114 protein-coding genes and 1 pseudogene (1 of these 115 only partly in view) are annotated in these 113979 nt (G+C 66.9%); 48 read left to right on the plus strand and 67 right to left on the minus strand.

Features of this window, described 5'->3' with window-relative positions:
• Window positions 1-27: 27 nt before the first annotated feature.
• Window positions 28-501, plus strand: a pseudogene (locus tag CG716_RS00005) (SDR family NAD(P)-dependent oxidoreductase); the annotation flags it as partial.
• Between the two features lie 9 nt (window positions 502-510).
• Here the strand turns inward: CG716_RS00005 and CG716_RS00010 are convergent.
• Window positions 511-1722: an acyl-CoA dehydrogenase family protein gene (locus CG716_RS00010; protein WP_094475337.1), complete on the minus strand. Its 1212-nt coding sequence runs from the start codon at window positions 1720-1722 to the stop codon at window positions 511-513.
• A 154-nt stretch (window positions 1723-1876) separates the two neighbouring features.
• The gene (locus CG716_RS00015) at window positions 1877-2716 is read right to left on the minus strand and encodes a DUF3097 domain-containing protein (protein ID WP_094475338.1); all 840 of its coding nucleotides are present in this window, start codon (window positions 2714-2716) and stop codon (window positions 1877-1879) included.
• Between the two features lie 86 nt (window positions 2717-2802).
• On the opposite strand from CG716_RS00015, the gene CG716_RS00020 reads away from it, so the two are divergent.
• Window positions 2803-4035 carry a serine hydrolase domain-containing protein gene (locus CG716_RS00020; RefSeq protein WP_094475886.1) on the plus strand — a complete coding sequence of 411 codons (1233 nt, stop codon included), beginning with the start codon at window positions 2803-2805 and terminating at the stop codon, window positions 4033-4035.
• A 10-nt stretch (window positions 4036-4045) separates the two neighbouring features.
• Here CG716_RS00020 and CG716_RS00025 read toward each other — a convergent pair whose 3' ends face one another.
• Complete coding sequence (locus CG716_RS00025; RefSeq protein ID WP_094475339.1) at window positions 4046-4843, minus strand: helix-turn-helix transcriptional regulator; 798 nt, start codon at window positions 4841-4843, stop codon at window positions 4046-4048.
• A 76-nt stretch (window positions 4844-4919) separates the two neighbouring features.
• Between CG716_RS00025 and ilvD the strand changes: the two genes are divergently transcribed.
• Entirely contained in the window at window positions 4920-6773 is a 1854-nt protein-coding gene (ilvD, locus tag CG716_RS00030) for a dihydroxy-acid dehydratase (protein WP_094475888.1), read from the plus strand.
• Between the two features lie 57 nt (window positions 6774-6830).
• Here the strand turns inward: ilvD and CG716_RS00035 are convergent, their stop codons facing one another.
• The 4 genes from CG716_RS00035 to CG716_RS00050 form a co-directional block, all read right to left on the minus strand.
• Window positions 6831-7883, minus strand: coding sequence for a zinc-binding metallopeptidase family protein (locus CG716_RS00035; RefSeq protein ID WP_094475340.1), 1053 nt, complete (start codon window positions 7881-7883; stop codon window positions 6831-6833).
• Window positions 7876-8772, minus strand: a complete 897-nt coding sequence (locus CG716_RS00040; RefSeq protein WP_207760540.1) for a transglutaminase family protein — start codon at window positions 8770-8772, stop codon at window positions 7876-7878. Before CG716_RS00040 ends, CG716_RS00035 begins: the two co-directional genes overlap by 8 nt.
• Window positions 8769-11450, minus strand: a complete 2682-nt coding sequence (locus tag CG716_RS00045) for a circularly permuted type 2 ATP-grasp protein (RefSeq protein WP_094475342.1) — start codon at window positions 11448-11450, stop codon at window positions 8769-8771. Before CG716_RS00045 ends, CG716_RS00040 begins: the two co-directional genes overlap by 4 nt.
• A gap of 81 nt (window positions 11451-11531) precedes the next feature.
• Window positions 11532-14909 (minus strand): transglutaminase family protein, encoded by a 3378-nt coding sequence (locus CG716_RS00050; protein WP_094475343.1) that lies wholly within the window; start codon window positions 14907-14909, stop codon window positions 11532-11534.
• A 292-nt stretch (window positions 14910-15201) separates the two neighbouring features.
• On the opposite strand from CG716_RS00050, the gene CG716_RS00055 reads away from it, so the two are divergent.
• Window positions 15202-15489, plus strand: a complete 288-nt coding sequence (locus CG716_RS00055; RefSeq protein WP_094475344.1) for a hypothetical protein — start codon at window positions 15202-15204, stop codon at window positions 15487-15489.
• Between the two features lie 127 nt (window positions 15490-15616).
• Here CG716_RS00055 and mgtA read toward each other — a convergent pair whose 3' ends face one another.
• A complete protein-coding gene (gene mgtA, locus CG716_RS00060; RefSeq protein ID WP_094475345.1) occupies window positions 15617-18283 on the minus strand; it encodes a magnesium-translocating P-type ATPase in 2667 nt (888 codons plus the stop codon).
• A gap of 152 nt (window positions 18284-18435) precedes the next feature.
• On the opposite strand from mgtA, the gene CG716_RS00065 reads away from it, so the two are divergent.
• The gene (locus tag CG716_RS00065) at window positions 18436-18786 is read left to right on the plus strand and encodes an ArsR/SmtB family transcription factor (RefSeq protein WP_234817643.1); all 351 of its coding nucleotides are present in this window, start codon (window positions 18436-18438) and stop codon (window positions 18784-18786) included.
• A gap of 27 nt (window positions 18787-18813) precedes the next feature.
• Here the strand turns inward: CG716_RS00065 and CG716_RS29805 are convergent, their stop codons facing one another.
• Entirely contained in the window at window positions 18814-19125 is a 312-nt protein-coding gene (locus CG716_RS29805) for a hypothetical protein (protein ID WP_133066835.1), read from the minus strand.
• A 566-nt stretch (window positions 19126-19691) separates the two neighbouring features.
• Here CG716_RS29805 and CG716_RS00070 point away from each other — a divergent pair.
• Window positions 19692-20072 (plus strand): hypothetical protein, encoded by a 381-nt coding sequence (locus CG716_RS00070; RefSeq protein ID WP_234817644.1) that lies wholly within the window; start codon window positions 19692-19694, stop codon window positions 20070-20072.
• Window positions 20073-20119: 47 nt separating this feature from the next.
• On the plus strand, window positions 20120-20422 hold the full coding sequence (locus CG716_RS00075; protein ID WP_094475346.1) for a hypothetical protein: 303 nt from the start codon (window positions 20120-20122) through the stop codon (window positions 20420-20422).
• Window positions 20423-20432: 10 nt separating this feature from the next.
• Here the strand turns inward: CG716_RS00075 and CG716_RS00080 are convergent, their stop codons facing one another.
• The 4 genes from CG716_RS00080 to CG716_RS00095 all read right to left on the minus strand — a co-directional run bounded on the left by CG716_RS00080 (window position 20433) and on the right by CG716_RS00095 (window position 25886).
• Window positions 20433-23330: an MMPL/RND family transporter gene (locus CG716_RS00080; protein ID WP_094475347.1), complete on the minus strand. Its 2898-nt coding sequence runs from the start codon at window positions 23328-23330 to the stop codon at window positions 20433-20435.
• Window positions 23327-23755: an MmpS family transport accessory protein gene (locus CG716_RS00085; protein WP_094475894.1), complete on the minus strand. Its 429-nt coding sequence runs from the start codon at window positions 23753-23755 to the stop codon at window positions 23327-23329. Before CG716_RS00085 ends, CG716_RS00080 begins: the two co-directional genes overlap by 4 nt.
• 279 nt (window positions 23756-24034) lie before the next feature.
• Entirely contained in the window at window positions 24035-25366 is a 1332-nt protein-coding gene (locus tag CG716_RS00090; protein WP_094475348.1) for a condensation domain-containing protein, read from the minus strand.
• A 25-nt stretch (window positions 25367-25391) separates the two neighbouring features.
• Window positions 25392-25886 (minus strand): winged helix-turn-helix transcriptional regulator, encoded by a 495-nt coding sequence (locus CG716_RS00095; RefSeq protein ID WP_094475896.1) that lies wholly within the window; start codon window positions 25884-25886, stop codon window positions 25392-25394.
• A 94-nt stretch (window positions 25887-25980) separates the two neighbouring features.
• Between CG716_RS00095 and CG716_RS00100 the strand changes: the two genes are divergently transcribed.
• Window positions 25981-27183, plus strand: a complete 1203-nt coding sequence (locus tag CG716_RS00100) for a thiolase family protein (RefSeq protein WP_094475349.1) — start codon at window positions 25981-25983, stop codon at window positions 27181-27183.
• Between the two features lie 5 nt (window positions 27184-27188).
• Window positions 27189-27674 carry a DUF302 domain-containing protein gene (locus CG716_RS00105; protein WP_094475350.1) on the plus strand — a complete coding sequence of 162 codons (486 nt, stop codon included), beginning with the start codon at window positions 27189-27191 and terminating at the stop codon, window positions 27672-27674.
• Window positions 27675-27708: 34 nt separating this feature from the next.
• Here CG716_RS00105 and CG716_RS00110 read toward each other — a convergent pair whose 3' ends face one another.
• Entirely contained in the window at window positions 27709-27969 is a 261-nt protein-coding gene (locus tag CG716_RS00110; RefSeq protein ID WP_133066836.1) for a hypothetical protein, read from the minus strand.
• A 22-nt stretch (window positions 27970-27991) separates the two neighbouring features.
• On the opposite strand from CG716_RS00110, the gene CG716_RS00115 reads away from it, so the two are divergent.
• On the plus strand, window positions 27992-28186 hold the full coding sequence (locus tag CG716_RS00115; RefSeq protein WP_094475352.1) for a hypothetical protein: 195 nt from the start codon (window positions 27992-27994) through the stop codon (window positions 28184-28186).
• Here CG716_RS00115 and CG716_RS00120 read toward each other — a convergent pair whose 3' ends face one another.
• Together CG716_RS00120 and aspS are read right to left on the minus strand one after the other, a co-directional pair.
• Window positions 28187-28615, minus strand: coding sequence for a nitroreductase/quinone reductase family protein (locus CG716_RS00120; RefSeq protein WP_094475353.1), 429 nt, complete (start codon window positions 28613-28615; stop codon window positions 28187-28189).
• Entirely contained in the window at window positions 28612-30390 is a 1779-nt protein-coding gene (gene aspS, locus CG716_RS00125; protein ID WP_094475354.1) for an aspartate--tRNA ligase, read from the minus strand. The genes CG716_RS00120 and aspS overlap by 4 nt, the downstream gene beginning before the upstream one ends.
• Window positions 30391-30510: 120 nt before the next feature.
• Between aspS and CG716_RS00130 the strand changes: the two genes are divergently transcribed.
• The gene (locus tag CG716_RS00130) at window positions 30511-30999 is read left to right on the plus strand and encodes an SRPBCC family protein (RefSeq protein ID WP_094475898.1); all 489 of its coding nucleotides are present in this window, start codon (window positions 30511-30513) and stop codon (window positions 30997-30999) included.
• 5 nt (window positions 31000-31004) lie between these two features.
• On the opposite strand, the gene CG716_RS00135 is transcribed toward CG716_RS00130, so the two are convergent.
• Complete coding sequence (locus CG716_RS00135; RefSeq protein WP_094475355.1) at window positions 31005-32483, minus strand: carboxylesterase/lipase family protein; 1479 nt, start codon at window positions 32481-32483, stop codon at window positions 31005-31007.
• Between the two features lie 23 nt (window positions 32484-32506).
• Between CG716_RS00135 and ypfJ the strand changes: the two genes are divergently transcribed.
• A complete protein-coding gene (gene ypfJ / locus CG716_RS00140) occupies window positions 32507-33388 on the plus strand; it encodes a KPN_02809 family neutral zinc metallopeptidase (RefSeq protein ID WP_094475900.1) in 882 nt (293 codons plus the stop codon).
• Here ypfJ and CG716_RS00145 read toward each other — a convergent pair.
• On the minus strand, window positions 33385-34047 hold the full coding sequence (locus tag CG716_RS00145; protein ID WP_094475356.1) for a DUF427 domain-containing protein: 663 nt from the start codon (window positions 34045-34047) through the stop codon (window positions 33385-33387). The two genes, ypfJ and CG716_RS00145, sit on opposite strands and share 4 nt — an antisense overlap.
• 4 nt (window positions 34048-34051) lie before the next feature.
• Window positions 34052-34933 (minus strand): acyl-CoA thioesterase, encoded by an 882-nt coding sequence (locus CG716_RS00150; RefSeq protein WP_094475902.1) that lies wholly within the window; start codon window positions 34931-34933, stop codon window positions 34052-34054.
• Window positions 34934-35009: 76 nt separating this feature from the next.
• On the opposite strand from CG716_RS00150, the gene CG716_RS00155 reads away from it, so the two are divergent.
• From CG716_RS00155 to CG716_RS00170, 4 genes are all read left to right on the plus strand, one after another.
• On the plus strand, window positions 35010-35630 hold the full coding sequence (locus tag CG716_RS00155) for a TetR/AcrR family transcriptional regulator (protein ID WP_094475357.1): 621 nt from the start codon (window positions 35010-35012) through the stop codon (window positions 35628-35630).
• A 109-nt stretch (window positions 35631-35739) separates the two neighbouring features.
• Window positions 35740-36969, plus strand: a complete 1230-nt coding sequence (locus CG716_RS00160; RefSeq protein WP_094475358.1) for an amidohydrolase family protein — start codon at window positions 35740-35742, stop codon at window positions 36967-36969.
• A gap of 83 nt (window positions 36970-37052) precedes the next feature.
• Window positions 37053-38192 carry an acyl-CoA dehydrogenase family protein gene (locus CG716_RS00165; RefSeq protein ID WP_094475359.1) on the plus strand — a complete coding sequence of 380 codons (1140 nt, stop codon included), beginning with the start codon at window positions 37053-37055 and terminating at the stop codon, window positions 38190-38192.
• Complete coding sequence (locus tag CG716_RS00170; protein WP_094475360.1) at window positions 38189-39448, plus strand: acyl-CoA dehydrogenase family protein; 1260 nt, start codon at window positions 38189-38191, stop codon at window positions 39446-39448. The genes CG716_RS00165 and CG716_RS00170 overlap by 4 nt, the downstream gene beginning before the upstream one ends.
• Here CG716_RS00170 and CG716_RS00175 read toward each other — a convergent pair.
• The 4 genes from CG716_RS00175 to CG716_RS00190 all read right to left on the minus strand — a co-directional run bounded on the left by CG716_RS00175 (window position 39445) and on the right by CG716_RS00190 (window position 42664).
• Entirely contained in the window at window positions 39445-40458 is a 1014-nt protein-coding gene (locus tag CG716_RS00175) for an Rv2578c family radical SAM protein (protein WP_094475361.1), read from the minus strand. The two genes, CG716_RS00170 and CG716_RS00175, sit on opposite strands and share 4 nt — an antisense overlap.
• A gap of 57 nt (window positions 40459-40515) precedes the next feature.
• Window positions 40516-41151, minus strand: a complete 636-nt coding sequence (locus CG716_RS00180; protein WP_420093165.1) for a hypothetical protein — start codon at window positions 41149-41151, stop codon at window positions 40516-40518.
• Between the two features lie 37 nt (window positions 41152-41188).
• Window positions 41189-42076 carry an oxidoreductase gene (locus CG716_RS00185; protein WP_094475363.1) on the minus strand — a complete coding sequence of 296 codons (888 nt, stop codon included), beginning with the start codon at window positions 42074-42076 and terminating at the stop codon, window positions 41189-41191.
• A gap of 153 nt (window positions 42077-42229) precedes the next feature.
• Window positions 42230-42664, minus strand: a complete 435-nt coding sequence (locus CG716_RS00190; RefSeq protein WP_308210453.1) for an Rv2576c family protein — start codon at window positions 42662-42664, stop codon at window positions 42230-42232.
• A 205-nt stretch (window positions 42665-42869) separates the two neighbouring features.
• Between CG716_RS00190 and urtA the strand changes: the two genes are divergently transcribed.
• The 7 genes from urtA to CG716_RS00225 all read left to right on the plus strand — a co-directional run bounded on the left by urtA (window position 42870) and on the right by CG716_RS00225 (window position 49350).
• Window positions 42870-44132 carry an urea ABC transporter substrate-binding protein gene (gene urtA, locus CG716_RS00195; RefSeq protein WP_094475365.1) on the plus strand — a complete coding sequence of 421 codons (1263 nt, stop codon included), beginning with the start codon at window positions 42870-42872 and terminating at the stop codon, window positions 44130-44132.
• A gap of 4 nt (window positions 44133-44136) precedes the next feature.
• Window positions 44137-45021 carry an urea ABC transporter permease subunit UrtB gene (urtB, locus tag CG716_RS00200; protein ID WP_094475366.1) on the plus strand — a complete coding sequence of 295 codons (885 nt, stop codon included), beginning with the start codon at window positions 44137-44139 and terminating at the stop codon, window positions 45019-45021.
• Window positions 45018-46127: an urea ABC transporter permease subunit UrtC gene (gene urtC, locus CG716_RS00205; protein WP_094475367.1), complete on the plus strand. Its 1110-nt coding sequence runs from the start codon at window positions 45018-45020 to the stop codon at window positions 46125-46127. The genes urtB and urtC overlap by 4 nt, the downstream gene beginning before the upstream one ends.
• Entirely contained in the window at window positions 46124-46930 is an 807-nt protein-coding gene (gene urtD / locus CG716_RS00210; RefSeq protein WP_094475368.1) for an urea ABC transporter ATP-binding protein UrtD, read from the plus strand. The genes urtC and urtD overlap by 4 nt, the downstream gene beginning before the upstream one ends.
• Window positions 46930-47622 (plus strand): urea ABC transporter ATP-binding subunit UrtE, encoded by a 693-nt coding sequence (urtE, locus tag CG716_RS00215; RefSeq protein ID WP_094475369.1) that lies wholly within the window; start codon window positions 46930-46932, stop codon window positions 47620-47622. The genes urtD and urtE overlap by 1 nt, the downstream gene beginning before the upstream one ends.
• Before the next feature lie 70 nt (window positions 47623-47692).
• Window positions 47693-48772, plus strand: coding sequence for a catalase family peroxidase (locus CG716_RS00220; protein ID WP_234817645.1), 1080 nt, complete (start codon window positions 47693-47695; stop codon window positions 48770-48772).
• Entirely contained in the window at window positions 48769-49350 is a 582-nt protein-coding gene (locus CG716_RS00225; RefSeq protein ID WP_094475370.1) for a cytochrome b, read from the plus strand. Before CG716_RS00220 ends, CG716_RS00225 begins: the two co-directional genes overlap by 4 nt.
• Window positions 49351-49352: 2 nt before the next feature.
• Here CG716_RS00225 and CG716_RS00230 read toward each other — a convergent pair whose 3' ends face one another.
• Window positions 49353-49802: a YbjN domain-containing protein gene (locus tag CG716_RS00230; RefSeq protein WP_094475371.1), complete on the minus strand. Its 450-nt coding sequence runs from the start codon at window positions 49800-49802 to the stop codon at window positions 49353-49355.
• Window positions 49803-50055: 253 nt separating this feature from the next.
• Between CG716_RS00230 and CG716_RS00235 the strand changes: the two genes are divergently transcribed.
• Window positions 50056-50343, plus strand: a complete 288-nt coding sequence (locus CG716_RS00235; protein WP_165773983.1) for a DUF732 domain-containing protein — start codon at window positions 50056-50058, stop codon at window positions 50341-50343.
• 37 nt (window positions 50344-50380) lie between these two features.
• Here CG716_RS00235 and hisS read toward each other — a convergent pair whose 3' ends face one another.
• From hisS to CG716_RS00250, 3 genes are read right to left on the minus strand one after another with little or no spacing between them, the layout of a single operon-like run.
• On the minus strand, window positions 50381-51640 hold the full coding sequence (gene hisS / locus CG716_RS00240; protein WP_094475373.1) for a histidine--tRNA ligase: 1260 nt from the start codon (window positions 51638-51640) through the stop codon (window positions 50381-50383).
• On the minus strand, window positions 51637-52338 hold the full coding sequence (locus CG716_RS00245; protein ID WP_094475374.1) for an MBL fold metallo-hydrolase: 702 nt from the start codon (window positions 52336-52338) through the stop codon (window positions 51637-51639). Before CG716_RS00245 ends, hisS begins: the two co-directional genes overlap by 4 nt.
• Window positions 52339-52362: 24 nt before the next feature.
• The gene (locus tag CG716_RS00250; RefSeq protein WP_133066837.1) at window positions 52363-52647 is read right to left on the minus strand and encodes a hypothetical protein; all 285 of its coding nucleotides are present in this window, start codon (window positions 52645-52647) and stop codon (window positions 52363-52365) included.
• 184 nt (window positions 52648-52831) lie between these two features.
• On the opposite strand from CG716_RS00250, the gene CG716_RS00255 reads away from it, so the two are divergent.
• Both CG716_RS00255 and CG716_RS31020 read left to right on the plus strand, forming a co-directional pair.
• Window positions 52832-53719 (plus strand): peptidylprolyl isomerase, encoded by an 888-nt coding sequence (locus CG716_RS00255; protein ID WP_094475376.1) that lies wholly within the window; start codon window positions 52832-52834, stop codon window positions 53717-53719.
• A gap of 7 nt (window positions 53720-53726) precedes the next feature.
• On the plus strand, window positions 53727-54725 hold the full coding sequence (locus CG716_RS31020; protein ID WP_094475377.1) for a peptidylprolyl isomerase: 999 nt from the start codon (window positions 53727-53729) through the stop codon (window positions 54723-54725).
• Between the two features lie 6 nt (window positions 54726-54731).
• On the opposite strand, the gene CG716_RS00265 is transcribed toward CG716_RS31020, so the two are convergent.
• Window positions 54732-54977, minus strand: coding sequence for a hypothetical protein (locus tag CG716_RS00265; protein WP_094475378.1), 246 nt, complete (start codon window positions 54975-54977; stop codon window positions 54732-54734).
• 115 nt (window positions 54978-55092) lie between these two features.
• Here CG716_RS00265 and CG716_RS00270 point away from each other — a divergent pair, with 115 nt between their 5' ends.
• Window positions 55093-55371, plus strand: a complete 279-nt coding sequence (locus tag CG716_RS00270) for a hypothetical protein (protein WP_165773985.1) — start codon at window positions 55093-55095, stop codon at window positions 55369-55371.
• A 5-nt stretch (window positions 55372-55376) separates the two neighbouring features.
• Here the strand turns inward: CG716_RS00270 and CG716_RS00275 are convergent, their stop codons facing one another.
• The 8 genes from CG716_RS00275 to yajC all read right to left on the minus strand — a co-directional run bounded on the left by CG716_RS00275 (window position 55377) and on the right by yajC (window position 66214).
• Window positions 55377-56138, minus strand: a complete 762-nt coding sequence (locus tag CG716_RS00275; RefSeq protein WP_094475380.1) for an SDR family NAD(P)-dependent oxidoreductase — start codon at window positions 56136-56138, stop codon at window positions 55377-55379.
• A 1-nt stretch (window position 56139) separates the two neighbouring features.
• On the minus strand, window positions 56140-58455 hold the full coding sequence (locus tag CG716_RS00280) for a RelA/SpoT family protein (protein WP_234817668.1): 2316 nt from the start codon (window positions 58453-58455) through the stop codon (window positions 56140-56142).
• Window positions 58456-58594: 139 nt separating this feature from the next.
• On the minus strand, window positions 58595-60310 hold the full coding sequence (locus CG716_RS00285; protein WP_094475382.1) for a cadherin-like domain-containing protein: 1716 nt from the start codon (window positions 60308-60310) through the stop codon (window positions 58595-58597).
• 135 nt (window positions 60311-60445) lie between these two features.
• On the minus strand, window positions 60446-60994 hold the full coding sequence (locus tag CG716_RS00290; protein WP_094475383.1) for an adenine phosphoribosyltransferase: 549 nt from the start codon (window positions 60992-60994) through the stop codon (window positions 60446-60448).
• Window positions 60976-62628, minus strand: coding sequence for an ABC transporter substrate-binding protein (locus tag CG716_RS00295; RefSeq protein ID WP_094475384.1), 1653 nt, complete (start codon window positions 62626-62628; stop codon window positions 60976-60978). The genes CG716_RS00290 and CG716_RS00295 overlap by 19 nt, the downstream gene beginning before the upstream one ends.
• 6 nt (window positions 62629-62634) lie before the next feature.
• Entirely contained in the window at window positions 62635-63918 is a 1284-nt protein-coding gene (secF, locus tag CG716_RS00300) for a protein translocase subunit SecF (RefSeq protein WP_094475906.1), read from the minus strand.
• 4 nt (window positions 63919-63922) lie between these two features.
• The gene (secD, locus tag CG716_RS00305; protein WP_094475385.1) at window positions 63923-65767 is read right to left on the minus strand and encodes a protein translocase subunit SecD; all 1845 of its coding nucleotides are present in this window, start codon (window positions 65765-65767) and stop codon (window positions 63923-63925) included.
• Between the two features lie 108 nt (window positions 65768-65875).
• Window positions 65876-66214 carry a preprotein translocase subunit YajC gene (gene yajC / locus CG716_RS00310; protein ID WP_094475386.1) on the minus strand — a complete coding sequence of 113 codons (339 nt, stop codon included), beginning with the start codon at window positions 66212-66214 and terminating at the stop codon, window positions 65876-65878.
• Between the two features lie 131 nt (window positions 66215-66345).
• Between yajC and CG716_RS00315 the strand changes: the two genes are divergently transcribed.
• From CG716_RS00315 to CG716_RS00325, 3 genes are all read left to right on the plus strand, one after another.
• Window positions 66346-67041: a nitroreductase family protein gene (locus CG716_RS00315; RefSeq protein WP_094475387.1), complete on the plus strand. Its 696-nt coding sequence runs from the start codon at window positions 66346-66348 to the stop codon at window positions 67039-67041.
• Between the two features lie 154 nt (window positions 67042-67195).
• A complete protein-coding gene (gabT, locus tag CG716_RS00320) occupies window positions 67196-68536 on the plus strand; it encodes a 4-aminobutyrate--2-oxoglutarate transaminase (protein ID WP_094475388.1) in 1341 nt (446 codons plus the stop codon).
• Window positions 68536-69969 carry a gamma-aminobutyraldehyde dehydrogenase gene (locus tag CG716_RS00325; RefSeq protein WP_094475389.1) on the plus strand — a complete coding sequence of 478 codons (1434 nt, stop codon included), beginning with the start codon at window positions 68536-68538 and terminating at the stop codon, window positions 69967-69969. Before gabT ends, CG716_RS00325 begins: the two co-directional genes overlap by 1 nt.
• On the opposite strand, the gene CG716_RS00330 is transcribed toward CG716_RS00325, so the two are convergent.
• Window positions 69941-70252 (minus strand): hypothetical protein, encoded by a 312-nt coding sequence (locus CG716_RS00330; RefSeq protein WP_133066838.1) that lies wholly within the window; start codon window positions 70250-70252, stop codon window positions 69941-69943. The two genes, CG716_RS00325 and CG716_RS00330, sit on opposite strands and share 29 nt — an antisense overlap.
• Before the next feature lie 131 nt (window positions 70253-70383).
• On the minus strand, window positions 70384-71058 hold the full coding sequence (locus CG716_RS00335) for a hypothetical protein (protein ID WP_094475391.1): 675 nt from the start codon (window positions 71056-71058) through the stop codon (window positions 70384-70386).
• Window positions 71059-71283: 225 nt separating this feature from the next.
• On the opposite strand from CG716_RS00335, the gene car reads away from it, so the two are divergent.
• The gene (gene car / locus CG716_RS00340; protein ID WP_094475392.1) at window positions 71284-74775 is read left to right on the plus strand and encodes a carboxylic acid reductase; all 3492 of its coding nucleotides are present in this window, start codon (window positions 71284-71286) and stop codon (window positions 74773-74775) included.
• Between the two features lie 64 nt (window positions 74776-74839).
• Here the strand turns inward: car and CG716_RS00345 are convergent, their stop codons facing one another.
• The 4 genes from CG716_RS00345 to ruvC are packed head-to-tail and all read right to left on the minus strand — an operon-like array spanning window position 74840 to window position 77442.
• Window positions 74840-75223: a DUF1304 domain-containing protein gene (locus CG716_RS00345; RefSeq protein ID WP_094475393.1), complete on the minus strand. Its 384-nt coding sequence runs from the start codon at window positions 75221-75223 to the stop codon at window positions 74840-74842.
• Between the two features lie 10 nt (window positions 75224-75233).
• Window positions 75234-76301: a Holliday junction branch migration DNA helicase RuvB gene (gene ruvB / locus CG716_RS00350; protein ID WP_094475394.1), complete on the minus strand. Its 1068-nt coding sequence runs from the start codon at window positions 76299-76301 to the stop codon at window positions 75234-75236.
• Window positions 76298-76891, minus strand: a complete 594-nt coding sequence (gene ruvA, locus CG716_RS00355; RefSeq protein WP_094475395.1) for a Holliday junction branch migration protein RuvA — start codon at window positions 76889-76891, stop codon at window positions 76298-76300. Before ruvA ends, ruvB begins: the two co-directional genes overlap by 4 nt.
• Window positions 76888-77442, minus strand: a complete 555-nt coding sequence (gene ruvC / locus CG716_RS00360) for a crossover junction endodeoxyribonuclease RuvC (protein ID WP_094475396.1) — start codon at window positions 77440-77442, stop codon at window positions 76888-76890. The genes ruvA and ruvC overlap by 4 nt, the downstream gene beginning before the upstream one ends.
• Before the next feature lie 94 nt (window positions 77443-77536).
• On the opposite strand from ruvC, the gene CG716_RS00365 reads away from it, so the two are divergent.
• The 3 genes from CG716_RS00365 (at window position 77537) to CG716_RS00375 (ending at window position 78928) form a co-directional block, all read left to right on the plus strand.
• Complete coding sequence (locus CG716_RS00365) at window positions 77537-77986, plus strand: cupin domain-containing protein (RefSeq protein ID WP_094475397.1); 450 nt, start codon at window positions 77537-77539, stop codon at window positions 77984-77986.
• Window positions 77983-78579, plus strand: coding sequence for a TetR/AcrR family transcriptional regulator (locus CG716_RS00370; protein WP_094475398.1), 597 nt, complete (start codon window positions 77983-77985; stop codon window positions 78577-78579). The genes CG716_RS00365 and CG716_RS00370 overlap by 4 nt, the downstream gene beginning before the upstream one ends.
• Before the next feature lie 85 nt (window positions 78580-78664).
• Complete coding sequence (locus tag CG716_RS00375) at window positions 78665-78928, plus strand: hypothetical protein (RefSeq protein ID WP_094475399.1); 264 nt, start codon at window positions 78665-78667, stop codon at window positions 78926-78928.
• Between the two features lie 53 nt (window positions 78929-78981).
• Here CG716_RS00375 and CG716_RS00380 read toward each other — a convergent pair whose 3' ends face one another.
• The 6 genes from CG716_RS00380 to CG716_RS00405 form a co-directional block, all read right to left on the minus strand.
• The gene (locus CG716_RS00380) at window positions 78982-79734 is read right to left on the minus strand and encodes a YebC/PmpR family DNA-binding transcriptional regulator (RefSeq protein ID WP_094475400.1); all 753 of its coding nucleotides are present in this window, start codon (window positions 79732-79734) and stop codon (window positions 78982-78984) included.
• A 69-nt stretch (window positions 79735-79803) separates the two neighbouring features.
• A complete protein-coding gene (locus CG716_RS00385) occupies window positions 79804-80640 on the minus strand; it encodes an ABC transporter permease (RefSeq protein ID WP_094475401.1) in 837 nt (278 codons plus the stop codon).
• Window positions 80637-81800, minus strand: coding sequence for an ABC transporter substrate-binding protein (locus CG716_RS00390; protein ID WP_094475402.1), 1164 nt, complete (start codon window positions 81798-81800; stop codon window positions 80637-80639). Before CG716_RS00390 ends, CG716_RS00385 begins: the two co-directional genes overlap by 4 nt.
• Window positions 81797-82528 carry an ABC transporter ATP-binding protein gene (locus tag CG716_RS00395; RefSeq protein WP_094475403.1) on the minus strand — a complete coding sequence of 244 codons (732 nt, stop codon included), beginning with the start codon at window positions 82526-82528 and terminating at the stop codon, window positions 81797-81799. Before CG716_RS00395 ends, CG716_RS00390 begins: the two co-directional genes overlap by 4 nt.
• Window positions 82504-83550 carry an acyl-CoA dehydrogenase family protein gene (locus CG716_RS00400; RefSeq protein WP_094475404.1) on the minus strand — a complete coding sequence of 349 codons (1047 nt, stop codon included), beginning with the start codon at window positions 83548-83550 and terminating at the stop codon, window positions 82504-82506. The genes CG716_RS00395 and CG716_RS00400 overlap by 25 nt, the downstream gene beginning before the upstream one ends.
• Window positions 83547-84065: a DUF4242 domain-containing protein gene (locus tag CG716_RS00405; RefSeq protein WP_094475405.1), complete on the minus strand. Its 519-nt coding sequence runs from the start codon at window positions 84063-84065 to the stop codon at window positions 83547-83549. Before CG716_RS00405 ends, CG716_RS00400 begins: the two co-directional genes overlap by 4 nt.
• 89 nt (window positions 84066-84154) lie before the next feature.
• Between CG716_RS00405 and CG716_RS00410 the strand changes: the two genes are divergently transcribed.
• Complete coding sequence (locus CG716_RS00410; protein WP_094475406.1) at window positions 84155-84754, plus strand: TetR/AcrR family transcriptional regulator; 600 nt, start codon at window positions 84155-84157, stop codon at window positions 84752-84754.
• Between the two features lie 108 nt (window positions 84755-84862).
• Here CG716_RS00410 and CG716_RS00415 read toward each other — a convergent pair whose 3' ends face one another.
• On the minus strand, window positions 84863-85462 hold the full coding sequence (locus tag CG716_RS00415) for a TetR/AcrR family transcriptional regulator (RefSeq protein ID WP_207760541.1): 600 nt from the start codon (window positions 85460-85462) through the stop codon (window positions 84863-84865).
• A gap of 96 nt (window positions 85463-85558) precedes the next feature.
• Between CG716_RS00415 and CG716_RS00420 the strand changes: the two genes are divergently transcribed.
• Entirely contained in the window at window positions 85559-87313 is a 1755-nt protein-coding gene (locus tag CG716_RS00420) for a CocE/NonD family hydrolase (protein ID WP_094475408.1), read from the plus strand.
• On the opposite strand, the gene CG716_RS00425 is transcribed toward CG716_RS00420, so the two are convergent.
• On the minus strand, window positions 87290-88480 hold the full coding sequence (locus CG716_RS00425) for a cytochrome P450 (protein ID WP_094475409.1): 1191 nt from the start codon (window positions 88478-88480) through the stop codon (window positions 87290-87292). The two genes, CG716_RS00420 and CG716_RS00425, sit on opposite strands and share 24 nt — an antisense overlap.
• Window positions 88481-88630: 150 nt before the next feature.
• On the opposite strand from CG716_RS00425, the gene CG716_RS00430 reads away from it, so the two are divergent.
• The 5 genes from CG716_RS00430 to CG716_RS00450 all read left to right on the plus strand — a co-directional run bounded on the left by CG716_RS00430 (window position 88631) and on the right by CG716_RS00450 (window position 92539).
• Entirely contained in the window at window positions 88631-89011 is a 381-nt protein-coding gene (locus CG716_RS00430; protein WP_094475410.1) for a carboxymuconolactone decarboxylase family protein, read from the plus strand.
• Window positions 89008-89928, plus strand: a complete 921-nt coding sequence (locus CG716_RS00435) for an NAD(P)-dependent oxidoreductase (RefSeq protein WP_094475411.1) — start codon at window positions 89008-89010, stop codon at window positions 89926-89928. The genes CG716_RS00430 and CG716_RS00435 overlap by 4 nt, the downstream gene beginning before the upstream one ends.
• A 60-nt stretch (window positions 89929-89988) precedes the next feature.
• On the plus strand, window positions 89989-90798 hold the full coding sequence (locus tag CG716_RS00440) for an ABC transporter ATP-binding protein (protein ID WP_094475412.1): 810 nt from the start codon (window positions 89989-89991) through the stop codon (window positions 90796-90798).
• Complete coding sequence (locus tag CG716_RS00445; protein ID WP_094475413.1) at window positions 90795-91763, plus strand: aliphatic sulfonate ABC transporter substrate-binding protein; 969 nt, start codon at window positions 90795-90797, stop codon at window positions 91761-91763. Before CG716_RS00440 ends, CG716_RS00445 begins: the two co-directional genes overlap by 4 nt.
• A gap of 65 nt (window positions 91764-91828) precedes the next feature.
• Entirely contained in the window at window positions 91829-92539 is a 711-nt protein-coding gene (locus CG716_RS00450; RefSeq protein ID WP_207760550.1) for an ABC transporter permease subunit, read from the plus strand.
• A 223-nt stretch (window positions 92540-92762) separates the two neighbouring features.
• Here the strand turns inward: CG716_RS00450 and pdxT are convergent, their stop codons facing one another.
• From pdxT to CG716_RS00505, 11 genes are all read right to left on the minus strand, one after another.
• The gene (gene pdxT / locus CG716_RS00455) at window positions 92763-93386 is read right to left on the minus strand and encodes a pyridoxal 5'-phosphate synthase glutaminase subunit PdxT (protein WP_094475414.1); all 624 of its coding nucleotides are present in this window, start codon (window positions 93384-93386) and stop codon (window positions 92763-92765) included.
• Window positions 93383-94225: an acyl-CoA thioesterase II gene (tesB, locus tag CG716_RS00460; RefSeq protein ID WP_094475415.1), complete on the minus strand. Its 843-nt coding sequence runs from the start codon at window positions 94223-94225 to the stop codon at window positions 93383-93385. Before tesB ends, pdxT begins: the two co-directional genes overlap by 4 nt.
• 2 nt (window positions 94226-94227) lie before the next feature.
• Entirely contained in the window at window positions 94228-95136 is a 909-nt protein-coding gene (gene pdxS / locus CG716_RS00465) for a pyridoxal 5'-phosphate synthase lyase subunit PdxS (RefSeq protein WP_094475416.1), read from the minus strand.
• Between the two features lie 100 nt (window positions 95137-95236).
• On the minus strand, window positions 95237-96232 hold the full coding sequence (locus tag CG716_RS00470; RefSeq protein ID WP_094475910.1) for an NUDIX hydrolase: 996 nt from the start codon (window positions 96230-96232) through the stop codon (window positions 95237-95239).
• A gap of 62 nt (window positions 96233-96294) precedes the next feature.
• Window positions 96295-97455 (minus strand): glycosyltransferase family 4 protein, encoded by a 1161-nt coding sequence (locus tag CG716_RS00475; protein ID WP_094475417.1) that lies wholly within the window; start codon window positions 97453-97455, stop codon window positions 96295-96297.
• Window positions 97455-98369 (minus strand): phosphatidylinositol mannoside acyltransferase, encoded by a 915-nt coding sequence (locus CG716_RS00480; protein ID WP_410430847.1) that lies wholly within the window; start codon window positions 98367-98369, stop codon window positions 97455-97457. Before CG716_RS00480 ends, CG716_RS00475 begins: the two co-directional genes overlap by 1 nt.
• 41 nt (window positions 98370-98410) lie before the next feature.
• Window positions 98411-99091 (minus strand): phosphatidylinositol phosphate synthase, encoded by a 681-nt coding sequence (pgsA, locus tag CG716_RS00485; protein WP_094475914.1) that lies wholly within the window; start codon window positions 99089-99091, stop codon window positions 98411-98413.
• Window positions 99088-99648: an ATP adenylyltransferase gene (locus tag CG716_RS00490; RefSeq protein WP_094475418.1), complete on the minus strand. Its 561-nt coding sequence runs from the start codon at window positions 99646-99648 to the stop codon at window positions 99088-99090. Before CG716_RS00490 ends, pgsA begins: the two co-directional genes overlap by 4 nt.
• A complete protein-coding gene (gene thrS / locus CG716_RS00495) occupies window positions 99641-101692 on the minus strand; it encodes a threonine--tRNA ligase (RefSeq protein WP_094475419.1) in 2052 nt (683 codons plus the stop codon). Before thrS ends, CG716_RS00490 begins: the two co-directional genes overlap by 8 nt.
• A gap of 84 nt (window positions 101693-101776) precedes the next feature.
• On the minus strand, window positions 101777-102190 hold the full coding sequence (locus tag CG716_RS00500; RefSeq protein ID WP_094475420.1) for a TIGR02611 family protein: 414 nt from the start codon (window positions 102188-102190) through the stop codon (window positions 101777-101779).
• Window positions 102187-102822 (minus strand): PaaI family thioesterase, encoded by a 636-nt coding sequence (locus tag CG716_RS00505; protein WP_094475421.1) that lies wholly within the window; start codon window positions 102820-102822, stop codon window positions 102187-102189. Before CG716_RS00505 ends, CG716_RS00500 begins: the two co-directional genes overlap by 4 nt.
• A 29-nt stretch (window positions 102823-102851) precedes the next feature.
• On the opposite strand from CG716_RS00505, the gene CG716_RS00510 reads away from it, so the two are divergent.
• Window positions 102852-103349, plus strand: coding sequence for a DUF1990 domain-containing protein (locus CG716_RS00510; protein WP_094475422.1), 498 nt, complete (start codon window positions 102852-102854; stop codon window positions 103347-103349).
• On the opposite strand, the gene CG716_RS00515 is transcribed toward CG716_RS00510, so the two are convergent.
• Window positions 103321-104397 carry a hypothetical protein gene (locus CG716_RS00515; protein WP_094475423.1) on the minus strand — a complete coding sequence of 359 codons (1077 nt, stop codon included), beginning with the start codon at window positions 104395-104397 and terminating at the stop codon, window positions 103321-103323. The genes CG716_RS00510 and CG716_RS00515 overlap by 29 nt on opposite strands.
• Before the next feature lie 57 nt (window positions 104398-104454).
• On the opposite strand from CG716_RS00515, the gene CG716_RS00520 reads away from it, so the two are divergent.
• Genes CG716_RS00520 through CG716_RS00540 form a run of 5 tightly spaced genes read left to right on the plus strand, consistent with a single transcriptional unit; the run spans window position 104455 to window position 108232 of the window.
• Window positions 104455-105165 (plus strand): GAF and ANTAR domain-containing protein, encoded by a 711-nt coding sequence (locus CG716_RS00520; protein ID WP_207760543.1) that lies wholly within the window; start codon window positions 104455-104457, stop codon window positions 105163-105165.
• A 40-nt stretch (window positions 105166-105205) separates the two neighbouring features.
• Complete coding sequence (locus CG716_RS00525; RefSeq protein WP_234817647.1) at window positions 105206-105919, plus strand: glycosyltransferase family 2 protein; 714 nt, start codon at window positions 105206-105208, stop codon at window positions 105917-105919.
• Window positions 105916-106842: an acyl-CoA dehydrogenase family protein gene (locus CG716_RS00530; RefSeq protein ID WP_094475425.1), complete on the plus strand. Its 927-nt coding sequence runs from the start codon at window positions 105916-105918 to the stop codon at window positions 106840-106842. The genes CG716_RS00525 and CG716_RS00530 overlap by 4 nt, the downstream gene beginning before the upstream one ends.
• On the plus strand, window positions 106839-107606 hold the full coding sequence (locus CG716_RS00535; protein ID WP_094475426.1) for a PIG-L deacetylase family protein: 768 nt from the start codon (window positions 106839-106841) through the stop codon (window positions 107604-107606). The genes CG716_RS00530 and CG716_RS00535 overlap by 4 nt, the downstream gene beginning before the upstream one ends.
• Window positions 107603-108232 carry a class I SAM-dependent DNA methyltransferase gene (locus CG716_RS00540; RefSeq protein ID WP_094475427.1) on the plus strand — a complete coding sequence of 210 codons (630 nt, stop codon included), beginning with the start codon at window positions 107603-107605 and terminating at the stop codon, window positions 108230-108232. Before CG716_RS00535 ends, CG716_RS00540 begins: the two co-directional genes overlap by 4 nt.
• A 257-nt stretch (window positions 108233-108489) precedes the next feature.
• Here CG716_RS00540 and mbp1 read toward each other — a convergent pair whose 3' ends face one another.
• The 5 genes from mbp1 to CG716_RS00565 form a co-directional block, all read right to left on the minus strand.
• Window positions 108490-108729 (minus strand): microaggregate-binding protein 1, encoded by a 240-nt coding sequence (gene mbp1, locus CG716_RS00545; protein ID WP_094475428.1) that lies wholly within the window; start codon window positions 108727-108729, stop codon window positions 108490-108492.
• A 182-nt stretch (window positions 108730-108911) separates the two neighbouring features.
• Complete coding sequence (locus tag CG716_RS29810; RefSeq protein WP_094475429.1) at window positions 108912-110363, minus strand: hypothetical protein; 1452 nt, start codon at window positions 110361-110363, stop codon at window positions 108912-108914.
• A 110-nt stretch (window positions 110364-110473) separates the two neighbouring features.
• Window positions 110474-111106: a TetR/AcrR family transcriptional regulator gene (locus CG716_RS00555; protein WP_207760544.1), complete on the minus strand. Its 633-nt coding sequence runs from the start codon at window positions 111104-111106 to the stop codon at window positions 110474-110476.
• The gene (locus CG716_RS00560) at window positions 111100-112167 is read right to left on the minus strand and encodes an NAD(P)H-dependent amine dehydrogenase family protein (protein WP_094475430.1); all 1068 of its coding nucleotides are present in this window, start codon (window positions 112165-112167) and stop codon (window positions 111100-111102) included. Before CG716_RS00560 ends, CG716_RS00555 begins: the two co-directional genes overlap by 7 nt.
• A complete protein-coding gene (locus CG716_RS00565; protein WP_094475431.1) occupies window positions 112164-113030 on the minus strand; it encodes an SDR family NAD(P)-dependent oxidoreductase in 867 nt (288 codons plus the stop codon). Before CG716_RS00565 ends, CG716_RS00560 begins: the two co-directional genes overlap by 4 nt.
• 88 nt (window positions 113031-113118) lie before the next feature.
• On the opposite strand from CG716_RS00565, the gene CG716_RS00570 reads away from it, so the two are divergent.
• Window positions 113119-113979, plus strand: the 5' portion of a protein-coding gene (locus tag CG716_RS00570; protein WP_094475920.1) for a thiolase family protein. The gene runs 345 nt beyond the window's last position; the window shows 861 of its 1206 coding nt (coding positions 1-861); the start codon lies at window positions 113119-113121; its stop codon lies beyond the right edge, outside the window.

The following is a 113979-nucleotide window of genomic DNA, read 5'->3' on the forward strand; positions in this document are numbered from 1 at the left end:
TTGTGTATAAGTGAGAGGTACTAGAGGGACGAGGAGCTGGGGCATGCTTTCGCGGTGGGCTACTACGGCCCGTTCTGGGCGATGCGCGCCGCCTTCGGCCATATGAAAGAACGCGGCTGGGGCCGAGTCATCAACATGTGCAGCCTCAACGGCGTCAACGCACACATCGGATCCCTGGAGTACAACTCGGCCAAGGAGGCGTTGCGCACGCTGACCCGTACGGCCGCACGGGAATGGGCACCCACCGGGGTGACCGTCAACGCCATCTGCCCGGCGGCGAAAAGCCAAGCGTTCCTGGCAGTTGCGGCCCAGCATCCCGACATCGTGGCGGTCGCCGACGCCGCCAATCCGATGGGCCGAATGGGCGATCCGTACGACGACATCGCCCCGGTCGCGGTATTCCTGGCCAGCGAGGGCTCGCGATACCTCACCGGCAACACGCTTTTCGTCGACGGCGGCAGCCACATCAACGGGGTCGCGTGGGCGCCCGACCTGGGCTAGGGCCGACCGTCAACGCAGCGGCAGGCCCGTCAGCGCGCGGGCGATCACCAGTCGCTGAATCTCGCTGGTGCCCTCGAAGATCGTGAAGATCTTGGCGTCGCGGTGCATCCGCTCCACCGGGTAGTCACGGGTATAGCCGTTGCCGCCGAGGATCTGGATGGCCTCGTCGGTGACGTAGACCGCCGTCTCGCTGGCGTGCAGCTTGGCCATCGAGCCCTCCGCCGAGGCGAACGGCTTGTTGTTGCGCTGCATCCAGCCGGCCCGCCAGATCAGCAGCCGGGAGGCGTCGACACGGCTCTTCATATCGGCCAGCTTGAATCCGATAGCCTGGAAGTCGCCGATCTTGCGGCCGAATTGCTCACGCTCGCAGGCATATTCGAGGGCGTACTCGTAGGCGGCCCGGGCCACGCCCAGCGCCATCGCCCCGACGGCGGGGCGGGTGCGCTCGAACGTCGCCATCGCGGCCTGACCGGATGTGCGCTTTCCTTCCCGAGCCTTGGCGATTCGCTGTTCGAAACGCTCCCTGCCGCCCAGGATCAGATTGCCCGGCAGACGCACGTTGTCCAGCACCACCTCAGCGGTATGCGAGGCGCGAATACCGTGCTTCTTGAACTTCTGCCCCTGAGAGAACCCGGGGGTGTTCGGCGGAATGATGAAGGTGGCCTGGCCGCGGGTGCCGAGTTCGGGATGCACTGAGGCGACGACGATGTGGACGTTGGCGATGCCGCCGTTGGTGGCCCAGGTCTTGGTGCCGTCGAGCACCCATTCGTCGGTGGCCTGTTCGTAGCGGGCGCGGGTACGCACCGAGCCGACGTCGGAGCCGGCGCCCGGCTCAGAGGAGCAGAACGCAGCCAGCAGCGGATCCCCCGGCGTGCCGAACATCTCGGGCAGCCACTGCCCGATCTGCTCCGGTGTGCCATTGGCGGCCAATGCCGCCGCCGCCAATCCGGTGCCCAGAATCGACAGCCCGATGCCCGCGTCACCCCAGAACATCTCCTCGAACACGGTGAGCATGCCGATTCCGGAGGGCTCGGCCGACATCTCGGCGAACAGCTCGGGTGTGTAGAGGCCGACCTTGGCCGCCTCCTGGATCAGCGGCCAAGGGGTTTCCTCGCGCTCGTCCCATTCCGCGGCCGCGGGCCGGACCACGTCGGCGGCGAACTGGTGCACCCAGTCCCGGACATGGGCGACGTCTTCAGGCACATCAAGGGCGAAAGTCATGGCGGTCCAGCTCCGGATCAAGTCGTACCGCGTCGGCCGGCATCAGGTGACGACGACCCGACTGCGGTCGGCGGTAAATTTCGTATAGTGAACGACTGTACACCGAACTGAACCGAATTCCGCCTGCGACGTGCGTCACACGTGTGAGCCCAGGTCAGGCTGGCTGCGTGACGAAATCGATGAGTTCTTCGACCCGGCCGATCAGCGCCGGCTCCAGATCGGTCCAGTCCCGCACCGAGGCGCGGATGCGCTGCCAAGCCCTGGCGATATCGGCCTGATCCCGGTGGGGCCAGCCCAGCGCGTCGCAGATCCCGTGCTTCCATTCGACACCGCGCGGCACTGACGGCCACGCCTTCAGGCCCACACGCTCGGGTTTGACGCCCTGCCAGATGTCCACATACGGATGGCCGACCACCAGAGTGTGCTCACCGCCCGGTCCGCGCCGGACGGTCTCGGCGATTCGGGCCTCCTTCGACCCGGCCACCAGGTGATCGACCAGGACCCCGAGGCGCCGCCCCGGGGCGGGCCGGAACGACTCGACGATGCCGGCCAGGTCGTCGACGCCGCCGAGGTACTCCACGACCACCCCCTCGACCCGGAGGTCGTCGCCCCACACCTGCTCGACAAGTTCGGCGTCGTGGCGGCCCTCGACGTAGATCCGGCTGGCCAGCGCGACCTTGGCGCGTGCGTCGGCCACCTTCACCGAACCCGACTTCGTCCGTTGCGCCCCAGCCGGGGCCGAGCGGCGCAGGGGGGTCAGGATCACCGGCTTGCCCTCGAACAGAAAGCCGGGGCCGAGCGGGAACACCCGCCGCCGTCCCCTGCGGTCCTCCAATTCGACGCGGGAGCCTTCGACACCCACGACCGCGCCGACGAACCCCGACTGCGGGTCCTCGACGACCATTCCCAACTCCACGGCCCGTTCCGTCGAGCGGGGCTTGCGGGAGTTGTGCGGATTGTTGGCCAGTACATCGGCGCCATAGCGATCAGCCACCCGGCGATCGTAGGGGCCGTCACGCCGAATGGGCCCGTGGCGCGCGGCGCGCCGACATATCCTCCTGGTCAACACAGAAGGGCTCGATAGTGCTCAAAGTTGCAGTGCCGCCGGACTTGATGGGCGGCGACGTCGCCGAAGGTTACGGCAGAGTCGCCGATGCGTTCCGGGCGAACCTGGCCGCCGGCTCGGAAGTCGGCGCCGCCGTAGCCGTCTATCGGGACGGGGTCAAGGTCGTCGACCTGTGGGGCGGCTACCGCAACGGGCTGACGAAGGCGCCGTGGCAGCCCGACACCATGGTCAACATGTTCTCGACCACGAAGGGCGTCACGGCGCTGACGTTCGCGGTCGCGGTGTCCCGGGGCATGCTGTCCTACGACGCGAAAGTCGCCGACTATTGGCCGGAATTCGCCCACGCCGGCAAGGGCGACGTCACGGTCCGCCAACTGCTGGCGCACCAGGCCGGCCTGCCGGCCCTCACCCCCAAACCGACCCTTCGCGACGTCGCCGATCCCGAGCGGTTGGCCTCCATCCTGGCGGCACAGGCTCCGGCCTGGCCCGTCGGCGCCCGGCACGGCTATCACGCAATCACGTTGGGTTGGTATCAGTCCGAGCTGATTCGCCGCACCGACCCGGCGGGCCGCACGGTGGGCCGGTTCCTGGCCGAGGAGATCGCCGCGCCGCTCGGTCTGGATCTGCACATCGGCCTGCCGGCCGACATCGATCGCAATCGGGTAGCACTGCTGCACCAGTGGAAGCGGCCCGAAGTGTTCCTCCACCTCAAGGAGATGCCGGCCGGTTTCGCGGTGGCGGCACTCAACCCCGTAGGTCTGGCTGCCCGCAGCACCGGCGTCCCGGCCGACGTCAATCCCTGGGACGGCGCCTACAACCGCGATGACGTCCGCGCAGTCGAGATACCGTCGAGCAACGGGATCGGCACCGCCAGATCTGTTGCGCAGTACTACGGCACCGCCGCGACAGGCGGCGACCAGATCGGCCTGAGTGCCGATGTCGTGTCGGCACTGGCCGCGCCGGCCATCCCGCCCAGCGGGGGCCTACGGGACAAGGTGCTCAACGTCACCACCAACTTCGCGCTGGGCTTCGCAAAACCATTGCCGCAGTTCCGCTTCGGGTCCACCGACAAGGCTTTCGGCACACCGGGCTTCGGCGGTTCATTCGGGTTCGCCGATCCCGAGACCGGGATCGGATTCGCCTACGTGATGAACAAACTCGGATTCCACTTGTACAGCGATCCCCGCGAACTGGCCCTGCGGCAAGCGCTGATGCACGGCATTCTCGGGGCGCGCTCGCAGACGTGACGTCTGCGCGTCAGTCGGCCAGTGGCGTATAGACGACGATCTGAAACTCCGGCTGGTCCGACGGCCGCAGCTGATGGTGTTCGTATCGGACTGTGCCGAACTCCGGGTGGTGAAAGAGCCGCTCGCGCGATTCGAACCCCTCAATACTGTGGCGTTGCCACCCGGCCCGGAATGCGGGGCTGACATCCGACAGGCGCGCAACAAGATCCGCTAAGACGGGATCGCCCAGACGCGAGCCGATTTCGGCGCGGAACTCAGCCAGAAAGCGCTGACTGGTGAGCTCCCAGTCAGCGAGCAAAGCCCGCACCGCCGGATCGGTGAAGACCGCCCACAGCAGGTTGCGCTCGTTAGGGGCCGTCGTAGCGACGTTGGGGTAGAGACGTTCGTAGGCGTCATTCCAGCCGGCGATGCCCCACTCGGCCGTCAGCGCGTAGGCGGGATTGTCGCCGATCGCGTCGAGGAAACGCTGCAGGTGCGACGGCACCGTTGCCACTTCGTGGGACGGCGGGGCAGGCAACGGCGCGAACCCGGCGAGATTCAGCACGTAGCGATGCTCGGCCACCCCCAGGCGCAGGGTTCTGCCCACCGCGTCGAGAACCTGCCGGGAAGGGTTGATGTCGCGACCCTGCTCCAACCACGTGTACCAAGTCACGCTTACCCCGGAGAGGTAGGACACTTCCTCGCGACGCAGCCCAACCGTGCGGCCCCGCCCCGCTGGAGGCAGGCCGAATTCGGCGCGGACCACACGCTCGCGAACCGAGCGAAGGAAAGCACCCAGTTCGCCTCGACGATCCTCATCGGTGGGCACCGTCCAAGACTAGTACTGGCACTACTAGTGCCCAGAGCGTCTTCCCAGCGTGCCGGCTGAACCGGACAGTGAACTGATGATTCCGTTGCGCTCCCGCACCGTCACCCACGGCCGCAACATGGCCGGTGCCCGGGCGCTGCTGCGCGCCGCCGGCGTGGCCCGCGAGGACTTCGGTAAACCGATCGTGGCGGTGGCCAACAGCTTCACCGAGTTCGTCCCCGGACATACCCATTTACAGCCCGTCGGGCGCATCGTCTGCGAGGCGATCCACAGTGCCGGGGCGATCGCACGTGAATTCAACACCATCGCCGTCGACGACGGAATTGCCATGGGGCACAGTGGAATGCTCTACTCACTGCCGTCGCGCGATCTTATCGCCGATTCGGTGGAGTACATGGTGGAAGCACACCGAGCCGACGCACTGGTGTGTATCTCCAACTGCGACAAGATCACACCCGGAATGCTCATGGCCGCGCTGCGGATCAACGTGCCGACAGTGTTCGTCTCAGGCGGACCGATGGAGGGCGGCCGGGCCACCCTCGTCGATGGCCAGGTGCGCACCGGCCTGCACCTGATCGACCCGATGTCCGGCAGCGCCGATCCCACGATGTCGGATGCGGACCTGGCGCGCATCGAGGAAGCCGCCTGTCCGACGTGCGGCTCGTGCTCAGGGATGTTCACCGCGAATTCCATGAACTGTTTAGTGGAGGCACTGGGTCTGGCTCTGCCGGGCAACGGCTCGCTTCTGGCCACCCACACCGCCCGACGCGCCTTGTACGAGAAGGCGGGCGCTGCCGTGGTCGATCTCACCAACCGGTACTACGGCCACGGCGACGTCTCGGCACTGCCCCGAGCGATCGCGTCGGCTGAAGCGTTCGAGAACGCGATGGCGATGGATGTCGCGATGGGGGGCTCCACCAATACCGTGCTGCACCTGATGGCCGCGGCACACGAAGCCGGCCTCGACTTCTCCATCACCGCGGTGGATCAGATCTCCCGACGCATCCCCTGCCTGTGCAAGGTCGCCCCAAATGGCACGTACCTGATGGAAGACGTGCACCGCGCGGGTGGCATCCCCGCGATACTCGGCGAGTTGCATCGCGCGGGCTTGTTGGCGACAGACGTGCATACAGTCCACGCCGGCGGGCTCGACGAGTGGCTCGGCGAGTGGGACATCCGGGGCCACAGCGCTTCCCCCGAGGCAATGGAGTTGTTCCTGGCTGCACCGGGCGGACGCCGCACGACCGCGGGGTTCTCGCAGTCCGAGCGCTGGGAGAGTCTCGACGTGGACGCTGCCCGCGGATGCATCCGCGATGTCGCACATGCCTATTCACCCGATGGCGGACTGGCGATCCTGACCGGAAACCTCGCTCCCGACGGGTGTGTCGTCAAATCCGCGGGCCTCGAGCAGCACATGCTGACCTTCACCGGTCCCGCAGTCGTCGTCGAGTCGCAGGAGGAGGCAGTCGATGCCATTCTCGGCGGCGTCGTGAAGGCGGGGGACGTCGTCGTCGTCCGGTACGAGGGGCCGCGAGGTGGGCCCGGGATGCAGGAGATGCTCTATCCGACATCATTTTTGAAGGGTCGCGGTCTGGGCACGCGGTGCGCGCTTGTCACCGACGGGCGGTTCTCCGGCGGCACCTCTGGGCTGTCAATCGGCCATGTGTCACCAGAGGCGGCGGCAGGCGGCCCCATCGCGCTGGCCCGCAACGGGGACTTGATCTCTATCGACATCCCCTCCCGCACGATCACACTCGAGGTGGCGGACACCGAACTCGCAAGGCGGCGGGCCGAACTCGAAATATCCGGCGGGTATCGGCCGAAGGAACGTGACCGACCGGTCTCCGCAGCGTTGCGGGCATACGCCCTGCTGGCGACGTCGGCGAATCGCGGAGCGGCACGCGATGTCGATGCCGTCCGCCTAGCCTGAAGACAACGCTGGGCCTGGGCGCGTCAGAGCACCCAGCTCAGCTCAGCTCAGCTCAGCTCAGCTCTGCTGCTGGACGCTGGCCGACGACGAGGTGACCTCGTCGATGACGGTGTGGATGAAGCGCATCTTCTCCAGCACCGGCACCGGCAGCACGAACGGGTAGAGATCGTCCTTGCCCATCGACCGGTTCACCATGTTCAGCGCCCAGGCAAGCGGCAGCCACATCTCGATGATTGTGTCGAATCCACTGGGTCCCAGCTGTCTTCGATCGAACGTTGCGTTCGCGGGAGCGAAGCTGAATGCCGCGGCAGTGTCCAGGGTGTCGCGGATGTGCAGATAGTGCGCGAATGTCTCTGCCCAGTCCTCGGCCGGATGCATGGTGGCATAGGAGGAGACGTACTTCTTCTCCCATCTCGGCGGCGCGCCCTCGCTGTAGTGGCGATCCAGCGCGGCTTGGTAGTCGGCCTCGGGGTCGCCGAATAATTCGGTGAATCGCGGCAGGTACGCCGGCGACGTGCCGACCAGCCGGTAGAAGTAGTAGTGCCCGACCTCGTGACGGAAATGGCCGAGCAGGGTGCGATACGGCTCGTCCATCGAGGTGCGCAGCTGCTCGCGGTGTACGTCGTCGCCTTCGGCCAGATCGAGTGTGATCAGACCGTTGTCATGGCCGGTGAACACCTTCTCCTTGGCGCTGGACAACAGATCGAAGGCCAGTCCGTATTCCGGATCTTCGTCGCGGCCGACGATCGGCAGCTTCAGTTCGTGCAGCTCGGCGATCAGGCGCCGCTTGGCTCGCTCGGCCAGTGCGAACGCCGCCAATGCCTCGGTGTCGGTGTCGTTGGGCCTGGTTCGGGTGAGCCGGCACGACGCACACAACAATCGGACCGGCTCCACCTTGACCAGCCAGTTGCATTCGGCGAGATGAAGGTTGGCGCACAGTTGATAATCTGCGGCATCGACGGCCCCGCCATGCTCGCTGCCCTCGCCGGACGCGATCACGAGAAAAGCCTTGTCCTCCAGCGAGAATCCCAGCCTGCTTCCGCAGGACAGGCACACCGAGTTCTCGAAGGCCAGGTGCTGGCCGCAGTTGGGGCAGATGAAGTCACGCATGCAGCAAGCCCCCCTCGTACGGTGCGACATCCACCGAGACGTCGATGACGCTCTGCTCGGAGTCGGTGTAGATGATGCCGCGCAGCGGTGGGACGTCGGCATAGTCGCGCCCCCAGCCGACGGTGATGTAGCGCTCGTCGACCAGTTGGTCGTTGGTGGGATCCAGCCCGAGCCAATCATTTTGCGGTGTCCATACCGCGGCCCAGGCATGGGTGGCATCCACGCCGTACATTCGTTCCTTTCCCGGCGGCGGGTCCGTGGCGAGGTAGCCCGACACATAACTCGCCGCCAAACCGTTGGCACGCAGGCAGGCGATCGCCAGCCGGGCGAAGTCCTGACATACCCCTTCTCGCGCCAGCAAAACCTCGTTCACCTGTGTGGATACCGTGGTGGACCCGGACTTGTAGGTGAAGTCGGAGAAGATCCTGTTGTTGAGGTGGCGCAGGACCTCGATGATCGGGCGGCCGGGCTCGAAACTCGGTGCGGCGTAGTCGCGCACCGCATCGGTGATTTCGGCCGGACGCAGGTCGAGGGTGAACTCGGACGCCAACGCTCCGTTGTGGCCGACCGGCCGCACCGCTTCCCAGGGCGCCAGCGCCCAGCCCGCCTGGTACAGCTCGGCGGGCGGCGGATCGACCTCGACGACGGAGCGGCTCGTGACCGTCAGGGCGTGATGGCGTTCGGTGACGTGGAAGTAGGAGCTGATGTTGCCGTACACATCGCGGCTGGTGGATCGGTCCGCGGGCTCGGGATCGATCTCGAGTTCATAGGCCAGGCAGCGCTGCGCGGTGGTGTCGCGGGGGGTGAGGTGGCCGCGGCCGTAGGAACTGGTGACCACGTCGGAGTAGCCGTACTCGGTGCGGTGCGTGACGCGATAGGTACGGGTCATGGCATGACCCGCCGCTGGTCTGGTCCCCATAGCGGCTGCATGCCGCCGGGCAGCGACAGCTGCGCGCGGGTGATGACGTCGGAAAGCTCACGCAGCGTGCTGTGCACACCGCCCAGCAGCCCGTCGAGATTGGCCCGGCGGCCATCGTCGTTGGTGGCCTCGAGGTCGGCGGGGTCCAGCCGGCGCAGCCGCGTGCTGATCTTGTCGACCAGCCGCTCCGGCCGCGACGAGCCCGACGCACCTGGTAGCGCACGCAGGTTCAGCCGCAGCCGTTCCAGCTGGTAGACGAGCGATCTGGGGTTCTCCCCGTCGAACAGCACGAGGTCGGCCACAGCCGCCACACTAACCTTGCCCAGGTTGCGCCGGCGGTAGATCACCGCGGACTCACACACCACCAGTGCGGACTCGGTGATGGTCTGTTCGGCACCCGGGCTGCGGGCGGTGGTCAGCGTGGCGCGCAGCAGCGCCGACAGCGCCAAGCCCCGTTCGATCCGCTTGCCGATGTCCATCATCGTCCAGCCGGCGTCGTGCACCATCGACTCCGCGGCCACCCCGGACAGCGCCAGCATGCCGGCCAGCGTCTGCTGCTGCGCGGCGGCCAGCTGGGTGTCGTCGACCACCCGGGATCCGCGGTGCGGGCTGGGCGGGGTACCGGCCTGCTCGGCCAGTGCGCGCTCGACGGCGCCGAGCACCATCCAGGTGTCATTGGACATCTGATCGCGCACCGAGCGGGCGGCCAGCCCGAGTCGTTCGACGGACTGTGCCAGCGACCCGGCACGCTCCCGGTCGACGGTCAGCGACCACAGCGTGTGCTGGGCGGCCGCCACCGCATCGGCGTAGCTGCCGGCGGCGGCCGTGTCACTGCCGGTGAGCGTGCCCAGCGCTCCGAGCAGCACCGGCACACACTCGCTGCCCTCCATGTCCTGGCGATAGCGGTATTCGTGGTAGCGCTCGCGGGCCACGATCAGCAGCCGGGCCAGGTTCTCGGTCCGCTCGCCGTAGCGGCCCATCCAGAACAGGTCGGACAGTACCCGTGGCGAGCTGATGAACTGCGTGCCGCTCGGCAACTCCACCGAGGGGACGGTCTGCGTGTCCGCCCTCGCCCGGGTCGGTGGGCGCACCCAGATATCCTTGGCGGCAACAGTTTTCAATTTGTATGCGGCATTGCCGGGTGCCAGCACATAACCAAGGCCGCCAAACATGGGCGCGTACCCGCCGCGCTGCGCCACCGTGAACAGCCGCATGCCCACACTGGCCGCGGACAACCCGCCCGGGTAGTGATCGGTGGGGGCCGAGGAGAACTGCGGGAGTTCCTGGCCGACCCACTCCCAGGGGTGCGCCTCGATCCGGGCTGCGAGCTCGTCGCGCTGCGCCGTCGACAGCGCCGGACCCACGATGGTCTCCGCGCCGACGGTCGACTTGATCAGCAGTGTCTGCAGCCGCGCCAGGAGATGCGACCGCTCCCGCTCGAACCCGCCCCAGTAGAACTGCGGGGTGTCCAGCAGCAGCTTCTCCCCCACCAGCCGGTCGGCGAGCTGAGGCAGAAAACGTTGTAGCCCAGGGCTTTCCAGGATCCCGGCACCGAGGGTGTTGACAACTGTCACCGCGCCGCGCCGCTGCACCTCGACCAGGCCCACCACGCCCAGCCGGGAATCGGGCCGCAGATCCAGCGGGTCGACGTAGTCGGCGTCGACCCGGCGCAGCACCACGTCGACCCGTTTCAACGTGCCCAGCGAACGCATCCAGAGCTTGCCCTCGCGCACCACCAGGTCGGCGCTCTCGACCAGCGGGAAGCCCAGTACCGACGCCAGATACGCCTGATCGAACGCGGTCTCGGAGTGGATGCCCGGGCTGAGCACCACGACCACCGGGTCCTCGGCGGCTTCGGGCGCGACCTCGATGAGCGCAAGCCGCAGCGCTTGGGCGAACGGCGACGCCGGCCGCGGGCCGATGCGCTCGTAGACGTCGGGCACCGCGTGGGCCACCACCCGCCGGTCGGCCAGCGCGTAGCCGGCCCCCGACGGGGCCTGCGCCCAGTCGGCGTTGACCACGAACCGCCCGTGCGCGGCCCGGCTCACGTCGCAGCCGAGCATGAACAGCTGATGCCGGCCCGGGTTGTCGATGCCGCGGGCGGCCCGGATGTAGCCGGGGTGGCCGAACAGCAGTTGCGGCGGCAATATCCCGCTGGTGATCGCTCGGCGCTCGCCGTAGAGGTCGGCCAGTACCGCGTCGAGGATCCGGGACCGTTGCAGCACACCGGCTTCCAGCGTCTCCCAGTCCGAGGCCGAGAGCACCAGCGGTATTCCGTCGAGATGCCACGGGCCGGGCATCGCAATACCCTGGCCGTTGGTGACGGTCTCCCCGTTACGGTCCAGCTCGATGTAGGTGATGCCGTCGTTGTCGACCAGTCCGCGCACCACGCCGCGCAGTCGTTCCAGGCCGGCGCGGCCGCGCTCGCCGATCTGATCAGCGAGTTCCTGCCACGACGGGCGGATGGTGCCGGTGGCGTCGACGAACTCGTCGTACCCGGTGCCTCCAAACGCTTCCGAGACGCCCGAGCCGGGCCGTAAGTCGTCGAACAGCGTGTCCTGGGCGCGGGCTGCCCGGTAGCCCGCCAGCAACCGGTCGGGGTCGTGGCTGGGGCGGCTCAGTCCAGAACCGGCGGCCGACAGCGACAACTGCCCACCTCCTGACTGAAGTACTCCTGCAAACTTACGAGAATGGCCCGCCCCGACCGCATTCGGGTCGGGGTGTACCCATCAGTTCTGCAGCACGGTACGCACCCGCCGCAGGTCGAGGATTCCCGGCGCACCGACGTCGGTGGATTGCCGTGCCTGCTTCTCGCGGATGTCGGCGACGTCGACCTTGCCGGGGGTGAACCCGGTGGCCTCGAAGCGCCTGCTGCGGCGTGACTCGGCCTCCACCGCGTTGACCGGCGGGCTGTCATAGGCCCGGCCGCCCGGATGGGAGACGTGGTACGTGCAGCCGCCACGCGAATTTCCGCCGGCGATGTCCACCAGCTCGAACCGCAGCGGGCCGTCGACGGTGATCGTGGGGTGCAGCGCGCTCGGCGGCTGCCACGCCCGGTATCGCACCCCGCCCACCTGGACGTCGGGGTTGTCGGTGGCCAGCAACGGGATCGGATAGCCGTTGCAGGTCAGCACGTGGCGCTGCCGGTCGGCACCGATGGCGCGGACCTGGATCCGCTCCACCGAGGAGTCGACGTAGCGGGCGGTGCCGGCCCCGGTCGACTCCTCACCCAGGGTGTTCCACGGTTCGATTGCACCGCGCAGCTCGATCTCCACGTGGTCGAAGACCGCGGTGCCCACGCGGGGGAAGCGGAACTCGGTGAACGGGTCCAGCCAGCTGGTGTCGAAGTTGATGTCGTGCGCCCGCAGGTCTGCGCACACATCGGCGATGTCGTGGATGATGTAGTGCGGCAACAGGTATCGGCCGTGCAGGTTAGCGCCGTGGCGGATCAGCGGCGCGCGTAGCGGTTGCTCCCAGAACCGGGCCACCAGCGCGCGCACCAGAAGTGACTGCACCATCGCCATCTGGAAGTGTGGCGGCATCTCGAACCCGCGAAGCTCCAGCAGGCCGAGCCGGCCGCGGGCGTTGTCGGGACTGTAGAGCTTGTCGATGCAGAACTCGGCACGGTGGGTGTTGCCGGTGATGTCGGTGAGCAGGTGGCGCAGGGCGCGATCGGTGACCCACGGAGCGAAGCTTGCGGAGCGACCATGATCGGGAGCGAAGCTTGCGGAGCGACCATGATCGGACTTCGCATCCCGCGGTCCCGCCGTCAGCCGGGCGATCTCGGCGAAGGCGATCTCGAGTTCGTACAGCGATTCCTGCCTGCCCTCATCCACCCGGGGGGCCTGCGACGTAGTGCCGATGAAGCGCCCCGCGAACAGATACGACAGCGCCGGATGACGCTGCCAGTACGTCAGCAGCGACACCAGCAGGTCCGGCCGGCGCAGCAGCGGTGAGTCCGCCGGGGTGATGCCCCCCAGAGTGATGTGGTTGCCGCCGCCGGTACCACCGTGGCTGCCGTCGACGTCGAACGTCTCGGTCGACAGCCGGGCCAGGCGGGCCTGCTCGTACAGGGTCTGCAGCTGGTCGCGCTGCTCGGCGAAGCTCTTGCTGGGCGCCACGTTGACCTCGATCACGCCGGGGTCCGGCGTGACCGACATGGATTCCAGCCGCGCGTCGACCGGCGGGCCGTAGCCCTCGATGACCACCGCGCAGCCGACCGCCGCCACCGCAGATTCCACCCGCGCGATCAGGTCGACGAAATGCTCCAGCTCGTCGGTGGGCGGCAGAAAGATGTACAGCAGGCCGTCGCGGATCTCAGCCACCAGCGCGGTGGTGGGTGCTTCGTCGGGATCCTCCACCGGCGCCTCGACGCTCTCCCGGGCGACGGGCAGCGAGCGTCTCCCGCTGGCGATCGGGTCGGCGGGCAGCGAGGGTCGCGGCGGTTGCCAGCTGATCGAACCCAGCGGCAACCGTAGACCGGCCGGCGAGTCACCCTCCAGCAGCACGACGCGGCCACGGCGAAGCCGCCAGTCGGCGCTGGCCCAACCGGCGTCGTCATCGCGGCGGTGCAGGGGTAGCAGATATGCGGCCGGATCGACCACCGATTCCTCGAGGCGGGCCAGCAGTTCGGCCCGGGCCGCCGGATTGTCGGCTTCCAGGTCCTCGTCAGGTTCGACGGGATCCCCGAACGGCAAGCGGACGGCCTGGGCCAGCCGGCTCAGCGCGTCCTCGTAGGCCGGCCGCACCTGGGTGGCCGGCAGCCCGAGGCCGTCGGCGATAACTGACAAGACCTGCTGGGCGGCTTCGGGTTTCACCTCGATGTACTCGGCGCCCCAGGGGTCGGCCAACAGCGCCGGATCATTCCACAACGGCTGGCCGTCGCGGCGCCAGTGGATTCCGATCTGCCAGCGCGGCAACGGTTCTCCGGGATACCACTTGCCCTGGTTGCGTTGGACCAGACCGCCCGGGGCCCACACCGCCTTGAGCCGCGCGGCCAGCGCCGAGGCGCGTTCTCGCTTGTGCGGACCGTCGGCGGCGGTAGTCCACTCCTCATCGACCTGGTTGTCCACCGAGACGAACGTCGGCTCGCCGCCGATGGTCAGCCGGACGTCGGCGTCGGTCAGCCGCTGGTCGATGCGGGCGCCGAGTGCGTTGATCGCGCCCCAGGCCGCGTCGGTGTAGGGCAACGTGACTCGCGGGTCCTCGTGGACGCGGGTGACGACGTTCGCGAAGTCCAGGGTGGCCTCAGCCACCCCGGTGGCGCCGGTGATCGGCGCAGCCGACGACGGGTGCGGGGTGGCCGCCAGCGGGATGTGTCCCTCCCCGGCGAACAGCCCGGAGGTCGGGTCAAGTCCGATCCAGCCGGCGCCGGGGATGTAGACCTCGGTCCAGGCATGCAGGTCGGTGAAGTCGGCTGCCGGCCCGGACGGTCCGTCGAGGGCCTCGACATCAGAGGACAACTGCACCAGATACCCCGACACGAACCGGGCGGCCAGGCCGAGCTCACGCAAGATCGACACCAACAGCCAGGCCGAGTCGCGGCAGGAGCCAATCCCGGTCTGGAGGGTGAAATCCGGGCTCTGCACCCCCGGTTCCATCCGCAGGCTGTAGCCGACGTCGCCGTTGACGGCGCGGTTGAGCGCCACCAGGAAGTCGATGGTGCGGGTGCCGGGCGCGACGACGAAATTGCGCACCCAGTTGTTCACCAGCTCACCGGGCCCCGACCCTTCGTCGGCTTCGTCGACGGGCCGCAGGTAGGGCTCGAGGTCGTCCTTGAGCGCCTTGGGGTAGACGAACGGGAACGTCTCGGCGAAATCCTCGATGAAGAAGTCGAAGGGGTTGATCACCTTCAGATCGGCGATCAGCCCGACCTTGATGGTCAGTTGCCGAGTGCGGGTCGGGAAGACCAGCCGGGCCAGGAAGTTACCGAAGGCGTCCTGTTGCCAGTTGACGAAGTGGTCGGCGGGCTCAACCTCCAGCGAGTAGGCCTCGATGGGCGTACGGGAGTGCGGTGCCGGCCGCAGTCGGACAACGTGCGGATGCACCTCCACCAACCGGTCGAAGGTGTAGCTGGTGCGGTGCTCCAGCGCCACTTTGATACCCATAGGCCGCTAATCCCATCACAAGCCGCGCAGACGTGCAGGGTGCGCACGTCAGGGGGCCGCCAACCCTCCCCCGCCACTGTATTTGGCCGACGCTGGCCCCTAAGGCTGGACGAACCCGAATCGCCGTCCACCGTTGGGAAGCTCGGTGGGGTTCGTGTCCTTGCTGGGCCCGGCCGGCGCGCTGGACGTGGCTGGAGCGCTGGACGTGGCCGGCGCGCTGTAATCAGGCGCCTGCGCAGGGACGTACGTCTGCGCAGGGGCGACCGGCTGCGTCGTCGGCGGCGGCTGAGTCGTGCTTGAGGGCTCAACCCTCGACGGCGCCGGGGTGACAGATATCGGCGGCGCAGCAGGAGGTCCGGCGGGCCAGGTACCGATCACGGGAATGCTCGAGCTCGTTGGCGAGGGCGAGGGCGAGGGCGAGACAGGCTTTACGTCGGGAATGCTCGGCTTGTACAACAACGTCGCGATCACCAAACCGAGGACCACGACGGCCAAGATTGTCATCACGATCCCGCGACGTGATGTGCGCCGCTTGAGTTTCTCGATCTTCGTCATCGGCCCCACAGGGGTAAGACCTTAGCCGGTTGTCCTTAGTGACCGGTGCCAGCCGAGCGCCCGCGACCTGGGAGCCGCACCGCGAGTACTGGGACCCGGCGCCAGGGGGCGAGACCGAGGATGATCGCGCCTCTAACGACGTCGTTGGCGCCCTAGTTGCGTAAGCCCGGGCCGTCGCCGCTGGTCGTACTATGCGGTTCCGGATTCGCAGCGCCCGAAGCAACCAGCCAGCCGCGCCCCCGGCGAAGGTAGCGCTGCTTGACCAGTTGTGCGGCGAACCCGTAGGCAGCCGTAACCACGAACACCCACAACCAGTACGCCCCAGGTGGGCTCGTCAGCTGAAGTCCGGGCGCCAGTGAGCTGAACGTCAGCAGCACACCGACCACCGCCGCCATCACCGCACCCATCACGACGACCGGCGCAGGACGCGCATCCCGCCACGGTAAACCGGGCGTCCGCAGGACGAGAACGATCAGCAGCTGGGTGAGCAGACCCTCGACGAACCAGCCGGTCTGAAACAGCGCCGGATGGGTGCCCGCCCGGAACACCCACCACAGAACCGCGAACGTTGCGATGTCGAACACCGAGCTCAGCACCCCGAAGCGGGTCATGAATCCAACCAGGCCGCGCGAATCCCAGCGCTGTGGAGAAAGGAGCGCGTGGCGGTCGACGCGGTCCCACGGCAGCGTCAGCTGCGCGGTGTCGTACAGCAGGTTCTGGATCATCAGTTGGATCGGCATCATCGGCAGGAATGGCAACAAGACGCTGGCCAACAGCACCGAGAGGACATTGCCGAAATTCGAGCTGGCGGTGATCTTGACGTACTTCATCGTGTTCGTCAGCGTCCGCCGGCCTTCGATCACCCCGCGGGCCACCACTGCCAGATCCGGATCGAGCAAGATCAGGTCCGCGGCGCGCTTGGTGACGTCCGTGGCGCTGTCCACCGCGATGCCCGCGTCGGCGATCCGCAACGCCCCGACATCGTTTACTCCGTCACCCAGAAACCCCACCGCCTGTCCTGCACCCCGAAGTGCCGAGACGATGCGCGTCTTGTGTTCGGGCGCCAGTTCAGCGAAGACCTGGGACCGTTGAACAACTCCGCGCAACGTCTCATCATCGAGTTCGTCGATCTGAGCACCCGACAACGTCATCTCGGTCTTCAGACCGATCTGGTCGGCAACCCGTAGCGCGATCGCCGCGTTGTCTCCCGTCAGCATCTTGACTGCGACGCTGTGCTCATCGAGGAGCCGGATGGCATGCGCGGCACTGTCGCGGACTGGATCGACGAACCCGACGAATCCGACCAATACCAGATCGCGCTCGTCAGTCTCGTCGTACCGGTCCAACCGGGCCGGCCCCGAACGAACCGCGACAGCCAGGAGCCTCATGCCCTGGCCATGGATGCCGTCGATCAGGTGACGTGCGCGAGCAGCTGCTAGTTCATCCAAATCCCCTGTGTGACCACCGATTCGGACGCCACTGCATCGCGGCAGAACCTCTCTGGGATCTCCTTTGCAGATCAGGATGTGCTCACCAGCTTGGCGAGAGATCACGACACTGGAGCGAGCCCGGGCGTGGTCGAAACCGATTTCGTCGACCTTGTCGTACACCGCGTCGGCCAGCGCCTCCAGTTCCGACTCGACCGCCATCTCGGCGATCGCGTCGTCCAGCCGGTTGTGCGGTCCGTCCTGGAAATGCACTGCGAGACCGGCGAGTTCGGTGACGGCGTCGTCCAAGCAGCCAGTAACGTCAACACTCTGCGAATAAACAATGCGGTCTTCGGTCAACGTCCCGGTCTTGTCGACGCAGAGGACATCGATGGCTCCGAGATCTTGAATGACGTTGAGCCGGCGCACCACTACCTTGTGTCGCGCCAGTTTCGTTGCCCCCCGGGCAAGGTTGGTCGTCAAGATCACCGGAAGCATCTCGGGGGTGAGCCCGACGGCAACCGCCAACGCGAACATCGCCGCCCGGGCCCAATCGCCCGACATGGTCCCGTTGACCACCAACACGATAGGAGCCAACACCATCATGAACCGCACGAGAGTCCAGCCGACGCCGCGCACGCCGCGGTCGAAACTCGATTCCGGCCTGCGATGCTCGGCAACTCGGGCGGCCGAGCCGACACTGCTATCGGCTCCGGTGGCGATCACCACCGAGGTGGCGGTGCCTGCCACCACAGCCGTCCCTGACAAGCACAGACAGTCGGCGTTCAACAGCAACGGGGGTCGCTGATCCGATGTCGGCTGCGCGGTCTTGGCCACGGGCAGTGACTCGCCGCTGAGCGACGCCTGGTCGACCACCAATCCCTGCGCCGTGACGATTCGTACGTCAGCGGCGACCACGTCACCGGGCCTCAATAGCAGCACATCCCCGGGAACAAGATCCTCGCTGGCGACTTCGCGTTCGCGGGGATCGCTACCGGCATCTGCGCGGCGACGGACCGTGGCGGTGCAGGCGACCAAACGCTGCAGTGCGTTAGCTGCCCGGACCGACCTGGATTGTTGCCATATCCGCAACCCAACCGCGAGGGTGACCATCACCCCCACCGTCGTCGCCCCGCGGGGGTCGCCGACGACGACGAACACACCGCCGAGGGCGGCCAACAACAGCACAAAAGGACTGCGAACTGCGTCCCACGCGCGAGCGCCGAACCCATTCGTCGGTTCGTGCAGCGGCGCGATGTTCGACCCGAAACGGGTGACCCGGGATGCCGCCTCGGCCTCGGTCAGCCCACGGGGAGACGAGTCGAGCCGCTGGAAAAGCGCCAGGGTCGGAAGTTCGGCCCATTGCCGCAGTCCCGTCTCAACAACGTCCACTCCGTACCTCCCGAGCGCGTTCGTCGATTCACACCGTGATCAGTACACCCGATTCACACCGTGATCAGTACACCCAGAGTGCACCGCACCGTCAAACGCTTGCACAACCTTCCAGCGCCAGTACGCTTGCAACGCAACTGAGAGGACCGTACGTGCCGAAACCGCCGCCCACCGCCAAGACTCTGCCGGCAGAGATGCTGCAAGACACCGCATCCATGTTCGGGCTTCTTTCGGCTTCGGTCCGGCTGCATATCCTCTGGCTGCTGGCCGATGGTGAGCAGGACGTGACCAGTCTCGCCGCCGCCTGCGGACAAAGCGTCGCGACGGTCAGCCACCACCTGGGCAAGCTGAAGCTGGCCGGCCTGGTCGACGTGCGTCGACACGGCCGCCGGCATGTCTACGTCGCGACCGAGCCGCATGTCATCGAGGTTGTGGTCCTCGCGATAAATACGCGCCTAGCCCAGAAGAAGCCGCGAACCCGACGGCGCGCGTTCGGCTCGTGAGAGCAGGGCTAGATCAGCCGTTGTCCGTCAGGGACATTGGCCGTTGTTGACGCATCCTGCCGCCGCCGTCGCCTTATAGGTCGGTGAGGCCGCCGAGGTCGCCATGGTTGTCGCCGGAGCGGCGGCGGTGACCGTCGCGCCCGTGCTCATGTTGGTCGGATTGAGGTTCATCGCCGGCACCGTAGGAGATACGTACGACGTTCCCGTGGCCGAATCACCAGAGCCTCCCGCGACCGGCTGCGAATTCGAATCATCTTCGAACCCAAGCATTATCGTCGCCGCAACGATTGCAGACAAGCCAAGCAGTGCGGCGAGCGATTTTGTCGATCCAAGACTCATGTGTCAGTTCTCCCGAGTTCACGCCAGATAGTGGCCGCACTGATCCCCTTGCCTTGGAGGTCATCCCACACAAGGCACTAGGCGGGCTGCCCATCGTCGGGCGCCCCTCGTTGGTATCCCAGTCGCACACCTTAGTCAAACGTATATACAAGTATCTGACAGAATTCGAAGCAAACTCCCAACAAACGGATCGGCGACGGAATCAGCTGTGCAACTCTGCGCGAGCAGATTCAATCGTCCAATTGCACTGTTTATCAACATATTTCCGCTGGGTTCGCGCCAACCGGAAGACCCGCAGCAACGTCACTGCCCAACCGAATGGCACTTGGCGAGTGGGTGTTTCACGCCCATTCAGACAGCGATCAATCAGCCGTCTACAGCAAGATCCACAGCTTCTATTAATCAGAAGCTAACTATTGGGCCGCAAAATTGGTCGAATGCGATCAGGTGACCCCCAACCTCTGAAACTACGCCGCCGCCAGTCTTCGCCGGATGCCTCAGGTCGACAGGGGCTTGGCAATTGCTCAGGCAAGCGCGTTCTGTTCGCCATCGGTATCCCGTCAGCGGTGGCAGTTGCGGCAGCAATGGGCACCGGGGTCGCCGAAGCAGGTTCACCCACTGTCGTCGGCCAGACATACAGTGCCGCCCAAACCGCGCTCAGTTCCGCCGGATATGCGGTTGTCGTGTCGACGACAGTCGGCGATCAGTTGTCATGGCCGAACTGCATCGTCACGCACCAACAGGATCGCACCAAGCCGCCTGAGGCGAACTCCAGCGCATCGCCGGTCAACCAGACACTGCTGTCGCTCAACTGTGAAGCCGCAGTGGCTTCGGCGACGTCACCCGGCAATTCGCTGGGTAGTCCCGAGGGTCGCGCTGCGGCTGCCGCCGCGGCATCGTCGTCAGCGGCGGCCGCGGCATCTGCGTCCGCGGCACCCGCCACCTAGGCGCGCCAACGCCCCCTGCTGCCGCCGGATAGTGCGAGAATCGCGCTGTGACATGGCGCGAATCGCGGTGGCTCCCCGACCAGCTGCGGCCGTGGCTGGCCAACCGCTGGGTGAAGGCCGCACTCGTAATCGCGGTCTTCGCCGTCCTCGGGGTCATCTTCATGCTGACCTCAGACCGCAAAGACTCCGCGTACTGGGCCGGCTACACCGACGGGCAGCGCTGGGTGGACGCAGGCGGCTACGCCGCACACGAAGAGACGATCACGGCGTACTGCGCCGACCGGGCCACCCATCAGACCGCGAACTATCAACGTGGCTGTGTGGACGGCGCCCACAACGCCATGAAGTGAAAGCTCCTGGCTAGGCCTGCGATTCGACCTTGATCGGCTCGGTGTTCGACGTCTGCGGCGTCGGCCACGGGCTGGGCACCGGGCGGGGACGCACCCGCTGCGGCCACCAGAACCAGCGACCCAACAGCGCCGCTATCGAGGGTGTCATGAACGACCGGATCACCAGGGTGTCGACCAACAGGCCCATACCGATGGTGGTACCGACCTGCGCCAGGATCGTCAGCTCACTGAACGCCATGGCCGCCATGGTCACCGCGAACACCAGTCCGGCCGAGGTGACCACCGAACCACTACCGCCCATCGCCCGGATGATGCCGGTGCGCAGGCCCGCCGGGATCTCCTCCTTGAGGCGGGCCACCAGCAGCAGGTTGTAGTCCGAACCGACCGCCAGCAGGATGATGACCGCCATGATCAGCACCATCCAGTGCAATGGCCGGCCGATCAGGTCCTGCCAGATCAGCACCGACAAGCCGAATGACGTGCCCAGAGACAACACCACCGTGCCCACGATCACCGCGGAGGCCACCACGGCCCGCGTGATGATCAGCATGATGACGAAGATCAGGCACAGCGCGGCCACGCCGGCGATCATGATGTCGTAGTCGGCGCTGTCCTGCATGTCTTTGAAGCTGGCTGCGGTGCCGGCGAGATAGAGCTTGGAGCCCTCGAGCGGGGTGCCCTTGATGGCCTCGAACGCCGCGTTCTTGATCGGGTCGACGTGGGTGAGGCCTTCCGGCGACATCGGATCACCCTCGTGAGAGATGATGAACCGCACCGCTTTTCCGTCCGGTGACAAGAACATCTTCATACCGCGCTTGAAGTCCGGATTGTCGAACGCCTCGGGCGGAAGGTAGAACGAGTCGTCGTTCTTGGAGTCGTCGAACGCCTTGCCCATCGCGCTCTGGTTGTCCTGCATGGCCGCCATCTGGTCCTGCTGGCCGGCCTGGGTGCTCTCCATGGTCAGCTGCATGGTCCGCATCGACTTCATCGTGTCGATCATCGGCGGCATCAACATGCGCATCTGAGCGGTGAGCAGGTCCAGCTTGTGCAGGTCGGGCACCAGGGTCTGGAAGTCGTCGGTCATCGTGTCGATGCCGTCGAGGGTGTCGAACACCGACCTGATAGACCAGCACATCGGGATGTCGTAGCAGTGCGGTTCCCAGTAGAGATAATTACGGATCGGCCGGAAGAAATCGTCGAAGTTGGCGATGTTGTCGCGCAGCGTCTGGATGTCGGCCAGCGTCAGATCCATCTTGGTGACCATGCTGTGGGTGACCGCGTTGAGCTGCCCCAGCAGGTCATACATCTGCGTCATAGTGTTGATGGAGACGTTCATGTCGTCGCCCATCTTCAGCAGGTCCTTCATGCGGTCCTGCATGTAGGACCGGTTCAGCGACTGCGTGGTGCCCTGCATGCCCAGCAGGAACGGGATCGAGCTGTGCTCGATCGGGGTGCCCAGCGGCCGGGTGATGGTCTGCACCCGCCCGATGCCCGGCGTGTGGAAGATGGCCTTGGCCACGCGGTCGATGACCAGGAAGTCCGCGGAGTTACGCAGATCGTGGTCGCTCTGCAGCATCAGCAGCTCGGGGCTCAGACGAGCCTCCGGGAAGTGCCGCTCGGCGGCGGCGAAACCTTCACTGGCCGGGATGTCCGGCGGCAGGTAGTGCCGGTCGTTGTAATCCGTGCGGTAGCCGGGCAGCGCCAGCAGCCCGATCAGGCAGACGAAGGTCGTCGCGACCAGGATGGGCCCGGGCCATCGCACGACGGCCGTGCCGATGCGGCGCCAGAATCGTTCGCGCGACGCCCGTTTGGGCTCCAGCCGTCCGAAGCGGCTGGCCACCGTGACGACGGAGGGGCCAAGCGTCATCGCGGCGGCAACCACCACCAGCATGCCGACGAACAGCGGGATGCCCATGGAGCTGAACATCGGGCTGCGGGTGAAGTGCAGGCAGAACAGCGCACCGGCGATGGTCAGGCCCGACCCGACGATCACGTGGCCGGTGCCGTGATACATCTCGTAGTAGGCCGCCTCGGTAGTGGCGCCCTTACTTCGAGCCTCCTGATAGCGGCCGAACAGGAAGATCACATAGTCGGTGCCGGCGGCGATCGCCACCATGACGAGCAGGTTCACCGCGAACGTCGATAGCCCGATCAGGTGGTGATACCCCAGGAAGGCCACCACACCGCGGGCCGCAGCCAGTTCGAGGAACACCATGAACAGCGCCAGCAGCACGGTGACGATCGAGCGGTAGACGAACAGCAGCATCACGGTGATGACACCGAACGTCAGGCCGGTGATGATCTTGAGGCTTCGGTCACCGGCGATGTGGGTGTCGTTGATCAGCGCCGCAGACCCGGTCACGTAGGTCTTGAGCCCGGGCGGCGTGGGCACGCTGTCGACGATCTTCTTGACGGCCTCGACCGACTCGTTGGCCAGTCCCTCGCCCATGTTGCCGGCCAGATAGGCCTGCACGTAGGCGGATTTGCCGTCGGAGCTCTGCGAGCCCGCCGCGGTCAGCGGGTCACTCCAGAAGTCCTGGATGTGCTCGACGTGTGTCTTGTCGGCGTTGAGCTTCTTGATGACCTCGTCGTAGTACTGGTGCGCCGCGTCGCCCAGCGGCTGGTCGCTCTCCAGCACGATCATCACCGAGGTGTTCGACTTGAACTCCTGGAACGTCGAGCCGATCGTGCTCATCGCGACGGACGAGGGCGCGTCCATCGCCGACATCGGCACCGACTGCTGCTGGCCGACCACCTCGACCTGCGGCACCACGATATTGGTGATGACGGTGAGCGCCAGCCAACCCAGGATGATCGGAACGGACAGCCAGCGAACCCACTGCGCGATGTGCGGGCGCTTGCCGTGCTCGTCGGATTGCGGCTTGTCTTTTTTGTTCAGTGTGATCATGCGGACTTGACCAGGCAGAAGGTCTGGGCGTTCACCCCGGTCGAGGTTTTTTCGTCCTTGAGTTCGCCGTTGACCGTGATCCGGCAGCTGATGTTGTCACTGTCGCCCTGGGCGACGATGTTGGCCGAGGCCGCCGGCGCGGTGGTCGTCAAGGTGAGAGACCACGGAAGGGTGACGTCCCGGACGATCTGCGGCGTGGCGTCGAGGTCGAGGTAGTTGATGGTCGCGACGGTTCCCGGCGGCCCGTAGATCTCGTACACGACGGTCTTCGGGTTGAACGGCTTGGTGTCGTTGGCCAGCCCACTGCCGGGGCGGGTGGTTTCCGTCTTGCCGAACACACCGTGCAGGCGGTAGACGCCGAATCCGGCGATCGCGACCACGATGACGATGACGACGGGCAGCCACACTCTGCGCAAGAGATGCAACGGTCCCCCGCGCCGTTTGGCGCGTCGCCCGCCGGGCTGCGTCTCCTGCTGACCTGGGCCGGCCTGGGCGTCGCCGGATGCCGACGCACCGGAGGTGGTGTAGGTCTGGCTCTCCAAGGTCACGACCCGCCCCCCTTCTGGCCTTGCAGTTCAGCCTGTCGATTAACCGCGGCTGCATTTAGCACCGCTACATAGTAGGACTAACGGATCTCGTCAGCATAACCCGTGTGATCAGCCTCATGGGTCACCAAAGCTCCCCCGGGCGTCACACCACACCTTCTATTCGATCGTGGGGGTGAGCCCGAATTCGTGAAGCACCTGCGCGACCGTGGTCTTCAGCTGGTCCTTACTGTTCGGTCCGCCCGGGCGCCAGGCCGAGACCGAGAGCGAAACCTTCCCGTTCACCTGGCCCGACGCCAGGAACAGCGTGCCGCCGAGCCGGTCCAGAAGTTCGGCCGGGGTCTTGGACTCGATCTGCCGCACCACGATGCATTCGGCATCGGTGCCGTCGGGCCGATTTACCGGGGGTTCCAGCCTGCCGAGGTTGGAGCATCCGACCGGGGCGCCCGCACCAAGTGCCATCCCCTCGAGCCGGCGCGCCAGAGCAGCCGGGATCAGCGGCGCGAGCGCCACCGGACCCAGCAGCTCGAAGCGCGCCTCGGATAGCGCGGACAGGCTTCTCTTCAGTTCGGCGCGCACGTCTCGCAGGCTGCTTGTGACGTCGGCCGGGTCGATGATCAGAGTCATTCCGGTCAGCGCATTGGCCCTGGTATCGCCTTCGGTGCGTTCACTGACCGGGAACTGCAGCCGCACCAGGCCCCGGTCGTCGACCCGCCCCAGGGTTTGGCCGAGCTTCGCGCCGATCCCGGCGAACAGCGAATTACTCGTTCCACCAAGGCTTTCCATGCGCTCACGCCACTGACCCTCGTCGATGTAGGACACCACTGCGGGCACGGTGACGGAACGAGCGCCGCCGAGGCTGGCGGGCGCCGGAGCAGAGCGCCCGGCCGACGAGGACAACTCGCCCAGGTTGTTACGGGCCAACCGGACGGCGGCGACGACCGCGTTGGCGAAATCGGGAATCGCCCGCAGGATCGCGGCGGCGTCCTGGCGTAACGCCTGAGCGCGCGTGCGCGCCCCCGGCTGCGGATAGCCGAGGTCCCACGTCTGGCCACTGGCGGCCTGGTTGATCGCCTGGGTCAGCGCCAGGCCGTCACAGACCGTGTGCGAGGCCACCAGCGTGATGACCGCGCCGCCGGTGTCCAGCGGTTGCATGGCCAGGCGCCAGGACGGCCCCTTCTCGGGGTCGATCGGGACGCGCAGCTGCTCGTCAAGCCAGGCCATCGCCTCGCCACGCGGGCGGATGGTGGCCGAGATATCGACGTCGGTGGGCCCGGTCCACGTCACCCAGCGGTCGCGCCCGAATGGCAGGGGCGAGCGTTCGACGCGGCGCCCGAGCAGGCCGTGGCCGAGGTTGTAGTGAAACCGCCGGAGGGCGTCGACGTCTACTGGGTGCTCATAGATCCAGCCGTACTGGGCAAGTGGGCCTCGACCGAGCGCCCGCAGGCCGAGGAATGATCCCTGGTCGATGTACGCCAACGTGGAGTCCACACCGTCATGTTAGGCGGGGGTGGCGCTACCTCGACGCAGGCGCCGCACCGCCTTTCCGCTTGAGTTCCACACCGAGTTCGGACGGCGGCACGAGATGACCTTCGGCACAACGAATTTCGACGGTCGCATCGGCCCCGCACTCCAGGTGGGTCAGCCGCAGCCTGCTGTCATTGCTGAGGTGGCGCCGGCCCCACTCGAACATCGACCACACCACCGGCATGAGGTCGGTGCCCGCTTCGGTCAGCACGTACTCGTCCCGGACTCGCTGACCCGGCTCGCGGTAGGGCCGCCTCGTCAGCAGACCGGCGTCGACCAGTTCGGCCAGCCGCGCCGAGGTGGCGGCCTTGGTGATACCCACCCGCCGGGCGAAGTCGTCGAAGCGGGTGGTGCCGTAGTAGGCCTCCCGCAGGATCAGCATCGCCGACTTGGTGCCGATCACTGCCATGGTCTTCTCAATCGGGCATTTGCCGACCGCCGACCAGGCGTCGCGGTCGACCAGGGGGCCCTGCAGCACTGTCACGGACGTCACTTTCTTTCTGAGTTGTTTTAACTATACCTAGGTGTTATAGCTGAGTACAGCAAGCTTTACTCAGCGACGAGTTCAGGAGGACATCATGGCCGGTTACGCAGGACGCGACGCCGTCATCGTCGAAGCGGTCCGCACACCGATCGGCAAGGGCAAGCCAGGCGGTGCGCTGCACGGGGTGCTACCCGCGGATCTGCTGGCCCACAGCCTGTCCGAGGTCGTCGCCCGTACCGGCGTCGACCCCGCCGAGATCGACGACGTCATCGCCGGCGCCGTCACGCAGGTGGGCGACCAGGCCGTCAACATCGCTCGCAACGCACTGCTGGGTGCGGGCTTCCCCGAGTCGGTTCCCGGTACGACCGTCGATCGCCAGTGCGGCTCCAGCCAGCAGGCGATTTCCTTTGCCGCGCAGGGGGTCATCGCCGGCGCCTACGACATCGTGGTCGCCGGCGGCGTCGAGTCGATGAGCCGCGTCCCGATGGGGTCGTCGGTGCTGCCGGGCAGCGACCCGTTCGGCACCCGGTTCGCGGAGCGCTACTCCGAAGGACTGGTACCCCAGGGCATCAGCGCTGAACTGATCGCCGCACGCTGGGGGCTATCGCGCACCGAGCTCGACGAGTTCTCCGCCGGTAGCCACGAGAAGGCCGCCCGGGCCACCAAGGATGGGTTCTTCGACAACGAGTTGGCCCCGATCGCGGGTCTGCAGACCGACGAGATCATCCGCCCGGGCACCACGGTAGACACCCTCGCGGGACTCAAGCCCGCGTTCTACCACGAGGCCGTCGCGGCGCGCTTCCCGCAGATCAACTGGGAGATCACGCCCGGCAACTCCTCGCCACTGTCCGACGGCAGCGCCGCCGTCTTGATCACCACCTCCGAGGTGGCGCGCAAGCACGGCTGGCGCCCACTGGCCCGCATCCACACCACCACGGTCGTCGGCTCCGATCCGCTCTACATGCTGACCGGCGTCATCCCGGCGACGGAGAAGGTGCTGTCGCGAGCCGGGCTGTCGCTGTCGGACATCGACCTGTTCGAGGTGAACGAGGCGTTCGCACCGGTGGTGCTCTCGTGGGCAAAGGACATCGGCGGAGGATCTCACTCCGACATCCTTTCCAAGACCAACGTCAACGGCGGCGCGATCGCGATCGGGCACCCACTGGGTGCCAGCGGCGCGCGGATCATGACCACGCTGGTCAACGCGCTTGCGCAGCGCGGCGGGCGCTACGGCCTGCAGACCATGTGTGAGGGCGGCGGCATGGCCAACGCCACGATCATCGAGCGGCTGGGCTGAGCGCCATGTCCGAGACCCCGTTCACCGGAGTACGGGTGCGCCACGACAGCGCCAAAAGCTACGACGAACTATTGGCCGCGCTGCTCGCCGACATCGGCGAGCAGCCCGTGCCCATCAATGAGATCAGCGCGGCGAGCGGTGATTGGCGCTCATACCAGGAGACGGTCGAAAAGTTCGTCGGGCCCAGTGGATTCATGCTGTTCGCATTACTCGACCACGGTGGCTGGATCCCGAAGGCCGGCATCGAGCGCAAGGCGATGCGCGTGATTCTCGGCAACCCGCTGATCGCCATCACCATGATTCGTCACGACGTGACGGCGGCCCTGTTCGCCCCCGTCGAGTTGTTGCTTCTCGACGAGGAGGACGGCCATAGCAGCCTGACGTACGTCAAGCCGTCGTCGTTGATGGTCGTCGAGCCGAATCCGGCGCTGCTCGGTGCAGCCGAGCAACTCGATGCCAAGTTGACGGCGCTGGCGGCCAAGGTCACCTAGTGCAGGTCGGCGCCCGACGTACAGCGCCCGACGTTCAGCGCCCGTAACGACACCGAAGTGCGGCTCGCTGGGCAATACTCGTGCCGATGCAGCTGAATCGGTTGTCAATCGCAAGAATCGCGGCCGTGGCACTGATGGCGGCGGGGTGCTCGAGCAACGATTCGTCCTCGGGATCGACGTCGAGTACGACGCCATCCTCAAATGCGTCTGCCACGCAGTCCAGCTCGGCGACAGCGACCTCGTCGTCCGCGGCCGCGCCGGCCGGCGCATTAGACGACTCCACCTGCCTTGACATCGGCTTCGCCAAAGACAATCTGATGATCGCCAGCAGTACCGACAAGGCGCAGGCCAACGCTGACACGCTCGAGAAGTACAGCCCTCCCGACCCGGTGAAGGCCGCCATCGAGCACTTCGTCACCACCGTCGGCGCCCAGCCCAACGATGCCGAGCTCGACACCAATCGGAACGCGATCACTGATTGGCTCAAGCAGGTGTGCCCAAACCTGAAGTAACTACACCCGGGTCAGCTCGAACAGCGGGATGACCCGGCTGGTCTTGGCCTGGTACTCGCCGAACCCGGGTGCCACCGCCACGATCTTCGGGTAGGCCGCGTCCCGCTCGTCGAGGGGCAGCTCGCGGGCGACCACGTCGTAGGCATCCGTGCCGACCTCGATATGAGCCTGCGGGTTGGCCCGCAGGTTGTGCACCCAGTCGGGATTGGTGTCGGCGCCGGCCTTCGAGCCGATGATGATCATCTTGCCGTCGACCGTCATGTAGGCCAGCGGCGCGAGCCGCTTCTTACCCGACTTGGCGCCGGTGGTGGTGAGCAGTAACAGCGTCCGGCCCTCGAACGGACCGCCGACCACACCGGCGTTGGCGCGAAACTCCTCGACGATGCTGTTGTTGTAATCGTCCAAGGCGGACTTGTCAGGGAAAGTCATGGCTTGTCCAGCTTCTCGGGCTTGAAATCTATTCCGGATTCCTTGCGCTGCTGGGCGGTGATCGGGGCCGGCGCATCGGTCAGCGGGTCGACGCCGCCGCCGGACTTCGGGAATGCGATCACCTCGCGGATCGAGTCCACCCCGGCCAGAAGCGCCACGATGCGATCCCAGCCGAAGGCGATACCGCCATGTGGCGGCGCGCCAAAGGTGAACGCGTCCAACAGGAAGCCGAATTTCTCCTGCGCCTCTGCCTCGTCGATGCCCATCATGGCGAAGACCCGCTCTTGGACGTCGCGGCGGTGAATACGGATGGATCCGCCGCCGATCTCGTTGCCGTTGCACACGATGTCGTAGGCGTTGGCCAGCGCCGAACCGGGGTCGGTGTCGAACGTCGCCTCCGACTCGGGCATGGGTGAGGTGAACGCGTGGTGCACCGCGGTCCAGTTCCCCGAACCCACCGCGACGTCGCCGGCTGCCGTCGCGTCGTCAGCCGGCTCGAACAGCGGCCACTTCACGATCCAGGTGAAGGCCCACGCGTTCGGATCGATGAGGTCAAGCCGCTTGGCGATTTCGATACGCGTCGCGCCCAGCAGCGCCCGGGCACCCTTGGGAGTACCGGCGGCGAAGAACACGCAGTCCCCCGGCGTGGCGCCGACATGGGCGGCCAGGCCGGCACGTTCAGCGTCGGACAGGTTCTTGGCGACCGGGCCGGTCAGTTCACCGTCCTCGCCGACGAGCACATAGGCCAGCCCCTTGTGCCCACGCTGTTTGGCGAATTCCTGCCAGCCGTCCAGCGTCCGGCGCGGCTGCGATGCGCCGCCGGCCATCACCACGGCGCCGACGTAGGGCGCCTGGAAGACCCGGAACGGGGTGTCCTTGAAGTACTCGGTGCACTCGACGAGCTCCACCGCGAACCGCAGGTCGGGCTTGTCGGATCCGAACCGGCCCATGGCCTCGGCGTAACACATCCGCGGGATCGGCGTCGGCAGGTCGTAGCCGATCGTGGACCATACCGCCCGCAGCACCTCTTCCGAGACGGCGATGACGTCCTCGGCGTCGACGAAGCTCATCTCCATGTCCAGCTGGGTGAACTCGGGCTGCCGGTCGGCGCGGAAATCCTCGTCGCGGTAGCAGCGCGCGATCTGGTAGTAGCGCTCCATGCCCGCCACCATGAGCAACTGCTTGAACAGCTGCGGGCTCTGCGGCAGCGCGTAGAACGAGCCGGGCTGCAGCCGGGCTGGGACCAGAAAGTCGCGTGCACCCTCCGGTGTCGAGTGGGTCAGCGTCGGCGTTTCGATTTCGACGAAGTCGTGGCTGGCCAGCACCGAGCGTGCGGCCGCATTGACCTTGGAGCGCAACCGGATCGCGTCACCCGGGCCACCTTCGCGGCGCAGGTCGAGATAGCGGTACTTGAGCCGGGCTTCCTCACCTGGCTGCTCGTCGAGCTGGAACGGCAGCGGGGCGCTCTCCCCCAGCACCGTCAGCGACGTCGCGTTGACTTCGATCTCGCCGGTGGGGATCTCGGCGTTGGCGTTGCCCTCGGGGCGGACCTCGACCACACCCTCCACGGCCACACAGAATTCGGCGCGCAGCCGGTGCGCCTGAGCCAGCACATCGGCGTCGCGGAAGACCACCTGGGAGACGCCCGACCCGTCGCGCAGGTCGATGAAGATGACGCCGCCGTGGTCCCGCCGGCGTGCGACCCAGCCGGCCAGGGTGACCGTCCGCCCGGCGTCGGTGGCCCGCAATGTACCGGCGGCATGACTGCGCAGCACTAGAAACTCCCTGGAGGTCTGGAAAGGATGGCGAAACGACTGCTCAGTCTATGAGGTGGACCCGACCGGACATTCGTCACCTCGGTGTATGGTCGGCGCGGAGGTAGCCCGATGACCACGATGTATCCCTGCGAGCTGGTCGACCTGGACTGGATCAAAAGCGCGCCGTTCCGCTTCTCCAACAGCGTGGACCTCGCCATCACGCCCCAGCAGCTCTTCGATGTCCTCGCCGATGCCGACGCCTGGCCCAAGTGGGCGAAAGTCATCACCAACGTCACCTGGACCAGCCCCCCGCCTTACGGCGTCGGCACCACCCGAACGGTCGACATGCTCGGCGGCCTGGTCGGCGAGGAGGAGTTCCTGGCCTGGGAGCCGTTCACCTACTTGGCGTTCCGGTTCAACACCTGCTCGAACAAGGTGGTGGCCGCGTTCGCCGAGGAGTACACGGTGGTGGAGACGCCGGGCGGCTGCCGCCTCACCTGGACGATGGCGCAGAGCGCGAACGGGCCGGCCCGGCTGGGACTGGTACTCGGCGGTCCGCTGATGAACCTGTCGTTCAAGTGGTTCCTGGCCAACCTGCGCCGCTACACCGACAAGCTGTACGGCTAGTCGACTCAGTACAGGCCTGACCACGCCTCCCTGCGCTGGGCGTCCGGATCGTCGACGGACACGTCGCGGTTGGAGCGGATGACGCGGGTGCGCCGCCGCGCGGTGTCGTAGCGCGGCCAATCGTTGAGCGCACCCTCGATGGCGAAGTTCAGCCAGGTGCGTTGCATCCGGCGCCCCACCGCGGGCTGAACCCGACGGCCGAGCGGATGCAGCTTGCGACCCAGATACGAGCCGTAACTGTGCTGGATGTGCACGATCTCGCTGCCGTGAGTGGCGCCGAGGCCCAGCATCCGCAAGGTCCACGTGGTGTGGTCGAACCGGTAGACGTGCGTCGTCGCGTGCGGACTGTAGGCGTCGGCGAATGCCCACGTCGGCGCTCCGAACATGACGTCGGAGCCCACCGCGACCTGAGCCCGCCGGCGCGGATAGTCCGGGTAGCCGGCCAGCACCCGGCCGCGCGCCTCCGGCGCCACCCGGTCGAAGTAGTCGTCGATGGACTCCCGCGTGGTAGGCAGCATCGGCGGCTTGGTCCAGGCGAACATCGACGCCTCGTGGCTGTTGGTGCCGATGATCAGCGGCACGGGATTGACCTCGCCGGCTCTGGCCGCCTCGATCGGGTGGCGCGGCAGCAGGTCGACCCCGTAGGTGAGGCCGTAGGCCAGCGTCGGGGTCGCGGCCGCACTCCGGCGCTGCATCTCGCCGGCCGCCCGGCGCAGCACCCGCTGAGGCAGGACCGGGAACGCGGCGGGATCGGCCCCGACGACATCGACGAACTCGTGGGCCCGCCGGGCCCGGGTGGCGTGGTCGGCGATCAGTGGCAGCGCCGGACTCTGGGCGATCGCCCGGGCGAACAGGCCCGCGCCCGCCGGACTGGCCAGCAGCGCGAGCACCGACGTCGCCCCTGCCGATTCGCCGAAGATGGTGACGCGCTGGGGGTCTCCGCCGAACGCGGCGATATTGTCCTGCACCCAGCGCAGCGCCGCGATCTGGTCGCGCAGGCACAGGTTGTCGGCGAAACCGTCGCCCAGATCGCCGAGTTCGAATCCGCCGAACACACCGAGCCGGTAGGTCACATTGACCACGACCACGTCGCCGTTGGCGGCCAGCCGCGAGCCGTTGTAGAGCTGCAGCTGTCCGGCGCCGTAGACGAAGGCACCGCCGGGGATCCAGACCATGACGGGCAGCGGAGTGTCTGTCTCGGGAGCCCACACAGTGAGGGTCAGGCAGGCTTCGTCGCGGATCTTCGGATCGTCGCGGCCGCCGCCGACGAACGAGCGGCCCTGCGGAGGCACGGGTCCGTGCTCGACGGCGTCGCGCACGTCCGACCAAGGCCGCAGTGGGATGGGCGCGCGAAATCGGCGCTCCCCGACCGGCTGTTCGGCGTAGGGCATGCCGCGCCATACCCGGACGCCACCTTCGGTCGTGCCGCGCACGGCGCCGAGGGAGGTGTAAACCACGGTCGACGGATCCGCGACGACGGCCACGACTGAATCGTAGTGTGATGACCATGACCTTCAACGAGGGTATGCAGATCGACACGAGCACCACGTCCACCGGCGGCGGCTCCGGTCGCGGTATCGCCATCGGCGGTGGCCTCGGCGGCCTTGTGGTGGTGCTGCTGGCGGTGTTCCTCGGGGTCGATCCCGGCCAGGTGCTCAGCCAGCAGACGGCCCTGCCACCCGGCGCCGAGCAGTCCTCGGGCTACGACCTGAGCAAGTGCAAGACGGGTGCCGACGCCAACGAGTACGTCGAGTGCCGGGTGGTGGCCACCGGCAACTCCGTGGACGGGGTGTGGGCAAACCTGCTCAAGGGCTACACCCGCCCCAAGATGATGCTGTTCAAGAACCAGGTGCAGACCGGCTGCGGACCGGCGACCAGCGACGTCGGCCCGTTCTACTGTCCGGTGGACAAGACCGCATACTTCGACACCGACTTCTTCAACGTGCTCAAAACCCAATTCGGTTCCAGCGGTGGGCCGTTGGCACAGGAGTACGTCGTGGCCCACGAGTACGGCCACCACGTGCAGGATCTGCTCGGCGTGCTCGGCCGCGCCCAGCAGGGCGCCACAGGCGCCGGTGGCAACGGCGTGCGCACCGAACTGCAGGCCGACTGCTACGCCGGGATCTGGGCGCACTTCGCGGCGGTCACCAAGCAGCCCGGCACCGACGTGACATACCTAGAACCGTTGACCGATAAGGACATTGCCGATGCGCTGTCGGCCGCGGCGTCGGTGGGTGACGACCGGATTCAGAAGCAGGCCACCGGGCGGATCAACCCCGAGCAGTGGACCCATGGCTCGTCGGCCGAGCGGCAGAAGTGGTTCACCATCGGGTACCAGACCGGCGATCCCAAGCAGTGCGACACGTTCAAGGCCGGAAACCTCGGCTAGCCGGGCAGTTCGGCAGTCATGTCGACACGATCCGGGTCGAAACTGAAATAGCCTGTGATGGTCAGGGTTTCGGGTAACGGTTCCTGGTAGCTCCAGGCCAGGTCCTCGACGCCCCCGGCCGCCCAGTAAGTCGCATAGCCCTTGTAGTTGCAGTAGCTCGACGTGGCCGTGCGCCGCAGCAGGTCGGTGCGCACATGAACAGGAGCGACGTAGAGCCTTGGCGCCAGCGCGGTTTCGAACACGATGACGGTTTCATCGGTATCCACCAGCACCTCGCCGGCGACCTCGACGCGCAGCCGCCGCCGGGTGGGCCTGCAGTCGACCCGGTGGTAAGGGTTGGGCGGGTAGTGCACCAGGGTGCGCCCCTCCTCCACCCAGGTGTCGACGGCATCCCAGGCCACCCGCACGTAGCCGGGTGCCGCCTCTTCGGGTTCGGTTGGCAGATCAGCTGTTTCACCGACCGGAAACACGTAGCTCAGCGGCGCCCCGGCGCGGTGGACCATCAGCGCTCGTTCGGTGTCGATGACCGGCTGCCCGCCGCGCAAGCCCTGCACCCGGCGCGGATGCGGTTCAACGTAGACGATGGGCTCAGCCACCGGCGCGGAGAACCAGCCGGCCCGGTCCGGACCGAGTGGGCCGCGGCCGGCGACCAGACTCATCGGCTCAGATCCGGGCTTCGGCGGCGATGGCGTTGTCGGTGACCCGCAGCGGACGGATCAACGCATCCTGCGTGAAGGACGCGATCAACTCGCCCTCCTCGGTGTGGACCGCGCCGCGTATGTAGGACATGCCGGCACCGACCTGGGTGCTCTCGTGGGTGTAGAGCAGCCAGCCGCTCCAGCTGACCGGCTCGTGAAAGCTCACCGTGACGGTCATCGGCGCGGTCGAGACCGTGAGGTGCGACTGCGCGGTGCCGATGCCGGCGTGCGCGCGCATGGTCGTCGAGATGCCCAGATGGCCGGTGAAGTAGGCGATCAGCGCCTTGGCGAGGTCGTCGCGGGCCGGGATCGGCTCGTAGTGCAGCCACGCGTAGACCTCGGGCGGGCCTACCTCGTCAGGGCTGTTGATGTCGACGACGTCGACGAGCTTGATTTGCCGTCCCGCCATGGGCATTTCGCAGTCGTTGGCCCCATCGGGTCCGGCGACCGCCGGGCGCGGCAGATGGTGGCGTATCACGTCGGGGGTGGGAACGTCGGCGAGCACGGTGAAGGTCATGCAGCGCTTGCCGTTCTGCGATGCGGTGATGAACGCAGTGGCCGTCGAGCGCCCCTCGGATACGACGTCGATGTCGAGAACGACCGGCGGCCCGACCAGAACCGCGCGGGCGAAGACACTGTGCACCGAACGAATTGACTTGCCCTCGAAGCGCTTTGCCGCCGCGACAATGGCCTGGGCGAGCACCTGCGTGCCCTCGACGACCTGCCGTTCGTCGGCGTCGGCGATGCCCGTCGGGGCGACGAAGCGGTCCTGACTCTCGGCCTCGACGTCGAAGAGGTCGAGCAGACGCGCCACTGTCCAAATGCTCTCGCCAGAATCTGAAGCCATGTGTTCTTTCACCTCGTCGTGTGCCAAAACGGTAACGTCATTCTCGTCACTTTAACCCGACCGATAAGCTGACCCGATGGCCAAGGCCGAAGAACGATCGCGCGGCGCCCTGCGCGCCGATCCAGACTCGCGGGAGAGCCGCTTCATGCGCTCGGCCCTGTCGATCCTGGCCGAGACGGGCCGCACCGACTTCACGGTCCTGGAGGTCGTCGAGCGCTCCAAGACGTCGCTGCGCTCGTTCTACCAGCACTTCACCACCAAAGACGAGCTGCTGCTGGCGCTCATCGACAACATCATGTCGGAGTCGACCAAGCAGTGGCGCCGGGACACCGACGACCTGCCCGCCGCCGAGGCGATACGCGTGCTGATCGACCGGATCTGCACGCCGGCCGAATCCACCAAGCAGGACAGCATCAATCGGGGCCTGACCTACTACAACGATCACCTCGCCGAGTCCCTGCCCAAGGAGTACTCCCGCGTGCTGTCGCCGCTGCATCAGCTGATCAGCGAGATCCTGGAACGCGGTAAGGCCGAGGGCACGTTCCGCGAGGATTTGCAGTCCGAAACCGCCGCCGCGCTGATCATGCAGGCGGTGCTCGGGGCGATGCGCTTACGCAGCCTGGGCGCCGAACTCAACGGTGTGCCCATCGACGCAGCGCATATTTACGACTTCTGCGTCCGCGGCTTGCTTCCGTAAACCGTTCCCGCAGGTAGACACACATTTTACGACCGGGGTGTTGACCCGGCTACCCACGTGGTAACGTCATTACCGTTAGCCCACAAATTCAGACTCTCTGGAGGCGGCCATGCCCTCGCGCGAGCTTCCCTATCCCGTTTTCGACGCCGACAATCACTTCTACGAGCCCCAGGAAGCGCTGACGCAATTCCTGCCGGACAACCGGAAGGGCGTCATCGACTACATCGACGTCAAGGGCCGCACCAAGATCGTGGTGCGCAACCACATCAGCGACTACATCCCCAACCCGACGTTCGAGGTCGTCGCCAGGCCCGGCGCGCAGGAGGAGTACTTCAAGCACGGCAGCGGCGGCAAGAGCTTCCGCGAGGTGATGGGCAAGCCGATGAAGGCCATCCCCGCGTTCCGCAACCCAGAGGCGCGCCTCGAGGTGCTCGACGGCCTCGGCCTGGACTACACGATCATGTTCCCCACCCTGGCGAGCCTGGTCGAGGAGCGGCTCAAGGATGACCCGGATCTGATCCTGGACATCATCCACGCGCTCAATCAGTGGATGTATGAGACCTGGCAGTTCGACTACGAGGGCCGGATCTTCTCCACTCCGGTCATCGACCTGGCCGTGGTCGACCGCGCGCTGGAGGAACTGGAGTGGTGCCTGGAGCGCGGCGCCAAGACGGTTCTCGTCCGTCCGGCCCCTGTTCCCGGCTACCGCGGCAGCCGCTCGCTGGGCCTCCCCGAGTTCGATCCGTTCTGGGATGCCTGCGTGAAGGCCGGTATCCCGGTGTGCATGCATGCCTCGGACAGTGGCTATGCCGAGTACCTCAACGACTGGGAGCCGGCCGAGGAATTCACGCCGTTCAAGCCGACCTCGTTCCGGATGGTCGCGATGGGCAAGCGGCCCATCGAGGACACCATGGCCGCCCTGGTGTGCCACGGCGCGCTGACCCGCAACCCGGATCTGCGCATCCTGTCCATCGAGAACGGCGCGTCCTGGGTGCCTTACCTCTTCTACCAGTTCAAAGACGTTTACTCGAAGATGCCGCAGGAGTTCCCAGAGGATCCGATCCAGGCATTCAAGCGGGCCGTCTATGTGGCGCCGTTCTGGGAAGACGACTTCAAGAAGATGTCGGATCTGTGCGGCGTCGACCGCATCATCTTCGGCTCGGACTGGCCGCATCCGGAGGGGCTGGCCGACCCGATCAACCTCGTCGATGACCTGATCGCCCAGGGGCTGAACTCCGAAGAGCAGCGAAAGGTGATGGGCGGCAACCTGGTCGACCTGTTCAAGGTTCCCAACGTGTCGGTCCACAAGCCCGACGTGCCCGCGCTCGTCATCGCTTGATCCGATCGGAATTGTCGTGATGGACGTGCGCGTCGGGACACCGGCGCGCACGTCCGCTGTGTAAGGAAAGCGAGGACGGCACCATGACAGATGTCGCCAATCCCGAACGGCTGCTGTTCGCGTCGACGACGCAGGCCTTCCTGGACAAGGAAGCATCGCTGAGCCGCGTGCGTGAACTGCACGCGGCGGACACCTCCTTCGACAGCGCCTGGTGGCAGCGAGCCGCCGAACTCGGCTGGGCCAGCCTGTTGGTTCCCGAAGAGCTTGGCGGCGGCAGTGTTTCGGGTGACGGGCTGGCCGACCTCGCCCTGGTGGCCGAACAGATCGGACACAGTGTCGCGCCGGGTCCGCTGCATCCGGTCAGCGTCGTGCTGGCGGGCCTGGTCGAGGCACCGGCCGGACACGAGGACACCATCGAAGCGCTGGTGGCCGGCGAGTTGGTGGCGTCGTGGGCAGTCTACGAACCGCGCCGGCCGCTCTCCCCGTTGCAGCCGACTGTCACAGCGATGCGTACCGAGACCGGATACCGCATCGACGGGGTGAAAGACCGCGTCGAGGCCGGCACGGAAGCCGGTGTCTTCCTGGTGGTCGCCGATGTCGACGGCAGCCCCCGCCAGTTTCTGGTCCCCGCCGACCGCGCCACGGTCACCGAACAACGCTCTGTCGACATGGTGAAGCGTTATGCCCGAGTGGAATTCGACGGCGCCGAGGTCGACGGAGCCGCCGCGGTCGGTGACGCCGCGCAAACGCCGGCGATCATCGAGCGGCAGCGACAGGTCGCGCTGGTGCTGCAATGCGCCGAGATCGTCGGAATTCTCGACGCGGTTCTGGCGATGACGACGCAGTGGATGTTCGATCGTCACAGTTTCGGCAGGCCACTGGCGTCCTATCAGGCACTCAAGCATCGGTTCGCCGATATGAAGATGTGGTTCGAGGCGTGCCGGGCAACCACAGCTGGTGCGGTGGCTGCGGTGTCAGCGCGTACGGATGACGCGGCCCTTCTGGTCAGTGTCGCCAAAGCCTATGTGGCCGAGCGTGCTCCGGTGATGTTGCAGGATTGCGTACAGCTGCACGGTGGGATCGGCGTGACGTGGGAACACGACCTGCACCTGTTCCTGCGCCGCGCCGCGTTGTATCGCGCGCTCTACGGTTCGCCCGAGGATCACCACCGCGCGGTGTACGCGTTGAGTGCCAAGACCACGCCACAGGAGGTTTCGGCATGACCGACATTGCGACCCCCACGACCACCGAATCGGTCGCCGATTTCGCCGCCAGGGCCCGCACCTGGCTGGCGGCGAACATGCCGCCGATCGACCCGGATCATCCGCCGTTCGCGGTGCGGGCCGAACAGGCTTCCTGGGATCGTGCCAAGGAACTGCAGAAGCGCTTGTACGAAGGCGGTTTCGCCGGTATCTGCTTCCCGCGCGAGTACGGCGGGCTGGGCCTGGACTTCGCGTATCAGCGGGCATTCAACACCGAGTGCCGCCGCTACGAGATGCCGCTGATCCTCAATGTGCCGTCACTGTCCATCTGCTCGGCCACGATCCTGGACATGGGCACCGAAAGCCAGAAACACGAACGCATTTCGGCTGCTATCCGCGGCGACGAGATTCTGTGCCAGCTGCTGAGTGAACCCAGCGGCGGCTCCGATCTGGCCGGGGTCATCACCCGCGCCGATCGCCGCGGCGACACCTGGGTCATCAATGGCGCCAAGACGTGGAGCACCAGTGCGTTCGCCGCCGACTACGGACTGATGCTGGCCCGCACCGACTGGACCGTGCCCAAGCACCAGGGCCTGACGATGTTCCTGGTGCCGCTGAACTCCCCCGGAATCACCATGCGCCGAATCAAAGAGGTCAACGGCAACGAGGAATTCTGCGAAGAGTTCTTCGACGGCCTCGAACTGGGCGACGACGCCGTGGTCGGGGAAGTCAACAACGGGTGGGAAGTGGCTTCCCGTCAGCTGTTTCACGAACGTCGTGCGGTCGGCGGCGGATCGGAATTCACCAGCGGAACCGGCGCGGAGAACGCCAGCGAGATGCCGCCGGACCATGTCACCCTGGCCGAGCGGACCGGGCAGGGCGACGACCCGGCGGTGCAAAATCTCACCGGCCGCGCGCTGGTCCGCCGCATCGTCAAAGACCAGTTGATCGAGCACGTCGGAACCGCGATCGGCAACGGCACCTTGCCGCCCAATGCCGGCACGCTGATCCGGCTGTTCCACGCCGAGACAACCGAACTCGAAGTCGACACGGCGCTGGCGATCGCCGGCACCGCCGGAGTGGTCGACGAGGGCGGTGAGCTCTCCGACCTCCTGGATATCGGCGTGCGGTATCTGTCGCGACAGACCGGTTCCCTGGGCGGCGGTAGCAGTGAGATGGCCCGCAACGTGATCAGCGAGCGCATTCTCGGGTTTCCGCGCGAGCTCGCCGCCGACAAGGGCGTGCCGTTCAATCAGGTCAAGCGCGGCCGCACTTAGAAAAGCGTCGGCTGTGGTTCGGGGTCGGCGACCGCGGGCGGCGGCGCCGCACTGAACGACCGGTGGTCACCGGCCAGGCGGTACTTGGCCACCAGGGGCACCACCCGGGCGCGCAGCATGTCGCGGTACTCAGGCGGCAGGTAGGCGCCGCGTCGGTATAGCTGACGATAGGGCGCAACGAGTTCGGGGTGCGAGCGGGCTAGCCAGCTCATGAACCAGCCGCGCGTCGAACTGCGCAGGTGCAGCCCGAAGACCGTGACACTGGTGGCGCCCGCAGCCGCGATCTGGCCGAGCAGGCCGTCGAGGTGTTCGGCCGAGTCGGTCAGGTGCGGCAGCACCGGCGCGACCATGACATGGCAGTCCAACCCGGCGTCGCGCACCGCGGCGATCAGCCCGAGCCGGGCCTGCGGCGACGGCGTCCCGGGTTCGACATCGCGGTGCAGATCCGGGTCGCCGACGGCCAGGGAGATCGCGACCGACACCGAAACCTGTTGTGCAGCATCGGCTATCACATCCAGATCGCGACGCAACAACGTGCCCTTGGTCAGGATGGACAGCGACGTACCCGACGCCGCCAGCGCGGAGATGATGCCGGGCATCAACGCATAGCGCCCCTCGGCTCGCTGATACGGATCGGTGTTGGTGCCCAGGGCCACCGTTTCCCGCGACCACGACGGCCGGGCGAGCTCACGGCGCAGCACATCGACGATGTTGGTCTTCACCACGATCTGGCTGTCGAAGTCGGCACCCGGGTCGAACTCGAGATACTCGTGGGTGGGCCGGGCGAAGCAATACCGGCAGGCATGTGAACAGCCGCGGTAGCCGTTGACGGTGAACCGGAACGGCAGCATCGAAGCGGCGGGGATCTTGTTCAACGCGGACTTGCACAGCACCTCATGGAAGGTGATGCCCTCGAACTGCGGCGTGCGCACGCTGCGCACCAGCCCGATGCGCTGCAGACCTGGCAGCGCGCCGTCGTCGACCGCTATCCCCTGGCCACTCCATCGCATACATCCATTCGAACGCACGTTCGATGTTCTGTCAATGGTGTTCTGTCAATGGTGTTCTTAGGTGTCCAACTCCCCGGCGATGCCCCGCTCGAGGGCTGCGGTGGTGCGCTCCGGCAGCACGAGCAGTCCGTCGAGCTCGCTGCGCGCCAAGTCGTAGGCCCGTTCCCGCTCTTGCGGCGTGGCTCCGGGATCGGCGGCCACCCGCAGCAGGCTCTGGGCGCGCGTCATCCGCTGTTGCTCGGCGCGGGAGAAGGCGTTACGCCGGCGCCGCCTGGCTTCGTTCTCCGCGGCGCCGAACGCGCTCGCGTAGGACTCGACGGCCTCCAGATACTGCCGCGCCGCCTCCGGGTCGTCGAGCAGGTCCTCGGCCTTGCCCGGCCGCAACAGGTCCGCGCGCAGTTTGGCCCGGTGAAAGGCCACCGTCAGCGGATCGCGCATGTCGGTCATCGCCGGAAAGTCGAGCAGCTTGGCGGCGTCCAGTTCGTACTCCAGCCAACGGGTGTCCGTGCGGTTATGTTCGTCGGCTACCCGGGTGATCGTGCGCCATTGCGCCGCTTGGCTTTTCGACGTTGGCAGCGAAGGCTCGGGGTCACTCTCCGGTTTCTTGAGCGCGGAGATGCCCCGCCAGGCCGCATAGATCGCACCAGCCAGCGGCACGATGACGAGAAGTAGCTCCACCAGCCGGAAAATCAGGCCCACATGGCCAGGATGCCACTTCGCGGGCCGGGGGCTAGCCGGGTCCGTCGCTGGCCGCGGCAAGCAACGGAACCAGGACGTCGCTGATGGGGGTCGCCAATCCGTGTTCAGCCGCCTTGCGGACGATGACGCCGTTGCGGATATCCCACTCCAGCCGGCGGCGCGCTTCGGCGTCCGTCAGCATTGACGTGGTCAGATCCTCCGGTCCGGCGGCGAACATCTCAGCCATCTCGTCGATGACGGTGTCTGGCAGCGCCGCACCTTCGGCTCGCGCCACCGCCAGGCATTCGGCCAAATATCGCCGCGCCAGCGCCGCGATGTCCTCGCGACGGAACATCCCCGATCGCCGCCGGGCCAGCACCATGAACCCGGCCAGCGCGTTGACCAACAACTTGCGCCATGCCTCGGTGCGGAAATCCGGGTCGAGTTCGACCGTCATCCCGGCCGGCCGCAACACCGAAGCCAGGGCCACCGCGTCCTCGCCGTCGGGCAGCACCAGTCGCACCGCGGTGCGCAGCCGCACCCAGCCGCCGGGTTGCGGTTCCGCCGAGAACCACACGACCGCGGGCACGATGCGGACCGACGGGCAGATGCGCCCGACCCGCTCGACCTGTTCGACGCCGTTCTGCATGACACAGACGATCGTGTGCTCGTCGCACAGCCTGCGCAGCCAGCCGGCGGCTTGCTCGTTCTGAGTGTCCTTGACGGCCAACAACACCAGATCGACGGGGCCGTCGGCATCGTCGGGATCGGTCAGCACCGGCCCGGGCACGATGATCGGCTCCGCGGCATCAGGACGGACCTCGATGCGATCACGCGGCGTGTGTCCGCACAACGTGATCCGATGACCGGCCGCGTGCAGCAGGGCTGCGACGGTGGAACCGATCGCTCCAGGACCGACAAGCGCTATCGAGGTACCCACCGCTCCCAACGTACAACGCGGCCCGCCCGCGAGGCAGGCAGGACCGAGGTCCGCCTCTACACCAATGCGGCGATGACCGAAAACATCGCCCCGTACCCACGGTTCCACCGGGGTGGGTAGGACGGCTTCCGCCGGGTGTTCTTCACCGAGAAGTTACTGCCACTTACTCAGGTAGCACTGCGGGCTGTACGGCGCGTCCTGCGCGATGGCCACCTGGCCGTCGATCGAGACTTGGCAGTGCGCGTTCGGCGCGGCCTGCCCACCATGGGTGGTGCTGGCTACCTGCAGGAAGGCCCACTGCGGATCGGCCAGGGTGACCGGGAAGGTCCACGGCGCGTCCGGCGTGACGGTGATGGTCTCGCGCTTCATGAACGAATCGGAGTTGGCGTTGAAGGCGTCTTTACTCGGCGGCTGCGCCGTCAGATAGGTGACGGTGAAATCGGCCGGACCAGCGGTCGAGAGCGTGTAGACCACCTGGTGCCCGGGCGCCGGATCGGCATTCGACACCGCGTGAGTGGCCGCAACTCCGGCGGCCGCCATCACCAGCGCTGCCCCAACCCTTGCTGTCACTTTTCGCATACCGCGCATATCGGCCACGCTACCGACATCGTTACCTGTGTCCGCACACAGCGACTCACAGCGAATGAATAGCAGGTTAACAAGTTCGTCACACACAGATATGTCACAGAAACTTATTCGCTCTAACGTCCGCTTCGACACCAACCGTGGGTCCGGGGGCTATACCGGTCTGTCGAGGCCCAATGCTCGTCTTTCCCAACATGAAAGGGCCCCTATGCACCTGCGGCGCTCTGCATTGAATCGATCGGCATTGGCTGCCACAAGTGTGCTGGTGACCGCAGGGCTCGTGCTGTCCGGCTGCGGCAGCAAGGCCAGTGACACCGACACAGCAAAGTCCGATTCGTGTGTGGACACCTCCGGCCCCAATATCAAGGTGGGTTCGCTGAACTCGCTGTCCGGCACCATGGCGATCTCCGAAGTCACGGTGCGCGATGCCATCAAACTCGCCGTCGACGAGATCAACTCCAAGGGTGGCGTGCTGGGCAAGCAGGTCCAGATCATCGGCGAGGACGGCGCCTCGGACCCCGCGGTGTTCGCGCAGAAGGCCGAGAAGCTGATCAAGGACGACTGCGTGGCCGCGGTCTTCGGCGGGTGGACCTCGTCGAGTCGCAAGGCCATGCTGCCGGTATTCGAGAGCAACAACTCCCTGCTCTACTACCCCGTCCAGTACGAGGGCCTGGAATCGTCGAAGAACATCTTCTACACCGGCGCCACCACCAACCAGCAGATCGTGCCGGCCCTGGACTTCCTGAAGGAGAAGGGCCTCAAGACGCTGTACCTGGTGGGTAGTGACTACGTGTTCCCGCAGACGGCCAACCGCATCATCAAGGCCTACGCCGCGGCCAACGGGATCGAGATCAAGGGCGAGGATTACACGCCGTTGGGCTCCACCGACTTCTCCACGATCGTCAACAAGGTGCGCGCCGCAGGCGCCGACGCGGTGTTCAACACCCTCAACGGCGACTCCAACGTCGCGTTCTTCAAGGAGTACACCAACGCCGGCCTCACCCCGCAGAAAATGCCGGTGGTCTCGGTGTCGATCGCCGAGGAAGAGGTCACCGGCATCGGCGCGCAGAATATCGCCGGCCAGCTGACCGCATGGAACTACTACCAGACCGTGGACAACCCGGTGAACAAGGCGTTCGTGGCGGCCTACAAGGCCAAGTACGGTCAGAACAAGCCCACCTCGGACCCGATGGAGGCCGCCTACGTGTCGGTCTACCTGTGGAAGAACACCGTCGAGAAGGCGAAAGCCTTCGACACCAAGGCGATTCAGGACAACGCGGGTGGCGTCACCTTCGACGCACCGGAGGGCCTGGTCACCATCGACGGCGAGAATCATCACATCACCAAGACCGCGCGGATCGGCGAGATCCATCCCGACGGCCTGATCTACACCATCTGGGAGTCCCCCGGCCCGATCCAGCCGGACCCCTATTTGAAGTCCTACCCATGGGCCAAGGGACTTTCGGGCTAACTCGATGGATGTCCTTGTCGGACAACTGGCGACGGGATTGAGCCTCGGCTCGATCCTGTTGCTGGCCGCTTTGGGGCTGTCCCTGACATTCGGGCAGATGGGCGTCATCAACATGGCGCACGGCGAATTCATCATGGTCGGCTGCTACACGGCCTTCGTGGTGCAAAAGGTGATCTCGAATGCCGGTGCATCACTTCTGGTTTCGCTAGCCGTCGGCTTCGTGGTCGGCGGACTGCTGGGAGTTCTGCTGGAAGTGAGCCTGATTCAGCGAATGTACTCCCGCCCGCTGGACACCCTTTTGGTGACCTTCGGTGTCGGGCTGATCCTGCAACAGGCCGCCCGCAGCATCTTCGGGGCACCCGCGGTCAACGTCACCGCACCGGCCTGGCTGTCAGGCGGAGTGGAGATCCTCGGGGCTGTGGTGCCCAAGACCCGCATCTTCATCCTCGTGCTGGCGCTGGTGTCCGTGATCGTCCTGGCGGCTGTACTCAAGCTCAGCCCGATGGGGCGGCGCATCAGGGCGGTCGTGCAGAACCGGGATCTGGCTGAAACCAGCGGCATTTCGAGCCGCAAGACGGATATCACCACGTTCTTCATCGGCTCCGGGCTGGCCAGCGTGGCCGGTGTCGCGCTGACTCTCATCGGCTCCACCAGTTCGACGATCGGCCAGAGCTATCTGATCGACGCGTTCCTGGTGGTCGTGGTGGGCGGGCTGGGCCAGATCAAGGGCACCGTCATCGCCGCGTTCGCACTCGGCCTGATGAATTCGTTCATCGAATACAGCACCACCGCGTCGCTGGCGAAGGTGATCGTGTTCGTCATCATCGTTGTCTTTCTGCAGGCGCGGCCGCAGGGGTTGTTCACCGTGCGGACAAGGAGTTTGGTATGAGGACGGCGGTCGGGCGGTGGCAGACGTGGGCCGGTTTCGCGGTCGCGGCCATCGTGCTGTTCGGAGTGGCGCCCGCGCTGCTGTCCAGCTTCCGGCTCGGCCTGCTCGGCCAATACCTGTGCTACGCAATCGTGGCCGCGGGCATCGGGCTGGCCTGGGGCCGCGGCGGAATGCTCACCCTGGGTCAGGGCGTGTTCTTCGGGCTGGGTGCATACATGATGGGCATGCACCTCAAGATCGGCGACGCCGAGGTCCGCAAGCAGGCGGTGCCCGACTTCATGCAGATCGCCGGCATCCCCAAGCTGCCCGCCTACTGGGAACCGTTCGAGTCCACGGCATTCACCCTCGCGGCGATCATCGTGGTCCCCACCGCCATCGCGGCGCTACTCGGGCTCGGAGTTTTCAAACGCCGCGTCAAGGGCGCCTACTTCGCGATCCTGTCGCAGGCGCTCGCCGCAGCGTTGGCCATCCTGCTGGTCGGCCAGTCGACCCTGGGTGGAAGCAACGGGCTCAACGGCTTTCGGACGTTCTTCGGGTTCAGGCTGTCCGATCCGGTGAACCGGCAGATGCTGTACTTCATCGCCGCAGGCACCCTGCTCGCGGTCGTCGCGGTGGTGCGCCAGCTGATGCAGAGCCGCTACGGCGAGCTGCTGGTCGCGGTGCGCGACGGCGAGGAGCGGGTGCGCTTCCTGGGTTACGACCCCGCCAGCATCAAGGTCGTCGCCTACACCGCCGCCGCACTGTTCGCCAGCGTCGCCGGTGCGCTGTTCGCCCCCATCATCGGGTTCATCACACCCGCCCAGGTCGGCGTCGTGCCGTCCATCGCCTTCCTCATCGGTGTCGCGATCGGCGGCCGCACCACACTGCTCGGGCCCATCCTGGGTGCCATCGGCGTGGCCTGGGCGCAGACCGCGTTCTCCGAACGGTTTCCGTCGGGGTGGATCTACGCCCAAGGCCTGCTGTTCATCGTCGTCGTGGGCTTCTTCCCCGCCGGGCTCGCCGGCCTCGGTGTGCTACTGCGCCTGCGCCGCCGCACCGAGCCGACAGAGCCCAGCGGCGAACCCGACCCGCGGCCCGAATCCGAACCGGTGGGAGTCGCACCATGACCGAAGTCGCCGAGCCGGTAGCCGGCGGCAATATCGGCATGGGCACCGAATACCTCGAAGTCCGCGGCCTCACCGTCGACTTCGACGGATTCAAGGCCGTCAACGAAGTCGACCTGACGCTGTTCCAGGGTGATCTGCGATTCCTCATCGGCCCCAACGGCGCGGGCAAGACCACCGTCATCGACGCGATCACCGGCTTGGTGCCCGCCACCGGATCGATCAGCAAGTCCGGGGCCGACCTGCTGGGCAAGAAGGTCCACCAGATCGCCCGGCTCGGTGTGGGCCGAACCTTCCAGACTGCCAGCGTGTTCGAGCAGCTGACTGTGTTGCAGAACCTCGACATCGCCGCCGGGGCGGGGCGTTCGTGGTGGACGCTGCTGCGCCGGCGCAAAGAGGTATTGCCCGCCATCGAGGAGGCGCTCGAGACGATCGGGCTGACCGATCTGGCCGACCGGCCGGCGGGCGTGCTGGCACACGGGCAGAAGCAATGGCTGGAGATCGGCATGCTGCTGGTGCAGAACGCCGACGTGCTTCTGCTCGACGAGCCGGTCGCCGGGATGAGCGGCGAGGAACGCGAAGAGACCGGAAACCTATTGCGCCGCATCGGGTCATCTCGCACTGTCGTAGTGGTGGAGCATGATATGGACTTCATGCGGGCATTCGCCACGTCGGTGACGGTGCTGGCCCGCGGCCGGGTCATCGCCGAGGGGTCGGTCGCCGAGGTGCAGGCCAACCCCAAGGTGCAGGAGGTCTATCTGGGCACCGCCGCGGCGGGCACGTCTGACTTGGAGGCCGGCGAATAGTGTTGCAGCTCATCGATGTCCACACCGGATACGGACGCTCACAGGTCATCCACGGCGTCAGCATCGAGGTGCCCTCCGACGGGGTGGCCGCGGTGATGGGCCACAACGGCGCCGGTAAGACCACCCTGCTGCGGGCGGCGGTCGGCCTGCTGAAGTGCAGTTCGGGCAAGGTGCTGCTGCACGGCGAGGACGTGACCCGGCTGCGGCCCAGCGCCCGGGTGGCGCGCGGACTGGCCTACGTGCCGCAGGGTCAGCAGTCCTTCGGCCAGCTCACCACCGCCGAGAACCTTCAGGTTGTCGCCGACGGGCGCAAGAACGGTAGACAGCTGATCGACGAGCAGCTCGACCTGTTCCCCGCACTCAAGGAACTGCTGACCCGCCGCGCCGGGCTGCTCTCCGGTGGCCAGCGCCAGCAGTTGGCCATCGCGCGGGCGCTGATCACCAGCCCGAAGATCCTGATCCTCGACGAACCCACCGAAGGCATCCAGCCCTCGGTGGTCACCGAGATCGAAGCGGCGATCACGGCGTTGACCCAGCGTGGCGACCTGGGCGTGCTGCTGGTCGAACAGCACATCGGTTTCGCGCTGGAATCGGCCCAGCATTACTACATCCTGGAGGCCGGCCGGGTCACCTCCAGCGGCGCCGGCGGGTCGGCCTCGGAGGCCGATGTGCGGGCGGCGATGGCCATCTAGACCTAGACTTGCGGTCGTGAACTCGGCCACGGCAGTGAACGAATCCCTACGCCGGCACGTCCTCAGTTAGGTGACCAACCGTCCACGCTGGGGAGTCAACACCGCGGTGACCCGCCGTTCGGTTCTGGTGGGGCTCGGCGCCGTCGGCGCGTTTCTCGCGGTCGACCTCGGTGCGGTCGCGTACGCCAACAAGTGGATTGGCTCTGGCAGCACACGTCAGACGTTCCTGGACGGGTTCCTCACGGTTTACGGACGCCAGCTCGGCTTCCGCAAGAACCACGCCAAGGGCGTCGTCGTCAGCGGCTATTTCGACAGCAACGGCAACGGCCAGGCACTCAGCACCGCCGCGGTGTTCCGGGCGGGACAAGTACCCGTCGTCGGCCGGTTCTCGCTGGCCGGCGGTAACGCGCACATGACCGACACCCCCGGCGCAGCGCGAGGACTAGGCCTGGCGTTCGGCTTCCCTCAGGGCTGGCAATGGCGCATGGCGATGCTGAATCTCCCGGTGTTCCCGGATAATTCAGCGCGCGGTTTCTACGACCGGCTGCTGGCGTCCAAACCCGCCCCCGGCACCGGGCAGCCCGATCCGGAGGCGATGAAGAGATTCCTGGCCGCCCACCCCGAAACCGCCGCTGCCATGGCCGTCATCAAGAAGCACCCGCCCACAGCCGGTTTCGGCGACAGCACGTTCCGCGGGCTCAACACGTTCTACTTCGTGAACAACGCCGGCGCCCGCACCCCGGTGCGGTGGTCGCTCGTGCCGGAGCAGAGCGCGCCCGCACCACGCTCCGGGGACCCCAACGGACTGTTCGACGCGGTGGTCCGCCAACTGCGCGGCGGCCCGCTGCGCTGGCGGCTGCTGATCACCGTCGCCAACCCCGGCGACCCATTGACCGACCCCACCCTGCCCTGGCCCGACGACCGTCGCAGCATCGACGTCGGCACGCTGACGCTGACCACGGCGACCACCGAAGCGCCGGGCAATGCCCGCGACATCAACTTCGATCCGCTGACACTGCCCGACGGCATCGAAGCCTCCGATGACCCCCTGCTGTCGGCCCGGTCGGACGTCTACGCCGCGTCCTATCGACAGCGCACCGGCGAACCGGCGTCGCCATCGGCGGTGCAGGTGAACGAGGTTGGGACATGACGACGGTCGATCGCTACCCGGTGCGCACCCGGATCCTGCACTGGCTCACCGCCGCCCTGGTGTTCAGCGCCTTGTTCATCGGATTCGTGATGGTCAATTCGCTGGGCGGCTATGGCGCGCTGGTCGGCGTGCACATGACCTTGGGCGTGCTGATCCTTCTGGTGGTGATCATCCGGGCGACCAACCGCTTCACCCATCGCACGCCGCGGCTACCGGCCACCGTGGGTTCTATCGAGCACTTCCTGGTCGTCGGATCCGAGATCGGGCTGTATGCGCTGATGCTGGCCCAGCCGCTGGTCGGGTGGGCGATGGTGTCGGCGGGCGGGCGGCCCGTCGTGGTGTTCGGTTCGCTTGCGCTGCCCCGGATCGCGCCGTTCTCTGCCGAGCTGTACTTCCTTCTGCGCCAAGCACACTCGGTGATCGCGTACCTTCTCGTGGCGGCGATCGCCGCGCACGTGTCGGCGGTGCTGCTGCACACACTTACTCTGCGCGACGCGATGCTCAGACGCATGACGTTCGGTGCGAGCCGTGAGGCTCCCGAGCCCACTGCCGCACATATCAAAACTGACGCGGGCTGACTTCAGCCCGCGTCGAGCAGGTGGGTATCCCCGGGCGACGACGACACCAACGCACTGAGCCGGCCGAATAGATCGATCGCCGATTGGACGGCCTGATCGACGAAGGCGCCGAACTCGGCGTCACCGCGAAAACGCCGCTCGGCCAACACGCCGACCAGCCGCGGATCAGAGGATTCGAACACGGTGGCCGTCACCCGCGGATCGGCGGCATTCCATTGCTCGACCAGCGCCGCCACCCGACCGCTTTGATCCGCCGGGTAGTAGCGCTCGGCGGTGATGCTGACTCCCACCGCCGAACCGTCGGGCCCGCATGGCTGCAGATGTACGTGCAGACGGCCGTGATACGCACTGATGAGAAAAAAGAACTCATCGTCGTGGTGTCCGCGGAAATACCGCACCTGCCGGGTGCGCAGGTAGCTCTCGATGAGCTGGATGCCGGTCGCGATGTTCATGACTGAATAACGGACCGGATAAACGACACGGTTCCCAGATCAGCCGTGGTTGCGCCAAGAATCCGATAAGAGTTGGTTAAATGGCAAACACCGAAAAATACATGCATAGTCACGTCCCAGCCAAAAGATCGACGCTCAAGCTGATGCGTCGGCAATCTTTTGGCTTTCCCTGCGCGTTCGCTGAGAAGCTAGTAACTTCTGGCGCAGCAGTAACTTCAATTCGCACAGGGGACGGACAATGATCAAAAGTTTATTGACGGCGGCCGCTGCCGCCGGCGCCATCGCTCTCATCGGCGCACCTGCTGCCGGCGCGGTTACCAATGCCGAGGCCGACTACCTGAAGGACCTTTCCGGCGCCGGGATCGCTGGCGACCAGGCCGCGTTGGTGGCCGACGGCTGGACCATCTGCAAGGCCCTGACCGGGGGCGCAAATCCGAACGATTTGTCGCAGACGTACTTCACCAACTCCGGTTCGATCAGCCATGCTCAGGCGGACGCGGCGGTCAATTTCGCCAAGACCGATCTGTGCCCGGCGGGCTGATAGGCCTTTCGGCGAACGAAATCGCGACTGGCCCGGATTAGGCCAGCCGCGTAATCACCTCGGCGACAACTGAGTCGGCCGGGATATCCACCTGAGCACCGGTGGCGAGGTCCTTGACGCCAATAGTGCCGGCCTCGATATCCCGGTCGCCTGCTACCAGGGCGATGCGTGCACCCGAGCGATCGGCCGCGCGCATCGCCCCTTTCATGCCGCGGTCGCCGTACGCCAGATCGACTCGTACCCCCGCCGCGCGCAGGCGCGCCGCCACCGTCGCGAGCACCAACTTGGACTGCTCCCCCAGGGGCACCCCGAAAACGTCGCAGCGGCTTGGGTTTCCGGCGGTCTTGCCCTCGGCGCGCAGCGCCAGCACGGTGCGGTCGACACCGAGCCCGAAGCCGATACCCGACAGATCCTGGCCACCGAGCTGACGCATCAGCCCGTCGTAGCGGCCACCGCCGCCGATCCCGGACTGGGCCCCAAGACCGTCGTGCACGAACTCGAACGTCGTCTTGGTGTAGTAATCCAGCCCACGGACCATCCGCGGGTTGATCACGTACGGCACTCCGAGCGCGTCGAGGTGCGCGAGCACGGTCTCGAAATGCTGCTTGGCGACATCGGAGAGATGGTCGAGCATCACCGGGGCCTCGGCGGTCATCTCCCGCACGTGCGGGCGCTTGTCGTCGAGCACCCGCAGCGGGTTGATCTCGGCCCGGCGCCGGGTGTCGTCGTCGAGATCGAGCTTGAACAAAAAGCTCTGCAACAACTCCCGGTATTGGGGACGGCAGGTGTCATCGCCCAGCGAGGTGATCTCGAGGCGGAAACCGTCCAGGCCCAGCGAGCGGAAGCCCGCGTCGGCAATCGCGATCACCTCGGCGTCCAGTGCCGGATCGTCGACACCGATCGCCTCGACCCCGACCTGCTGCAGCTGCCGGTACCGACCGGCCTGCGGGCGCTCATAACGGAAGAACGGGCCCGCGTAGCAGAGCTTGACCGGCAGCGCGCCGCGGTCCAGCCCGTGCTCGATCACCGCGCGCATCACTCCCGCGGTGCCCTCGGGCCGCAATGTCACCGACCGCTCGCCGCGGTCGGCGAAGGTGTACATCTCCTTGGACACCACATCGGTGGACTCGCCGACGCCGCGGGCGAACAGCGCGGTGTCTTCGAAGATGGGCAGCTCGACATCGCCGTAGCCGGCCAGCCGGGCCGTATTCAGCAGTCCGTCACGAACCGCGACGAACTCCGCCGACTCGGGCGGCAGATAGTCGGGGACACCCTTGGGTGCCTGGAATTCACTCACGCAGTCAGACCTTCGAGGAATGGGTTGGTACGGCGTTCGAGACCAATGGTGGTCGATTCACCATGCCCCGGTAATACCAGGGTGTCGTCGTCGAGCACCAACAATTTTTCGACGATCGAGCCCAGCAGGTCCCTGCCGCTGCCGCCGGGCAGGTCGGTACGCCCCACGGTCTGCTTGAACAGGGTGTCGCCCGTGAACGCCACCGCCGGGCGTATCCCCGAGTCGCTTCGCTCCTGCCCGCCGAAGGGGCCCTGATCCACACGAAACACCACCGACCCGCGGGTGTGGCCCGGTGTGTGGTCGACGGTCACTGTGATGTCGCCGAGCTCGAGCGTGTCCCCGTCCCGGTCCAGCTCCACGACCTGCTTGGGTTCGCGGAACAGTGCGCTCAGCGCGATCTGGCCCAGCCGGGGGCCGAACCCCCGGATCGGGTCGGTGAGCATGTAGCGGTCCTCGGGGTGGATGAACACCGGGCAACCGAACGTGTCGCCGACTTTCTGCGCCGACCAGATGTGGTCGATGTGCCCGTGGGTCAGCAACACCGCGGCCGGGGTCAGCCTGTTCTCGTCGAGAATCCGGCGCAGGTTGCCCATCGCACGCTGTCCAGGGTCGACGACGACGGCGTCGGCCCCGGCGCGTGGGGCCAGCACGTAGCAGTTGCATGCCAACATGCCGGCCGGAAACCCGGTGAGCAGCACGCCGTCCAGTTTCCCATCCCGGCGCTAGGTGTCCGGCGGCGGAGTGCTCAGGTCCACGCCGGACTCCCGCGCGGCGTCATACAAGCGCGCGATGTAGTGCGATCCCTCGGCGGTCGCTCGGGCGCGCCGAGCCTTGCTACGGCGCTGCCGGGAATTCTCGGTGACGGCGCCGACGACGAAGAGACCCAGAAACACGAATGCGCCCGCGACGTTGCCGAACAACGACCAGGTGAGCACCCCGGACAGAGCCATCCCCATCGGTAATACGACCATCAACGCAAAGATCGACCCTCGCTTGGCGTCGCGCACGTGCACCCCCATCCGCCGTGTGCCGGGAGCGTAAGTCTGACGACTAAGAGCAGGCTGATAGCGGCCGGTGTCGCGGCGAAGAAGATGGCGCCGGCCACGCCCGGTACGCCCGCCGCTACATTCCGGCGGCATGAGCTGGCACACTCGTTGCCGACTCACCCGAACACCCACGGAGGACCACACGGTGCCCACCAACGAACAGCGACGTGCGACAGCCAAGCGCAAACTCGAGCGGCAGCTGGAGCGACGCGCCCAACAGGAGAAGCGCCGCCGCCTGTTCATCGTGATCGGCGGAGTCGTGGCGATCGTCGTGGCCGCTGCCCTTGTCGCCACGTTCGTCCTGACCAACAAGGATGACAAGACCACGAGCGCATCGTCGACCTCCACAAGTGCGACGGCGGACGCCGGTGGTCCCAGCGCTGCTCCCCCGTCCACCGGCGGTCTGCCGCCGTTCAAGGCCAGCGCGAATCTGGGCGCCAACTGCCAGTACCCGGCGACGCCCGAGCCGGCCAGCAAGAAGGTTGACCCGCCCCACACCGGCAAGGTCCCCACGACCCCGGCAACGGTGACCGCCAGCATGAGCACCAACCAGGGCAACCTCGGGCTGAACCTGGACAACGCCAAGGCCCCGTGCACGGTCAACAGCTTCGCCAGCCTGGCGCAGAAGGGCTTCTTCAACGACACGCCCTGCCACCGGCTGACCACGTCGCCGTCGTTGTCAGTGCTGCAGTGTGGCGACCCGACCGGCCAAGGCACCGGCGGACCGGGCTACCAGTTCGCCAACGAATACCCCACCGACCAGTACCCCGAGGGTGATCCCGCCCTGCAGCAGCCAGTGACGTATCCGCGCGGAACGCTGGCGATGGCCAACGCCGGGCCGGGCACCAACGGCAGCCAGTTCTTCCTGGTCTACAAAGATTCGCAGCTGCCGCCCAACTACACCGCCTTCGGCACGATCGACGCGACGGGGCTGGCGACGCTGGACAAGATCGCCGCCGCCGGTGTCGACGGCGGCGGCCAGGACGGCAAGCCGGCGACCGCCGTACAGATCAAGTCGATCCTGCTGGACTAGCCGGGCCATGAGCCAACCTCCGCCTTACTACCCGCCACCGCCACCGCACTACGGATCGCCGTACGGACCGGGGCCGTATCGCTATCCGGCGCCGCCGCCGACCAACGGGATGGCGATCGCGTCGCTGATCTGTGCGTTCGTGTTCGCGCCGCTCGGGATCGTGTTCGGCCACATCTCGCTGTCGCAGATCAAGAAGACCGGCGAAGAAGGCCGTGGGCTGGCGATCGCGGGTTTGGTGATCAGCTATCTGGTGACGGTGCTGAGCATTCTGGTCGTGGTCGCCGGCATCGTGTTCTTCTCCTGGATGGCCCGGGAACTGGAGCGCAACGGCGGCGCAGGCATTCCGGGACGCACCATCGCCGGCGGAAGCGGCGAGTTGCCGCCGTTCGCACCGCCGGCCAGCCTCGGCACCAACTGCCAGTACCCGGCGACGGCCACGCCGGCCGACAAACCGGTCACGCCGCCGCCGGCCGGCAATGTACCCACAACGCCGGCGACCGTGGACGCGACGATGATCACCAACGCCGGCCCGATCGTCCTTCACCTCGACAACGCCAAGGCCCCGTGCACGGTCAACAGCTTCGAAAGTCTGATCAAGCAGAACTACTTCGACAACACGCCGTGCCACCGTCTGACCGACTCGCCATCACTATCGGTGCTGCAGTGCGGTGACCCGACCGGCCAAGGCACCGGCGGACCCGGATACCGGTTCGCCAATGAGTACCCGACGAACCAGTACCGGCCGTTCGATCAGGCGCTCAGGCAGCCCGTGCGCTATCCGCGAGGCACGCTTGCCATGGCCAACGCGGGACCTGACACCAACGGCAGCCAGTTCTTCATCGTCTATCGCGATTCGATGCTGCCGCCGACGTACACGGCGTTCGGACAGGTCGACAAGACCGCGTTCGGCATAGTCCAAGACATCGCCTCGGTCGGTATCGCCGGGGGGGCCGACGACGGGAAACCCGCGAGACCGGTGACGATCAAGTCGATCCGGCTGAACTGAGCCCGCTCAGCTGCCCGGCAAGCCCTGCTCTTCGGGCGGCAGCGGCGCCGGCCCCTTGATGGCAGGGACTGCGACCGGAAGGGCGCCCTGACTCGGGGCTACGGACTGGGTGACCGTGACTCCGGTGGACATTCCCGAACTGACAAACGATCCACTGTCGGTCTGCGGATTTGCCGCTACCGCGGCGAAGGCACCGAGCGAAACCAGGGCACCGGCCCCGATAGTGGCGGACAACACGTGAAACCTCTTCATAACCAACCTCTTTCCAAGGGGACTTGGCACCAAGTAACAAGGGCATTGCGCCAACCAGATATTCCGTCAACATGAATGAAATAATCTGCGGCACAGAGCCGTTGACCCACGTGTTATGTCTAACTATCTGCAAGGAGTCTGTCGTCTCGCGCTGGGCGCACTGGCGGCAATCGCCTTCCTTGCCGTCCCGAATGCGCTAGTGAACGCTCCACAGTCCCGTGTCGCCGCGCAGGGCTGCTACAACGGTGTACTCCCGTGGAATCCCAACCTGCAGAGTTGCAGTCTGCCGCCCGTTCAACCGCGGGTTCGCGGTGCGGCGCCGTATGCCGGGGCGATCATCGCCTGCCGGCATCATCCTGGCTGCCTGGCCTGGTACGTCAACGGCGGGCCCTGAAGGCGCTATCCGCCCATCACACGCCCGCCGACCGCGATCAGCAGCCGGCGCGGGGTGAGTCTGGTCAGCACGTGAGCGATGATCCCGTTGGTCAGTCCGTCGACGAAACTCGGCTTGGAACCTGCTAATTCGCGCATCGTCGCATCAACCACCTGCTTGGCGGTGCGCTTGCGGCCGACGGCCGCCGCCTCGCCCGCCACGTCGAAGAACTCGGTGGCGGTGGCACCGGGGCAGACCGCCAAAACCCGTATGCCGTGCGTTTTCTCCTCAGCCCACAGGGCTTCGGTGAACGACAGCACGAACGCCTTGGTCGCACCGTAGACCGCCATATGGGGTAACGGCTGAAAGGCCGCCGTCGAGGCGATGTTGACGATCGTGCCGCGGCCCAGGCTGCGCATCCCGGGCAGGTAGCGCGCCGTCAGATCCACCACGGTGCCGCAGTTGAGCGCAATCTCGTCCGTCAGCCGCTTCGGGTCGGCGTCGATGACATCGCCGTGCGTGCCGAATCCCGCGTTGTTGATCAGACCGTCGACGACGATGCCCGCTGCGGCGGTACGAGAGACCAGTTCAGCAGCGGCACCCGGTGCCGACAGATCGAGCGCGACGACGGTGACGTCGACGTTGTGCGCCGAGCGCAACTCCCCCGCCAGGCGCTCCAGCGCGTCCTCGCGGCGGGCCACCAGAACCAGATCGTGGCCCAGGGCGGCGAATTGCCGCGCGTATTCGACACCGAGCCCCGCTGACGCCCCGGTGATCAGTGTCGCCATATCAGGCTGCGCTCGTCACCCGGTAGACGTCGTAGACGCCTTCGATGTTGCGGACCGCGTTGAGCACATGTCCGAGATGCTTGGGATCACCCATCTCGAAGGTGAAGCGGCTGATGGCAACTCGATCGTTGGAGGTGGTCACCGAGGCCGACAGGATGTTGACCCGCTCGTCGGCCAGCACCCGGGTGACATCGGAAAGCAACCGGTGCCGGTCGAGTGCCTCGACCTGAATGGCCACCAAGAACACCGAAGTGGGCGACGGCGCCCAGGTCACCTCGATGATCCGCTCCGCCTGCTGTTGCAGCGACGTCGCGTTGGTGCAGTCGGTGCGGTGCACGCTGACCCCGCCGCCACGGGTGACGAATCCCATAATGTTGTCGCCGGGCACCGGAGTGCAGCACTTGGCCAGCTTGGTCAGCGTGCCGGGCGCGCCTGGCACCGCGACGCCGGTGTCGTCGGTGCTGCGCTGGCGCACCGGCATGGTGGCCGGCGTAGAGCGTTCGGCCAGTTCGTCTTCCGCGCTCTCGGCGCCCCCGAGCTGGGCCAGCAGCCGTTGCACCACGTGCCGCGGGGAAACGTGGCCCTCCCCGACCGCCGTGTAGAGCGCCGAGACATCGGCGTAGCGCAGCTCCTGGGCCAGCGCGCCCATCGCCTCGGCGTTGACCAGCTTCTGCAACGGCAGCCCGCCGCGGCGGACTTCACGGGCGATCGAATCCTTACCGGCTTCCAGCGCCTCCTCGCGGCGCTCCTTGGCGAACCACTGCCGGATCTTGGCCTTGGCGCGCGGGGACACCACGAAGCCCTGCCAGTCCCGTGACGGGCCGGCGTTGGGCGCCTTGGAGGTGAAAACCTCCACCACTTCCCCATTTTCGAGCTTGCGTTCCAGCGCCACCAGCCGGCCGTTGACCCGCGCACCGATACAACGGTGGCCGACCTCGGTGTGCACGGCGTAGGCGAAGTCCACCGGCGTCGAACCCGTCGGCAACGTGATCACGTCACCCTTCGGGGTGAACACGAAGATCTCTTGTACCGCAAGGTCGTAACGCAATGACTCCAGGAACTCGCCGGGGTCGGCGGCTTCCCGCTGCCAGTCGAGCAGCTGACGCATCCAAGCCATGTCATCGATCTCGGTGGCCGTATTGGGATGCGGAACTCCGTTGCGGCCCTTCGACTCTTTGTAACGCCAGTGCGCGGCGATGCCGAACTCGGCGGTGCGGTGCATGTCGCTGGTGCGGATCTGCACCTCCAGCGGCTTGCCCTCCGGCCCGACGACGGTGGTGTGCAGCGACTGGTACACCCCGAACCTGGGCTGGGCGATGTAGTCCTTGAACCGGCCCGGCATCGGCTGCCACAGCGAATGCACAACGCCCACAGCGGCATAGCAGTCGCGGATCTCGTCGCACAGGATTCGCACACCCACCAGATCGTGGATGTCGTCGAAGTCGCGGCCCTTGACGATCATCTTCTGATATATCGACCAGTAATGCTTGGGCCGGCTCTCGACGGTGGCGCTGATCTTCATCCCGGACAGCGCGGAGGTGATCTCGGCGCGAACCTTGGCCAGGTAGGTGTCGCGCGACGGCGCCCGGTCGGCGACCAGTCGCACGATCTCCTCGTAGCGCTTGGGATGCAGGATGGCGAAAGACAGGTCCTCCAGCTCCCACTTGACGGTGGCCATACCCAGCCGATGAGCAAGCGGGGCAATGACTTCCAGTGTCTCGCGAGCCTTGCGGGCCTGCTTCTCCGGCGGCAGGAATCGCATGGTGCGCATATTGTGCAGACGATCGGCGACCTTGATGACGAGAACCCGCGGGTCGCGCGCCATCGCGATGATCATCTTGCGGATGGTCTCGCCCTCGGCCGCCGTACCCAGCGCCACCTTGTCCAACTTGGTGACACCGTCGACCAGGTGCGCCACCTCTTCGCCGAAGTCGGCGGTCAGCGCCTCCATGGCGTAACCGGTGTCCTCGACGGTGTCGTGCAGCAGCGCGGCCACCAGCGTGGTGGTGTCCATGCCGAGCTCGGCCAGGATGTTGGCGACGGCCAGCGGGTGGGTGATGTACGGGTCTCCGGAGCGGCGCAGCTGATCGGCGTGCTTGGCCTCGGCCACTTCGTAGGCGCGCTGCAGGAGCGCCAGGTCTGCCTTGGGGTAGATCTCGCGGTGCACCGACACCAGCGGTTCGAGGACCGGGTTGACGGTGCTGCGCTGAGACGTCATCCGCCGCGCCAGCCGGGCGCGTACCCGCCGCGACGCGCTGCTGGTGGTCTTCGGCGTCTCGGCGCGCGGCTCGGCGGGCGGGATGTCGGCGACCGGCAGCGGCGCTGTCGTCACAGTCTTGTCGTCAGCCACCGCTCACCTCCTCGCCATCAGACCGACTTCGAGGATATCCCTCCTCGTTCAGCCGAGTGGCGGGCCCGCTCAGTCCAGGACTGACGGCGTGCCGCGTGACCCTGGCCTATTCCGACGACGTGACCGACACCCCGTCACTCAGCGAGCCGATCGGCTTGGTCTTGATGACGTAGCTGCCGGTGCCGTTCGGGTTGGGCGTGTCGAAGGTCGCACCGTTCAGCTGGTAGGTCGAGTTACCAATTTTGACGGTGAAATCGCCGGTCACGTGATACACCGGCGCCGAGCCTTCGATCCATGATGTGTAGCCCGGCGCAACCGGAACGTTCAACGTTTGCGTGAAGGTATGGGTGCTCGTCCACGAGTGACCGTAGGTGGCGGTGATCTCGATGTTGATGATCGACGCGAGCTTGGCAAGCGTCCCACCTGAAAGTTTGACGCTGATGCCGACGCTATCGGTCTGCGAGACCTGGTCGGCGATCGCGATGCTGAACGTCGTCGCGGTCGACGTCTCATTCGTGACCGGGTTGCCAATTGTCCGCACCGGAGTGAAGCCGGCAACCTGGCTGATCGCGTTGTAGGAGCAGGATGCTTGCGAGCCGTCGTAGCAGATCCCGGGAAGCACCTTGGCGATCTTGGCCGCGTCGTCGGCGTTGAGCGTGATCACGGGGCTGCCCTTGTCCTTCGCGATCGCCATCCGGTCGTTGGGGACATCGCACTGGCCGTTGCCGCCGGCCGAGCAGCTGGTGTCCCGTGGCTTCGTCTCGAACCTGACCTGGAAGGTGGTGCCGGCATAACCTGCCGGGATGTAACCGACGTCGGACGGGGTGTACCCGAAGCCCACCGTGCCGAAATTGGTGGTGACGTCACCGACACGGAACAGGTACCAGTTCACATCCCAACTGGCCTCACCGCCGGGCAAGATGACCGAGCCGACCGTCGGGCCGCTATCCAAATCACCGGTGCCGCCCGCGTAGCCGTTGAACTTCAGCGGCGCCAGCGTGTAGTTGCGGAACCAGAACCGCTCGGTCACCCCGAGGGTGGGCCGGACGGTGATATTGACCGGGACCACGGTCAGACCGTGCTGCCCGTCATCCGCGACGACAGTGAAGCTGTCGACGCCGCCAGACTCGGCAAAGTCGTTGTTGGGCTTGTAGTAATAGGTGCCATTGGCGTTGATGGTCAGGATGCCGTTGGTCGGTCCCTGAGCGACCTGATACGTCAGCTTGTTGCCGTTGGGATCCGACGGCAGCAGGTCACCGATGACCTCGCCGGTGACGAACTCGTACAGCTCCTTCGGGTGTAGGGCCGGAACGCCGTTGACCGCGCTGGAGTCCGTTGCACGCCGAATGGCGTCAACCGCGTTCAGCAGCATCGTGCGCAGCGGCAGGACCGCGCCGATGCCGCCGACATTGGCTGGCTGCGGAGCGTAACCGAGCACCTCGGCGAGATTCGCGACGACCACGTCGAGGCCCACCTGGATGGGTGAGGGTGCGCGGAGTTTCTCGGCGACGGTCGCCGCCGCGGACGTATCGGTGGAGTCCGCGCTGGCGGTCGCCGCGGCTCGCAGTGAGGGCGTCACCCTGGCCGTGTGCGCGACGGCTGTCGCGGCAGGCGTGGCCGTCGGCGTCGTGGCAGTGGCGCGCGCCTTGGCCGATGTGCGGGCGGAGGTAGCGGGCGCCTTGTGCGCCGAAGCGCTGCTGGATGCCGACGACGAATCCGAGGAGTCGGCCGACGCCGTCCCGCAGGTGGCTCCGATTGCCAGGCCCGCCCCGACGGCGAATGCTGCTGCGGCAAGCCGCGGAACCACAATGAACGACGGCACGGGAGTCTCCTCACGACGGGAACGGCCCTACGTGAGCAGCATGGCGGCACCACTTAATGGCGCCAATGGCAAATCGCATCTGCCATGGGGTATTACCGAGGGCGCCATCTGGCCGCCTCGACTCGTTAACCAGACTCAGACGATCTGGAGACTCGAAACCTGCAGCGGCGCAACCTTATCGCGGCCTCCGAGGCCGGACAGCTCGAGCACCACCGCTGCCATCGGGACCTCAGCCCCGCTCGCCGCCAACAACGCGCCCGCAGCGGCAAGGGTGCCGCCGGTGGCCAGCACGTCGTCGATGATGACGATGCGACGCCCGGCCAGGTCTATCCCGTCGGCTGGGATCTCCAGCGTCGCTGTGCCGTACTCCAGGGTGTAGGTCTGACTGTGTACGGGCGGAGGCAGCTTTCCGCCCTTGCGGATGGCCAGCACACCGATGCCCAGCCGATGGGCCACGGCACCGCCCAACAGGAAACCGCGCGCGTCGATGCCGGCGACCAGGTCGGCGCCGGCCGCGATCTCGGCCAGGGCGTCGGTGACAGCGGCCAGGCCGTCGCGGTCGGCCAGCACCGGGGTGAGGTCTTTGAATTGGATGCCCGGTTCGGGGAAGTCGGGCACCTCACGGGTCAGAGCCTTGATCACGTCGGCGACAGGCCTACCGGAGCTCACTTCTCGAACACCCATCGATCCATATTCCAGCCCGCGCCCCACTTGGTCGGATTGCCTTCGACGGCATACATCTTCTTCGACGCCATCACCGTGCGCTGCTGACGGTACAGCGGCACGGTTGGCATGTCGCCCCACAGGATCGGCGAACTGTCGCCCAGCAGCTTGGCCCGTTCCTTGGCGTCGGCGGTGACGGCGAGCGCCGAGATGATGCCGTCGATCTGCGGGTTGGCGTAGCGCGGCAGATTGTTGCCGTTGCCGGAGAACAGGGAATAGGCGTCCAGCGCCGAGGATCCCGTCGACCCGCTGCCGCTCGCGCCACCGGTACTGGCGATCAGCACGTCGAGTTTGCCGTCGCGCAGCGTCTGCGGTCCGGTGGTGTCCGATGTCGTGTCGACGACGGTAATGCCCGCGCCGGCACAGGATTTGGCGATCGCACCGACGGTGGCCGCCAGCCGCGGGTTGGGCGCCTGGTAGCCGATCCGCACGGTCAGCGGCTGCCCGCCCAGTGCGTCGCGGGCCGCGCCGGGATTGGCGGGCCCGAACTGACCGGCGATCGCGGCGCCTTCCATACCGGTGAACGCGTCGTCGCCGGCGGCGTTGAGCCGGACGTTGGAGATCGGCGTCTCGGCGTTGAGCGCGATCAGGTCGCGGGGGGTGCACAGCGCCACCGCGCGCCGCGCGGGGGTGGCGGCAAGCGGGCCCTCCGGGGCGAAGATCAGCTGTTCGACGCCACCCGAGGGCAGCTCGTGGCGGCCGTAGCCGTCGGGCGTGCTCAGCGTGCCCGACGAGCCGGTGGCCACGTCGACGACCTGGAAGGAGCCGTTGTTGATCCGGTCCTGCACGTCGACGCCGCGCGGCCACACCGTGATCCGCTTGGTGATCGGCTTGGCCCCCCACCACCGGTCGTTGGCGGTCAGTACGACGGCGCCCTCCGGCAGCACCGAGTCGATCTTGTAGGGACCCGACGAGGGGAAGCGTTTGAGATCAATCCCGGGCTTGAGGTCCCACACGCTGTTCCAGACCTTGGCGATGTTGTCGATCGCCGTGGGATCGCCACCCTGGATGGTGCGGGTGACGTCGACGCCGAGTACATCGCCGATCACGTGCGACGGCATCATCGATGTCGCGGTGAACAGCTGCAGATAGTCCGCGACAGCACGCCCCGGCAGGTAGGACACCCGGGCCTTCTTCTGCCCCGGCTGGCAGTCGATGGAGTCGATGTCTAGGTAGCCGGCGCGGCTGGCGGCGTCGAACGCCGGGAACCGCCCAGACTGCGCGGCCCACGCCAGCACCATGTCGTCACAGGTCACCGGCTTGCCGTCGGAATAGACGGCCTTGTCGGAGATGGTGTAGTCCAGCACCAGCGGATCGCGACCGACCACCGACACCGAGCCGAAGTCGTTGTCGGCCAGCACCTGCCCGTCCGGCCCGTGGAAGTTGAACCCGGTGAGCACGCGCGCGAAGGCCTGCGGGCCTGCCGAAGCCGCCCCGCTGACCGTGTTGGTGTTGTAGGAGCTCAGCATGCCGTCGACGGCATAGTTGATCTGGTCGGCGGGACTGCCCGAACACGACGTCAGGACACTGCACGCGAGCGCTCCCACGACAGTCACCACCGCGACAGCGGCGGCGTACCGGCGCCCGACTGCCATGGCCGGCTATCGCCCTCGAGTGCTGCGCTTGCCCGTCGGCCGGCCGGCGCGCGTGCTCGACGGGCGGGCCGGCCGAGCGCCCGGCGCGGGCTTGCTGCCCACGGCAGGGATGCCGCCGATCGCAGCCTCGGCCGGCACCGCGTCAGCGGCCTCGTCCAGGTCAGCCGCGCCGCCGGTGACGATGTCGCCGGCGTCTGATTTCGAGGCCGACCCCTTGCGCCGGTTGAGCACGCGGCGGGTGTGAGTGCGCACCAGATCGGTGCGCTCACGCAATGTCACCAGCAACGGTGTGGCGAAGAAGATCGACGAGTAGGTGCCGACGATGACGCCGACCAGCTGCACCAGTGCCAGGTCCATCAAGGTGCCCACACCGAGCAACCAGACCGCGACCACGATCAACGCGATGATCGGCAGCACCGAGATCAGGCTGGTGTTGATCGACCGCATGAAGGTCTGGTTGACCGCAAGGTTGGCGTGTTCGGCGAACGTTCTTCGGGTGGTGTGCTCAAAGCCGTGGGTGTTCTCTTCGACCTTGTCGAACACGATGACCGTGTCGTACAGCGAGAAGCCCAGGATCGTCAGCAGACCGATGACCGTTGCCGGCGTGACCTCGAAGCCGACGATCGAATACACCCCTGCGGTGACGACGAGGTCGAACACCAGTGTCAGCAGCGCCGACATCGCCATGTACCGCTCGTAGCGGAACGTGATGTAGATGGCGGCCAGCACCAGGAACACCGCGAGCGCGATCAACGCCTTCTTGGTGATCTGGTCACCCCAGGTCTCCGACACCGCCGAGTCGCTGATGACATCCTTGCTGGCCTGGCCGTCGGAGCCCTTGGGTTGGAACGCGTCGAACAGCGCGGTGCGCAGCTTCTCGGTCTGCTCGTTGTTCAGCGCTTCCGAGCGGATCTGCACGGTCGCCGACGAGCCGTTTCCGACGAGCACGACCGATTCCGGCGGCTTGCCCAGGGTCTTGCTGAAGACGTCTTCCACCTGCTGGGTGGTCGCGGTGCCGTTCTGACCGGCGACCGGCATCCCGACTTTGGTGCCGCCTTCGAAGTCGATACCGAAGGTGAAGCCCTTCAGCGCGATGCTCACGATGCAGGCCAAGACGATCAGACCGCTGATCGCGTACCACATCTTGCGCCGGCCGATGACCTCGAAGGCGCCGGTGCCGGTGTAGAGCCTGACGAAGAAGCCGTGCTTGGGCACGGCGGCGCCGGCGGCTTCCAGATCGGGTGCCTCGACGGCGGTGGACTCGATGTCGTCTGCGGTGTCCTTGGCCATGTCGTTACCCCCGTCCCGTCGCTGTGGCGGCCGCTCGGCGTTCTCGGGCGATCTGCTGAACCGCACCGAGACCGTTGAAGGCCGGTTTGGCCATGGTTGTCGACTTCGACGCCAGGAACACCAGCGGCCAGGTCACCAGGAACACGACGACGACGTCGAGGATCGTGGTCAGGCCGAGGGTGAACGCGAAGCCCTTCACCTGGCCGACGGCCAGGAAATACAGCACCGCGGCGGCAAGGAACGTCACCGCGTTACCGGACAGGATCGTCTTACGGGCGCGAGCCCAACCGCGTGGAACCGCCGAGCGGAACGAACGCCCTTCACGTATCTCGTCTTTGATGCGTTCGAAGAACACCACGAACGAGTCGGCCGTCGTGCCGATACCGATGATCAGACCGGCGATACCCGCCAGGTCAAGGGTGTAGTTGATGTATCTGCCCAACAGCACCAGGATGCCGAACACCATGGCGCCGGAAGCCACCAGCGACAGAGCCGTCAACAATCCGAGTACGCGGTAATAGAGCAGCGAATACAGCAGCACGAGGGCCAAACCGATGGCGCCAGCAACCAGACCCGCTCGAAGCGAGGCCAATCCCAGTGTCGCCGAGACGGTCTCGGCCTCCGAGGACTCAAAGGACAACGGCAGCGACCCGTATTTGAGGACGTTGGCCAGCTGCTTGGCGCTGTCGGCGGTGAAGGGCGGGTTGCCGCCGCTGATCTGGGTGCGCCCGCCCGGAATGGCCTCGCGGATCTGCGGAGCACTGACCACTTCGGAGTCCAGCGTGAACGCCGTCTGGGTGCCGATGTTGGCGGCGGTGAAATCAGCCCACGTGGTGGCGGCCTGGTCCTTGAACGTCAGGTCGACGACGTAGGCGCCGCTCTGGTTGTCCAGGCCGGACGTGGCGTCCTTGATCTGGTCACCGCTGATGATCGACTTGTCCAGCACGTAGATGTACTTGTGGTCGTCTGAGCAGGCGACCAGCGGCAGGTTCGGGTCGTCGTTGCCGGCCAGGATGTCGGGCTGGTCGCACTTGCTGGCCATGTACTGCACCGCGATCAGCAGCAGGTTCTGGTTGGTGCTCTGACGCAGCTGCTGCTCGAACTTGATGCGCGCGGCGAGGTCCTTACGCGGATCCGGCGGGGCCGGTGCAGGCGCGGGCGCTGCTGGCGGGGGTGCGCCCGGAGCGGGGGCCGCGCTCGGCGGCGCGGGCTGCCCCGGTGCCGGCTCAGGTGCGGGCGCCGGGGTCGGTGATGGCGACGGCGCCGGTTCCTGCGGGTACGGACGCGGCTGGGGCGCGGGGGCTGCCGGGTTGGCCGGCTCCGGCGCGGGCGCACCGGCCGGCGGTTCACTGGGTGCAGGAGCACCTGCGGGCGGCGTGCCGGGCGGGGGACCACCGGGAGCGGGTGCTCCTGGCGGCGCTGCGCCACCAGGAGCCTGAGCCTGCATCTGCTGCTTGATCGCCTCGATCGGGATCGGCTGGCCGATCACCGGACGGATGAAGAGCCGGGCGGTCTGGCCGAGGTTGCGGGCCTCGTTGCCGTCGTTTCCGGGAACAGTGATGACCAGGTTGTCACCATCGATCACGACCTCGGACCCGGACACCCCGAGTCCGTTGACGCGGGCAGCGATGATCTGCTCCGCCTGGTTGAGCGCATCACGGGTGGGCCGGGATCCGTCGGGGGTGCGCGCGGTGAGCGTGACGCGGGTGCCGCCCTGCAGGTCGATGCCCAGCTTGGGGCTGGCGTGTTTGTCTCCGGTCAGGAAAACAAGCAGGTAGACCCCGATGAGCAAGACCAGAAACAGCGCCAGCCAGCGGTAGGGATGCACCGGCGCCGAAGACGATGCCACGTTGTTGTCTCTCCTAGGTTTGTGCCACGACCCGCTGGGCCTTTGCGCCGCGTCCCGCGGATGCGGTCCTCTGAGCTCCCGCTAGAGGGTACGTGGCGCGCCTGGCGATCAGTCTTTGGTCAGGCGGTCCGTGTCGGTGATCTCCGTGGCCTGGCTGAGCTCGTCAGCGTGCACGTCGTCCTCGGGCCCGTCGTCCACAATGCGCTCGCGAACCGCCAGCTTCATCCAGGTGGTCACCACACCGGGGGCGATTTCCAGGTCGACGGTGTCGTCGGTGATGCCGGCGATCGTCGCCCGCAGGCCCGAGGTGGTGTAGACCTCGTCGCCGATGGTCAGAGACTCGTGCAGGTCGATGGTGGCCTGCATGGCCTTGCGTTGTTTCCGAGAGGCGAAATACATGAATGCGCCCATGATGACGATCAGGGGCAAGAAAATGAGCAGGTCCATGGCGGAACGATTCTTTCGTATCAGGTGCTGGGTCAGCGCTCCGCGACCGTCAGGTCACGCGCTTCATAGCTGCCCAGTCTGCCATTGTGCCGGTTCGGTCCCGACCGGCCCCGTCCGTGGAAGATGGTCACATGGACTTGATCGATACGTTGCGCACCACGGGCGCAGTGCGCGACTTCACCGATGAGCCGGTCGAAGACGCCGTGCTGGCCCGCATTCTCGACACCGCGCGGTTCGCACCGAGCGGCGCCAACGCGCAGGCCTGGCGCCTGGTCGTCGTGAAGGACCCGAACCTTCGGGCTCGCCTGCGCGACCTCTATCTCGGGCCGTGGGTCGACTATCTGACGCTGACAGCGGCCGGGCTACGGCCGTGGTCGCCCGTCAACGACCGCGACGCGGAGTCGGCCGCGCTGGCCACCGACACCGGCTCGGCCCGGGAGGCGGCGGCAAGCCAGGGTTTCACCGCGCACCTCGACGAGGTGCCCGTGCTGCTGGCACTGTTCGCCGACCTTTCGCAGCTGGCCGCCGTCGATCGCGACCTCGACCACTACACGCTCGCCGGTGGCGCGTCGGTTTACCCGTTCGCGTGGAACATCCTGCTGGCCGCCAGGGCCGAGGGCCTCGGTGGCGTCCTGACGACGATGCTCATTCGGGAGGAAGACGAGGTCAAGAAGTTATTGGGCGCCGACGACCCGTTGGTGCTGGCCGGGGTGATCGCGTTGGGCCATCCGGTTCGCCAGCCGCGCCGGCTCACCCGCCAGCCCGTCGAATCGTTCACCACGATCGACCGGATCGACGGCGCGCAGTTCTCCCCCGACACCCGTTAGACACCAACCGATTACGTCGAATTAGTGTGGTCTCACGACGCATTCCATGATGGAGCGCGCCCTCAAGCCGGGTTTTCAGTTGCACCGCACCGCTGCGGGACTAGGCTCGAATCGCCCTCTTCGTGCAGTGCCGCCTTCGTCTAGGAGAACAGAAGTGACCACCCTCGAGCAGAGCCGCAAGCTCGTGACCGACATCCCCGGCCCCGCATCCGTCGAACTGTCCAAGCGCAGGGTCGCCGCGGTGTCGCACGGCGTCGGCGTCACCATGCCGATCTACGCCGCACGGGCGGGCGGCGGGATCATCGAGGACGTCGACGGCAACCGGCTGATCGACCTGGGTTCCGGGATCGCGGTGACGACGATCGGCAACTCCTCGCCGCGAGTGGTCGAGGCAGTGCGCGCACAGGTCGCCGACTTCACCCACACCTGCTTCATGGTGACGCCGTACGAGGAGTACATCGCCGTCGCCGAGCATCTCAACCGCCTCACCCCCGGCTCCTACGAGAAGCGCTCAGCGCTGTTCAACTCCGGGGCCGAGGCCGTGGAGAACGCGATCAAGATCGCCCGCGCCTACACCCGCAAGACCGCGGTGGTGGCCTTCGATCACGCTTACCACGGGCGCACCAATCTGACGATGGCACTGACCGCGAAATCGATGCCCTACAAGAGTGGGTTCGGCCCGTTCGCACCCGAGGTGTATCGCGCACCGATGTCCTACCCCTACCGCGACGGCCTCATCGACAAGGAATGGGCCACCGACGGAGAACTGGCCGCCGAGCGGGCACTGACCGTGATCGACAAGCAGATCGGGGCGGCCAACCTGGCCGCCATCGTCATCGAACCGATCCAGGGCGAGGGCGGCTTCATCGTCCCGGCGCCCGGGTTCCTGCCCGCGCTGCGGGCCTGGTGCTCCGACAACAACGTCGTATTCATCGCCGATGAGGTACAGACGGGGTTCGCCCGCACCGGTTCGATGTTCGCCTGCGAGGACGAAGGCATCGAGCCGGACCTGATCGTCACCGCCAAGGGCATCGCCGACGGCCTGCCGCTGGCCGCGGTGACCGGGCGCGCCGAGGTGATGGACGCCCCGCATGTCAGCGGTCTGGGCGGCACGTACGGCGGCAATCCGGTGGCCTGCGCGGCCGCGCTGGCCACCATCGAGACCATCGAGCTCGACGGTCTGGTGGCGCGCGCCAAGCAGATCGAGACGGTGATGAAGGACAAACTCGGCCGGATACAGGCCGACGACGACCGGATCGGCGACGTCCGCGGCCGGGGCGCCATGATCGCCGTCGAACTGGTGAAATCCGGTACCGGAGAACCCGATCCAGACCTCACGAAAGCCTTGGCGGCCAAGGCGCATGCCCAGGGCGTGCTGGTGTTGACGTGCGGCACCTACGGCAATGTGCTGCGGTTCCTGCCGCCGTTGACGATCAGTGACGAACTACTGATCGAGGGCCTCGGCGTGCTGGCCGATATCCTCGCCGAACTCTGATGACCACCGTCAAGAACTTCATCAACGGAGAGCTGGTCGACTCGGTCAGCGGGGCCACCATGCCCATCGTCGACCCCTCGACCGGTGAAAAGTACGGCACCGCACCGATTTCCAACGAGCAGGACATCGACAACGCATACGGGGCCGCAGCCGCGGCCTTCACCGACTGGAAGCGCACCACCCCGTCGCACCGGCAGAAGGCATTGCTCGGTTTCGCCGACGATGTCGAGAAAGCGGCTGCCGACCTGGTGGCCGCCGAGGGCCGCAACACCGGCAAGCCCAACCACGTGACGGCGGCCGAGGAGATCCCGCCGATGGTCGACCAGATCCGGTTCTTCGCCGGTGCGGCAAGGATTTTGGAGGGCAAGTCGGCCGGAGAATACCTGGCTGACCACACCTCGTGGATCCGCCGCGAGCCGGTCGGGGTGATCGGCCAGGTCGCGCCCTGGAACTACCCGATGATGATGGCGATCTGGAAGTTCTGTCCGGCCATCGCCGCGGGCAACACCGTCGTGCTCAAGCCCAGCGACACCACCCCCGTGACCACTGTGATGCTGGCCGAGATCGCCGCCAAGCACTTCGGGCCCGGCGTGCTCAACGTCGTCTGCGGCGACCGGGTGACCGGCGCGGGCGTCGTCGCCCATCCCACCCCGCAGATGGTGTCGATCACCGGATCGGTGGCCGCGGGCCGCGCCGTCGCGGTCAGCGCCGGCGGGCACCTCAAACGCACCCACCTCGAACTCGGCGGCAAAGCGCCCGTGATCGTGTTCGACGACGCCGACATCGCGACCGCCGCAGAGGGAATCGCGACGGCCGGCTACTTCAACGCCGGCCAGGACTGCACCGCCGCCACCCGGGTGCTGGCCCGTGCCGGCGTCGCCGAGGAGCTCACCGCGGCACTGGCCGAACAGGCCAAGGGTGCAGCCACCACATTCGGCCGGGCGGCTGACGACGAGGACGCCTGGGTGCCACCGGTCAACAACCCCAACCAGCTCGACCGGGTGCTCGGCTTCCTGTCCGACGTGCCCTCACACGCGACCATCGCCGCCGGCGGAAACCGGCAGGGCGACAAGGGTTTCTACGTCGAACCGACCGTCATCGGCGGGCTGTTGCAAGACGATCGCCAGGTCCGGGAGGAGATCTTCGGGCCGGTGATCACCGTGCAGTCGTTCGCCGACGAGGACGAGGCGATCCGCTGGGCCAACGGCACCGAGTACGGCCTGGCGTCCTCGGTGTGGACCAAGGACGTCTCCCGGGCGATCCGGGTGTCCAATGCGCTGGACTTCGGGTGCGTGTGGATCAACACCCACATCCCGCTGGTCGCCGAGATGCCCCACGGCGGCTATAAGTCCTCAGGCCACGGCAAGGACTTGTCGATGTACGGTTTCGAGGACTACACCCGCATCAAGCACGTGATGGCCTATACCGGCTGAAGCTTTTCCCCTGCTTGACCACCAGTTCGGCTATCCGCCAACTGATCTCGTCGACGGTCAGATCCAGGGTGATGAGTTGACTCACCACGTCCGCCCCGGGCCGCACGCACCGTCGCGCGATGAGGACGTCGACATACGAGGTGAATTCGTCGGCCGCCTCGCGACCGGGCAGCTCGTCGGCCCACCGCCAGAACAGCACCCAGTCGTCCTGAGGCACACCCAATGCGGTGCACACGTCGGCGATACGAACGAAGTCGTCGTCGGGGCTGAATATTGCGGTCACGCTTCCACTGTTCACCACACTGGACACGAGATCATCACAGATGTGGCCGATATCGCGTCGTCGGCTCCCGGCAGCTCGCATCACACTTCCACCCGCCGCGCCTTTCGCGGCGGCGGGTGGAACTGCGAGACTCAGTGTGCGACGGGCGTTCGGCGCGAACCGCCGAACATGTCCCGCAGACCGCGATGCCGGCGCACGTCTTCGACGTCGTCGGACTCCGGGCCGCGATCGCGTCGAGGCGTCTCGATGACCGTGGTCGCCGCCGTATCATGCTCGACGCCAACCGGTTCGCCGGCGACCGGGCGCTGGGCATACCGGACGTCGCGCAGGCTGCGCACCGACACCCGACCCAGAGCCATGGCCCCGAAGAAGATGATCAGGGCACCGAGCCCGGTGAAGAAGGCCAGCTCGATCACCAGCTGACCATGGGTGGTGTTGGAAGCGGGAGAGCCGAAGTCACCGAGCCGCAACGGGCTGGCGAACAGCCGCCCCACCACGAACCACGCCCCCGCCACAACGGAGAGCCAGCCGCCGAGCATCGCGGTGGCCCGGTTGCGTGACATCAGCAACAGCAGCCCGCCCAGCACCGTCACCGCGCCGGGCAGCACCTCCAGCCAGCCGCGCGCCGTCGTCCACGTCCACGCGACGGCGGGATCGTAGGCGAAAGTGAAGTACGGCCCGACGAAGGGGATGAGCACACCCCAGGCTCCGAGCAGGACGAGCAGGAAACCACTGACCGCACCGCGGCTGCGCGCGATCTCCATCCGGCCCACACCGGTATCGATGCGCGGTTCTACGTCTTTCATGACGCCTCCTTGGTCAGGGGGATGTCCCCGTGATGTGCCTCGGGTACCCGTGTCGCGCTCGGCTCTAACGGCGCTGGTGGCAGGCTATCGAGACCAAGTTCACAGGCCTGATTCATGGTGTTCGGGCATCGGGGGGAATAACGTTAGTTTTGCTAACGTAGTTTTGCGTAGGTGCAATGAAGCACCCGATCACTTCCCTTTTCTAGTTTTTATTGGAGTCTCGTCATGTCGACTGATACTCGCGAAGCCCGGTTCGAGCAGCGCGTCGCCCATCTCTATGCGACCGATCCGCAGTTCGCCGCCGCCTCGCCGGATCCCACCGTCACCGCATCCGCCGAACAGGCCGGGCCCCGCCTGACCGAGGTCATCAAGACCGTTTTCGACGGCTACGCCGACCGTCCCGCACTGGGTCAACGTGTGGTGCGGCTTGTTCAGGACCCGCAGACTCAGCGCACTTCGGCCGAGCTGGCCCCGGAGTTCGAAACCGTGACCTACCGCCAGGTATGGGAGCGCGTGCAGGCCGTCGCCGCTGCCTGGTCCAGCGCCGTTCAAGCCGGCGACCGGGTGGCCATCCTGGGCTTCACCAGTGTCGACTACACCACGATCGACCTCGCGCTGGCTCAGCTCGGCGCGGTGTCCGTGCCGCTGCAGACCAGCGCGGCCGCTGCCCAGTTGAACCCGATCCTGACCGAGACCGAGCCTACGGTGTTCGCATCGAGCATCGACTACCTGGATGACGCCGTCGAGCTTGTGCTGGCCGGGCCCGCACCGAAACGCTTAGTGGTCTTCGACTTCCGGCCTGAGGTCGACGATCAGCGCGACTCGCTGGCCGCCGCCACTGCACGGTTGGCTGGCACGGATGTCACCGTGACGACCCTGGCCGACGAAATCAGCTCCGGCACAGGACATTCCGCCGTCACCGTCGGCGCCACCGAAGAGGATCCGCTGGCCCTGCTCATCTATACTTCCGGCAGCACCGGCGCACCGAAGGGCGCCATGTACCCGGCGCACAAAGTGGCCGACATGTGGCTGGCCGCCGCCGCGCACTGGGACGAGAAGCAAGGCGCCTACCCGGCGATCGTGCTGAGCTTCATGCCGATGAGCCACGTCATGGGCCGCGGCGCCCTGTACGGCACGCTGAGCGCCGGTGGCACAGTCTATTTCGCCGCACGACCCGACCTGTCGACTTTCCTCGAGGACTTGGCGCTGACCCGTCCCACCCAGCTCAACCTGGTGCCTCGGGTGTGGGACATGATCCATCAAGAGGTCGTCAGCGAGATCGAGCGGCGAGCGGGCACAGACACCGAGGAGCAGGTGCTGGCCGAGAAGCGCACCAACCTGCTGGGCGGGCGGTACGTCTCGGTGATGACCGGCTCGGCACCGATCGCGCCCGAGTTGAAGGCGTGGGTCGAGAACTTCCTGGACATGCACCTGATCGAAGGCTACGGATCCACCGAAGCCGGCGCGGTGTTCGTCGACGGCGTGGTGCGACGCCCGCCGGTCACCGACTACAAGCTGGTCGACGTCCCCGAGCTGGGCTACTTCGGCACCGACCTGCCGCACCCGCGCGGTGAGCTGCTGGTCAAGACAACTCAGCTGTTCCCCGGTTATTACAAGCGTCCCGAAGTGACCGCCGCGATGTTCGACGAGGATGGCTTCTACCGCACCGGCGATATCGTTGCCGAGCCGGCCCCTGACCATCTGCAGTACGTGGACCGGCGCAACAACGTCCTGAAGCTCTCGCAGGGCGAGTTCGTCACGGTGTCGAAGCTGGAGGCCGCTTTCGGGCGTAGCCCACTGGTGCACCAGATCTACCTGTACGGCAACAGCGCGCGGCCCTACCTGCTGGCCGTCGTGGTCCCCACCGCCGAGGCGGCGGCCCAGCACGACGCAGCCGAACTCAAGTCACTGATCGGCGCGTCACTACAGGACGTGGCTCGTACCACCGGGCTGCAGTCCTACGAGATCCCGCGTGACTTTCTCATCGAGACAACGCCTTTCACCATCGAGAACGGGTTGCTGACCGGTATCCGCAAGCTGGCGTGGCCTCGGCTGAAGGAACGCTACGGCTCCGCCCTGGAACAGCTCTACGTCGATCTGGCCGAAGGGCAGGCCGACGAGCTGCGGGCACTTCGGCAGAGCGGCGCTGATGCGCCGGTGCTGACAACCGTCACCCGCGCCGCCGGCGCGCTGCTGGGTGCGGCGGCCGCCGACCTGCAGCCCGACGCCCACTTCACCGATCTCGGTGGAGACTCTTTGTCGGCGTTGACATTCGCCAATCTGCTCAACGAGATCTTCGGACTCGAGGTGCCGGTAGGTGTCATCGTCAGCCCCGCCAATGATCTGCAAGCCATCGCCGGCTATATCGAGAACGAACGCAGCTCGGGCAATAAGCGGCCGACGTTCGCCTCGGTACACGGTGCCAATGCCACGGTGGCACGCGCCAGCGACCTGACGCTGGATCACTTCATCGACGCCGCGACGCTGGCCGCCGCGCCCCAGTTGCCCGGCCCGGGCAGCGAGGTCCGCACCGTACTGCTCACCGGCGCAACCGGATTCCTGGGCCGCTACCTGGCCCTGGAGTGGCTGGAGCGGATGAGCCTGGTCGACGGCACGGTGATCTGCCTGGTGCGCGCCCGCACCAATGAGGACGCGAGGGCGCGTCTCGACGCCACGTTCGACAGCGGCGATCCCACGCTGCTGGCCCACTACCGCGAATTGGCCGCCGGGCACCTCGAGGTGATCGCTGGCGACAAGGGCGAGGAGAACCTCGGGCTCGACGCCGCGACCTGGCAGCGTCTGGCCGACACCGTCGATCTCATCGTGGACCCGGCCGCACTGGTCAACCACGTGCTTCCTTATCGGGAGTTGTTCGGTCCCAACGCTGTTGGCACTGCCGAATTGATCCGGATCGCGCTGACCACGAAGATCAAGCCCTTCGTGTATGTCTCGACGATCGGCGTCGGCGCCGGAATCGCACCCGGGAAGTTCGTCGAGAACGGCGACATCCGTGTGATCAGCCCGACCCGGGCGGTCGACGACTCCTATGCCAACGGTTACAGCAACAGCAAGTGGGCCGGTGAGGTGCTGCTGCGCGAGGCTCATGATCTTTGCGGTCTGCCGGTCTCGGTTTTCCGCTGCGACATGATCCTGGCTGACACCACCTACGGCGGTCAGCTCAACCTGCCCGACATGTTCACCCGCATGATGTTGAGCCTGGTGGCGACCGGTATCGCTCCGGCGTCGTTCTACCAGCTCGACGCAGAGGGCAACCGCCAGCGCGCTCACTACGACGGGTTGCCGGTGGAGTTCATCGCAGAGGCGATCTCCACGCTCGGTGTCCATGTCACGGAAGGATTCGAGACCTACCACGTCATGAATCCCTACGATGACGGCATCGGGCTCGACGAGTTCGTCGACTGGTTGGTCGAGGCCGGTCACCCGATCCAGCGGATTGGCGAGTACGGCACGTGGCTGCAGCGGTTCGAGACCGCGATGCGCGCACTGCCCGATCGCCAGCGCCAGTACTCACTGCTTCCGCTGTTGCACAACTATCAGCACCCGGAGCAGCCGGTCCGCGGTTCGATCGCCCCGACCGACCGGTTCCGCGCCGCGGTTCAGGACGCGAAAATCGGCCCCGACAAAGACATTCCGCATATCACGCCGGAGGTCATCGTCAAGTACGTGACCGACCTGCAGCTCCTGGGCCTGCTGTAAACCCCCAAGTCGGCACCAGGGTCGCGATCAACGTCGATCGACGGCCCTGGTGTCGATTTCGGCGTCAGACGACGGCGATCACCAACAGCACGACGGCCACCAACGGAAAGGCCCCCTGGGTCACCGCCGCGCGCGCCTTGTCCGGCGCCGACGCCAGTAGTACGACCGCCGCAGCGAGCATGGACCCGACACCGGCGAAAATCAGTGCGGTGCCGATCTCGTTGTGCCCCATAATGATCGCGACGATGCCGACGATGCTGACGATCGCCAGGAACAGGTTATAGAAGCCCTGGTTGAGGGCCATCAACTTGGTGGTCTCGGCTTCCTCAGCACTGACACCGAACACCGCGCGGGTTCGCGGCGTCGTCCAGGTCAGCGACTCCATGCTCCAGATGTAGACGTGCAGCAGCGCGGCGAGGCCGGCGAAAATCAATGCGGCGGTGACCATCGGGCTCCCATCATTCGAAAAGGCCGGACTGACCGAGTCCGCTGGCCCGCGGCGGTGGAACCATGCCGAGGTGCGTCCAGGCTAGCGGCGTCGCGACACGACCGCGGGGAGTCCGCGCGATCATGCCCGCGCGGACCAGGAACGGCTCGCACACCTCTTCGACTGTGGTGGCTTCCTCGCCCACCGCGACGGCCAGGGTGGACACCCCGACCGGTCCCCCGCCGAAGCTTTTGGTCAGCGCGGTCAGCACCGCGCGGTCCAGCCGGTCCAGGCCGAGTTCGTCGACGTCGTACACCGCCAGCGCAGCCTTGGCGATATCGCGGGTGATCACCCCGTCGGCACGCACCTCGGCGTAGTCACGTACACGCCGCAACAACCGGTTGGCGATACGTGGCGTGCCTCGCGACCGGCGGGCGATCTCGGAGCCGGCTTCGACACCCAGCTCGATGCCGAGGATGCCCGCCGAGCGGGCCAGCACCCGTTCCAACTCGTTGGGTTCGTAGAAGTCCATGTGCGCGGTGAAGCCGAAGCGGTCCCGCAGCGGCCCGGTCAGCGCGCCGGATCGGGTGGTCGCACCCACCAGGGTGAACGGCGCGACCTCCAGCGGAATCGACGTTGCCCCAGGGCCTTTGCCGACGACAACGTCGACCCGGAAGTCCTCCATCGCCAGATACAGCATTTCCTCGGCGGGCCGGGCGATGCGGTGGATCTCATCGATGAACAGCACGTCGTGCTCGATGAGGTTGGACAGCATCGCGGCCAGATCGCCGGCCCGCTCGAGGGCAGGCCCCGAGGTGACGCGCAGCGACGTGCCCAATTCGGCGGCGATGATCATCGCCAGCGACGTCTTGCCCAGGCCCGGCGGACCGGACAGCAGGATGTGATCCGGTGTGCCGCCACGGTTCTTGGCGCCCTCGAGGACCAGTTGGAGCTGTTCGCGCACCCGCGGCTGGCCGATGAACTCATTGAGCGACCGAGGCCGCAGGCTGGCGTCGATGTCTCCTTCGCCGACGGTCAGCGCCGGCGAGACATCCCGGTCGACCTCCTCGTCCTCGCCGTCGTCTTCGAACCGGCTCACTTGGTCTTCCCCAGCAGTGACAGCGCCGCCCGCAGCGCACTCTGCGTGGTGGCATCAGGGTCACCGGCGAGCACCTTGTCGCATGCCTCCTCAGCCTGCCTGGCCGCAAAGCCAAGTCCGACAAGGGCTTCCACCACAGGTGCACGCACGGCGTGTCCGGTGGCCGCGGCCACACCCGCACCACCCGAGACCGGTCCGATCTTGTCCCGCAGTTCCAGCACCATCCGTTCGGCACCACGCTTGCCGATACCGGGCACACGCGTCAGGGCCGTCACGTCGCCCTCGGCCAGCGCCTGGCGCAGCGCGGTCGCGTCGTAGACCGCCAGTGTCGCCAGCGCGATCTTCGGGCCGACCCCCGATACCCCGAGCAGCGTGGAGAACAGGTCGCGGGCATCGGAGTCGGCGAAGCCGTAGAGCGTCTGGGAGTCCTCGCGCACGATCATCGCGGTGATCAGCCGGGCTTCGGTGCCGCGCCGCAGCGTCGCCAGCGTAGACGGCGTGGTCATCACCTTGTAGCCGACGCCGCCCGCCTCGATGACGACGTGGTCGAGGGCGATGTCGAGGATCTCACCGCGCACGGAGGCGATCATTTCGCTGCCTTCAACTTGGCTTGGTATGCCCGTCTCTGCTCGGCCGCCATCGCCTCGGCCTGCGCCATCCTGGCGATCATCGGGGCACGCCAGCAGTGACAGATCGCCAGGGCCAGCGCGTCGGCGGCGTCGGCCGGTGTCGGTTTCTGCTGCAACTGCAGGATCCGGGTGACCATCGCGGTGACCTGTGCCTTGTCCGCCCGGCCGTTGCCGGTGACCGCGGCCTTGACCTCGCTGGGGGTGTGGAAATGGACGTCGATGTCGCGGCGGGCGGCAGCCAGGGCGATCACCCCGCCGGCCTGGGCGGTGCCCATCGCGGTGTTGGCATTCTGGTTGGCGAAGACCCGCTCGATCGCGACGACGTCGGGCTGGTGGGTATCCATCCAGTGGTCGACGGTGTCGCTGATGGTCAGCAGCCGGCGCTGCAGCGGCTGCTCAGCCGGGGTGCGCACCACGTCGACGTCCAGGGCGATGACGTGGCGGCCACGACCGCTCTCGATCACCGAGAGGCCGCAGCGCGTCAACCCTGGGTCAACTCCCATGACCCGCACAGATCACCTCCCGACTACGAACAGCTGTTCGATTACAGTAGCGGGCCGGGCCGACAGGGCCGGTCATGACACGCCACGCGGCTATCGTCAGACCATGGGCGGCTCCGACGCATTCCATCCCGATCTGTCCGGTACCGAACCGGTGCGCAACCGGGTGCGTCACGTCAAGGCCGCCGACCTCGACGCCGGCACCTCGCAGACCGGCGGCATGCGGCGCTTCGCCGCACTCAGCGGTAACTCCGTGGGGTCGGAGAAACTGTGGATGGGCGAGACGCACGTCGGGCCGGGGGTGGCTTCGGCCAACCACCACCACGGCGATTCGGAGACAGCGATCTTCGTGCTGAGCGGCCATCCCGAATTCGTCTTCCACGACGGGGTCCAGGAAGTGCGGATCAGCACCGAGCCGGGTGACTATGTGTTCGTGCCGCCCCATCTGCCGCACCGGGAGGAGAACCCGGACCCCGACGAGCCGGCCGTCGTCGTGATCGCTCGCAGCACTCAGGAGGCGATCATCGTCAACCTCGACCGGTTGTATCCGCTGTGAGCGTCGAGGAGGCCACCGGGCAACCCAGACCCGGCCGTCCGCGCAGTGAGCAGTCTCGCTCCGCGGTGGTTCGCGCGACCTCAGAACTGTTGCACGAGATCGGGTTACGCGCGATGACCACCGAACAGATCGCGACTCGCAGCGGGGCCAGCAAGGCCACCATCTACAAGTGGTGGCCGAACAAATACGCGGTCGCCGTCGATGCCTTCTTCTCGGAGCTACAGGCCGACTCCCCCGATCCGGATACCGGCTCGGCCCGGCAGGACTTCACGATCTGGCTGCGCCGTCTCTGCCACTTCTACGCCGGCCCGAGCGGGGCGGTGTTCGCACAGCTGGTCGGCGAGGCTCAGTTCGACCCCGAGGTGGCGACCGAATTGCGCGACGGGCTGGTCCGGTCACGGCGCGCGGTACTGGAGACGATCTGGGACCGCGGTGTCGCGCGCGGCGAGCTGCGCGCTGATGTCGACCGCGACGTCGCGATCGACCTGATCATCGGTCCGGCCCTCTACCGGCTCATGACCGGGCGTGGCGGCCTGGACGACGCTGCCGCCGATGCGATGGCCGACACGGTGATCCGCGGCTTGTCCGCCTAAATTGATCGCGTCCGCGCGGAATGATCTGCCACTATGCAGCGTTGACGTATTTAGAAACTGTACGTTCAGTTTCTAAGGAGTCGTCATGAAGATCAACCTTCGCCTGGCCGCCGGCACTCTGGCAGCCGGCGCTGCCATCTGCATCGCGGGCGCCCCGATTGCCGCCGCGGACCAAGACCCGCATCTTGTCTGCACCGATATCAGCCCCGGCAACAGCCAGTGCCAAACACCCGGCAACGCTCAACTGTCGGCAACCCCGCCCGATGTGCCATACCCGACGATGTATCCGTTCCTGTTCGGCACCGGCGTGATCATCAACGACGCACCAGGCAACCACGGCATGCACTGATCAGGTGTCGGGCGTGAACTGCGTCAGCGTTGATGCCTCCGCCACGCCCGGGCTCACTCCTCGATCTCGGCCAGAACCTCGTCGGAGATGTCAGCGTTGGTGTAGACGTCCTGCACGTCGTCGCTGTCCTCCAGCGCATCGACGAGTTTCATGATCTTGCGGGCGCCGTCGGCGTCCAGCGGCACCGTCACCGACGCCTGGAAACCGGCGTCGGCCGAGTCGTAGTCGATGCCCGCGTCCTGCAGCGCGGTGCGCACCGCGACCAGATCGGTGGGCTCGGAGATCACCTCGAAGCTCTCGCCAAGATCGTTGACCTCTTCGGCGCCGGCCTCCAAAACCGCCAGCAGCACGTCGTCCTCGGACAGCCCGTTCTTCTCCAGCGTGACGATGCCCTTGCGGGAGAACAGGTAGGACACCGAGCCGGGGTCGGCCATATTGCCGCCGTTGCGGGTCATCGCGACCCGGACTTCACCGGCCGCGCGGTTGCGGTTGTCGGTCAGGCACTCGATGAGCACCGCGACACCATTGGGTCCGTAGCCCTCGTACATGATCGTCTGCCAGTCGGCGCCGCCGGCTTCTTCACCGGCACCACGCTTGCGGGCCCGCTCGATGTTGTCGTTGGGAACCGAGGTCTTCTTGGCCTTCTGGATAGCGTCGTACAGGGTCGGGTTACCACCCGGATCACCACCACCGGTACGGGCCGCAACCTCGATGTTCTTGATCAGCCGGGCGAACTCCTTGCCGCGGCGCGCATCTTTGACGGCCTTCTGGTGTTTGGTCGTAGCCCACTTGGAATGGCCGCTCATCGGGTTCTTCTCCGTACTTTCCGTCCTGCCGTAACCCGACGAGTCTACTGGTCGGCGCCAGCCACGGAGCTAACCGTGGCGGCTGCGCCCTGTTCTGCCGCCCAGCGCGAGGCGGGCGACGAGGTCCAGTAGGTAGCCGACCACACCGATCACCAGGACGACGGCGACTACCTGGTCATAGGCGAGCTGGTCGCGGGCGTTGAGGATCTGGTAGCCCAATCCGGAACGCACCCCGAGCATCTCCGCGGGCACCAGTACCACCCAGGCGATGCCGAGCGCCAACCGAAGACCGGTCTGGATGTGGCCGCGGATCGCCGGCAAAATCACCGCCGTCAGTACCTCGGTGCGGGTGGCGTGAAACGAACGCGCGACGTGCAGGTAGCCGGGTTCGATGGCGTGCACGCCGGCGACGGTGTTGAGCAGGATCGGCCAGACCGCGGCCGCGGCGATCAGGAAGATCACCGGCTGGTTGCCGATCCCGAAGACGGCCAACGCAATCGGCGTCCACGACAGCGGCGAGATCATCCGCAGGAACTGCACCAGCGGGGCGGCCGCCCGCTCGACCGTGGTGTTCAGGCCGATCAGCAGGCCCGCCGGAATGCCGATGACCGCCGCGACGAGCAGCCCGACCAGCAGCCGGTAAAGGCTGTAACCGGTGTCCGACAGCAGCACGCCGCGACTCAGGAGTTCACCGACGGCCGGTAGCGCTTTTTGCGGTGCGGTCTGCCGCAGCAGCGATGTCGGGGCGGCGAGCACCGAGGTGGCCAGCCACCACAATCCGACGGCAACGGCGATGGCAATCACCGGCGGCCATACCCGCCGCAACACGGACCAGCGGGCCGTCCTGGTGACGGGGACGGTGCTGCCGACGAGGGAGTCGGCCGGGTCGGCTTGTGTGGTCGTCATAGCGGTTGCACCTCTTCGATTCGGGTGAGATCAGTCGGCAACCCGAACGCGGAGGGTCCGCCGTGGGCAAATAGGGACTGCCGCACGAACTGGTCGTCGATCAACTCGGTATGGACGTGGGCGGGGTCGAGCCGATCCAGGAAGCGCCGGTCGCCGTCGACGACGGTCTCCCCCATCGCTTCCAGCAGCCGCTGGGTGAAGCTGGGAAAAGGGAACGGCTGGAACCCAAGTCGCTGCGGCTGCCAGTCCAGATGCGCGAAGGCGTACGGCGGGTTCGGGTACGTCAGCGCGGTCTGTACCGCCGGCAGCGGCTGGGGCAGGTAGCGGCCGGCCAGTACGGCCGCGGCCGCCTTGCGGTCGGCGTTGATCCTCAGTTGGGCTGCCACCACCGCATCGGTGACGGCCTGCACGGCGGCAGGGCGCGAGGCGATGACGTCGTCACGGGTGATCAGCACGCAGCAGGCGTGATCGCGCCACACGTCTCCGAGGAAGGTGTGGATGTGCCCGATCTTCTTGATCTGAGCCATCGCGTTGAACGGATCGGCGACCACGTATCCCGCGATGGATCGATTGGCCAGTGCGGGCACCATGTCCGAGGGGCTCATCACCACCAGTTCGACGGTGCGCTCCGAGCGCGATGCGCTGCGGCGCACCACCGGCCGTAATCCGTTGGCCCGCAACAACTGCTGGAGAACGATGTTGTGGATCGACCACCAGCCGGGGATGCCGACCTGCGCTCCGGCCAGGTCTGACAGGTCGTGGATGTCCGGGGCGACGGTCAGCGCCGAGCCGTTGGTGTGGTTCCAGCCCAGCACCCGCACTCCCCCGCCCAGCCCGTAGCGCAGTTGCACCGCCATGGGCATCAGCAGGTGCACGACGTCGACCTGACGGCTGATGAAGGCTTCGGCCAGCGAGGCCCAGCTGCGGAACAGGATGGGTTTGGCGGAGCTGACCACCCCCGCCGGGTACAGCGCGGCACTGTGCGCGATCAGTAAGGGTGCGGAGTCGGTGATCGGCAGATAGCCGATGCGCAATTGCCCACTGACGTTGGCGGCGTTGGTGGTGGCACTGCGGGCCAGATCCGCGATGCCGAGCAGGCCACCGGTCGCCGCCACCCCGGCGGCTCCGACCAGCAGCTGCCGCCGAGATAGGCCGCTCACCGCGCTGTTCCCGCGGTCTGGTGGTAACGGTCCAGGATCTCGTGGCGCGCGTCGGCGGTCTCGTCGGCACTCGGAGCCTCGCCGAGCTGCCACTGACCGTGCAGCGTTCCGTCAGAACCGAGCAGCACGACCCGGTCGGCCAGCCCGAGCGCCTCGTCGACGTCGTGAGTGACCAGCACGACGGTGATCGTGAGGGTGTCCGCCAGGTCGGCCAGCCAGCGCTGCAGGTCGCTCCTGGTGGCCGGATCCAGCGCGCTGAACGGTTCGTCCAGCAGCAGTAACACCGGGTTGGTGGCGACCGCGCGCAAGATCGCCACCCGTTGGGCCTGACCGCCGGAGAGTTGGTCGGGATAGCGGTCGGCCAGGGAGTCGATGCCGAATCGCTGCAGCAGCCCGGCCGCGTGCGTGTCGTCGAAGGCATCACGGTGGGCGGCGAATCGCCTTGCGAAGGACACGTTTTCGGCCACTGTCAGCCACGGCATCAGCAGCGGCTGCTGAAACACGACCCCGGTGCGAGGCCGGCCCCCGGCTGTCGACCAGGTGATGTCCCCGGCCGACAGGGTGTCCAGCCCGGCCAGCACCCTCAGCAACGTGGACTTGCCGCTGCCGCTGCGCCCGAGAACCGCCAGGAATTCACCTTCTTCGATGCCCAGGTCGATGTCGTGTAGCGCGGTCACCGACCCAAACCGCTTGGCACCGGCGCTTATTCGTACCGACTCAGTTCCCACCGCAGTTGTCCTTCCGAGGGTGATTGAACGGGCAGGAAAGCCGCTTCCCTGAACCGCCGATTGGCGCTGTTGCCATGTGCGTAGCCGGCCCCGCCGACGAGTGTGGATTCCAGCCGGGTGGCGGCCAGGGCGGTGCTCGCGGCGTCGAGGCGCAGCCGGATCAGCTCCGCGATGCCCGCCCGTGCGGGGTCGCCGGCGAACCCGTAGAGCCGGTGGCGCAAGGCGCCGGCTTGCTCGCTGAGTGCGGTGAGGTCGTCGGCGAACGGGTCGGCCAGCACACCCTCGGCACGGCCCGCACCCGCAAGGGCGGCGCGGGTGACGCCGACGCAGAAGGCCGTCTGCGCCAACAGGAATGCCGGGCGGATGCCGGCGACGAACGTCGCCAGGTCGGCGCTGATGATCTGAGCCCGCCTGACGACCACGTCCTCGAGGCGCAGTGAGCTCGAGACAGTGGCACCCAACGCCATCAGGGTCGGCGGCGGCGCGACGACGACACCCGGCGCGGCGGCATCGATCGCCACCACAAAGCTGGTGCCCGACTCGTCGCGGGCGGGCAGCACGATCACCGCGTCGTCAAAGAGGTTGGAGGCCCAGCGGATTGGGCCGCTCACGCGCAGACCGTCCCCGTGCGGGCGGGCGACGACCGGCACCTGGCCGAGGCCTGCCACCTGCTTGAGGCCGGTGGCCATCGCGGTGACACCGATGCGGGCGCCGGTGCGCAAGGCGTCGAGGTGGACCTCGCGCAGTTGCGGCGAACCCTGACCTAGATAGGTCAGTGCCATGACGTGCGCCCACGTGCTGAACGCGACGGTGAGGCTCTCCGTGGCGACTTCGTCGATGAGGCCAACGACATCAGGCAGCCCGGTGTCGGACAGCGCGGCATCGAACAGGCCGGCGGCACCGAGACCGGCGAGGTCCGTGCGCACGTCGGCGCCCTGCTCGTCGAGCACGGCTGCGCGCGCGGCGACAGCCTTGGTGGCCGCGGCCAGTACCGCCGCCCGGTCGGTCAGCGCCGTCGTCATCTCCGGTCCTCGTCGAGGCGATGCAGCCGGTCGATCGGGGTCGATACGGCGTCGCGGGCGCGGCGCACCGCGGCCTCGTCCGGGGCGTTGTAGAAACACAGGCACTTGTCCATGTCCTCGCGGACATAGGTGCGCAGGAAGCTGACTTCGGGCACGTCGGCGTAGCGGGGCGCATTGGCCTTCTTGCGCGCCAGGTACGAGTCCATGTCGAGCTCGGCCGGAAGGTCCCATTCGACGAGGTAGCCCGCAGCGGGGCGGGCCGCTTTCAGCTCGTCCAGCGCCGCACCCACCAATCGGACCTGGTGGGGCCCGGCGATCTCAGCATCGCCCAGCGCGGCCGGATCCAGGCTCGGCGCGTCGGCGCTGAACTCCGCGATAGCGAAGATCCGCCGCGCCGTGGTGATCTGGGCTTCGATGAGCTCGCCGCCGAGGCGCTGGGTCAGGGCGTCGATCTCTTTGAGGAGATGGTCGGCGTCGGTGTGCGCGGGGGTGATCTCGTAGAGATAGAGGGACACGGTGGCTCTTTTCGTCGTCGGCTCGGATCTGCGACGGTTCCACGAACAGACCGGTCTGTCTATGGCCTCGATTGAGCTAATCTGCTGCTATGAGTCCGACCGCGCAGCCATCCGCTGCCACCGCACCCCAGGCTGAGCCGAGCTCGCGGCCCGCCGATCGACTCCTGCGTACTGCGGCGAAACTCTTTGCTTCCCAAGGCATTCGGGCTGTCGGAATCGATCAGATTTTGCGCGAGGCAGGGGTGGCCAAGGCCAGTCTTTACAGTACCTACGGCTCCAAAGACGCCTTGGTGCTGGCCTACCTGAACGATTTGGATCAGGCTGATCGCAACCGCTGGGGTCAGGCGGCCACCGAGGCCGGCGACGAGATCGACAAGATCCTGTTGTTCTTCGACCTGGCCACGGTGGCGGCGACCGCGCGGGACTTCCGGGGCTGCCTCTACGCCAACGCGGCCACCGAATTTCCCGGAGTGGAGTTCGAACCGGTTGCCGCGCACCGCCGTTGGCTGGTGGAAACCATCGCCGACCTGCTCGCCGGCGCGGGCATCACCGAGCCGAACAATCTGGCCAGACAGATCCAGCTGCTCTACGACGGCGCGCTGGTGGGCTCCAAGATCTCGCGTTCCGTTGAGCCCATCACGCAGGCGCGGGCCTGGGCCGCCGAACGGATCGCCACGAAACTCCCCTGAGTGCGCCTCAGCAACCGTTGACCCTGGCCGCCGTGCCGAGCGTGGGCCATGTTGTCGATACCACTGCCAAGATTCGCCGATAACCTCCACGCTGGGCGCGCATGGCTCCTAGCCCAGGTCGCCGTCGACGTAGCGCTGCAGGTTCGGCGCCACAGCCGCGACGATTTCGTCCTCACTCATCGACGCGACGGGCTCGATCTTCCAGATGTAGCGCATCATCGCCAGACCCATGATCTGAGATGAGATCAGTCCGCTGCGCCGGCGGCGGTCCTCCTCGTCGATGCCCAGCTGCGACACCCCCATCAGCTGGCCCTCGACTACTCTGCGCAGCTTCTCGCGAGTGCTGACCTCGTGGGCGGCGGTCTGCAGCACCGCCCGCAATATCGGGCCGATCTCGTCATCGGTCCACGCGCTCAGCATCATCCGCAACAGCGCGGCACCGAGCTGCGGAACCGGCGTCGTCCAGGTCTTCGCCACGTTCTCCAGCCATCGCTGCGGTGGGTTGGTCGCCGCGTCGAGCAGGCGGTCCTTGGAATCGAAGTAGTGATAGACCAGTGCCGGGTCGACGTCGGCGGCCCGGGCGACCGCCCTGATCGTGGTGCCCGCCGAACCGTGCTGGGCGAACTCCGCGCGCGCGGCGTCGAGGATGCGGGCGGCCAGCACTCCTTTCTCGTCGCGCGGACCCGGCAGCGTCGACCTCTTCGGCATGGGATTCACCTAACCATGAAAATTTCATATTGCGTTGAGACTAGTTTCATCGTAGCGTGAAACTAATTTCAACACACCGTGAAAAAGGAGTCGACGATGGCCTCCACCACCGTCTCCGGCATCGAAGCCGGTCAGCGCATGCTGAACGGGCCGCAGACCACCGGCCGGGAGTACCGCAACCTCAGTACGCCGACCCACGGCATCACCACCGACGTCAACGTCGCCGTCCCCATGCGCGACGGGATCGACCTGCTGGCCGACGTGCACCGCCCCGACGGCCCGGCCGCCGAGGGGGCGCGCTTCCCCGCCCTGATCGCCGCATCGCCCTACCCCCGCCAGATTCAGGACCTGGGCGCCCCGGCAGGGTTCATCGAGGCCGGCGCGACCGACTTCTGGGTGCCCCGCGGGTACGGACACGTCATCGCCAACGTGCGCGGCACCGGCGGGTCCGGCGGCACGTTTGAATTCTTCGACGCCCAGGAACGCCGCGACATGTACGACCTCGTGGAATGGGTGGCCGCCCAGCCGTGGTGCGACGGCAACGTCGGGATGATCGGCATCAGCTATTTCGCGATGACCCAGCTGGAGGCCGCCGTCGAACGCCCGCCTCACCTCAAGGCCATCTTCCCGGTGGCGGTGACCGCCGACCTGTACGAAGCCGCCTCACACCACGGCTTGTTCAGCTCGTCGTTTGTCACGCCGTTCCTGTCGATGCTGGGGCTGACCGCTGGCCGCAGCGACGCGTTCTGGCGAAGCCGCCCACTGGGTTTGGCGCGCTGGGTACTCAACACCAAGCCGCTGCACCACAAGTTCGCCACCATGAACGGCGAAGCGGCCGTGACGATGATGCGCGGGCTGCTGAAGCTGCCGCACGACCCGCACCCCTGGGACGACCTGTGGCTCGACACGGCGGTCCGCCATCCCACCCGCGACGCCTGGTGGGATGAACGCAACCTGCTGCCGCTGCTCGAGAATGTCGACATCCCCGTCTATTTGGGCTGCGACTGGGAGAACGTGCCGCTACACCTGCCCTCGACATTCGCCGCCTTCGCGGCACTCACCAACAGCCCGGCGGTGCGGGTGGGCATGCTCGGCCAGTACGGCCTGACCTGGCCGTGGGAGAGCCTGCACATGGAAGCACTGGCCTGGTATGACCATTGGCTCAAAGGGCGCGACACCGGCATCCTCGACGGCCCGGCCATCCGCTACGTGCTGCCCGGCGCCGACGGGTGGCGCACGGCCGAATCGTGGCCGCCGGTCGGCGAGCTTCGGGCACTGGCGCTGCGCGCCGACGGGACTCTCGACACCGACGAAGGCGACTCAGGCGCAGAGGATTTCATGACCCTCGGCACCGGGCTGGGCCGGGCCGGGCCCAGCACGATCGATCCCCCGTCGTCGCTGACCTGGACCAGCCAGCCCCTTGCCGAGCCACTCGACGTCGTCGGCGATATCGAGCTGCGCCTGCTCGCCAGCGCCACCGCCGCCGACACGGCCTGGATCGTCACCCTGTCCGACGTCGCCCCCGACGGCAACGCCGAGGCCATCACCGCGGGGTGGCTGCGCGCCAGCCTGCGTGAGGTCGACGAGGCGGCCAGCCGCCCCGGCGCTCCGGTGCTGCCGTGCCGCAACCCGATCGCAGTGCCCGTCGGCGAGGACGTCGAGTACCGAATTCCGTTGGTGTCCAACGCTCGGCGGTTCGCCGCCGGGCATCGCGTCCAGCTCACGATCACCAGCGACGACCAGAATCCCAACACCCCGGCGATCATGAACTTCCGGCACGCCAGTGTCGGCACCAGCAGCATCAACACCGTGCGCTCGTCGTCGCGGCTACTGCTGCCCGTGCTCGCCTGAACCGAAGACCAGCGGCAGTTTCGGCAACGCGAGTGAGGGCGCCGGCCACTCGACCAGCGGATCGAACCCGGGAGCCACCTCGAAATCGGGGATGCGAGAAAGCCACTCGGTGAGGACGAGCCGCGGTTCCATCCGGGCCAGGTTCGAGCCCAGGCAGCGGTGCGGTCCACCGCCGAATCCCCAGTGCCGGTGCAGCTTGCCGTCCATCACCAACTCGTCGCCAGAGATCCCGTCGCTGCCGTCCCGGTTGATCGCGGCCAGCGGCAATCGCACCTTGGCACCGGCGGGCAGCGTGACGCCGGCGACCTCCACCGGCCGGGTGGTGACGCGCGGGATCAACGGGGCCGGAGACTCGAGCCGCAGCAACTCCTCGACGAACACCGGGATCTGGCTGGGATCGGCGCACAGCAGACGGCGCACGCCGGGCCGGCGTGCGAGCATCAGGAGCGCCGAGCCGATGGCGGACCTCACTGTGTCGAGCCCGGCGAGGATGAAGACGTAGCCGAGGCCCAGGGCCTCGCCGTCGTCGAGTGGATCGGAGCCCGTGAGCACCTGCGACAGGATGTCGTCGCCCGGGCTGCGGCGATGCTCGGCGATAGCTCCGGTGAGGTAGGTGGCCAGTTCGATGGCCGGTGTCAGGTCGGCATCGTCGAGTGAGTCCAGCAGGCCGATGTCGATGATGGCGTCTTTCCAGGCCACCAGCCGGTCGCGGTCCTCGAGGGGAAGACCGAACAGCGTCAGGAACACCTGCGACGGATACGGAATCGCCAGCTCCTGCACCACTTCACAGCTGTCGTTGGCGGCGATGTCGTCGATCACGTCGATCGCCTGCTGCTGCAGCGACGGCAGTAACGCACCGAGGGTCTGCATGCTGAAGAACGGGTGAAGGATGCGGCGGAAGCGGGTGTGCTCGGGCGGATCGAAGGCGATCGGGACCATCGGCAGTGGGCTGCCCAACCCGTCGAAGGCTTTCTTCGACGAGTAGACCTCGGTATTGCGCAACGCCTCGAGAACGTCGTCACGACGGGCCAGCGTGTAGTAGCCGTCACCCGCGATCAGTGGACCCGCGTCGCGCAGCGCGGCCCACCCGACAGCCCGGTCGGCGGCCATCGGTAGTTCGGCCAAGTCCAGCCGTGGGATCTCGTCGAGATCCGGCCTACTGCTCATGCGGCGCCCTCCTGGGGTCTCGCCGCATTTGTAGTACGTACCCGGCACCAAAGTCAATGACTCAAGTCAGTGAAAATAGCGGCCAGCCGAGTTGACATTCGGTGGACGCGTTCGAGAACTACTGGCCAACCCGCCTGCGATCATGAACACATGGACCAGGCAACATATGACAAGGGACGGCAGATCCGGGCATCGGTGCTCGGCGAGGATTACGTCGCCAATGCCGAACGACAGGCCGACAGCTTCAGCAAGCCGCTGCAGGATCTACTGACCGAGTACTGCTGGGGTGCGGTCTGGGGCCGCGAGGAGCTGCCGCTCAAGATCCGCAGCATGCTGAACCTGGCGATGATCTCGGTGCTCAACCGCCCGCATGAACTGAAAACCCATGTGCGCGGGGCACTGACCAACGGTGTCACCCGAGACGAGATCCGCGAGGTGCTGCTGCAGGTGGCGATCTACGGTGGTGCGCCCGCGGCGGTGGACGCTTTCCGCGTCGCGCGGGAAGCCTTCGCCGAACTCGACGCCCAGTGAGCGGCGCTGAGGACTTGATCGGGTTCATCGGCCTGGGCAACATCGGTTTCCGGATGGCCGCCCGCCTGATCGAGACCGGTCACCATTTGGTCGTCTTCGACACCCGCGCCGAGGCCGTCGCGGCCACCGTCGCATTGGGCGCGCAAGCCGCCACCTCCCCGCTTGACGTCGCCGACCGCAGCGAGACGGTGCTGGCGAGCCTGCCGTCGGTGCAGGCCTCCCAGGACGTCGCCACCGGCCCCGACGGGGTGATCGAGGGGCGCCGCGTCAAACGTTTCGTCGATCTGTCCACCGTCGGCAGCACCGCCGCACAACAGATCCAGGCTCAACTGGCCCAGCGTGGCGTCGCGATGCTCGACAGCCCGGTCAGCGGCGGCGTCGGCGGGGCCGCGAAAGGTACGCTGACGCTGATGGTTTCGGGCCCGCGGGCCGAGTACGACCTCGTCGAGCCGATCCTGGCCCGGCTGGGCACGCCGTTCTTCATCGACACCAAATCCGGTGCGGGCCAAACCATGAAGCTGGTCAACAACCTGCTAGCCGCCACCGCGCTGGCCACCACCTGCGAGGTGGTCGTGATGGGCGTCAAGGCGGGCCTCGACCCATCGGTGATGATCGACGTGATCAACGCCGGGTCGGGCGCCACCAACGCCAGCCGCGAGAAGTTTCCGAAGTCGATCCTGTCGCGCAGCTTCGACTACGGTTTCGCCACCGGACTGATGGTCAAGGACGTGCGCCTCTACCTCGAGGAGGCCGCCGCACTGGGGCTGTCGGCGGAGGTGGCCTCGGCGATCGGGCATCTCTGGGAATCAGTCATGCGCGAAGAGGGGCCGGAGTCGGATTTCACCTCGGCGATCAAACCCATCGAGGCGGCGGCCGGCGTCATCGTGGATGGCCGGCACCGGCGCACTCCAGCCTGAGTTCGAATCACGTTTACGCTAAACCTGGTTGAGCCGCACCGGGCTATCTAGTCTGCGTCGGTGAGTTCAACTCGCCGGCAGCCGGCAGCCGTCACGCTGCGCGGAGTCGGCCGAACGTTCGGAACCCACACCGTCCTGCGCGACATCACCATCGATATCGCACCCGGTGAGATGATCGCCCTCCTCGGCGCGTCGGGCAGCGGTAAGTCCACGCTCCTACGACTGGTCGCCGGCCTCGACGAACCGACACACGGGCGCATCGAGGTCGACGGAAAACCGGTGCGCGGCATCGATTCTCGCTGTGCGGTGGTCTTCCAGGAACCACGTCTGCTGCCCTGGCGGACCCTGGCAGGCAACGTCGCCTACGGCTTACCGGCAGGCACATCCCGCTCCGACGGTCAGGCAGCCGTGTTGCATTGGCTGGACGTCGTGGGCCTGCACGGCTTCGAGAAGCACCGACCGCGTCAGGTCTCCGGTGGAATGGCCCAGCGCGCCGGACTGGCGCGGGCGTTGGCACGCCAACCCGGCGTGCTGCTGCTCGATGAGCCACTGGCGGCGCTGGATGCCTTGACCCGCATCCAGATGCAGGACCTGCTGGGCCAGGTGCGGCAAGAGGCCGGTGCGACAGCCGTTTTGGTCACCCATGACGTGGAAGAAGCCCTTGTGCTGGCCGACCGGGTCTTGGTGCTGCGGGCCGACGGCACTGCCGGGGCGGGCATCGCGGTGTCCGTCGACGTCACCCTGCCGGCACCACGGGATCGCACCGATCCGGCCCTGACTGCCTTACGCCACCAATTGCTCGGTGAACTCGGCCTTCCCGGCCGCAGTATCTCGACCCGTTCCCTCGATCCGCAGGAGGCCCTCACATGAAACGTCACTGGCTCACGACTGTGGTGCTGAGCTGCCTGATCGCAACGGTGGCGGCGTGCAGTTCGAACAGCGGGCAGACGGCGTCGAAAGAGGTGCACCTCGACTACGCCTACTACAACCCGCTGAGCCTGGTGGTTCGTGACCAGCAGCTGCTCGAGAAGAACGGCTACCAGGTCAGCTGGGTGCTGTCCGCCGGCAGCAACAAGGCCAACGAAGGCCTGCGGTCCAATGCGCTCGACCTGGGCTCCACCGCGGGGTCGGCCGCGCTGGTGGCGCGCGCCAACGGCGCGCCGATCAAGATCGTCGACGTCTACAGCAAGCCAGAGTGGACAGCGCTCGTCGTCGCCAAGAACTCCCCGATCACGTCGGTCGCTGACCTGAAGGGCAAGAAGATCGCCGTGACCAAGGGAACCGACCCCTACTTCTTCCTGCTCCAATCACTGGCCACTGCCGGCCTGACCCCGGCGGACGTCGAGATCGTCAATCTGCAGCACGCGGACGGCAAAACTGCTCTGGAGCGCGGCGACGTCGATGCGTGGTCGGGCTTGGATCCGTTCCTCGCCCAGACAGTCCTGGAGCAGGGATCGCGGATCCTCTACCGCAACCCGGATTTCAACAGCTTCGGCGTGCTGAACGCGCGCGAGGACGTCATCGCCAACAACCCCGCCACCGTCCAGGCCGTCGTCGACGCATATGAGCAGGCGCGGACGTGGGCCAAGGGCCACCCCGACGAGTTGGCCGCGCTGCTGGCCCGTGAGGCCAAGGTGTCCCCCGCTGTGGCCAAGGACGAACTGGCACGCACCGACCTCCAGATCGACCCCACCCCTGGCCCCGCTCAGATCGCGGTATTGACCAAGATCTTGCCGCTTGCCGTGAGCGACAACGACATCAAGTCACAGGACGCCGGGCAGAAGGCGCTCGACACGATCGTGGAGCCGAAATTCGCTCAACAACGGGCCCAGTAGTGACGCGCGCCGCCGCACTGCGGCGCGCACCGGTCGCGCTGCTAGGGGTCATCGTCCCTGTCGCGCTGGTCGGCGTCTGGCAGCTCGTCGCGGCCTCGCACGTGTTCTCCGACAGCCAGCTGCCGGCCCCCGCCGATGTCGCACGCGCGTCCGTCGTCCTACTGGCCAACGGCCAACTCTGGGTGCACCTTCAGGCCAGCCTGGGGCGGGTGTTCCTCGGCTACTTGTCCGGAGCGGCAACCGGATTGGTCCTCGGCTCACTGGTGGGGTTGTCAGTCACGGTGCGCCGGTTCATCGGCCCGACAGTCGGGGCCATCCGTACCGTGCCCTCGTTGGCGTGGGTTCCGCTGCTGCTGTTGTGGTTCGGCATCGGTGAAGAACCCAAGGTGCTGTTAGTCGCGATCGGCGCGTTCTTCCCGGTCTATACCACCACCGCATCGGCACTGGCCCATGTCGACGACCAACTGCTCGAGGTGGGACGAGCCTATGGGCGTTACGGCACAAGCCTTCTGCTGACCGTCTCGCTGCCTGCCGCCGCACCCGAACTGATCAACGGTCTCCGATTGGGGCTGGCGAACGCGTGGCTGTTCCTCGTCGCGGCCGAACTGATCGCATCGTCGAAGGGGCTCGGGTTCTTACTCATCGACAGCCAGAACACCGGCCGGACCGACGTGATGCTGCTGGCGATCGTATTGCTGGCCGTGCTGGGAAAACTCACCGATACCGTGTTCGGCCTGTTCGAGACAGGGGTTGCTAGAGCGCGCGCCACCAGCTGATGGGCCGCACCGCGGACGAATTGCTCTGCCAGGCAGGACGCCAGAGGCCCGCAGTGGATTTCGCGCCCTGGTCATCGAGAAGCTGACGCACCCGGCTGGTCAACCAGTTGATCATCACGACCTCCTACCACCGCGCCGTGAGCGCGTGACCTCTAGTATGAGGCAGAGATCAAGGCAACGGGCGATTGCCCGCATTGACACGCCCTGAACGTCAAGCGACGAATTAGGGGCGTGCGGTCACGATATCGACGAACAGCTTGTGCACCCGCCGATCGCCGGTCATCTCGGGATGGAACGCGGTGGCCAGCATGCGACCCTGCCGCACCGCCACGATGTGGTCACCGGCGCGCGCCAGGACTTGCACCTGCGGCCCGACCCGCTCCACCCATGGCGCCCGAATGAACACCGCGTGGGCGGGCCCGTCCAGCCCGTCGAAATCGATATCACCTTCGAAGGAATCCACTTGGCGTCCAAAAGCGTTGCGCCGCACCGTCATATCGATACCACCCAGTGGCACCGCCTCGCGGCCCGGCGCGCCGGCATCGAGGATCTCGCTGGCCAGCAGGATCATGCCCGCGCACGAACCGTAGGCCGGCATGCCGTCGGCCAGGCGCTGGCGCAGCGGATCCAGCAGCTCGAATTCGCGCAGCAGATGGCTCATGGTCGTCGACTCCCCGCCCGGGATCACCAATGCGTCCACCGTGTCGAGTTCGCTGCGGCGGCGCACCGTGGACGCCTCCGCGCCGGCTTCCCGCAGCGCCGCCAGATGCTCCCGAGTGTCGCCCTGCAGTGCCAGCACGCCCACCCGGGGCGGAGCCGCTGGGCCGGCGACATTGGACCCAGTCATGGGCCGGTGTATCCGCGACGGTAGCGGGTGAGCCCCTCCTGCATGACAGCCGCCACCATCTCTCCGTAGCGGTTGAAGATCTTGCCCTGGGTCAGCGACCGGCCGCCGCAAGCCGACGGCGAGGACTGGTCGTACAGCAGCCACTCGTCGGCCCGGAACGGCCGCATGAACCACATGGCGTGATCCAGCGACGCGACATTCAGGTGTTTACGTTCCTCGGGGTAGTTGACCTGCGCCGAGCCGAGCAGCGTGAGATCGCTCATGTAGGCCAGCGCGCAGATGTGCAACACGTGATCGTCGGGCAGCGGGTCCTTGTGCCTGAACCACACCTGCTGCTGGGAGGCCTTGCCGGGCAGCCTGGCCACCTGTTCGCGCGGCACGATGCGGACGTCCCATTCGGCGAATTGGGCAAAGCCGGCGTCGTCGAACACTCCGCCCTTGGAGATGAATCCGGGCAGGTCGTCCGGGGGCGGCGCGGCGGGCATCTCGTCCTGGTGTTCGAGGCCGCTCTGATCGCTCTGGAACGACGCCGACATCGAGAAGATGGTCTCGCCGTGCTGGATGGCGTTCACCCGGCGGGTGACGAACGATCCGCCGTCGCGCAGCCGTTCGACGATGTACACCGCCGGGGCGGTGGCGTCGCCGGGCCGCAGGAAGTAGCCGTGCAGCGAGTGCACCTGGAAGGCGGGGTCGACGGTGCGGACCGCGGATACCAGTGACTGCCCGGCGACGTGGCCACCGAAAGTGCGCTGCAGGAAACCGGATTCGGGGCTGAACACCTGCCCGCGGTAGATGTTGACCTCGAGCTGCTCAAGGTCGAGGATCTGTTCTATCGCCACCGTTACCAGCCGCGCTGAGCCAGTCGATGCGGCTCCGCGATCTCCTCCACGTTGATTCCCACCATGGGCTCACCGAGCCCCCGCGACACCCGCGCCAGCACGTCGGGGTCGTCGTAGAAGGTGGTGGCCTTGACGATGGCGGCGGCCCGCACGGCGGGGTCGCCGGACTTGAAGATGCCCGAGCCGACGAACACGCCCTCGGCGCCGAGTTGCATCATCATCGCGGCGTCGGCGGGCGTGGCGATACCGCCGGCGGTGAACAGCGTGACCGGCAGCTTGCCGGCCCGCGCCACCTCGACGACCAGGTCGTAGGGGGCCTGCATGTCCTTGGCCGCGACGTAGAGCTCGTCCTCCGCCAGCGATGACAGCCGGCGGATTTCAGCCCCGATGGACCGCATGTGGGTGGTCGCGTTGGAGACGTCGCCGGTGCCGGCTTCACCCTTGGAGCGGATCATCGCCGCTCCCTCGGTGATGCGGCGCAGCGCCTCGCCCAGGTTGGTCGCCCCGCACACGAACGGCACGGTGAACTTCCACTTGTCGATGTGGTGGGTGTAGTCGGCCGGGGTCAGCACCTCGGATTCGTCGACGTAATCCACACCGAGGCTCTGCAGGATCTGCGCCTCGACGAAGTGTCCGATGCGCGCCTTGGCCATCACCGGGATGGTGACTGCCGCGATGATGCCCTCGATCAGATCGGGGTCACTCATCCGGGCCACACCGCCCTGGGCGCGGATGTCGGCCGGGACGCGCTCGAGCGCCATGACGGCCACCGCTCCGGCGCCCTCGGCGATGCGCGCTTGCTCGGGGGTGACGACGTCCATGATGACGCCGCCCTTGAGCATCTCCGCCATGCCGCGCTTAACCCGAGCGGTACCGGTCTGCGCGGGGCTACCCGAACCGTTGGTATCCACTGTCAATCCCTTCGTTTGATACGGATCCAGTCTAAAGGGCCGTGCAAAACTCAATATGTGCCCCGGCGGGCAGGTGCGAAGCGACCGGGAAACGAACGTGTCAGCGGATGGGGTGCAACTCCCTGCCCGGTCCGCCGGCTCGTCCGTCGGCCAGTAGATTCGCCTCCGCGAGCAGCTCACCGAGCTGCAACGGGTACACCGTCTGCCCGCCTGCGGCCAGCTGATCGATCGCAGCTGAGTCACACCAGCGATGGCCGTGAATGTACCGCAGTTCGAGCGGGGTCCGCCCAGCCGAGGTCGGTTCGAAGCGGGTGGTGCGGTGGATGAAGTAGAACTCCTGACTGGACACGACCTTGCCGTTGAAGTCGATCAGCGAGTCGCGGCGCCACACCGGCCCGATCATCGCCGCCGGTTCCACCCGCAGTCCGGTCTCCTCAGCGAGCTCGCGGACAGCGGCATCGACCAGCCGTTCGCCGGGTAACGCCTGACCGCCGACGGTGAACCACCAGCGCGGCGCCGCACCGCCGGTGACGGCCGGGTCGGATCCGCAGAACAACAGCACCGCACCCTGCTCGTCGAGCAGGACGACCCGCGCCGAGGTGCGCCGGTCCGGTTGGTCGGGATTCTCCTGCGTCGCGGCGGTGGGGTCTGCGGCGCCGGCCGCGCGCTCAGCGATCTCGAAATAGGTGGGCAGCGGCGCAGTGCCGGCCAGCCGCAGCCAGCGAACCGGGCGCCGCTCCCGCAGCGCCAGGGTGTCGCGAACGGCGTCGTTGTGGAACCGCCGGGCCAGCAGCACCCGGGCTTCGGCATCGGCCAGCTCGGCGACCAGCGCCACCGGCATCGACGTCGGGTCGACCATCGCCAGCGCCGCCGACAGTTCGTTTTCGGCGGTTTCGCGGCCGGATCGGGGGGCGCGTTCGGCCGCGTCGGCAAGCGCGGCCAGCCGCTTGCCTTCCGGCCGCCCGCGGTAGGCGTCGGCGGCCACCGCCCGGGCGACGACCGCGCGCCGGGCCAGCGCCCCGTCGAGCGCCTGCCAGGACAGGTCGTAGCGGATGTGCAGCCGGTCCAGCCGGCCGGCGGTCTGCAGGGCCAGCATGGCGCTGACCACGAGTCCGACGATGAGAACGGCGGTCAGCACCCAGTACAACCCGGGTGCCACTAGCTATTTCCCCGAGTTGCTTCGCTGCGGGCCGCCGATCCCGCCACCCGAACCTTCACGCCTGCCCCAGCGACGGTCTCGTAGACCCGCATGATCTGGTCGGCCACCACCGGCCAGTCGTAGCGGCGCACCGCGGCCTTGGCCGCCGCAACATAGCGCTTGCGCAGGGCGTCATCATCGAGCACCTCGATGAGCGCCTCGGCCATTGCCGCCGAGTCGTCGACGGGTACCAGCCGGCCGGCCTTGCCGTCGAGCAGCACCCGCCGGAAGGCGTCGAGATCACTGGCCACCACCGGGGTGCCCGCGGCCATCGCCTCCACCAGCACGATGCCGAAGCTTTCGCCGCCGGTGTGTGGTGCGCAGTACACGTCGGCGCTGCGCAGCGCGGCCGCTTTCTCGGCGTCGTCGACCTGACCGAGGAAACGCAGGTGACCCGCCAGGTCGCCGTGCTTCTCCCGCAGCTCGTCCTCGTCACCTCGCCCGACAATCAGGATCTCGATGTCCGCGAACCGCTCCACCAGCGCGGGCAGCGCCCCGATCAGAACCGCCATGCCCTTGCGGGGTTCGTCGAAGCGCCCGAGAAACAACACGGTCTTGCCGGGCCGCGGATAGCCGTCCAGCCGCGGCGCCGACGCCAGGGCGGCGACGTCGACGCCGTTGGGAATCTCGACGGCGTCGGAGCCCAGCGCTTCCATCTGCCAGCGCCGGGCCAGTTCGGACACGGCGATCCGGCCGACGATCTTTTCGTGATAGGGCCGCAGGATGCCCTGGAACACGCTCAGAGTCAGCGATTTGGTGGTCGAGGTGTGAAACGTCGCGACGATCGGGCCTTCGGCTGCTTGTAGCGCCAGCATCGACAGGCTCGGCGCGTTGGGTTCATGCAGGTGCAGCACGTCGAAATCCCCATGCGCAAGCCACTTTTTGACATGCCGGTGAGTGGCCGGACCGAACCGCAGCCGGGCCACCGAGCCGTTGTACGGAATCGGTACGGCCTTGCCGCCGGAGACCACGTAGTCCGGCAGTTCGACATGCGGCGATGACGGCGCCAGCACACTGACGTCGTGGCCGCGATGTCGCATCACCTCGGCAAGCTGCAGGATGTGCGACTGCACCCCTCCAGGCACGTCGAACGAGTACGGGCAGACCATGCCGATCCGCATCAGGTGGGCCGATCCTCCCGCAGGCGGGCCCGCCGCTCGTCGGACAGATCAGCCAGCCACTGCGGTTGCAGCATGTGCCAATCCTGGGGGTGCTCGGCGATATTCGCGCCGAACCGGTCGGCCAGCGCCTGGGTGATGACACCGACGTCACCGCTGGAGCAGTCCAGTTCCGGGTAGAGGTCGACGACCCAACCGTCGTCGGTGAACCAGGAGTGCACCGGTATCAGTGCGGCGCCGGTGTCCAAGGCCAGCTTGGCCGAGCCGGCCGGCATCCGGGTGGCCTCCCCGAACAGGTCGACGGGAACCCCTGAGTGGCTCAGGTCCCGCTCGGCCATCAGGCAGACCACCTTGTTGGCCCGGAGCCGTTCGACCAGAACCTCGTAGGCCGGCCGTTCCCCTCCGGTCAGTGGCAGAACCTCGAAGCCGAGGCTCTCGCGGTAGTCGAGGAAGCGCCGGTACAGCGATTCGGGCTTGAGCCGCTCGGCCACCGTCGTGAAGGTGCCGTTCAGCTGGACCAGCCACACCCCGGCCATGTCCCAGTTGCCGCTGTGCGGCAGCGCCAGGATCGCACCGCGGCCGGCGGCCAGCGCGGCCTCCAGGTGTTCCTTGCCGTACGCAGTCTTGTCGAGCTCGGGCCCCAGCTTGGTGTGGTCCATCGTGGGCAACCGGAATGCCTCCCGCCAATATCGGGCGTAAGAGGCCAGCGAAGCACGAACCAGCGAATCCGGCACTTCGGCGGGTGTCGTGCCGATCACCCTGGCCAAGTTCTTGCGTAGCTGCCCGGGCCCGCCACCCTGCGCGGCATACCAGGCGCCGGCATCGAAAGCGTTGCGCGCCACGAACTCCGGCATGGCACGCACCAGACGCCAGCCCGCGGCGTAGCCCAGGTCGGACAGATTCTCGCCGCTCGGCAATCGGCTGCGCCCCGCTGTCCACAGCTGCGCCGGTGTGCTGATCACTGCTCGGTGCCTTCGGGTTCATCGGCTGCAGGCTGCCTAGTGGCCGGCGGGATCTTGTCCATCGCACCGGGGCTGGAGCGCACCGTGCGCACGCGCTGGCCGACCGTCACCAGGCTGGCCACCGCCAAAATCCACATCGCGACCGGCAGCAGCACCGGGATCGGGAATAGGGGGAAGCCGGAAAACCCGGCGCCGACCAGCACGATGATCAGCCGCTCAGGCCGCTCGATGAGCCCGCCGCCACCGTCGAGTCCGCTGGCCTCGGCCCGGGCTTTGACGTAGGAGATCACCTGCGAGGTCACCAGGCAGATCAGGGTGGCCACCATCAGTGACGAGCTGTGCAGCCCGAACACCGACCACCACAACAAGCCACAGAAGATCGCGCCGTCGCTGATGCGGTCGCAGGTGGCGTCGAGGACGGCACCGAAGCGGGTGCCGCCGCCGCGTTGGCGTGCCATCGCGCCGTCGAGCATGTCGGCGAGCACGAAGACGAACACGGCTACCGCGCCCCACCACAGCACGCCAATCGGGAACAGGGTCAGCGCAGCCAGCACCGAACCCGCGGTGCCGATGATCGTGACCATGTCGGGGGTCAGCCCGATTTTCAGCGCACCCTTGGCCACCGGCGTACTCAGCTTGGCGTACGCGGCGCGGGTCATCAGGTAGAAATCGCTCACGGCTGGCGGACCCATTCGTCGGCCAGCAGTTTGCGGGTGTCGCGCAGCAGCTGCGGGATGACCTTGGTTTCACCAACGATCGTGATGAAGTTGGCGTCGCCGGCCCAGCGCGGCACCACATGCATGTGCAGGTGCTCGGCCAGTGAACCGCCCGCGGACTTCCCGAGGTTGAGCCCGACGTTGAACCCGTCCGGGCTCGACACCGCCTTGATGACGCGAATCGCCTTCTGGGTGAAGGCCATCAGCTCGCCACTCTCGGCCGCGGTGAGGTCCTCGAGCTCCGACACCTGCCGGTAGGGCACCACCATCAGATGGCCGGGGTTGTACGGGTACAGGTTGAGCACCACGTAGACCTGCTCGCCGCGGGCGACCACCAGACCGTCTTCGTCGGGCAACGTGGGGATGTCGGTGAACGGCTTGGAAGGCCCTGCGGCCCGGCCTTCTTTCTGCGCGGGCACGTCCAGGATGTAGCTCATCCGGTGCGGGGTCCACAGGCGCTGGAGCCGGTCCGGTTCGCCGGCTCCCGAGTCGACGATGGCGTTTTGGTCGTCAGCCACCGTCGACCGTCACCAGTTCGGCTGTGGGAGCATCATTCTTGCGGTCGGCGATCCATTTCTTGATCGTGGCGACTGCCTGGGCCCGGGGCACTCCGTTGATCTGGGTGCGGTCCCCGAACCGGAATGACACCGCGCCCGCCTCGACATCGCGATCTCCCGCGAGCAGCATGAACGGCACCTTCTGATTGGTGTGGTTCACGATCTTCTTGGCCATCCGGTCGTCGCTGGTATCGACCTCAACCCGTACGCCGTGCGACTTCAGCTCGGCGGCAACGTCTTCCAGATATGGCACGTGGGCCTCGGCGACCGGGATGCCGACCACCTGAACCGGCGCCAGCCACACCGGGAACGCACCCGCGTAGTGCTCGGTGAGGACCCCGAAGAACCGCTCGATCGAGCCGAACAGCGCACGGTGAATCAGCACGGGCCGCTGGCGGGTGCCGTCGGCGGCGGTGTACTCCAGCTCGAACCGGTCGGGCATGTTGAAGTCGAGCTGGATAGTCGACATCTGCCAGCTGCGCCCGAGCGCGTCCTTGACCTGCACGGAGATCTTGGGGCCGTAGAACGCCGCACCGCCCGGATCGGGTACCAGCTGTAGACCGGACGCTTCAGCGACCTCACGCAGGGTCTCGGTGGCTTCTTCCCACATCTCGTCGGAGCCGACGGCCTTGTCCGGGTTCTTGGTGGAGAGTTCCAGATAGAAGTCATCGAGGCCGTAATCGGCGAGCAGGTCGAGCACGAACCGCAGCAGCGAAGCCAACTCGTCGCGCATCAGTTCACGAGTCGTATAGATGTGCGCGTCGTCCTGAGTCATGCCGCGCACCCGGGTCAGGCCGTGCACCACACCGGACTTCTCGTAGCGGTACACCGAGCCGAATTCGAAGAGCCGCAACGGCAGTTCCCGATACGACCGGCCCCGCGACCGGTAGATCAGGTGGTGCATCGGGCAGTTCATCGGCTTGAGGTAGTAGTCCTGCCCCGGCTTGCGCAGCTTGCCGTCCTCGTCGAACTCGGCGTCGATGTGCATCGGCGGGAACATGCCGTCGGCGTACCACTCCAGGTGCCCGGAGGTGATATAGAGCTGTTCTTTGGTGATGTGCGGGGTGTTGACGAACTCGTAGCCGGCCTGCTCATGCTTGCGACGCGAATAGTCTTCCAGCTCACGCCGGATGATGCCGCCCTTGGGGTGGAAAACCGGTAGGCCAGAACCCAATTCGTCGGGGAAGCTGAACAAGTCCAGCTCGACGCCGAGCTTGCGATGGTCGCGGCGCTGCGCCTCCTCGATCAGCTCGAGGTGACGGTCCAAGGCCTCCTGCGACTCCCACGCGGTGCCGTAGATGCGTTGCAGGCTGGCATTGTTCTGGTCGCCGCGCCAGTAGGCCGCCGAGCTGCGGGTGAGCTTGAACGCCGGAATGTCCTTGGTGGTCGGGATGTGCGGCCCGCGGCACAGGTCCCCCCAAATGCGTTCGCGGGTACGGGGATTGAGGTTGTCGTAGGCGGTCAGCTCGTCGCCGCCGACCTCCATGATGTCGGCGTCGCCGGATTTGTCGTCGACCAGCTCCAGTTTGTAGGGCTCACCGGCCAACTCGGCACGGGCTTCGTCTTTGGAGTCATACACCCGCCGGGAGAACAGCTGACCGTCCTTGACGATCTTGCGCATCCGCTTCTCCAGCGCCTCGAGATCCTCCGGTGTGAAGGCCTCCGGCACGTCGAAGTCGTAGTAGAAGCCGTCGGTGATCGGCGGGCCGATGCCGAGCTTGGCTTGCGGGAAGAGTTCCTGCACCGCCTGAGCCAGCACGTGTGCGGCCGAATGCCGGATCACGCTGCGGCCCTCGTCGGTGTCGGCGGCCACCGGAATCACGTCGACGTCGGCGTCGGGGGTCCAGCTCAGGTCGTGCAGCTTGTCATCACCGTCGCGCACGACGACGATCGCGCCGGGTTCGCCACGGCCCGGCAGCCCGGCGTCGCGCACCGCAGCGCCCGCGGTAGTCCCGGCAGGCACCCGGATCGGGGCTGCTGGGGCGGGGTATGCGGGGGCGCTCATTGCTGGCCTCTTTCGGCTGAAACAGACACGAGACACCTACTGCGGTGCTCGCGATCGGACGCGACCATGCTATCGGGGCGCTGGTCAGGCGCCGAGGGCGATGGGGCTGTCCAACGCGGGATGGTCCAAGCCCAGCAGTCCGGCCGTCCAGCCCACCGCGCCGACCAGCCACAGCGTGGCCACCACCACGGCGGCGGTCAACACCGCACCCAGCGCCTGCACCCACCAGCCTTGCCTGCGGAACCACGCCATCACACTGTCGTAGCGCGCCCGGGTGAACGACAGGGTGCGGTGCGCCCAATAGAACTCGGTGGCCAGGATCGCCAGCCCGAGGAACACGATGGCCCAGCCAGGGCCGGGATACGGGATCGCGACGATCCCGATGAGCAGCACGGTGAGCCCGACGACTGCCACCAGCACCCGGTAGACGAAGTCGGCGACCGGCCGCTCCCGCAACGTCTCCCGCCGGCCCGCCCACCCGCGCAGAAGGCGCTTCATGGCTGCCCCGGTTTGAGCGTCACGAACAGTCCTTCCCCGTCGGCCAGCAGGTCATCGCCGTCGGAAAGCCGCACGTCGACGAAGATCTTGCGACCTTCGGTCCGCAGCACCCCCGCGTCGACCTGAAGTTCCTTCTCGATCGGCACGATCTTGCGGTAGTTGACGTGCAGGTACGCGGTGCGCTGGTAGGGGCCGCCGGTCACCAGGAACGACGTCTTGCCCAGCACCGAGTCGAAAAGGTGGGCGATGAATCCACCGTGCACGGCCCCGTTGCGGCCGAGGTGATAGCGCCGGAACCGGACCCAGCCCCGCAGTCGCCCGTCCTCACCCACTTCGGTCTCGTTGGGGACGGTGACGATGCTGCCGCGCATCGGCAAATCCATCCGCCGGCCGGACGGGGTCGACCACTCGTCGGCGTCGTACGGCCTCAGGATTGCCGACGCCTGCTCGAGCAGGTCGGCGGCCTGGGTGACCACCTCGTCGGGCGCGTCGGCGGCACGCGCGCGATCCTGCAGCTCGCGTACGGCCTCGATGAACCGGCCGTAATCCGGGCCGCCCTTCTCCGTCGGGACGGGCGGGTTGAATCCACCGCCGGGGTGCAGCGCCGCCGCGACCTCACCGATCGCCGTCATGTCTTCTGCCACCTGGCTACCGTAGACCGGTGAAGCTCAGTGACCTGGCCGGCCGGCCCTTGACCTACGCCGAGGTGGGGGCCACGGCAGCGGACCTGCCGGCCGGCTACCACCATGTGCGGCTGTCGTCGCGGATCGGCAGCGGCCGGCCCCGTTTCGAACAGGCGGCCAGCGCGGTGATGCACTACGGGATGCTGCGCGGCGCCGGCCTGCGGGTGGCCGCCACCACCGAGGTCGCCGAGGTCGGCACGGACGTGCTGGGGCGGTTGGGGCCGTTCGCCGCGCCGTGCCGGGTGGTCTACGTGGTCGACGAACTCAACCGCCGCGGTTTCGCCTACGGCAGCCTGCCCGGGCACGCCGTGTCGGGCGAGGAGATGTTCGGGGTGCGTTACGAGCCCGCGGACGAGTCCGTGCACGCCGAGGTGGTGGCGTTTTCCACGCCTGCGACGTGGTGGAGCCAGATCGGGGCGCCGGTCGCCTCGCTGATTCAGCGGGTGATCACCCAGCGCTATCTGTCGGTGGTCTAGGCGCGGCTTTGCGCGCGGCGACGTCGACTTGATACGTGAGGATCGCCAAGCCGAACAGGCCAATGGCCAGGCTGATCAGCGCGGCGAAACCCTCGGTGCCGAAGTGAACCAGCGCGCTGAGGAAGGTGAACACCAGCGCGCTGTTGCGCAGCAGGCGCAGCGGCCACACCTTCGTGGTGCGCCGCAGCGCGATCATCGCGGGCAGCGCCATCGCCAGGGTCAGCCCCGCACTGACCAACAGGATCATCGTGGCCGGGCTCTTGCCGGCCAGGTGGACCTTGACGTGTTCGTCGCCGTAGAAACGCCCGCCCAAGGCGATCCCCAGCGCGTGGAAGAACAACCCGAACACTGCGCCGGCCACCAGCAGCCAGCCCACCCAGGGAATCCACTTCGGGCTGCGAAACACGGGAGGAATCAACCGCTGAGCCCACTGCCGCAGCCGGTAGAGCCGGTCAGAGGCACGGTCGGCCGACTGTAATAGAGCTCGGACGTTCTCGACATCATCGTCCGCTGCTCCCCCGGCCCGGGCCTGCTCGACGAGTCGCAGCCCGATCTCGCGACGGTGGTCGGCCACACCGCGAGCCATCCCGTCGGCGGCGATCGTGGCCGCCGACGCCAGACATTCATGCGCGCTCAGCGGCCGGATCGCACGCACGGCACGGGCGCCGACCAGGATCAGGCACACCAGGATGTACATGATCTCGGCGGCGGGGCCGTAGAAGTAGTCGTTGTCCTTGGTGACGAACTTGCCGACCTCGTCGAGGAACAGGCCGAACCCGATGCCGCCCAGCACCACGGCCACCGTCCGCGCGCCGGAGCCCAGAGCCATCCAGCCGATCAGCAGGGCCAGCATCATCAGCGCGCCGCCCCACAGCGAGTGCGCGATGTGCAGGTCACCGCCGCCGATTTGCGGATATCCGGTGAGTTGGAGATAGAGCCGGGTCAACAGGATGGTCGCGATGGCGATGATGACGAACGCCTCCGCCGAGGCGGGGCCGACGGCATTGCGCGCGATCGGGCCGCGCCGCGCCTTGGTGCGCTCGGTCATCGGGTCCCCCGTCGCGTCGATGTTGTGCCACCCGCCCTGGCGGGTATGGAAATTGTCATGTCGTTCGATGATGGCCCACATCCAGCGGATGCACCCGCGCGCATCGCCGACATAACCCGGCGTATCTACGAACGCAGAAGTCTCGAGGGCGGCGTGATCGTCGAACTGGTGGAACACGCAGTGGCGGAGCTGCCGGGCGTGGACTACGCGAATGTGACCGTGACGTCGGCCGCCTACGACATCGAGACCCCGTCGGCCACGCATCCGTGGGCCATCCGCATGGACGACATCCAGCGCCGTCATCGCGAAGGCCCCTGCCTGTCATCGGCGTGGCATCAGCGTGTCGTCGAGGTCAACGACCTCGAAAACGACACGCGCTGGCCGAAGTTCCGCGCCGAAGCACTCGAGAGCACGCCGGTGCGCAGCATCATGGGCTTTCAGCTGTTCCTGACCGGAAAGTCGAAGGGTGCGCTGAACGTGTTCGCCGAACGCCCCCACGCCTTCGACGACCGGACCCGTGAACTGGGGTCGCTGGTGGCCGCCCACTCGGCGTTGTTGTGGGATGCGGCGCGGCGCGAGGCACAGTTCCACGAGGCGCTGGCCAGCCGCGACATCATCGGACAGGCCAAGGGCATGATCATGGAGCGCTACAGCATGAATGCCGAGCGGGCTTTCGAGATGCTGCGGCAGCTCTCGCACGACGCAAACGTCCCGCTGGCCGAGGTGGCGGCGAAAATTGTCGATGCGGCACAGTCGAGCCCGCGCTGAGAAGGTGTGAAACCCGCTGCCAGCGGCTATTTCAGAGAGCGTGTCCCGAGTAGATTTCGACCACGTGGTCGTCGTGGTTCCCGCCCACAACGAGGTGTGTGCCTTGCCCGACTGCCTGACCGCGCTCCTCGCGGCAGCTGCGCGGGTCGACTTGCCGGTGACTGTGATCGTGGTGCTGGATGCCTGCGATGACGGAAGTAGCGCCCTAGCTGATCGATTCGGGCCGACCGTGCATTTCCTGCCGATCGAGGCGCACAACGTGGGCAAAGCCCGGGCCGCGGGATTCTCGTACGCGCGGGCACGGTTCGGGGACGGGCTCACCTGGTATGCGACCACCGATGCCGACTCCCGGGTCGATGCGAACTGGCTGCTGCGTCAGCTCACGGCTCAGGCCGACATGGTGCTCGGCGTCGTCCGCATAAACAACTGGCGAGACATCCCCGCCGCCGCCGCCCGGCGCTACCTTCGCGCCTACCACGCCAAGATTCACCGGGATCGCGGTGGCCATGAGCACATCCATGGAGCCAATATGGGATTCGCCGCGGACGCGTACTGGCACGTGGGTGGGTTCACCGAGCAGGCCACCGGCGAAGACGTCGACCTGGTGCGCCGATTCGAAGCGGCCGGATACCGGATCCGCCGCGACACCAGGCTCTCAGTGGTCACGTCGGCCCGCCAGATCGGCCGCGCCCCAGCCGGATTCGCCGCTCACCTGCGCGGTGCGCTGGCGAGGCCGGCCAGGGACTCGGCATGATCACCACGGTCGGCCGGTGGCTGGATGCTGGTGAACTGGATCTGCCGCTGCCCGGCTCGGGCCGAACTTTGTCGCGCTGGTCGGCACTTGCCGACCTGTGTGAGTCCGATGTGGTGGCCGGCCGGCTCGCCGAGGCACACACCGACGCGGTTGCCATCCTGGCCGAGCTTTCCGGGCCACCGGCACGGCCCGGCCGGTTGTGGGGGGTCTGGGCGGCGGAGGCACCGGATGCCACGGTCCGGGCCCATGAGGACGGCCGCGGGGTGTCGTTGAGCGGGACCAAGGCGTGGTGTTCCGGTGCCGGGCTCTGCTCGGACGCGCTGGTGACTGCCACCACCTCGGCCGGCAGCCGCGGACTGTTCGCCGTAGACCTCTGTGGCCCCGGAGTGCAACCGCTGCAGAGCAATTGGCGCAACGCAGGGATGGCGGGCTCGGACACCCGGTCAGTGCGGTTCAGCGACGCGCCCGCCATTCCGGTCGGCGGGCCGGGCGATTATCTGAGCCGGCCAGGCTTCTGGCACGGTGCGGCCGGGGTCGCCGCCTGCTGGCTGGGGGCCGCCCGCGCCGTGGCTGCTCCGCTCTACCGTGCGGTGGCCGACAAACACGCCGGCGATCCGCACGCCGCGGCTCATCTCGGAGCGGTCGACGCCGCACTCGCCGGGGCGCAGGCCCTGCTTGCCCGCACCGCCGAACACGTCGATACCGCACCGAGCGATGATGCGGAGGTCGCGGCCCGGCGGCTGCGGGCAGTGGTGGAAAGGGCGGTCGAGGAAGTCATCGGTCGCACTGCCCGCGCACTCGGCCCCACACCTCTGGCGCTCGATGCCGCCCATGCCCGCCACGTCGCCGATCTGACCATGTACGTCAGGCAGAGTCACGCCGAGAAGGACCTTGCCGCACTGGGTGCCCTGGTGGCCCGATGAGACCCGATGAGGCCAGCAACGCCCTCCGGCTGGCCGATGCGCCAATCGCCGACGGCGGCACACCGGCCGAAGAATGGCTCCCGTGGCGGGACTCCCTTCCCCCGCTGCGACTCGAGGACTGCCCCGGCTTGGTCGTGGTGGCAGCGCATCCCGACGACGAGACACTCGGATTCGGCGGCGCCACGGTCATGGCTGCGGCACGCGGTGTCGACGTGCACACAGTTGTCGCGAGCGACGGCGGCGCGGCATGGCCGGATCTGGCACCCTGGGAGCAGAAGCGTCTCGAACAAGCCAGACGCCACGAATCACGCTGCGCGGCAGCCCTGCTGGGCCTGCATCGGCCGACATTCCTGGGACTTCCCGACGGTGGCTTGGCTGATCAAGAAGCCAGGCTGGCCGATTCCCTGAGCGACCTCCTTCACGAGCGGCCGGCCGGCACCTGGTGCGCGGCGACCTGGCGCGGCGACGGTCATCCAGACCACGAGGCCGTCGGCCGCGCTGCGGCTGTGGCCGCGTCCCGCACCGGCGCGGTCCTGTTGGAGTATCCGGTCTGGATGTGGCACTGGGCCAAGCCCGACGACCCGAATATTCCGGGGCATCGTGCTGCTCGAGTCGTGACGGATTCTGTTGCGGCGGAACGCAAGCAACGAGCCGTGGAGTTGTTCCAGAGTCAGCTCGAACCCGGTGGCGCCGGTCGCGATCCGATACTGCCACCTCATGTCGTGACACGGCTGCTTCACGTGGGCGAGGTGGTGTTCCGGTGACGCGGGACTTGCCCGACGGCTATTTCGACGCTCTCTACGAGGCGTCGGCCGACCCGTGGCAGCTCGAGTCGCGCTGGTACGAGCGTCGCAAGTACGCGCTCACGGTGGCAGTGCTCCCCGACGAGCGGTACCGCCATGCGTTCGAGCCGGGATGCTCCATCGGGGTGCTCACCGAACAATTGAGCGCGCGCTGCGATCACGTGACAGCCGTCGATATCGCCGAGACAGCATTGGAACAGGCCGACGCCCGGCTACGCCGCAGTGGGCGGCGCGAGGCCGTCACCCTGCTGCATCAATCGCTCGATACACCTTGGCCAGCAGGCGATTTCGATCTGGTCGTGATTTCGGAAGTCGCATACTATTTCGACGCCGCGGCACTGCGGGCGATACTGGACCGCGAGGTTCCGCGCCTGCCGTCGAACGCCACCGTGATCGCCGCGCACTGGCGGCATCCGGTGGACGACTATCCGCTCTCCGGCGATGCCGCCAACGCGATCATCGGCGCCAACCCCGGACTGCATCGCATCGGCGGGTACCACGACGAGGACGTCGCCATCGAGGTATTCGACACCGGCTCAGCCCAATCGGTCGCAGCCCGTACAAGCGTGCCCGGGGCCGAAGGCTAGAACGCGGGAACCACGCTCAGTGGTCGCGGAGTTCCGTGATCAGCTTCTCTTTGGTGAGCTGGAATACCCCGACAACGAGTTAGCTTCCTCACGAAGGTCCCGATACATCTTTTCGTTCTTGATCGACGCGTTCGGCATGGTGAACACCTTCTGTCCAGGCGGATTGCGTCTCGACAGAATTCCCACGCCCGAAATCGGCAAACATGCAACAGGCCCGGCACCCCCCTTGAGGGTGCCGGGCCCGTAACGTCGAAACGTTAGCTCTGCTCAGCCTTTTCGCGCGCCTCGTTCGCCTTTGCGGCGGCCCGAGCGCTCTCGGCCTCGGCTTCCTTCTGAGCGGCCTCCCGCTGAGAATCAGCCTTGTCCTGCTGGGCCTGGCCCTCACGCTGGAGGTCGTCCCGGCCGGTGACGGCGCCGATGACTTCCTTGGCCTTGCCCTTGACGCCTTCGACGATGCCCTTGACGGCTTCTTCCGGTCCGCTGTTGTGTTCGCCCATGTCCGTTTTTCCTCTCGGTGTGGCGTCACGCCCGTTGGACGTGAAGGGAAACTCCCTATCTGCCTGCTGTGGTCTTCCCGTCGACGGGCGGACGCAAACGGTCTCACCCGCCCGTGGCGCGGGAAACCCGTGTGGCATCGCGCACACTAAGCGTCTAGCTGCACGTCTTGTGGCGACGTGCGTCAGCCCAACCCGATTCGAGGCAATGGCGGAAGGCCGGGGATGTGGGGTGGCGGCGGCAGACCAGGAATCAGCGGGGCTCTCGTCGTCGTGGTGTCCCACTCGGTGGTGGTAGTCGGCGTCGTGGTGGTGGTAGTCGGCGTCGTCGTCGTGGTGGTCGGCGTCGTCGTGGTGGTCGGTGTTGTCGTGATCGTCGTTTCCACGGTGACAACGGTGGTCTGCGGTGCCGGCGCCTGCTCGGTGACGGTACTGACGGGCGCTCTGGTCATCGTCACGGTCTCGGTCGGCGCGGGCGCGGGCGCCGCCGGCGCTTGCGGTGGTGGCGGCGCAACGCTCGGCACGGAATTGACCGCGGTGACCGGAGCCGGGTTCACCGTTGGAGTGCTGGGTGTATCTGGGGTGCTGGCACCGGTGAGGGTGTACGCGAACCCGCCGACCGCGACCGCGGCGATGGCGGCGGCCCCGCCGAGCAGCAACGGAACGCTGCGAGTCAGGCCCGATCCGCGCCGCTTGGGCGGGTCGTCCCCCAGGACGCAGAGGTCGTCGTCGCTGTCGCCGTAGTCGTCGTAGCCCCGGTAGTCGTAGTCGCTGTAGCTGTAGGACTGGCCTTGCGAGACTGGTTCGTCCGGAGTTTCGTCAGCCGACCACGCCAGCGCGGCGGCCATCGTCGCCGACTGCGGACCGACGTCGGCGATCAATGGCGCCGGCGCCAGCCCGGTCGGCGCGTCGGCCGCCAGCTGGCGGGCTGCGGCCAAGCTCGCCCCGAGCGCCGCATCGAGTTGCGGATGCGCCGAGACTGTGACCGGGAGTCCCAGATCCGAGAGTTGTTGGACCACAATCGGTGTCGACGCTTCATCTCCAATGGCGGTGACGGCGCTGATATCGGTGCGGGAAATCCTGGCCCGGTCCAGCACGCCGTCGAGAGCTGCGCCGGAGAACTCCGTCAACCGCTCGGTCTCGCCGATCTGGCGGTAGTCGGCGCCGGCATCGGCCAGCGTGACGGTGGCATCAGTAGGCCGGACGTCGCACACGACGATCACGCCGCGGCCCGGCAGCCCGGGATCACGCTGTAGCGAGCGCAACGCGGCGGTGGCATCGGAAACGAGGACCGGTGGCGGCGTGCCTGCCATCCCGGGCAGGCTCCAGATCGCATCGCGCAAGGCGTCGCGGCGGCCGGGGCCCCAGTGCGCCGGAACCGCGATGCCGGCCACGGCCGCGAGCCCGCATCCGTCGGCATCGGCCAGCGCGGACAAGGCGAGGGCAAGCAGCTGCTCGGCGCGGTAGGCGATGCCGTCGTCCCCCACCAAGGGCGCCGGGTCGCCGACCCGTTCGACGAAACCGGTCCACACCTGGTCACCGAGGGCCAACTCGGGGGGACAGATGACCGCCGCCGACCCGGCGCGCGCGGCGACCAGGCTCGTCGTGCCCACGGAGATTCCCAGTGGTTCGGTCATTTAGCCATGATCACCACGGCTCACCGCCGATGTCACCCAGGCGCGCCGAATCGGCGCAAGGCCATAACCGAACTGTGACGCTATGACTTAACTGTGGCTTTGCTTGGTGCTCATTGAGTTTGCCCGTGCCGATCCAGGTAGGCGCAGATCACATCGACCAGTGCCGACAGTTCCCGGCTGGTGTCCAGCGGGCCGGCCATGACCAGCTGCGAGATCACCAGGCCGCGCATGGTGGCCCAGATCAAGTCACCGACCGCCGCGGCGTGCGGACTGTCCAGCCCCTCGGCGATATCGCGACTCAAATCGGTGATGGCTCTTTGCAATTCGACGAGGTGTCGGGTTGCCCGCTTGTCGCGCATCGCCCGGGTGCCGATGAGGATCTCCAACGACGCCCGCGACGTCGGGCTGGAGAACACGTCCCACGCGGCGTGCACCACCAATTCGACTCGCTTGCGGAGGGTTTGCGCAACCGACGAGGGCGGCAGATTGCGCAGCGAATCGAGCAGCTCGGTGAAGCCGCGGTCGACGACGGCCATCAGCAGGCCGTCGCGATCACCGAAGTGATACTGCACCACGCCCCAGGTGACGCCGGCGCGTTCGGCGATGTGCTTGGCGCTGGCGGCGGCGTACCCCTCGTCAATCACGCAGCGCACCGTCTCGTCGAGAACGGCGTCGCGAGTGCGGTCGGCGCGCTGTTGGCTGCCGCCCGGTGGTCGCCGCGGCGCGATGCTGGGCGTCACCACATCACCGTGTTGCCGTGCGCTGCAGGTAAGTCCTTGACCGACAACAGGCCCGGCGGTGCGGCGCACACCGCATCGATGGCGTTGACGGCGCGGGCCGCAGTGGAGATGACCCCGCCGTCGTTGTGGTCGACGCCACCCAGGCCGAGGTGGGTGTTGATCTCCACTCCGGGATTGCCGTGCACCACAACCCGGTGCACTCCGAGCCGCCCGTCGGGCGGATACGGCCAGTCCGGCGCGGTGACCGGCGTGAGCCGGTTGACGTGCTCCATGGTGATCACCGGGTGCCCGTCGCGGATTCCCTCCACCGCGAACCGGACAGCGGCCACATGGCCGGGCGGCACGCTCATCATCGTGCAGTCGATCTGCTCGGGTGTCACCCAGTTCTCGTGCCGCTCGCGCACCTCGTCGAGGCTGACGCCGAGTATCTCGGCCAGCGAGCGCACCTGCCCACCCCACAGCGAGGTCAGCACACCCGGGGCGAACATGATCGGGGTGTGATCCGGTGTGGTGCCGAAACCGAAGCTGACGCCGGTGAACTCGGCATCGTCGTAGCTGCCGTAGTCGCAGATCTCTGAGACCGTGATCGCGGTGGCCCGCCCGGCCAACGTCAGCGCGGTGTAGACGAGGCTGTCACCGGAGTAGCCCGGGTCGACGCCGTTGATGTAGAGCGAGGTGCCGCCCTCGGCGCAGGCCGCGGCCAGCGGCTCACGAATCCAGGCGTCAGCCTGGTGCGGGGCGACCAGCCACACCATCGAGGTGCCGACAACGTTGGTGCCCGCGCGCAGGAATCGGCAGATCTCCTCGATCGCCTGCTGCGGGCGCATTTCGGCCTGCGAGGTGTAGACCACGCAGTCGGCACCCAGGTCCACCAGAGCGTCGATGTCGTTGGTGGCGATGACCCCGGTAGGCTCGGACAGGCCGCAGACCCCGGCGGCGTCACGGCCCACCTTGTCGGCGCCGTGGGCGTGCAGTCCAACTAGCTGCAGGCCGGGCCGCTCGATGATCATCGGCAGAGCGTGCTTTCCGACATTGCCGGTGGCGAACTGGATGACGCGCTTCACAGCAGATCCGTGATGGTCTTGAGGCCTGCCTCGTACAGCACGCCGGGCATCATTCCGCCGTCGATCTCGATCGTAGTGCCGTTGATGAAATCGGCTGTCCCACTGGACAAGAACACCACCGCGCGGCCGACTTCGGCCGGCTCTCCGGCGCGGTTCATGGGTACGGCGTGGAAGTACTTCTCGCCCGTCGGGTCGTCCTTGGGGAGCACAAAGGATTTGAAATTGTCGGTCATCGTCGGACCGAGCGCCAGACAGTTCACCCGAACTTTCGGCCCCCACTCCTCGGCCAGCGAACGGGTCAGATGGTTCAGGCCGGATTTGGCCGCACCGTAAGACACCAGCGTCGGCGAACCGGCGGGATGCCCTGCGCCACTGGAGATGTTGACGATCGAGCCGATGCCGTCCTGCTCCCGCATCTGCCGAAAAACCCGAATGGCGAACCACATCGGGCTGATCAGGTTCATCTGAATGGCGAAGGCGTGGAACAACACCGTGCGTTCGTAGTCGTCGGCGGAATTCGGTGCGCCCTGGATGCGCGAGACGAGCTCCGGAATGTCCTCGACGTGCGGTGCGGGCACCGTCCCGCCGGCATTGTTCACCAGGATGTCGATGCGGCCGTAGTCCGCGACCACGGCGTCGACGAACGTGTCGATTGCCCGGTAGTCCCCCTGATCGCAGACCCGCTGCGAGGACCGGGCCAGCCACTCCGGGTGGTCAGCCACTCCCGGTATGGCATCCAGCGGCCCGCGCGAGCAGCCGATGACCGTGGCCCCGGCGCGCAGCAATTCGTGTGCGATACCGAGGCCGACGCCTCGGCTGGTGCCGGTGACGACGGCGACCTTGCCGTCCAAGGGTGTTGACACTGTGAGCTACCTCTCCAGAGACTCTCATTAAGTGCTCAATATGATTACATGCTTAATGTTATTGGGCAATGACACGAAGGGCGGCGGCATGGGTCTGCGCGGAGAAGCCGCGATCGTCGGCTACACCGAACTCCCCTCCACCAAACGGCCGACCGGGCCGTTGGAGTTCACCCTCGAGCAGTGGGCCCGGCTGGCAGCGGCCGCGTTGGACGACGCCGGCTTGTCGGCCTCCGACGTCGATGGCATCTGTACCACTCATCTGCAGGAGTCGCAGATCTTCGTGCCGTCGACCGTCATCGAATACCTGGGCATCAAGGCTAATTTCGCGGAGAAGGTCGACCTCGGCGGGGCGAGCGCGGCGGCGATGGTGTGGCGCGCCGCGGCGGCCATCGAGCTGGGGTTGTGCAACGCCGTGCTGTGCGTGATCCCGGCAACGGCCATGACCCCGACCAGTGAGCACAAACCGCTGGATATGACGGAGATGATGTACTTCGGGGCGTCGAGCAACCGGTACGGCTCGCCGCAGGCCGAATTCGAGATTCCCTACGGCAATCTCGGACAGAACGGGCCCTACGGCCAGGTCGCGACCCTCTACGGCGCCACCTACGGCTACGACGAACGCACGATGGCCAAAATCAGCGTCGACCAGCGGGTCAATGCCAACCACACGCCAGGGGCGATCTTCCACGACACCCCGATCACCGTCGACGACGTCGTGAACAGCCCCGTCATCGCCGCACCGCTGCACATGTTGGAGATCGTGATGCCGGTCATGGGGGGCTCGGCGGTCGTCGTAGCCAACGCCGACCTGGCCCGCCGCGGCGCCAACCGGCCGGTATGGATCAAGGGATTCGGCGAGCGGGTGCCCTACAAGACCCCCACCTACGCCCACGAGCTTCTGCAGACACCGATGATCAAGGCTGCCGGGTCCGCGTTTGCGATGGCCGGG

The organism is Mycolicibacterium sphagni (assembly GCF_002250655.1).
GTDB lineage: Bacteria > Actinomycetota > Actinomycetes > Mycobacteriales > Mycobacteriaceae > Mycobacterium > Mycobacterium sphagni.

Excerpts from the sequence above, each read along its gene's own strand:
- CG716_RS00010 (WP_094475337.1), bottom strand. The coding sequence starts at position 1,722 with ATGACTTTCGCCCTTGATGTGCCTGAAGACGTCGCCCATGTCCGGGAC.
- ilvD (WP_094475888.1), top strand. The coding sequence starts at position 4,920 with ATGATTCCGTTGCGCTCCCGCACCGTCACCCACGGCCGCAACATGGCC.
- CG716_RS00035 (WP_094475340.1), bottom strand. The coding sequence starts at position 7,883 with ATGCGTGACTTCATCTGCCCCAACTGCGGCCAGCACCTGGCCTTCGAG.
- CG716_RS00040 (WP_207760540.1), bottom strand. The coding sequence starts at position 8,772 with ATGACCCGTACCTATCGCGTCACGCACCGCACCGAGTACGGCTACTCC.
- CG716_RS00050 (WP_094475343.1), bottom strand. The coding sequence starts at position 14,909 with ATGGGTATCAAAGTGGCGCTGGAGCACCGCACCAGCTACACCTTCGAC.
- CG716_RS29805 (WP_133066835.1), bottom strand. The coding sequence starts at position 19,125 with ATGAGTCTTGGATCGACAAAATCGCTCGCCGCACTGCTTGGCTTGTCT.
- CG716_RS00080 (WP_094475347.1), bottom strand. The coding sequence starts at position 23,330 with ATGATCACACTGAACAAAAAAGACAAGCCGCAATCCGACGAGCACGGC.
- CG716_RS00100 (WP_094475349.1), top strand. The coding sequence starts at position 25,981 with ATGGCCGGTTACGCAGGACGCGACGCCGTCATCGTCGAAGCGGTCCGC.
- CG716_RS00105 (WP_094475350.1), top strand. The coding sequence starts at position 27,189 with ATGTCCGAGACCCCGTTCACCGGAGTACGGGTGCGCCACGACAGCGCC.
- CG716_RS00110 (WP_133066836.1), bottom strand. The coding sequence starts at position 27,969 with ATGTCAAGGCAGGTGGAGTCGTCTAATGCGCCGGCCGGCGCGGCCGCG.
- CG716_RS00115 (WP_094475352.1), top strand. The coding sequence starts at position 27,992 with ATGATCGCCAGCAGTACCGACAAGGCGCAGGCCAACGCTGACACGCTC.
- CG716_RS00120 (WP_094475353.1), bottom strand. The coding sequence starts at position 28,615 with ATGACTTTCCCTGACAAGTCCGCCTTGGACGATTACAACAACAGCATC.
- CG716_RS00130 (WP_094475898.1), top strand. The coding sequence starts at position 30,511 with ATGTATCCCTGCGAGCTGGTCGACCTGGACTGGATCAAAAGCGCGCCG.
- ypfJ (WP_094475900.1), top strand. The coding sequence starts at position 32,507 with ATGACCTTCAACGAGGGTATGCAGATCGACACGAGCACCACGTCCACC.
- CG716_RS00145 (WP_094475356.1), bottom strand. The coding sequence starts at position 34,047 with ATGAGTCTGGTCGCCGGCCGCGGCCCACTCGGTCCGGACCGGGCCGGC.
- CG716_RS00150 (WP_094475902.1), bottom strand. The coding sequence starts at position 34,933 with ATGGCTTCAGATTCTGGCGAGAGCATTTGGACAGTGGCGCGTCTGCTC.
- CG716_RS00155 (WP_094475357.1), top strand. The coding sequence starts at position 35,010 with ATGGCCAAGGCCGAAGAACGATCGCGCGGCGCCCTGCGCGCCGATCCA.
- CG716_RS00160 (WP_094475358.1), top strand. The coding sequence starts at position 35,740 with ATGCCCTCGCGCGAGCTTCCCTATCCCGTTTTCGACGCCGACAATCAC.
- CG716_RS00165 (WP_094475359.1), top strand. The coding sequence starts at position 37,053 with ATGACAGATGTCGCCAATCCCGAACGGCTGCTGTTCGCGTCGACGACG.
- CG716_RS00170 (WP_094475360.1), top strand. The coding sequence starts at position 38,189 with ATGACCGACATTGCGACCCCCACGACCACCGAATCGGTCGCCGATTTC.
- CG716_RS00175 (WP_094475361.1), bottom strand. The coding sequence starts at position 40,458 with ATGCGATGGAGTGGCCAGGGGATAGCGGTCGACGACGGCGCGCTGCCA.
- CG716_RS00190 (WP_308210453.1), bottom strand. The coding sequence starts at position 42,664 with ATGCGCGGTATGCGAAAAGTGACAGCAAGGGTTGGGGCAGCGCTGGTG.
- urtA (WP_094475365.1), top strand. The coding sequence starts at position 42,870 with ATGCACCTGCGGCGCTCTGCATTGAATCGATCGGCATTGGCTGCCACA.
- urtB (WP_094475366.1), top strand. The coding sequence starts at position 44,137 with ATGGATGTCCTTGTCGGACAACTGGCGACGGGATTGAGCCTCGGCTCG.
- urtC (WP_094475367.1), top strand. The coding sequence starts at position 45,018 with ATGAGGACGGCGGTCGGGCGGTGGCAGACGTGGGCCGGTTTCGCGGTC.
- urtD (WP_094475368.1), top strand. The coding sequence starts at position 46,124 with ATGACCGAAGTCGCCGAGCCGGTAGCCGGCGGCAATATCGGCATGGGC.
- CG716_RS00225 (WP_094475370.1), top strand. The coding sequence starts at position 48,769 with ATGACGACGGTCGATCGCTACCCGGTGCGCACCCGGATCCTGCACTGG.
- CG716_RS00230 (WP_094475371.1), bottom strand. The coding sequence starts at position 49,802 with ATGAACATCGCGACCGGCATCCAGCTCATCGAGAGCTACCTGCGCACC.
- CG716_RS31020 (WP_094475377.1), top strand. The coding sequence starts at position 53,727 with ATGAGCCAACCTCCGCCTTACTACCCGCCACCGCCACCGCACTACGGA.
- CG716_RS00265 (WP_094475378.1), bottom strand. The coding sequence starts at position 54,977 with ATGAAGAGGTTTCACGTGTTGTCCGCCACTATCGGGGCCGGTGCCCTG.
- CG716_RS00270 (WP_165773985.1), top strand. The coding sequence starts at position 55,093 with ATGTCTAACTATCTGCAAGGAGTCTGTCGTCTCGCGCTGGGCGCACTG.
- CG716_RS00275 (WP_094475380.1), bottom strand. The coding sequence starts at position 56,138 with ATGGCGACACTGATCACCGGGGCGTCAGCGGGGCTCGGTGTCGAATAC.
- CG716_RS00290 (WP_094475383.1), bottom strand. The coding sequence starts at position 60,994 with ATGGGTGTTCGAGAAGTGAGCTCCGGTAGGCCTGTCGCCGACGTGATC.
- CG716_RS00295 (WP_094475384.1), bottom strand. The coding sequence starts at position 62,628 with ATGGCAGTCGGGCGCCGGTACGCCGCCGCTGTCGCGGTGGTGACTGTC.
- secF (WP_094475906.1), bottom strand. The coding sequence starts at position 63,918 with ATGGCCAAGGACACCGCAGACGACATCGAGTCCACCGCCGTCGAGGCA.
- yajC (WP_094475386.1), bottom strand. The coding sequence starts at position 66,214 with ATGGACCTGCTCATTTTCTTGCCCCTGATCGTCATCATGGGCGCATTC.
- CG716_RS00315 (WP_094475387.1), top strand. The coding sequence starts at position 66,346 with ATGGACTTGATCGATACGTTGCGCACCACGGGCGCAGTGCGCGACTTC.
- CG716_RS00325 (WP_094475389.1), top strand. The coding sequence starts at position 68,536 with ATGACCACCGTCAAGAACTTCATCAACGGAGAGCTGGTCGACTCGGTC.
- CG716_RS00335 (WP_094475391.1), bottom strand. The coding sequence starts at position 71,058 with ATGAAAGACGTAGAACCGCGCATCGATACCGGTGTGGGCCGGATGGAG.
- car (WP_094475392.1), top strand. The coding sequence starts at position 71,284 with ATGTCGACTGATACTCGCGAAGCCCGGTTCGAGCAGCGCGTCGCCCAT.
- CG716_RS00345 (WP_094475393.1), bottom strand. The coding sequence starts at position 75,223 with ATGGTCACCGCCGCATTGATTTTCGCCGGCCTCGCCGCGCTGCTGCAC.
- ruvA (WP_094475395.1), bottom strand. The coding sequence starts at position 76,891 with ATGATCGCCTCCGTGCGCGGTGAGATCCTCGACATCGCCCTCGACCAC.
- CG716_RS00365 (WP_094475397.1), top strand. The coding sequence starts at position 77,537 with ATGGGCGGCTCCGACGCATTCCATCCCGATCTGTCCGGTACCGAACCG.
- CG716_RS00375 (WP_094475399.1), top strand. The coding sequence starts at position 78,665 with ATGAAGATCAACCTTCGCCTGGCCGCCGGCACTCTGGCAGCCGGCGCT.
- CG716_RS00380 (WP_094475400.1), bottom strand. The coding sequence starts at position 79,734 with ATGAGCGGCCATTCCAAGTGGGCTACGACCAAACACCAGAAGGCCGTC.
- CG716_RS00385 (WP_094475401.1), bottom strand. The coding sequence starts at position 80,640 with ATGACGACCACACAAGCCGACCCGGCCGACTCCCTCGTCGGCAGCACC.
- CG716_RS00400 (WP_094475404.1), bottom strand. The coding sequence starts at position 83,550 with ATGACGACGGCGCTGACCGACCGGGCGGCGGTACTGGCCGCGGCCACC.
- CG716_RS00410 (WP_094475406.1), top strand. The coding sequence starts at position 84,155 with ATGAGTCCGACCGCGCAGCCATCCGCTGCCACCGCACCCCAGGCTGAG.
- CG716_RS00415 (WP_207760541.1), bottom strand. The coding sequence starts at position 85,462 with ATGCCGAAGAGGTCGACGCTGCCGGGTCCGCGCGACGAGAAAGGAGTG.
- CG716_RS00420 (WP_094475408.1), top strand. The coding sequence starts at position 85,559 with ATGGCCTCCACCACCGTCTCCGGCATCGAAGCCGGTCAGCGCATGCTG.
- CG716_RS00425 (WP_094475409.1), bottom strand. The coding sequence starts at position 88,480 with ATGAGCAGTAGGCCGGATCTCGACGAGATCCCACGGCTGGACTTGGCC.
- CG716_RS00430 (WP_094475410.1), top strand. The coding sequence starts at position 88,631 with ATGGACCAGGCAACATATGACAAGGGACGGCAGATCCGGGCATCGGTG.
- CG716_RS00445 (WP_094475413.1), top strand. The coding sequence starts at position 90,795 with ATGAAACGTCACTGGCTCACGACTGTGGTGCTGAGCTGCCTGATCGCA.
- pdxT (WP_094475414.1), bottom strand. The coding sequence starts at position 93,386 with ATGACTGGGTCCAATGTCGCCGGCCCAGCGGCTCCGCCCCGGGTGGGC.
- CG716_RS00470 (WP_094475910.1), bottom strand. The coding sequence starts at position 96,232 with ATGCTGGCCCTGCAGACCGCCGGCCGGCTGGACCGGCTGCACATCCGC.
- CG716_RS00475 (WP_094475417.1), bottom strand. The coding sequence starts at position 97,455 with ATGCGGATCGGCATGGTCTGCCCGTACTCGTTCGACGTGCCTGGAGGG.
- thrS (WP_094475419.1), bottom strand. The coding sequence starts at position 101,692 with ATGAGCGCCCCCGCATACCCCGCCCCAGCAGCCCCGATCCGGGTGCCT.
- CG716_RS00500 (WP_094475420.1), bottom strand. The coding sequence starts at position 102,190 with ATGAAGCGCCTTCTGCGCGGGTGGGCGGGCCGGCGGGAGACGTTGCGG.
- CG716_RS00505 (WP_094475421.1), bottom strand. The coding sequence starts at position 102,822 with ATGACGGCGATCGGTGAGGTCGCGGCGGCGCTGCACCCCGGCGGTGGA.
- CG716_RS00515 (WP_094475423.1), bottom strand. The coding sequence starts at position 104,397 with ATGACCGAGCGCACCAAGGCGCGGCGCGGCCCGATCGCGCGCAATGCC.
- CG716_RS00520 (WP_207760543.1), top strand. The coding sequence starts at position 104,455 with ATGTCGTTCGATGATGGCCCACATCCAGCGGATGCACCCGCGCGCATC.
- CG716_RS00530 (WP_094475425.1), top strand. The coding sequence starts at position 105,916 with ATGATCACCACGGTCGGCCGGTGGCTGGATGCTGGTGAACTGGATCTG.
- CG716_RS00535 (WP_094475426.1), top strand. The coding sequence starts at position 106,839 with ATGAGACCCGATGAGGCCAGCAACGCCCTCCGGCTGGCCGATGCGCCA.
- mbp1 (WP_094475428.1), bottom strand. The coding sequence starts at position 108,729 with ATGGGCGAACACAACAGCGGACCGGAAGAAGCCGTCAAGGGCATCGTC.
- CG716_RS29810 (WP_094475429.1), bottom strand. The coding sequence starts at position 110,363 with ATGACCGAACCACTGGGAATCTCCGTGGGCACGACGAGCCTGGTCGCC.